The sequence below is a fragment of the Amycolatopsis sp. NPDC003865 genome (assembly GCF_053605345.1).
In genome coordinates, this window is record NZ_JBSGJA010000030.1 from 1 (window position 1) to 113950 (window position 113950).

A 113950-nucleotide genomic window follows, 5' to 3' on the forward strand; every position below is an offset into this window, starting at 1 on the left:
GTCCCATTCCGAACCCGGAAGCTAAGCCTGACAGCGCCGATGGTACTGCAACCGAAGGGTTGTGGGAGAGTAGGACACCGCCGAACTCAACATAGAAAGGGCCCCGGTCGAGACGGACACCCGTCTCCCGGGGCCTTTTCGCATGCCCACGACACGAAAGCTAGCCGGCCGCGGCGCTCGCGACCAGCCCCGGCGGGGCGAGGCGACGCCGCGAGAAGGCCGGCATGGTGGCGAGCCCCGCTGCCGGACACCCTGCCGCCGGTTCGGTGCGCAGCCCGCAGGCCGAGCAACCGCCGCCCGGCGATGCGAGCCCCGCTGCCGGACACCGAGCCGCCGGACCGGCACGAAGCGGCCAGCCGAGCAACCGCCGCCCGGCGATGCGAGCCCCGCTGCCGGACACCCAGCCGCCGGTTCGATGCGGAGCCCCCGTCCGGCGACAGCCGCCCAACGGCCTCACGCCGAACGCGGCCGCGGTGCCGGCCGGCTCCGCAGCGGTGACGACAGCACCAGCGACGTCGTCGTCTCGCCGTACCGCTGCACCTTCTCCACCAGCGCCTCCAGCTCGGCCGTGTCCCGGCACAGCACCCGCAGGATCCAGCACTCGTCACCCGTGATGTGGTCGGCGGCGACGATCTGCGGCAGCGGCAGCACCGCCGTCCGGAACCGCGGCGTGTCCAGGCTCCGCACCCGGGCCCGCACCAGCGCCTCGATCGGCAACCCCAGCTTCGACGTGTCGACCCGGGCCGCGTACCCCGTGATCACGCCGCGCTCCTCGAGCCGGCGCACCCGCTCCGTCACCGCCGAACCGGACAGCGACACCCGGCGGCCCAGCTCCGAGAAACTGAGCCGGCCGTCCTCCTGGAGCAGCTCCAGCAGGTGCCAGTCGAGGTCGTCGAGGTCCACCGTGATTCTCCAGGGCGCGCGGGGCCAGAACCGGGAAATCCCCGGCCGGGCCGGGCTCCCACGCCGATTCTGCCCTGTGCCGGAACCCCCGCCACCAGCAGGATTTACCCCATGACACGCATCCTCGCCGTCCCCGCCCCGGCCCCGGAAGCCGCCGCCCGGTACTTCGGTGCCGAACTCGCCTTCGAGGTCGACCCCGACGACCTCGTCCGCGACCTCCGAGCCGGCCACACGGACGGCTACGTGATCGTCGAGACGCGGGCGCCCGAAGCCTTCGCCCACGCCCGGATCCCCGGCGCGGTCAACCTCCCCTACCGGGACATGACCGAGGAAAGCACGCGGCACCTCGACCCGGACCTCGTCTACGTCTGCTACTGCGAGAGCGTCAACTGCAACGCCGCCACCAAGGGCGCCCTCGAGCTCGCCCGGCTCGGCTTCCAGGTGAAACGGCTCTCCGGCGGCATCACCGCCTGGATCGCGGCCGGCTACCCCGTCGAGGGAACCGCCGCCCCGGGAATCCGCTGCGCCTGCTGACCTACCCTGAAAAGCGTGACACGACTGCTCATCATCCAGCCGGACGCGTCGGATCCGCTCGGTCCCCTCGGCGACTGGCTCACCGACGCCGGCGCGGAGCTGGACCTCCGGCTGCTGCCCCGCGACGGCCTGCCGGACGACCTCGACGATCACCGCGGTGTCGTCTGCCTCGGTGGCGGCATGGCCGCGGAAGACGACGCGAAGCACCCCTGGCTCGCCGACGTCCGGCGGCTGCTGGCGAAAGCCGCCACCCGGAAGCTCCCGACCCTCGGGATCTGCCTCGGCGCGCAGCTGCTGGCCGTCGCGACCGGGGGCCGCGTCGAGGTCGGGAAGGACGGGCCCGAGGTCGGCCCGCACCTCGTCAGCAAGAAGGACGCGGCGTGGACCGACCCGCTCTACGCCGACCTGCCGCTGATGCAGGACGTCCTGCAGTTCCACAACGACGCGATCACCCGGCTCCCGCCCGGCGCCGAGCTGCTCGCGTCCGCGCCGCGGTACCAAAACCAGGCGTTCCGGTTCAACCGGTGTGTCTACGGTGTCCAGTTCCACATCGAGACGACGCCCGCCGTCGTCGAGAGCTGGGCAGCGGATGAGCCCGAGATGGCGGAATTCGCCCGTCCGGGCTCACTCGAGCACGACGCGTTGACCACAGTGCACTCGGACATCGAGGAAACCTGGCGCCCGTTCGCGCAGCGGTTCGTCCGGTTGGCCGCCGGGGAGCTGGAGCCCGCCGCCGAAAGTCAACGGTCCTTACCGCTGGCTTAACAGCGGGGATCACAACGAGCAACAGCCTGTTAACGCCAGGCGTCACCCTTCAGGTACCTCGCGGGAGGAGTCCCCACAAGGGTTCGGAGGTCGGGGTGGAGCCCTCGTTGCTGGTCGTGATCGTCGTAGTCACGGCCCTGGTTTTCGATTTCACGAACGGGTTCCACGACACCGCGAACTCGATGGCGACGTCGATCGCGACCGGCGCTCTGAAGCCCCGCGTCGCCGTCGCGATCTCGGCGGTGCTGAACCTGGTCGGCGCGTTCCTGTCGGTGGAGGTCGCCAAGACGATCTCCAGCGGCCTGGTGGACGACACGAAGATCGGCCCGTCGATCGTCTTCGGCGGGCTGATCGGCGCGATCGTCTGGAACCTCGTCACGTGGTTCGTCGGCCTGCCGTCCAGCTCGTCGCACGCCTTGTTCGGCGGCCTGATCGGCGCCACCTGGATCTCGGCGGGCACCGATTCGGTCCACTTCGGAAAGATCGTCGAGAAGGTCCTCGTCCCGGCCGCGGCGAGCCCGGTGATCGCCGGGGTCGTCGCGATGGCCGCGACCTACCTCGTCTACCGCTTCCTCGTCCGCGGCCGCCCGGCCACGCGCGGGTTCAAGGTCGGCCAGGTCGTGTCGGCGTCGCTCGTCTCGCTCGCGCACGGCACCAACGACGCGCAGAAGACCATGGGCGTCATCACGCTCACGCTCGTCACCGCCGGCAGCCTGCCCGCGGGCGCGGCGCCACCCGTCTGGGTGATCATCAGCGCCGCGTGCGCGCTCGCGGCCGGCACGTACCTCGGCGGCTGGCGCATCACCCACACCCTCGGCAAGGGGCTGACCGACATCGAAGGCCCCCAGGGCTTCGCCGCCCAGACGAGCTCGGCGCTGGTCATCCTGATCTCCTCGCGGCTGGGCTTCCCGCTGTCGACGACGCACGTGTGCTCCGGCGGGATCGTCGGCTCCGGCGTCGGCCGCCGGGAAGCGCCGGTGCGCTGGCGGATGGCCGGCCGGATGGTGATCGCGTGGCTGTTCACGCTGCCCGCGGCCGCGATCGTCGGCGCGATCTCCGGCAAGATCGCCTCGCTCGGCACCGCGGGCACCATCGCTGTCGGCCTCGTCGGGGTGGGGGTCGGCGTCGGGATCTGGCTGCTGTCTCGCCGGCACCCCGTCACCGCGCACAGCTTCCAGGTGCCCGAACCGACACCCGCCGGAACCGAACCGGGTCGGCTGGCCGCCTGAGCCGAGCCCGCGGGATACGGTGGTCGGTGATGGCAGACCGCGCGCGAACGACCGCTTCGGCGGCGAGGTACGGCTTCACCGACTCCCGTGCCGAGGGTCAGTTGCGCGCGGCCGGCTGGTGGGCCGACACCGGCCCGGTCGCGACCGCCACCGACGTCATCGCGGCGCTGTCCCGCGCCGCGGACCCGGATCTCGCGCTGCGCGGGATCGACCGGATCCGCGAGGCCGACGCCGGCGAGTGGACCCGGCTCGAGGAGCAGCTGCGCGCCAACCGGACCTTCCGCGGCCGCCTGCTCGGCGTGCTCGGGACGTCGAGCGCGCTGGCCGACTTCCTCGCCGCCAACCCCGGGCAGTGGCAGTCGCTCCTCGGCGACAAGTGCACGGATTCCGCCTGCTACCGGGAAAACCTGCGCACGGCGCTCGTGCGCGACGACGGCTCGGTGCGCACGGGCACCGAGGCCGAGCAGGCCCTGAAGGTCGCCTACCGCGGCCAGCTGCTCGGCATCGCCGCCGCCGACCTCGGCCACTTCGTCGAGGCCGGGCTCGAGCACCCGCACTACGCCGAGGTCGCGGCGCAGCTGACCGAGCTGGCCGAGGCCGCGCTCGCCGCCGGGCTGATCGTCGCCGAGGCCGAGGTCGGCGCGTCCGCCGAAGGCACGCTGGCGATCATCGCCATGGGCAAGTGCGGCGGCCGGGAGCTCAACTACGTCAGCGACGTCGACGTCATCTTCGTCGGCGCCAACGACATCGGCGTTTCGACGCGGCTGGCCAGCACGATGATGCGGGTCGTCGACCGGGCGTGCTTCGAGGTCGACGCCGCGCTGCGCCCCGAAGGCAAGGCCGGCGCGCTCGTCCGCACGCTGGAGAGCCACCAGGGCTACTACCGGAAGTGGGCCAAGACCTGGGAGTTCCAGGCGCTGCTGAAGGCGCGCCCGGTGGCGGGCGACGCCGAGCTCGGCCGCCAGTACGCCGAGATGGTCGCGCCACTCGTGTGGTCGGCGGCCGACCGCGAGAACTTCGTCGGCGAGGTGCAGCAGATGCGCCGCCGGGTCGAGGGGCACGTGCCGTCCGAGCACGCCGAGCGCGAGCTGAAGCTGGGCCGCGGCGGGCTGCGGGACGTCGAGTTCGCCGTCCAGCTGCTCCAGCTGGTGCACGGCCGCATCGACGCGGACCTGCGTTCACCGTCCACGATGGACGCGCTCGCGGCGCTCGGCGAGGGCGGTTACGTCGGCCGGCAGGACGCGGCCGAGCTGGGCGCGTCGTACGAGTTCCTGCGGATGCTCGAACACCGGCTGCAGCTGCGGCGGCTGCGCCGGACGCACCTGTTCCCCGCGACGTCCGACACCGCCGAGCTGCGGATCCTCGCCCGGGCAAGCGGGATCAAGGCGAGCGGCGGCAAGAGCCAGGGCGAGGCGCTGCTGGCGGAGTTCCGCAAGCACGGCAAGGGCATCCGGCGGCTGCACGAGAAGATCTTCTACCGGCCGCTGCTGCAGTCGGTCGCGAACGTGCCGACCGAGGCGCTGCGCCTGACGACCAAACAAGCCGCCAGCCGGCTGGCGGCGCTCGGCTACACGGCGCCCGACGGCGCGCTGCAGCACATCAAGGCCCTCACGGCGGGCGTCTCGCGGCGCGCGGCCATCCAGCAGGCCCTCCTGCCGGTGCTGCTCGACCTGCTGGCCGACACCCCCGACCCCGACGGCGGGCTGCTGTCGTACCGGAAGGTGTCGGAGGCCCTGGAGGAAACGCCGTGGTACCTGCGGGTCCTGCGCGACGAGGGCACGGTCGTGGAGAACCTGGCGCTGCTGCTCGGCACGTCCCGGCTGGTGCCCGACCTGCTGGTCCGCGCGCCCGAGGTGCTGCGCCTGCTCGGCGACCCGGCCCGGTTGCTGGGCCGCACGCCGGCCGAGGTGGCGACGTCGCTGCGGGCCGCCGTCCGGCGTCAGCCGGGGTTGAACGCGGCGGTCGCGGCCGCGCGGTCGTTGCGGCGCCACGAGCTGCTGCGGGTCGCGTGCGCGGACCTGCTCGGCCTGCTCGACGTGCCCGCGGTGTGCGAAGCGCTGTCCTCGGTCTGGGTCGCGGTGCTGCAGGGTGCGCTGGCCGCGGCGTTCCGCCAGCGCCAGGCGGAGCTGGGCAAGACGCCGGCGCGCATCGCGGTGATCGGGATGGGCCGCCTCGGCGGCGCCGAACTGGGCTACGGCTCGGACGCCGACGTCCTCTTCGTGTGCGAGCCGTCCGAAGGGGTCTCGGACGCCGACGCGGTGCGGTTCGCGTCGTCGGTCGCGGAGACGGTCCGGAAGATGCTGGGCGCGCCGAGCTCGGACCCGGCGCTGGAGGTCGACGCCGACCTGCGGCCGGAGGGCCGGAGCGGCCCGCTGGTGCGGACACTGGAGTCCTACCGCGCGTACTACGCGCGCTGGGGCGAGGTGTGGGAGGCCCAGGCGCTGCTGCGCGCCCGGTTCGTAGCGGGCGACGACGACCTCGGGGAGCGCTTCATCGCGATGATCGACCCGATCCGCTACCCGGAAGGCGGCCTGGACGCGACGAAGGCGCGGGAGATCCGCCGCATCAAGGCGCGGGTGGAGACGGAGCGCATGCCCCGGGGAGCGGACCCGACGCGCCACACCAAGCTGGGCCGCGGCGGCCTCGCCGACGTCGAGTGGACGGTGCAGTTGCTGCAGCTCCAGCACGCGCACTCGATCCCGGAGCTGCGGACGACGTCGACGCTGGAGGCGCTGGCCTGCCTGCCGCCGGCGGGGTTGGCGACGGAGTCCGAAGCGGACTCGCTGCGGGAGGCGTGGCTGCTGGCGACCCGGGTGCGCAACGCGGGGATGCTGGTCCGCGGCAAGGCGGTCGACGAGGTCCCGGGCTCGGGCCGCGACCTGGCGGCGGTGGCGAGGGTGCTGGGCCAGTCCGCGGCGGACGACCCGGGCGAGTTCCTGGACACCTACCGCCGCATCACCCGCCGGGCGCACACCGTGGTGGAGCACCTGTTCTACGAGGCGTGACGCTGTCCGGGTGCGGCCAATGGCCGCAGCCGACCGCCGGGGGGCGTACACCCGCTGCGGCTCGCGGCTGCCCGTGGACTACGACCGCTACGGCCCGTGGGTCCGGGTCGGCAAGACGAGCACGGCGGTCCAGGTGCACTGACCGGTCGCTTACAGTGGGCCGGTGACCGATCGCGAACCGTTCCGGACCCGGATCAAGGTCCGGCACTACGAGCTGGACACCCTGGGCCACCTCAACCACGCCGTTTACCACTCCTACGGTGAGGTTTCGAGACTGGAGCTGTTCGAAGCGGCCGGCGGGCTCGAAGGGTTCAAGAAGGCGAACCTGGCTTCGGTGCTGCTGGAGACCCACGTGGTGTTCCGCCGCGAGCTGCGCGCGGGCGACGAAGTCGACGTGACGTGCGAAGTCAAGTTCGGCAGCGGCAAGACGTTCAAGATGGATTCGAACATCCTCAAGCTCGACGGCACGCTGGCGGCGGAGATCACCTGCACGCTGGGGCTGATGGACCTGGAGCGCCGCAAGCTGGTGGCGGACCCGCGAGCGCGGTTCGAGGCGGCGGGCGCGGACCTGAAGCTGATGTCGGCGGCGGAATAGCGATCCGCCCGGCGGTACGCTGCGCGCCGAACCGGGGACTGTCCGCATTGAACGAACTTGCCGGCTTTTCCGCTTCGGGCCCGGCTGGTGCATTTGGTCTATTTACCTACGCCGTTCCATAGCGCAGAGTGCTTCTGTCGAGCTGCTTGAAGCAGCTCATCGAGTCCTGGGGGGCGTGGTGGGGGACGCGCGGGCAAAAATGCTGCGTGCATTTTTGGCGGTATCGGTCGCTTTTTCGTCACTTGCCGTCGTAGCGGCGGACACGGCGGCCGCCGTGCCCGATCGGGTGGCGGACGAAAACGGCGCTCTCGCGGCGGCCCGGACCGGGCACAAACCGGTGCTGGTGACGTCGAAACTGACCGAAACCGACGAGGTCTGGGCGCAGCCGGACGGCACCTTCACCTGGCGCCAGTTCCTGCAGCCGGTCCGGGTGAAACGCGGAACCGGGTGGGTCGACGCCGACCCGTCGCTGGTCGTCCGGCCGGACGGGTCGATCGCCCCGAAGGCCGCCGCGGTCGACCTGGCCCTGTCCGGCGGCGGCACCGGCAGCCCGCTGGCCCGGGTGGGCCGCGACGGCGCCGAGGTCGGGTTGCGGTGGACCGGCGCGCTGCCGGCGCCCAGCGTCGACGGCCCGACCGCGACCTACGCCGAGGTGCTGCCCGGGGTGGACCTCAAGGTCACCGCGAACGTCACCGGGTTCTCCGAGGTCCTCGTGGTCAAGGACCGGGCCGCGGCCGAGCGGGTGACCAAGGTGGACTTCGGGTCCTACACCCGCAACACCAAGGTGGACAAGGGCACGGGTGACGCGCTCCGGGTCACCGACGGGAGCGGCCGGGTCGTGTTCCACGGCAACGCGACCCGGATGTGGGACTCCAGCGGATCGGCGACCCCGAGCGAACGCCTGACCGGCATCGGGGAAGGCGTCCGGTCGGCGGTGATGGGCACCGAGGTGACCGCGGACCGCGTGTCGATCGTCCCCGACCAGGGCTTCCTGGCCGACCAGGACACGAAGTACCCGGTGTACCTCGACCCGGAGTACACGTGCAGCGGCGCGCTCTGGTGCGGCAAGCAGCACCACGTGGTCGTGCAGTCCGGGCATCCGGACGCGCCGAACTTCGACGCGACCGGCGGGGACCTCGGCGACCTCAAGGCGGGCTACGAGACCTCCGACTCCGCGGGCGTCTCGCGCACGTACTTCCAGATGAACACCGCGCCGATCATCGGCAAGAAGATCCACTGGGCCAACGTCAACACCACCCTGCTGTACTCCTGGTGGGGTGCGGGCAGCGCGACGTCGACCCAGCTGTACCTGGCGAACTGGGTCGACGGTGGCACGACGTGGCGCAACCAGCCCGGGTGGGGCGAGTTCCTCGGTTCCAGCAACGCCGTCAACCAGAGCAAGGCCCCGAACGTTTCGGCCGTGTTCGGTGCGACGAACGCGGCGGTGTACGCCGCCGCGAACGGCTGGGGCACGACCACGTTCGTCCTCAAGGGAGAGCAGGAGGGCAACACCACCTCGTGGCGCCGGTTCGGGCTGAACCCGTACCTGGAGGTCAACTTCGACTCGTACCCGAACAACCCCACCGGGCACAGCATGCAGAACGGCGCGGTGCCGTGCGTCAAGGGCGCGAACCGGCCGTGGATCGCCACCGCGACGCCGCAGCTGCAGGCCCAGGTGTCCGATCCGGACGGTGGCAGTCTTTCCGTGCTCGTGGCCACCTCCCAGGGCCCGTACGGCCAGGACGTGGCGAACACCTACCACGACAACGGCGCCGGCCGGTTCTCGGTCGCGTCCGGCGGGACCGCGCAGTTCACCGTCCCCAGCGGGTGGATCGGCTCGGACGGCATCGCCAAGTGGGCGATGCGGGTCTCCGACGGCGAGCTCGATTCGCCGCGCTGGGACTGGGACTGCGAATTCGTCGTGGACAGCAAGGCGCCGCTGGCGCCGACGCTGACCCGGTCCGGAACACCGCCGTCGCTCCAGGGCGACCCGGCGAACTTCACCCTGAGCGTGCCGATGGCCACCTCCGGCCTGTTCGACATCGACCGGTTCGTCTACACCACCGACGGCAGTGAGCCCTCGACCCAGGGCTCGCCGAGCGTGCCGGCGACGCAGGCGGGTGACGGCACCGCCACCGCGGCGCTGTCCACCACCGCCGTGAACGGCAACCAGAACCTGGTCCGCGTCAAGGCTGTCAACAAGGCCGGCACGCCGGGGGCCAACGCCGTCTGCGGCGCCGGGCTGATCACCAGCGGTACCGCCTGCGTCTACACCGTCGCGCCGTTGACCCCGGAGAAGGGCCTGAAGGGCGCGTGGGGCATCGACGACACGTGGGGCACCACGTCCGCCGACAACGTGGCGACCCTCAACCCGGGTACCACCGGGCACCCGCTGAGCCTGAACGGCGACTCGCGATGGGCGCTGGGCTACAGCAAGGGCAACGGCTGGACGCAACCGGAATCGCCGGACGCGAAGGACGGCACCAAGGGCGGCATGGGGTTCGGCAGCAACACCGGGTTCCTGTCCACCTCCGGGCCCGTCCTCGACACCACCGGGTCGTTCAGCGTGTCCGCGTGGGTCAACATGACGGACACCAGCAGCTGGCACGGTGTGGTGTCCCAGGACGGCGGTACGTCCAGCGGGATGTTCCTGGAGTACTCCCAGGAGGTGAACCGGTGGACGTTCAACCTGCCGGGCTGCGACTGCGGCGACCCGTACAACCCCCGGGTCGTCTCGCAGCAGCCACCCCGGTTGAACGTCTGGACGCACCTCGCGGGCACCTATGACGCCAAGACCGGCGTGGCCACCTTGTACGTCGACGGCGTCCAGCAGAACAGCCTGGTCCGGTCCGCGTGGGCGGCGACCGGCCCGCTGACCGTCGGCGCGTTGAAGTGGAACGGCACGCGAGCCAGCTTCTTCCCCGGGCGGATCGACGACGTCCAAGTGTGGCAACGGGTGTTGTCCGCCGGGAACGTGCACGACCTGGCCACCGCGTCGGTTTCGCGCGCGGGACTCGGGCTCGCCGAGGGCGCGGCCGGGCTGCTGGCGACCGGCGCGACGGGCGACCAGGCGAGCGGGAACTACGTACCCGCACCGGTTCCGTCGCTGCAGGGGTACTGGAAGTTCGACGAGGGCGCGGGCACGGCCGCGGCCGACGCGAGCAACAACGGCGGCGGCTACGCGAACAACCCCTTGACGTTGAACGGAAGCGCGACGTGGACCCCCGGCAAGTCCGGTGCCGCGGCGTACTTCCCCGGCGGTGTCGGCAACGACGCCACGTCGGCCGGGCCGGGCGTGGACACCTCGAACTCGTTCACGGTGTCGGCGTGGGCCAAGCTGGACGACCTCACCGGGTACTACTCGGTGCTCGGCCAGTCCGGGACGAACGTGCCCGCGTTCATGATGCGGTACTCGCCGGACGTCAAGGCGTGGATCTTCGGCATGAACCCGTCGGACGACACGGCCGCGCTGGCCGGCACCCAGTGGGCCTACCTGGACAACTCGGTGACGCAGGCCGGCCAGTGGACGCTGCTGACCGGTGTCTACGACAACGACACCAAGCAGATCCGGATGTACGTCAACGGCAAGCCGGCCGGCCAGCGGAAGTTCACCGGCACGCCGTGGAACGCCGCCGGCCGCGTCACGGTCGGCCGCTACGAATACGGCACCTCGGCCGCCTACTTCAAGGGCGCGATCGACCAGGTGCAGATGTGGCAGCAGGCGCTGACGCCGAGCCAGATCGCGGGCCTGGCCGGTCTGTCCTATTCGGACAGTGTGTGGAACATCAACGGCGCCAACGCGGGGACCCCGCACGGCACGGTGAGCGAGGTCGCCGGCAACGGCGCCGCGCGGGCGCAGTTCGCCGGCAACCAGGGCAACGACGTCGCCCTGGCCCAGCCGGATTCGTTCCGCACGGACCAGTCCTACACCTTCGAGGCCTGGGTCAAGTCGGACACCGACGACGACGTCACCCGCGCGGTCTTCGGCGGGAGCGGGGCCCAGTTCACCCCGTTCACCCTGGGCTACCGCAAGGACAGCATGCCGCAGGGCAAGTGGGCGTTCGGGGTGTCGTGCAGCCAGACGTCCGGCTGTTTCGACCTGGCCGTCAGCGACGCGCCCGCCGCCCACCGGGTGTGGGTGCACCTGGCCGCCACCTACGACCTGAGCACGAACACCGCCTGTCTGTACGTCAACGGCGTCAAGCAGTCCACCTGCGTCACACCCCGGTCGGCCTACCAGGGCGACGGAGTGCTGGTCGGCCGGGTCCAGTGGAACGGGGTCGCCGCGGACCCGTGGCTGGGCGGCATCGCCGGGGTGCGGCTGTACTCCGGCGTGCGGACCGCGGTGCAGATCCAGTCCGACCGCACCGCCGACGACCCGGGCCAGCTGTTCGGCGCCGTTCACTGAGGTCATGGGGGACCCGATGATGCGTAGAACGTTGACCGCGGTCCTGACCGCGGTGGCCATGGCCGGGTCGGGCGCGTCGGCGATCGCCGCGCCGCCGGCCGCCAAGGGCTGGCACGGCCTGGGCTGGGACCTGCCCGAGCTGCAGGCCGCCAAGTCGGTGCCGGGCACGGTGGGCACGATGCGGCCGGAGCGGCCGGCCGGCATGAAGCCCGCCGGCGCGCCGGCGGCGGTGTGGCCGGCCGCGACCAGCGCCGAGGTGGACCTCGCCGCCCCGGCCGGGAAGGTGGCGGGCCGCAACCGCCAGGCCGGCAGGGTCCGGGTGGAGACCCTCGACCACGGCGTGGCCGAGCGCGCGGGCATCCGGGGCACGTTGACCCGGATCAGCCCGGTCTCCGGTGACACCGGCGGTCCGATTTCGGTCGGCCTGGACTACTCGGCCTTCGCCGGTGCGTACGGCGGCGACTACGGCCGCCGCCTGCACCTGGTGTCCTACCCGGACTGCCTGCTGACGACGCCGGACGTGCCGGCCTGCCGCACCGGCACACCGGTCGAATCGGCGAACACCGGGGCCAAGGAGGTCAGCGGCGACGTCGTGCTGCCCAGGACGGGGTCGATGCTTCTCGCCGCCGAGGCGGGCGGCACCGGCGGCGGTGGCGACTACACCGCGACCCAGCTGTCCCCGGCGGGGGCGTGGACGGCGGGTGGGTCCAGTGGTGACTTCTCGTACACGTACCCGATCGCGCTGCCGGACGCCCCTGGTGGGCACATACCGACGCTGAAGCTGGCGTACTCGTCCAGCATGGTGGACGGGCTCACGTCCGCGACGAACAACCAGGCGTCCTGGGTGGGTGACGGCTGGACGGTGAACGTCGGCGGGTTCGTCGAGCGCTCGTACAAGTCGTGCGCGAAGGACCTCGGCGGCAACAACGGCCAGCGCAAGACCTACGACCAGTGCTGGGCCACGGACAACGCGACCCTGTCGCTGGGTGGTTCCACCACCGACCTGGTCAAGGACACGGCCACCGGAGCGTGGCACCCGCGGCGCGACGACGGCTCGAAGGTGGAGAAGCTCACCGGCGCCACGAACGGCGCGCTGAACGGCGAGCACTGGAAGATCACCACCAGCGACGGCACGCAGTACTTCTTCGGCCTGAACCGGCTGCCCGGGTGGGGCGCCGGCAACCCGGAGACCCAGTCGGTGTTCACGGCGCCGGTGTTCGGCAACAACGACAACGAACCGTGCCACCAGCAGGACTTCGCGAACTCGTGGTGCCAGCAGGCGTACCGGTGGAACCTCGACTACGTCGTCGACCCACACGGCAACGCGGTCACGTACTACTACCAGCCCGAGACGAACTACTACGGGCTGAACATGAACGTCACCGGTCCCGGGACGGCCTACACCAGGGCGGGGTACCTGACGCGCGTCGAGTACGGCCTGAACACCGGGGCCGGGGGCGTGTACGCGCAGGCACCCGCGCGGGTCACGTTCGACGTCACCGAACGCTGCCTGCCCTCCGGCTCCGTCACCTGCGACCCGGGCCAGCTCACGGCGACGACCGCGAAGTCGTGGCCGGACGTGCCCGCCGACCAGATCTGCGCGCAGGGTGCCAAGTGCCCGACCGTGTCGCCGACGTTCTTCTCCCGCAAGCGCCTCACGACCATCACCACCCAGGTGCCCGACGGGTCGGGCGGCTGGAGCAGCGCGAACAAGTGGGCGTTGACGCAGTCGTTCCCGAACACGGGCGACGGCAACAGCCCGGCCCTGTGGCTGGACAGCGTCACGCACACCGGCCTCGCGGGCGGCAGCATCACGTTGCCGCCGACCACGTTCACCGGCACGGCGATGGCCAACCGGACGCACGCGAACGCCGCCTACACCGGGCTGAACCGCAACCGGATCACGTCGGTCACCGGCGAACTCGGTGGCGTCACGACGGTCACGTACACCGCGCCGGACTGCCAGTCGGCCACCCCCGCTCCCGAGTCGAACACGACCCGCTGCTACCCGGTCCGATGGACACCGCCCGGCGCCGACGACCCGGTCCTGGACTGGTTCAACAAGTACCTCGTCACCGACGTCTACGACGACGGCCGCACTTCGCTGTCGGCGCAGAAGCGCACGCACTACGAGTACGTGGACGGCGGCGCGTGGCACTACGACGAGAACTACCTCGGTGAGGCCAAGGACCGGACGTGGTCGATGTGGCGGGGCTACGGCCAGGTCGTGACCACGTCGGGCAACCCGGACGACCCGGCCGGCCCGCGCGTCGCGACCAGAACGTACTACCTGCGCGGGATGAACGACGACAAGCAGCCGACGGGCAGCCGGTCGGTGTCGGTCCCGAACTCGCTCGGCGAGTCCATTGTGGACCGCAAGCAGTTCAACGGCATGACGCTGGAGTCGCAGACCCTGCTCGACGGCAACGTCATCGCGACGACCGTCAACGACCCGTGGAGCACCGACGCCACCGCGACCGACCTGAACGGTGTCCAGTCGTTCGTCACCGCGACGGCGGTCGTGCGGGTGCGGACGCGGATCGCCGCGCTCGACCAGTGGCGGACCAACCGGACCACGACCGCCTTCGACAACTCCGGGTTGCCGACGTCGGTGCAGACCGAAGGCGACACGGCGGACCCGAAGCAGACGACGTGCACGCGGACGACGTACGCGCGGAACACCGGCGCGTGGATGTTGTCCTACCCGAGCGCGGTGCAGACCGTTTCCGGGCCTTGTGCGGACTCGAATCCCGCGAGCAGCGAGAACATCGTGTCGGACTCGCGCAACCGCTACGACGGCGGGGCGTTCGGTGACCCGCCGGTCACCGGGAGCGTCACCCAGATCGACACCGTCGACTCGTGGCCCGCGGGTGGCCAGGAGACCTGGCAGATCGCCGACAAGAAGACCGGCTACGACACCTACGGCCGGACGACGTCGACGACCGACGCCAACGGGCGGACCACGACCACCGCGTACACGCCGGCCACCGGCGGCCCGGTGACCCAGGTCGCCACCACCGGTTCGCCGGTGGTTCCCGGCGGCGCCACGATGACCACCTTGGACATCAGCGACCCGGTGTCCGGCCAAGTCGTGACCAAGGTGGACGCGCCGGGGATGCGGACCGAGTTCGGCCGGGACGCGCTCGGCCGCGTGACGGCGGTGTGGAAGCCCGGACACACCCGGCAGGGCCCGGCGGACAACACGTTCGCCTACACCGTGAGCAACACGGCCCCGAGCGTGGTGGCGACCGGGCGGTTGCTGGCCTCCGGGCAGTACGCGACGGACTACGGCATCATCGACGGCCTCGGCCGGACCGTGCAGACGCAGGCGCCCACGTCATACTCGAAGGGCGGCCGGGTCGTCACCGACACGCTGTACGACTCGCAGGGCCGGCCGTGGAAGAAGCACAACGCGTACTGGAACGCGGCGGCACCGGCCGGCGATCTGCTGATCGTCCAGGACAACGCCGTCCCGAACACCACCCTCGCGTCCTACGACTCGGCCGGCCGGACGACGGCGTCGATCTTCCTGAAGAACGGCACCGAGCAGTGGCGGACCACGACCGCCACCGACGGCGACCGGGTCACGACGATCCCGCCCACCCCCGGCACGGCGTCCACTGTGGTCACCAACGGCCTGGGACAGAAGGTCCAGACCCTGCAGTACAAGGACCGGGCGCACACGGCCGCGGGCGACCCGGCGGACGTCACGTCGTACACGTACTTCCCGTCCGGCGCGCAGGCCACGGTGACCGATGCGACCGGGAAGAACACCTGGTCGTTCGGCTACGACCTGCACGGCCGCAAGGTCACCCAGACCGACCCGGACGCCGGTACGAGCACCACGGCCTACGACGCCGCCGGGCAGATCCTGTCCACGACCGACGCCCGGGGCCGCAAGCTCGTCTACACCTACGACGGGATCGGTCGCAAGACCGCGACGTACGAGAACTCCACCGCGGGGACGAAGCTCGCCGGCTGGTTGTACGACACCCTGCTCAAGGGGCAGCTGACCAGTGCGACCCGGTACGCCGGCGGCAAGGCGTACGTCAGCGCGATCGCCGGGTACGACGCCGGTGGCCGGCCGACCGGGACCACGGTGGTGATCCCGCCCGGGGAGACCGGGCTGAGCGGTACGTACACGTTCCCGATCACCTACGACCCGAACACCGGCCAGGTCGCCACGGTGACGTCGCCGGCCAAGGGCGGACTGCCGCAGGAGACGGTGTACCGCGGGTACGACGCGCTCGGCGCCCTCACGACGAGCTCGGCCGCGACGCCGTCCGGCACGTCGACCACCCTGGTGTCGGAGACCGACTACAACCCCTTCGGCCAGGTGCTGCGGACCAACTACGCCGCGGCCACCGACCCGAAGCAGGTGTCGACCACCAACACCTACGAGGACGGCACCAACCGGTTCGCCTCCACCCTGACCGTCCGGGCCACCACGACGAACAACGTGGTCACCAACCGGACGTACGGCTACGACCCGGCCGGTGACATCACCAAGGTCGCCGACACGCCGACGGCGGACAACCAGTGCTTCGGCTACGACTACCTGCAACGCCTGACGTCCGCGTGGACACCGTCGTCCGGGGACTGCGCGGCGGCGCCGACCACGGCCGGCCTGGGCGGCTCCGCGCCGTACTGGAAGGACTGGACGTTCGACGTCACGGGCAACCGGAAGACGCAGACGCAGCGGACGACGGCCGGCACCACGACCACCACCTCGTCCTACCCGGACCCGGGCTCGCCCCGGCCGCACGCGCTGTCGTCCACCTCCACCACCAGCCCGGGCGGCACGACCACGGCCGAGTACACCTACGACGCCTCGGGCAACACCCTGACCCGCGGCGCCCGGGGATCCACTTTCGACAGTGAAGGACACCTGGCCACCGAGACCGACCCGGCCGGCAAGGTCTCGACCTACCTGTACGACGCCAGCGGCAACCGGCTGATCACCCGGGACCCGACCGGGACCACGCTGTTCGCCGGCGACCTGGAGCTGTTCGTGCCCGCCGGATCGTCCACGGCGAGCGCGACCCGCTCGTTCGGCCACGGCGGGCAGATCGTCGCCCGCCGGACCACCGCCGGCCTCTCGTGGCTGCTGAACGACCACCAGGGCTCCACGCTGACCGTCATCGCGGCGGCCACCCTGGTCGCCACGGCCCGGTTCAGCGACCCGTACGGCAACACGCGGGGCACCCCGCCGTCGAGCTGGCCGGACAAGCACGGGTTCATCGGCGGCTACTCCGACACCAGCGGGCTGGTGCACCTCGGCGTCCGGGACTACGACCCGTCGCTGGGCCGGTTCATCAGCGTCGATCCGGTGCTGGACCAAAAGAACCCGCAGCAGTGGAACGGCTACGGCTACGGGAACAACACGCCGGTCACCCAGTCCGATCCCACCGGCGCGGAGCCGCACGGCGGCCCGTGCATGCAGGTGGGCAACCAGTGGATACGCAGCGACGGGTACTCCTGCTCCCAAGGCGACGACCAGCCGTGGTCGAACTGCCCGGGCTGCGCGTCCACCGCCACCACCGGCACCGGCCAGGCCACGCAGAACAACCAGCCGGGCACCGGCCGGGACCGCACGACCCGGCACAACCAGGCGCAGGCCGTGGCCGTCGAGGTGATCAGGCAGCAGGCGGCGGCCAACCACGTGCAGGGTGACGTCATCACCAACATGAGGGTGGACAACGCGAGCAAGAAATGCCTGTACAAGAACGAGCCGGGGGCGGATTGCACGTACGGCATCCCGGACATCGTGTTCCGCGACTCGTCCACGGGCACGTACTGGGTCTGGGAGGTGAAGTCGGCCAGCCAATACGCGAAGGCGCAGTCGGAGGCCCAGTGGTACGTCGACATGATCCGGGCCAACGGCGGTTCCGCGGTACTGGGCTGGGAGATCGGTGGCCCGTACCCGGTGCCCAACAAAGACCTGGTCGCGGGGCCCGCACCGGGCGCGATCGTCTACGGCAAGCCGAAGGACAAGAAGTACGAGAAGGCGACCGAGCCGATGAGTTCGAAGACGGCCACGGAGACCAGGGCGGCTCCGCCCGAAGCGGTCCCCGGGCCTGAGCCGGGCACCTACTACCAGGAGGGCGTGGGAACCCGTCCGCTGTGCAACACCGACTGCAGTGCGCCGACGGAGAAGTGGGTGTTGGGGGGCATGGTCGTGATCGGCGGGGCCGCGGTCGTCGCCGGTGCCGTGGCGGCCGCGCCCGAGGTGGGTGGGGCCGTGGTGATCACGACCCTGACCCAGGAGATGTTCGAGCTGGCGGGTTAGGCTGCGGTCATGGGCGATCTGGTGGACGAGCTGCTCAAGCGGCAGGTGACCCCGGTGCTGAAGGAAGCGGGTTTCAAACGCTCCGGGGCCGCCTACCGCTTGGCGGCGGAGAACGGGGACGTGGCGATCGTCGACGTCCGCCGCTGGACCACCGACCCGGCGGTGGACGGCTTCCAGCTGTCCCTGTCGGTGGCCCCGTTGCCGTACGTCGAGTGGCTCAACCGCAACCGCCCGGAGCGGATGGCCAAGCCACGCGGCCGCGAACACGCCCTGCTCCAGTGGACGCTGAAGGCACCCCCGGAGTGCCACCTGGCCCCGGACGCGACGAACACGGTGTGGGCGCTGGCCGGTGAGCCCGATGTGGACACCGTCGGCGACGTGCTGCGGCGAATGCTCGCCGGCGATGTGCCGTGGCTGGTGTCCCTGTTCGACCGCGAAAAGCTGTGCGCGACGATCCAGGAGCGGTACGCGGACTTCAACATCCCCCTGGAACGGCACGTGGCGCAGGCTGTCCTGCGGTCGGCCGAGGGGCCGGCCGAGGAGGTGGAGCGGCTGCTCGCCGCCGCCAGGACCCCGGTGCTGCCGGCGTTGCGGGAGTGGATCACCGCGCGCCTACCGCAGGTCGCCTGACCCGAGCGGTCGCGGCGCGGAGACGAGAAACGGGACGGCGGCCGGGGTTTCCCCTCGACCGCCGTCCCGTGTTCGTGGGCGGGTTACCCGATCACACGTCGTAGTACAGGGCGAACTCGTACGGGTGCGGGCGCAGGCGCAGCGGGTCGATCTCGTTCTCGCGCTTGTACGAGATCCACGTGTCGATCACGTCCGGCGTGAACACGCCGCCCTCGAGCAGGTAGTCGTGGTCGGCCTCGAGGGTGTCGAGCACCGTGCCCAGGTCGCCCGGGACGAGCTTGACGTCCTTGGCCTCCTCGGGCGGGAGCTCGTAGAGGTCCTTGTCGATGGGGTCCGGCGGCTCGATCTTGTTCTTGATGCCGTCGAGGCCGGCCATCATCATCGCCGAGAACGCCAGGTACGGGTTGCCCGAGGAGTCCGGGCAGCGGAACTCGGCGCGCTTGGCCTTCGGGTTGTTGCCCGTGATCGGGATGCGGACGCACGCCGAGCGGTTGCGCTGCGAGTAGACCAGCGAGACCGGGGCCTCGAATCCCGGGACCAGGCGGTGGTAGGAGTTCACCGTCGGGTTCGTGAAGGCCAGCAGGCTCGGGGCGTGCTTGAGCAGGCCGCCGATGTAGTGGCGCGCGGTGTCCGACAGGCCGGCGTAGCCCGACTCGTCATGGAACAGCGGCTGGCCGTCCTTCCACAGCGACTGGTGGCAGTGCATGCCCGAGCCGTTGTCGCCGGCCAGGGGCTTCGGCATGAACGTCGCCGTCTTGCCCGCCGCGAACACCGTGTTCTTCACGATGTACTTGAACAGCTGCAGGTCGTCGGCCGCGTGCAGCAGCGTGTTGAACTTGTAGTTGATCTCGGTCTGGCCGGCGGTGCCCACCTCGTGGTGCGCGCGCTCGATCTCGAAACCGGAGTTCGTCAGGTTGCGGACGATGTCGTCGCGCAGGTCGGCGAAGTGGTCGACCGGCGGGACGGGGAAGTAGCCGCCCTTGAACTTCGTCTTGTAGCCCTGGTTGCCGCCGGCCTCGTCCGCGCCGGTGTTCCACCAGCCCTCGATCGAGTCGATCTCGTGGAAGGAGGCGTGCTCGGCGGAGTCGAAGCGGACCGAGTCGAAGATGTAGAACTCGGCCTCGGGGCCGAAGTAGACGTTGTCGGCGACGCCGTACTCGGAGATGTACTGCTCGGCCTTGCGCGCGATGTTGCGCGGGTCACGGCTGTACGCCTCGCGCGTGAACGGGTCGTGCACGAAGAAGTTGAGCGCGAGCGTCTTCGCCTTGCGGAACGGGTCGATCCGGGCCGTCGCCGCGTCCGGGAGGAGCAGCATGTCGGACTCGTGGATGGACTGGAAACCACGCACCGAGGAGCCGTCGAACGCGAGACCCTCTTCGAATGCCTCTTCGGTGAAGGCCTTCGCGGGGACCGTGAAGTGCTGCATCACGCCGGGCAGGTCGCAGAACTGGACGTCGACAACTTCGACGTCCTCGTCGGCGATGAGGCGCTGGATGTCGTCTGGAGTAGTGGGCACCCTCGGTGACTCCTTCTCGTTCGAGCTCGTACGGCAGTGCTCTCTTCGGCTCACGCTAAAAGTGCGGTGTTGCCCGACCGTCACCCGTATGTTTCGCCAGTGTTAACGGGTGGTCGATATCGGGTATCCGACCAGGTCGGATGTGTTCCACGCCACCGGCATACCCTAGACGGGTGGCGAGATGGACCGGTGAATGGCTGCCCGGCACCGGCGACGGTGGTCAGGGCACTGATCAACAAGGCGCGCGCTGGCCGGGCGAGAAGTTCGGTTTGCCCGAGTCGGGCGTCGGCGCGGCGGCGAGCGGGGGTGCGCGGCTGCTGGGGCTGATCGTCGACCTCATCGTCGCGGCGCTGGTCACGGCGATCTTCCTGCACCCCAGCCTGCAGGACCCGGCCGCGATGCAGCAGTTCAACCTCTGGTCCGGCGGCGTCTGGGCGGTCATCTCGGTGGTCTCCGCCGGCTTCTTCGGCTTCACCCCCGGAATGGGGGTCGTCGGCATCCGCGTCGCCCGGCTCGACGGCGCCGCGCTGGTCGGGCCGCTGCGCGCGCTGGTCCGGGCGGTGCTGACGTTCGTCATCATCCCGGCGGCGGTCCGCAACGCCGACGGCCGCAGCTGGCTCGACCGGCTGACCGGCACCGTCGTCATCCGGATGCGCTGACGTACGAGAAAGGCCCCGTCCGGCTTCGGACGGGGCCTTTCTCGTCAGCGGGGTCAGCGACGGCGGATCGTTCGCTGGACGTTGCGCATCTTCGCGCCGGCCGGCATCGGGCCCTTCGGCATCGCCGCGCCGCGGTTGCCGAGCGCGGCCAGCTTCGCCTCCAGCGCGTCGACCTGGGCCGGCTTGAGGTTGCGCGGCAGCTTCATCAGGAAGCCCTGCAGCTTCTTCAGGGGGATCTGGCCCTCTTCGTGGCCGATCGTCACGTCGTAGATCGGCGTTTCGCCGACCAGGCGGGAGACGCGCTTCTTCTCCTGGGCGAGCAGCGTCTTGACGCGGTGCGGCGCGCCTTCGGCGACGAGCACCACGCCCGGGCCGCCGAGCACGCGGTGCACGGCGTCGAGCTGCGTCGTCGCGGCGACGGTCGGCGTCACCTTCCAGCGGCCGCGCAGGTTCTCCAGCGCCCACGCCGCGGCGCCGGGCTGGCCGTCGGCCTTCGAGTAGACCGTCTTCTGGACGCGCCGGCCGAAGATGATCATGGCGAGCAGGGCGCCGAGCACCAGGCCCAGCGGCAGCAGCACCCACTGCGCGTCGAAGAAGAACCCGATCCCGAACAAGACGCCCGCGACGACGACGATCGACCCGACCATCCACGGGATGAGCCACGGGTCTTCCTTGCGCTGCATCTTGAAGGCCTCGAAGAGCTGGCCACGGCGTGCCTTGCTCGCCGCGCGCTTCTCCTTCTTGGCCTGCTTGGCCGCTTCCTTGTCCTGCTGTCCCGCCATATGACCAGGATACGGCCGCGTGCCCCTGCCCCGATTCCCCGTCCCCCTCTGCGAGGATGCGGGACGTGACCGGCGTACTTCCCCCCAAGAGTGTGACCCGTCTGCTGGATGGTCTCGACCCCGAGCAGCGCGCCGCCGCCAGTGCCCCGCGGGGGCCGGTCTGCGTGCTCGCCGGCGCCGGCACGGGCAAGACCCGCACGATCACCCACCGGATCGCCCACCTCGTCCGGTCCGGGCACGTTTCCGCCGGTCAGGTGCTCGCCGTCACGTTCACGACCCGGGCCGCGGGGGAGATGCGGACCCGGCTGCGCGGCCTCGGCGTCGACGCCGCGCAGGCCCTGACGTTCCACGCCGCGGCCCGCCGCCAGCTGCGCTACTTCTGGCCGCGCGTGGTCGGCGACCGGCCGTGGGACCTGATGGACAACAAGCTGCGGTTCGTCGCCCAGGCCGCGAACCGGCACCGGCTCGGCACCGAGGTCGAGGTCCTGCGCGACCTCGCGAGCGAGATCGAGTGGGCGAAGGCGTCGCTGGTCAGCCCGGACGACTACCCGGCCGTCACGGCGCGCGCCCAGCGCGACATCCCGGCGCCGGCGGCGCAGATCGCCGAGGTCTACCGCACGTACGAAGAGCTGAAGAACGCGGCGCAGGTGCTCGACTTCGACGACCTCCTGCTGCACACGACGGCGGTGCTCGAGGAGCACGGTGTCGTCGCCGAGGAGTTCCGCGACCGCTACCGCTGCTTCGTCGTCGACGAGTACCAGGACGTGACGCCGCTGCAGCAGCGCCTGCTCGACGCGTGGCTCGGCGGCCGCGACGACCTGACCGTCGTCGGCGACGCCAACCAGACCATCTACTCCTTCGGCGGCGCGTCGCCGCGGTCGCTCCTGGAGTTCACGCGGCGCTACCCGGACGCCACCGTCGTCCGGCTCGAGCGCGACTACCGGTCGACGCCCGAGGTGGTCGCGCTGGCGAACCGGGTCATCGGCGCGGCGCGCGGCCGGCCGGCGGGGTCGCGGCTGAAGCTGATCGGCCAGCGTCCGCCGGGGCCGGAGCCGCGGTTCGCCGAGTTCGACGACGAGGCGGTCGAGGCCGAAGCCGTCGCGCGGCGGGTGCGCGAGCTGCTGGACGGCGGCGTCGCGGCGAGCGAGATCGCGGTGTTGTACCGGGTGAACGCGCAGTCGGAGGCGTACGAGTCGGCGCTGGCCGAGGCGGGCATCCCGTACCTGGTCCGCGGCGGCGAGCGGTTCTTCAACCGGACCGAGGTCCGCCAGGCGATGTCGGCGTTGCGCGCCGCGAGCGGCGACGTCAGCTCCGACCTGGTCACGACGGTCCGCTCGGTGCTCGCCCGCGTCGGCCTCACGGAGTCGCCGCCCGCCGGTGGCGCGGCGAAGGAACGGTGGGACGCGCTGCTGGCGATCGTCGAGCTGGCCGAGGAGCTGGCGTCGACGGTTTCCGACGCCGACCTGCCGCGCTTCTGCGCGGAGCTCGACCAGCGCGCGGCGGCCCAGCACCCGCCGACGGTCGAGGGCGTGACGCTGGCGTCGCTGCACGCGGCGAAGGGCCTGGAGTGGGACGCGGTGTTCCTGGTCGGCCTGGCCGAGGGAACGATGCCGATCCTCCACGCGGGCGACGACGAAGCGGCGATCGAAGAGGAGCGCCGGCTGTTCTACGTGGGCGTGACGCGGGCCCGCGAGCACCTGTGGCTGTCGTGGGCGCTGGCTCGCACGCCGGGAGCGCGCCGCAACCGCCGCCGCAGCCGGTTCCTGTACGGGCTGATCCCGGAGGACCACCCGGCGGCCCGGGCGGCGCGCACCCAGCAGAAGCCGTCGACGCCGATCAAGACGCGCTGCCGCGTGTGCGGCGGCCCGCTGCTGGAGACGATCGACGTGAAGCTGGGCCGCTGCGGCCGCTGCCCGTCGACGGTGGACGAGGGGCTGCTGGAGCGCTTGAAGTCCTGGCGCGCCGACCGCGCACGGGAGCTGAAGGTGCCGGCGTTCGTGGTGTTCACGGACGCGACCCTGATGGCGATCGCGGAGCAGCGCCCGACGGACGAGGCGGCGCTGGTGTCGATCTCGGGTATCGGCGCGACGAAGCTCGAGCGGTTCGGCGCGGAGATCCTCGGCGTGGTCCGGGCGTCGGCGGAGTCTTGAGGCTCGGTTCGCCGGTTGCGTCCGGGGCTGGCCGGCTGTACGGGTCGGCTCCAGTGGCTCCGGGCGGACGCGCGTTCGATGGCTGGGCCCGGCTGCGTCGTCGTGCCGGGGCGGCGCGCGGTTCGGCTGGGGTGGTCGTTGGTGCGGTGGGGGTGTTGGGCGTGGTTCGGCTGGGGTGGTCGTCGGCGCGGCGGGGGGAGCCGGGCGCGGTTCGGCTGGGGTGGTCGTTCGTGCGGTGGGGGTGCTGGGCGTGGTTCGGCTCGCATGGTCGTTCGCGCGGCGTTGTAGCCGGGCGTGGTTCGGCTCGGGTGGTCGTCGGCGCGGCGGGGGAGCCGGGCGCCGTTCGGCTCGCATGGTCGTCCGCGCGGCGGGGGTGCCGGGCGCGGTTCGGCCGCGTCGGCGTTCCGGGTGGGCCGGGAGCCTCGGCGGTGGCCTCGCCGCGCGGGACCGCGCATGCCGTGTTGACCGCGTCCGGGCCATGATCCACGCGGCGAACCCGCTGCTCAGGGGCGATCTTCGTAACTTCGAGGATTTTCCCGTTAATTGAGTTGCCCCGGTGTGGTGGGGGGCAATAACCTGCCAGTACCGAGCCCGAAGGGCTCGGCTGGGGATCCACGTGACAGCGCCGCTCGGCGGCCGTGTGTGCAGAGTACAGAAGGAGGTGCCGGTGAAATGATCAGCAACATGACGCTCACGAACCCGGGCACCCGTCTGTCCTGCGCCGCGGAAGTCTCGGCTGCTCAGCGCCCGGGCACCGGTGTGTCCGTGAGCGCGCACGAGATCCGTGGCATGCGTCGCGTCGAGCGGCGTTGGGCCACCGGTGTCGTCGTCTTCGGGACGCAGGGCGTTCTCGCCGCGTACCCGCAGGCCGATCTGCCGACCATCAAGCAGTTCCGTGTTCCGTTGTCGATACGGGAGCGAAGTTCCTGACCTAGTCAGGACACGAGGCTCACGAAGGCCGCGGAACCGGAAAACCCGGATCCGCGGCCTTCGTGTTTTTGGCTGCACAACCCAAGAGGAACAGCATTGCCCAGCTCCATCTCCCAACCGAAAACCCGTACGACACAAGGAGGAACTGCCATGTCTTCGGCCATCGCCTACACCTCGGGTGAGGCAATATTCGCCGACCTGCTCGACCCCATCGCCGTGCCGGACGCGGCTCTGCCCTGCCGTTCGGGCGACGCGGACCTGTGGTTCGCCGAGTCCCCGGCCGAGCTCGAGCGCGCGAAGGCGCAGTGCGCCGACTGCCCGGTCCGCGAGGCCTGCCTCGCGGGTGCCCTGGCCCGGCGCGAGCCGTGGGGCGTCTGGGGCGGCGAGATCTTCGAGCGCGGCGTCGTGATCGCGCGCAAGCGGCCCCGTGGCCGCCCGCGCAAGAACGCCGCTGTCGAGCCCGCCGCGGCCAAGGCCGGCGGCGATCACCGGAGCGCCGCCGCATGAGCGTCGAACCGGTCACCACGAAGGACCACGAAGCGCGGATGAGCCGTCCGCAGCTGCAGTTGACGAAGACCGAGATCGAGGAGATCAGCGAGATGTTGCTTTACGAAGAACTGTCCAGGGCCCGAATACGGGATCTGGAGGAAGGGGTCCGCGCCCAGCGGGCCCGAGGTAGCGCACGTGCCGTCCGCCGCTGGACGCGAGTAGCCCGATGGGCGAGCCGCCGAGCGGAGCGGTACCAGCTGGACCAGGACTGAGCGCAGGCCCCTGCCGCCTCCGGGCGGTGGGGGCTTTGTGCTGGTCAGCGGGTTACCGGGGTGCCGGCTTGGGTGGCCGGTGGTCGTGATTGGTGTGGGTGTGCGCTGGGTCGCCGCGCGCGCCGATCGGGTGGCCCTGCGCTCGCGATTGGCGTGCGGGTGTCAGCCGTGCCGGGTTGCTGGGTGGGTCGGTGGTTGCGATTGGTGTGCAGGTGTCGGCTGCGCCGGGTCGCCGAGCGGGCCGGCTTGGGTGGCCCGCGGTTGCGATTGGCGTGTGGGTGTCAGCCGTGCCGGGGCGCCGGGTGTGCAGTCTTGTGTGGCCATGCGGAGGTGGTGCCCGCGGTCGGTTGGCAGGGTCGGCAGTGCCCTTCGGTTGCGTTGGGTGGCGGGATTGCTGGTGTTCAATGGGGCGATGTCCGCACACACCCACGACGACATCGACTGGGCCCACCGGCTCGCTCAGCTGCGCATGGCCGATGCGCTCGATGCCGGTGCGCTCGCGCCCGTTGCGCGGCGGTTGATCGAGCGCCTTCCCGCGCGGCCGACCGTGCTCGATGTCGGGTGCGGTGCCGGGGGCATGAGCGTGCTCTTCGCTCGTGGGCTTGCTCGGCGGGGCGGGGGCAGCGTTGTGCTGCTCGATGCCACCGCCGCGCTGCTTGCCGAGGCTCAGCGGGCCGTGCGGGAGGCTGCCGGTGGGGACGTCGAGGTGGTCGGCGTGCACGGGGACCTCGCCGATCCCGTGCTGGCCGAGCGCGTGCCCGCTGCCGATCTCGTGTGGGCGTCGGGCGTTGTGCACCACGTCGGTGACCAGCAGGCCGCCCTGCGCGCCCTGGCCGGGTTGGTGCGGCCTGGTGGCGTGCTCGCCCTTGGCGAGGGTGGGCTCGAGATGCGGTGCCTCCCTTGGGACGTCGGGGTGGGGCGGCCCGGGCTGGAGCAGCGGTTGCTCGCCGCGCGGGGTGAGTGGTTCGCCGGGATGCGGGCTGGGCTGCCCGGCAGCGTCGCCATGCCCTACGGGTGGCCGCGCGCCCTTCGGGAAGCCGGGCTCGAGGACGTCGAGTCGTTCGGTGCGCTCATCGATCACCCCATGCCGGGCTCGGACCTGTTGCGCGAGTACGTCGTGCACCGGATCGGGTGGCTTGCCGAGTCGGCCGGGGACCGGCTCGACGCCGATGATCGTGCGACCGTCGCCGCGCTGACCGATCCGGACGGTCCGGACTTCCTCGGCCGGCGTGACGACCTGTTCCTGTTCGGCGCCAAGGCGATCCACTGTGGACGGTTGCCGTGAGCGCGCCGGAGCCCGTCGTGTGCACGCGTTGCGGCCGGACCCGTGCCGCGGACGAGGACCCGGCCGGCGCGCTCGCCTGGGTGGCCAGCCGCGAGCGGGGCGCGCTGAGGTGGCTGTGCCCGGACTGCGCGCGGCAGCACGTCCGTGACATCGAGGGCAAGCTGCCGGACGAGTACTGGTGATTCTTCGGGGCGTGCGGATGCTTCTGACGGTGTGGCGGTGACCGTCGCGAGCCGATTCATGCCGCGTCTCCGATCGGGGTCATCGGGACCGCTCGGACCTTGGGGCGCGGGGTGCGGGACGCGTCGGCGTAGGCGTGGGCCAGCTCTTGGGCCACCTCGGCCGGGACCTGCTTCAGCTGGCGGACCGTGCAGCGGACCAGGACGATCCCCGTCGCCGCCAGGGCCAGGTGCGAGAACCCACCGGTTCCGGGGCCGCAGCGGTACTGCCAGGCCAGGCCCAGCTCGTCCCACCACGCGTCCGCCTCGCCGATGCGGCGGCCGCGGCGGTCGCAGATCGTCACGTCCCACGTCGGCTGGGGCAAGCGGGCCATGTCCATCACCTGGGCGGCCAGGCCGTGCGCCTGGATCGGCCCCTCGTCCAGCTCGCGGAGCACCTTCCGGACACACGCTGTGCCGCGCTGGGGCCCTTCCGCCAGCTCCGTCAGCAGCTCCTGACGATCGCACAGCCCCCAGTACAGCGGGAGCGTCAGCAGGTGGCGGATCCGCGCCGGGTCGGGCTCGGCTCGCGCCAAGTCGAGCGCGGCCCGGGATGGCGGGGCGAACGGCAGCCCGTCGACCACCGCCGGCTCCGGCAGCCGGGCCGTGCGTGCCGCGCTGACGCCCTCGCAGGGCGCCATCCGGCAGTGAACCGGCACCAGCAGCCTGATCTCGCCGTCCGCCGGGCATTGCACGCCGTGGGCCCGCAACGCGTCGGCACCCGTGATCACCACCCCCGGGCCGTAGCGCACCAACGCGGCGTGCAGCCGCTGCTGCCGCGTCGGGGTGCTGTTGCGGAGCAGGACGACACCGGGGTGCAGGCGGCGCCACGGCCCGCCGGGGCCGCAGAGCCGCCGGGTTCTTCGGTCGGATATCCCGGCTTTCCTCAGTTGTTCGAGGTTCATCACCTCGCACGTGCCGGGGTTACTGAGGGCCAGGGGGTCGGCGCATTGAGTAGCGGTCATGAATCGAGCATGACGGCTCGGCCAACCGGGTGGAACCCCGTTCCCCGCAGCTGTGGACAACTCGCCGGAATCCGTCCGTTCGCGGCCCGGCCTGTGGACAACTCAGGCGGCGAACCCGGGCTGCCAGCGCTCCACGATGCCGCGCGCCGGGATCTCCGCGTCGAGCTGGCAGAGGATGCCCGTCGACCCCGCCGTCACCCGGTGGATCATCAGGTACTCGGGCGGCAGGTTGAGCGACCGCCCGACCCGGAAGTCGTTGCCGCGGCTGTCGCCGACCCGCCAGGCCTGCTTCTGCATCCACTTGCGCGTGAAGTGGAAGGTCGGCTCGGCCAGCGGCTCGGTGAACGGCGCCAGGTAGGTGAGCACCTCGTCCGCGGTCAGGTCGCTGTCCGGCCGGATGAACCGGTTCTCCCGCAGCACGCGCATCAGCTCGGCGGACTCGCCGTCGAGGGCGAGCCGCGTCATCTCGCCCAGGTGGCGGGGGATGCCGTCGGGCAGCCGGGCCACGCCGCCGAAGTCGATGACGCACAGGCGCTCGTCCGCGGTGATCATGAAGTTGCCCGGGTGCGGGTCCGAGTGCAGCAGGTGGACGCGCTCGGGCGACGAGTAGTGGAACTCGGCCAGCAGCCGGCCCGCCAGGTTCCGCGTCTCGCGGTCGCCGTCCGCGATGACCTTGGACAGCGGGGTGCCGGTCGCCCACTCGGTCACGACGACCTTCGGCGCGCTGGCCACCACGCGCGGCACCAGGATGCCGGGATCGCCGTCGAACGCCTTCGCGAAGGCGCGCTGGTGCTGGGCCTCGGCCTGGTAGTCGAGCTCCTCGTTCATCCGCTCGGCCAGCTCGGCCAGCAGCGGCTTGACCTCGGTACCGGGCACGAACGCCTGGAACAGCCTGCTGAACCGCTGCAGCTGCCGCAGGTCGCTGCGCAACGCCTCGTCGGCGCCCGGGTACTGGACCTTGACCGCGACCTCGCGGCCGTCGTGCCAGACCGCGCGGTGCACCTGGCCGATGCTCGCGGCCGCCGCCGGCTCGTCGTCGAACGAGGCGAACCGGCTGGTCCAGGTGCGGCCCAGCTGCTCGGCGAGCACGCGGTGGGTCTGTCGGGCCGCCATCGGCGGCGCCGCGGCCTGCAGCTTCGTCAGCGCCTCGCGGTAGGGCTTCGCCATGTCGTCCGGCACCGCCGCCTCGAACACGCTCAGGGCCTGGCCGAACTTCATCGCGCCGCCCTTGAGCGTGCCGAGCACCTCGAACAGCTGCTCGGCGGCCTTCGCCGACAGCGTCGCGTTGACCTGCTCGGCGCTCTGACCGGCCAGCCGCTTGCCCCACCCGCCGACCGCCCGTCCGGCTATCCCGAGCGGAAGACTGGCGAGCTTGGCGGTGCGGGCGGCACCCTTGCGCGGCATCGCGGTGTCGCGATCGCCTGGGTCGCGGAAGTCGGTCACACCGGCGATTCTGCCTTGCGTTCTCGGCAGCGCGCAGCCTGCTTGCGACGTCTTAGTGGGCTACGTCTCCTGTTGCACCACCGGAGCACCGCACCCGCACCGGGCGTGCGGGGGCCACCCGCGGTGCCGGATGCGGCCGTCGAAGGCGTCGATCTCGAGGGTCGCGTTCCACGTCGGCGGTGGCGGTTCCGCGGGGGAGAGCAGGCGCATGGCCTGGGCGACGGCCAGCGACGCGCAGGCCTGGACCGCGCCGAGGTCGGGCCGCTGGTGCCGGCCGGTCAGCTGGCCGGCGACGCGGGGCCAGCACGGGTCGAGGTCGGTCCGGTGCAGGTCGGCGCACCGCAGGCAGGAGCTGCGCCCCGGGACGACGAGCGGGCCGACGATGGCCGTTCCGTCGCGGACGCGGGCGAGCAGGTGCGTGACGCCGTCCGCCATCAGCTCGGCGACGACCTCCGGCGCCGGGACGACGGCGTCGGTGAGCAGCGCCAGCTCCGGGTACCGGTCGTGCAGCCGGGTGACGCGGACTTCCGGGTCGACGCGGCGGAGCAGGTCGCCGAGGGCCTGCCGCCGCAGCCGGCCCAGGTCGGCCTCGGTGAAGCCGCTGCCCAGGTCGTGTTCGGTCACCGTGCCGGGCAGGTCCAGCTCGACGTGGCCGATCCCGGCGTTGGCCAGCAGCACGGCGACGGCGACCGCCACCCGGCCGGCGCCGTGGACCGTGACCGCGGTGGCTCGGCGCCGGTCCGCCAGCGCGGCCTGGTGATGGCGGGCGCGCAGCGACCAGAGGCCGGTTTCGGCGCGGAAGGCCGGGCCGTCCGGTTTGCCCGCGTCGGTGACCAGGCCGAGCGCGGTCAGCTGCCGGAGGAGGGTCCGCAGCTGATCACGATGTTCGCTCTCGGCGAGCAAAAGCCGCTCGACGGGCTCGCTGCCGTCCAGCGCGCGCAGCCGCTCGACGAGGCTCGGCGGCAGCCCTTCGACGATCACGCCGTGGCGCGGGTCGAGCCCGAGCTGGATCTCCCGCGTCCCGCGTTCGAGCACGACGATGCCCGGGAGCAGGGCGGGATGGGCCGGCAGGAGCACCGGAGGCATGTCCGCGGTCGAGAGGATCATGTCCGCAGGATGGCACCCGGCGGCGCCCGCCAAGCCCCGGAAGGCGCCGGATCGGCCGAGTTGTCCACAAGTGAAAAGGGCTGTGGACAACTCGGGTCTGTGACCTCAACGCGCTCGGAGTTGTCGGTGCCTGGCCTTACCGTTGTCGGGTGGTCGAAGCACGGACGCCCTCGCTGAGAGGCAGGGGGGAAACGAACCCCCCGTCGGACACACCCGGACACAAGGTCGAAGTGCGGCGCAGCCAGCGCCGGCACCGGACGGTCACCGCGTACTGGAAGGACGACACGCTCGTCGTGCTCATCCCCGCGCGGATGACCAGGGCGGAGGAGAAACACTGGGTCGCCGAGATGGAGCGCAAGCTGCAGCGCGCGGAACCACGTCGGCCGGCACCCCCGAAGACGTCGGACGACGCCCTGCTGGCGCGCTGCCTGCTGCTGTCGGGCAAGTACCTGGACGGCACCGCGGTGCCGGCGAGCGTCCGCTGGGTGCCGCCGATGCGCACGCGGTGGGCGTCGTGCACCCCGGTCGACGCGACCATCCGGGTCAGCGACCGGCTGCGGAAGGTCCCTCCCTGGGTACTGGACTACGTGCTGGTGCACGAACTGGTGCACCTGCGCGAGCCCGGGCACGACGCGGCGTTCTGGGCTTTGGTGCGCAGGTACCCGAAGACCGAGCGGGCGATGGGGTACCTCGAGGGGCTGGCCGCGGCCGCCGGGTGGGGTATCGATACCGAGGACTGAGCCGGTGATCGGTGGCCGGGGTGACCTGCGGGTCACCCCGGTCGCCGTTTCGGGGCGCCGATGGGACCGTCGGGGCACGCGGACCGGGCTGACAAGCAGGAAGCCGGTGGTCCGCGGACCACCGGCTTCCCGAAGACGACCCGGGGCTACGCCGGGTTCTCGCCCTCCTCGGGCGGGGTGTTCTTGCCCTTTTCCTCACGCTCCGAGCGCTCGGTGCGCTCCAGCTCGGCGATCGGGTCCAGGTCGTCCAGCGACCCCGTCTCGCCGACCCGGTCCGCGAAGTCGATCGGCTCGTCCAGGTCCTCCGCCGTCGGCATCAGGTCCGGGTGGGACCACAGGCCGTCGCGCTTCTCGGAACCGTGGCGTTCGCCCACCAGCGACCACAGGTTCGACGCGTCCCGCATGCGGCGGGGGCGCAGCTCCAGGCCCACCAGCGTGGCGAACGTCTGCTCGGCCGGCCCGCCCGTCGCGCGGCGGCGGCGCAGCGTCTCGCGCAGCGCGTCCGCTCCCGGCAACCGGTCGCCGACCGCTTCGGCCACCACCACGTCCACCCAGCCCTCCACCAGGGCGAGCAGCGTCTCCAGGCGCCTCAGCGCGCCCTTCTGCTCCTCCGTGGTCTGGGGCTCCAGCAGCCCGGACGACATCGCTTCCTCGATGCTCGCCGGGTTGGCCGGGTCGATGCGGCCGGCCAACGATTCCAGGGCCGACGTGTCCACCGAGATGCCGTGCGCGAACTCCTCGACCGTCGCCAGCAGGCGCTGGCGCAGCCACGGCACGTGCGTGAACAGCCGCTGGTGCGCCGCCTCGCGGGCGGCCAGGAACACCAGGATCTCACTGTTCGGCAGCTCCAGGCCCTCGGCGAACTTCTCGATGTTCGCGGGCAGCAGCGCCGACGTGCCCGCCGGGGCCAGCGGGAGGCCGATCTCGGACGCCGTCAGCATCTCCTGCGCCAGCTGGGCCAGCGCCTGCCCCAGCTGGGACCCGAACGCCATGCCGCCCATCTGGCCCATCATCTGCAGCAGCGGGCCGGCCGCCTGCTTGGCCTCCTCCGGCAGCGCCTGCATCCACGCGCCCGAGATCTGCTGGGCCACCGGGTCGCAGAGGCGCTGCCACGTCGGCAGCGTCTTCTCGACCCAGGTGCGCGGCGACCAGGCGACCGTCGACGTCGCGCCGGCCGGGAACACCGTCGCCGCGTCGAGCCACAGCTCGGCGAGGTGGGCGGCGTCGCGGACCGCGGCGTTCGCGTCGTCACCGCCGCGGAAGCCGAGCCGGCTCTCGCCGGTGTTGCCGGCGCTGCCGAGGTTCTGCAGGGCGATCTGCTTGGCGAGGTCGTAGTTCACCGGCCCGCTGGAGCTGCCGGCCTGGCTGAGCATCTGGCCCAGCTGGCTCAGCATCTGCCCGAGCTGGTTGAAGGCCTCGGCACCGGAGGGCTCCGAAGGCTCGTTCTCACCTCGTTTGTCGGGATCGGACGGTCCGAAGCCGAACGGGGGTTTGCTCATGTGTCCACCGTACGCGGGTCGGACGCCCCTGAGCGCGCCGTGTGCGTGGCCTTCACCGACAAGCGAACACGGTCACCGTACGCTGTCACGCGTGACCAAGTCCTCCGAGCAGACCGCGCCCGCGAAGAGCAGCCCGGACCCCGGCGCCGAGCCCGCCGGCGAGGCCAGGCGGATGACCCGCCGCGGCTGGACGCTCGTGGTCAGCGGCTCGCTGTTCCTCGTCTTCGTGGTGCTCGGCCTGGTCGTGCCGGTGCCGTTCGTGGCGATCAGCCCCGGCCCGACCTACGACACGCTCGGTCGCGACGCCGCGGGCAACTCCGTCATCCAGGTCACCGGGCACGAGACCTTCCCGACCAGCGGCGAGCTCCGGATGACGACCGTCTCGCTGCACGACGGCGTCACGCTCTTCCAGGGCCTCGGCTTCTGGGCCAGCGGCCGCTACGCGCTCGCGCCGCGCGAGGAGTACTTCAAGCCCGGCGAGACGAACGAGCAGGTCAAGCAGGAGAACATCCAGCAGCTGCAGGACTCGCAGACGAACGCCCAGGTCGCCGCCCTGCGCAAGCTCGGCTACCCGATCAAGGTGCTGGCGAAGCAGATCGTCTCCGGCAGCCCCGCCGACCACGTGCTCTCGCCCGGCGACAAGCTGATCACCGTCAACGGCAAGAAGATCGTCGAAGCCGCCGACGTCCGCAACGCCCTCGCCGGCACGCTGCCCGGCCAGACCGTGCAGATCACGTTCCAGTCCGACGGCCAGCCGGAGCGGACCGTGCCGCTCACGCTCGCCTCGCGGCCCGACCGCAAGGAGGGCTTCATCGGCCTCACCGCGGTCGACCGCGCCGACGCACCCTTCACGGTGAACATCTCGCTGCAGGACGTCGGCGGCCCGTCGGCCGGCCTGATGTTCACCCTCGCGATCATCGACCGGCTGCAGCCCGGCGACCTCGCGGGCGGCCGGCACATCGCCGGCACCGGTGAGATCACCGAGACCGGCGAGGTCGACCCCATCGGCGGGATCTCGTTCAAGGTCGTCGGCGCGCGCGAGGCCGGCGCCACCGACTTCCTGGTGCCCGAGCACAACTGCGCCGAAGCCAAGACCAACGCGCCCGAGGGGCTGAACCTCATCAAGGTGTCCACACTGGACGACGCCCTCGCCCAGCTGGCCAACCTGAAGGCGGGCCGCCCGACGGCCTCCTGCTAGGGCAGGAGCGTCGCCTTGAGGGCCTCGACGAGGTTGGGCGCCAGGTCCGGGCTCTCGACGATCTCGTCGACCGACTCGTCGCCGCCCATCCCGCGCAGCCGCATCACGCACGCGCCGTCGCCCTCGCGCAGGACCGCGGCGACCAGGCGGGCCTCCGTCCGCTGCGGGTGGTCGGCGGCCGCGCGGCGCAGGCTCTCGGCGTCGGCCTCGGTGACGTCCGGCAGCTCCGACTCCGAGCCCGGCGGCAGCACGATGATCTCCTGGGCGAGCGCGCAGCCGACGACGATGTCGGGCCACGCGATCCGGGCCAGCGCGTCGGCGAGGTCGCCATCGGGCAGCGCTTCCTGCGCCACCGGGGTCAGCGGGTTCGCCCGGTCGAGCTGCCCGGCCAGCTCCGGCTGCTCGTCCAGCAGCGCCGCCGTCGGCACCAGCGCGAACAGCTGCGGGGGCTGGTCCCAGCCGCCCGCGGCCATGAACTCCTCGATCTCGCGGGCGAGAGCGGCCACGCCGGCCTGCTGCGATTCCATGCGCACATCGTGTCAGGCCGGTCCTCGCGACCACGCCGCGAGTCCGGTTTGGGCGGGTCCCGGGAACTTCACCGGGCATCCGTAGAGTTAGGGAATCAGGGGGCGCGTGCGCCCCTGCTCAAGAGCTGACGAAGACAGGAGCGTGCGCCGTGGCGACTCGGCCCCCGGTGAGCCTGCCGAAGCTGTCCCGGCGGAGCCGGATCCTCCTCATCATCGCCGCGGTGATCGTGCTGGCACTCCTGCTCGGAGCCCGCTTGCTCGACACGTACGTCGACTGGTTGTGGTTCGGTGAAGTCGGTGCCCGCTCGGTGTTCACCACCCAGGTGGTCACGAGGATCATCCTGTTCTTCGCGGTCGGGCTGCTCGTCGGCGGCGCGCTCGCGATCAGCCTGATGATCGCCTACCGCACCCGCCCGGTGTTCGTGCCGATCTCCGGCGCCGACGACCCCCTGGCCCGGTACCGCTCGGCGATCGTCGCCCGGATCCGCCTCTTCGGGATCGGCATCCCGGTGCTGACCGGCCTCATCGCCGGCCTGTCCGCCCAGGGCGACTGGCAGGTCGTGCAGCTGTTCCTCAACGGCACCTCGTTCGGCCAGACCGACCCCGAGTTCGGCAACGACGTCGGCTTCTACGCCTTCGACCTGCCGTTCTACAACTGGCTGCTCGGCTGGCTGTTCATCACCGTCGTCATCTCCTTCTTCGGCGCGCTGATCTCGCACTACGTCTTCGGCGGCATCCGGCTGGCCGGCAAGGGCGGGCAGCTCGCCGGCCCGACGCGCGCGCAGCTCGCCATCACCGTCGGCATCTTCGTGCTGCTGAAGGCGGCCGAGTACTTCTTCGACCGGTACAACCTGCTGCTGTCCGACCGCGGCGCGCCATTGTTCATCGGCGCGACCTACACCGACCTGAACGCGGTCCTGCCGGCCAAGCTGATCCTGCTGTGCATCTCGGTGATCTGCGCGATCGCGTTCTTCGCCGGTGCCTTCCTGCGGAACCTGCAGCTGCCGGCCATCGCGCTCGTGCTGCTGATCCTGTCGAGCATCCTCGTCGGCGTCGCGTGGCCCGCGATCCTCGACCAGTTCTCGGTGAAGCCCAACGCGAACGAGAAGGAAGCCACGTCCATCCAGCGCAACATGGACGCCACCCGCCGCGCGTTCGGCCTGACCGACGTCCAGTACCAGCCCTACACGGGCAACGCCTCCGCGACGCCGGACCAGCTCAAGGCCGACACCGGGACGATGTCGAACATCCGGCTGCTCGACCCGAACATCCTCTCCGACACCTTCACCCAGCGCGTCGGGCGCGAGAACTTCTACGGCTTCCCGGCGAAGCTCGACATCGACCGCTACTCCGTCGGCGGCGTCACGCAGGACTACATCGTCGCCGCCAAGGAGATCAAGACCGAGGGCCTGACCGGCAACCAGACCAGCTGGATCAACAAGCACCTCGTCTACACCCACGGCAACGGCTTCGTCGCCGCGCCGGCCAACACGATCGACCGCGCGGTCAAGGACGCCAACTCCGACGGCGGCTACCCGATCGCCACCACCAGCGACACGCAGAACCCGGCGGGCGCCGGCTCGCCCGCCCCCGGCCAGCCCGGCATCGAGGTCAAGGAGCCGCGGATCTACTACGGCGAGCTCTCCGCCGCGGATTCCGACTACGCGATCGTCGGCGGCAACGGCGCACCGGGCGAGTACGACACCGCCACCGACCGCTACAACTACAAGGGCAGCGGCGGCGTCTCGGTCGACAACTGGTTCAACCGCCTCGCCTTCGCGGCCGAGTACGGCGAACGGAACATCCTGTTCTCCGACGCGATCGGCGACAACTCGAAGATCATGTACAACCGCGACCCGCGCGACCGCGTCAGCAAGGTCGCGCCGTGGCTGACCCTCGACGGCGACCCGTACCCCGCGGTCGTCGACGGCAAGATCCAGTGGATCATCGACGGCTACACGACGATCAACAACTTCCCGTACTCGCAGCAGACGCAGCTCGGCGCGGCGACCAACGACTCCCTCAACGGCGTCGCCCGGCAGGCGAACAGCTCGATCAACTACATCCGGAACTCGGTCAAGGCCACCGTCGACGCCTTCAACGGCACCGTGACGCTGTACTCGATCGACGACAAGGAACCGGTCCTCAACGCCTGGGAGAAGGTCTTCCCCGGGCTCGTGAAGCCGAGCTCCGACATCTCACCGGACCTGCGGGCGCACTTCCGCTACCCGGAGGACCTGTTCAAGATCCAGCGTGAGCTGCTGTCGCGCTACCACGTCAGCAACCCGCAGGAGTTCTACTCGCAGCAGGCGTTCTGGAGCGTCCCGCAGGACCCGACGGCCGAAGGCGGCTCCAACCCGGCCGCGGCCGGGGCCGCGAACCAGCCCGGCTACTACGTCCTCGCCGACACCCCGGGGCAGAGCAAGCCGACGTTCCAGCTGACCAGCTCGCTCACCGGTCTGCAGCGGCAGTACCTCGCGTCCTGGATGTCGGTGTCCTCCGATCCGACGGACTACGGGAAGATCCGGGTCCTCCAGCTACCCAGCGCGGCGACCGGCGCCACCCAGGTCGACGGTCCGGTGCAGGTGCAGAACCGGTTCCAGAGCGATCCACGGGTGGCGCAGGACCGGACGTTGTTCAACAACCCCAACGTCATCCCGATCTACGGCAACCTGATCACGCTGCCGGTGGCACAGGGCTTCCTCTACGTCGAGCCGGTGTACATCCGGCAGCGCAACCAGAACAGCTACCCACAGCTGGCCCGCGTCCTGGTTTCGTACGGGCCGAAGGTCGGCTACGGCGCGACGCTGCAGGAAGCGCTCGACCAGATCTTCGGCGCGGGCACGGGTGAGGCGACGACCACGCCGCCGCAGGCCGGCCAGCCCACGACCACGCCACCGGCGACGACGACCCCGCCGGCGACGACGACGCCACCCAACTCGAGCGGTGGCAACGCGGCGCTGGACAAGGCGGTGACGGACCTCGACGCGGCCCTCGCCAAGCTGAAGGCGGCCAACCAGTCGGGCAACTTCACCGACCAGGGTGCGGCGTACACGGCGCTGGGAGCAGCCATCCAGGCGTACGAATCGGCCAAGGCGCAGGCGTCCACGACCAGTCAGCCGCCGCCCAGCAGCCAGCCGGGAAGGTGACGTCGCTTACCTAACGGGCACCTGCTTTGCACCCCCTGGAAACGAGGGCGTAAGGTAGGTGTCACGACGCGGGGTGGAGCAGCTCGGTAGCTCGCTGGGCTCATAACCCAGAGGTCGCAGGTTCAAATCCTGTCCCCGCTACTGGAAGAAGAGGCGCGGCCAACTGGCTGCGCCTCTTCTTTTTTGCATCAGCTCAGCCAGCCGGTCACGGAACCCGTCGTCGAGGCGATGTAACCGTCCGGGCGGACCAGTACCTTCGTCAGGTCGGGCCATGGCAGCTCCGGTACCTCCGCTACGACTACCTCCGGATGCGGTGCCTGCGCCGGGGTTTTCGTCAGCAGGACGAACTTTCCACTGTGGAACAAGTCGCTCGCGAAGCCCTTGCCCAGTGGGAAATCCGGGAGGCGCGCGCCCGCCGCCGGGTGGGTTTCTTCCGATGCGTAAGCGATGTCCAGGCCCGAGACCATGCCCGACAGCTTGCGCTGCACCTCCGGCAACGCCGCCAAGTCGCGGAACAAAGCTCGCAGGGCCAGCTGGTCCGGGCTCAGCGGGATCAGGGCGTTCTGGGCCGCCACGTTCTGCAGCACCCCGGAAGCCACCGCGCGGCGCTCCGCCTCGTACGAATCCAGCAGACCCGCCGGGGCCCGGCCGCGCACGTCCGCCGCCAGCTTCCAGCCCAGGTTCAGCGCGTCCTGGACACCCAGGTTCAACCCCTGGCCGCCCGCGGGGAAGTGGACGTGCGCCGCGTCGCCGGCCAGGAACACCCGGCCCACCCGGTACTTCGCCGCCAGGCGGCTGTCGTCCGAGAACCGGGACACCCAGCGGATCTCCTCGACCTCCACCTCTTCGCCGAAGCGTTCACGGACCGCCGCGCGGACCTCCTCCTCCGGCACCGCCGCCCGGAGGTCCTCAGGGCGGTGCAGCCGGTCGCCGTAGCTGAGGCGGTACAAGTTCGGCTGGCCCAGCGGGATCAGGCCGACGAACCTGCCCGGGCTGAGCGAGGTCACCATGTTCCCCATCGACCGCCACTCCGTCGGCGCGCCCGGCGGGGTCGCGCGGAACAGGACGTCCGCCGAAACGCCGTGGCCGCGGCCCTCGATCCCTTCGAACGGCAGGTCCAGCGCCTTGCGCACCGCGCTGCGGCCGCCGTCGCAGCCCACCAGGTACTTCGCCCGCACCCGCAGGTCGCCCGCCGTGACCGTCACCCCGGCGGTGTCCTGCTCGAAACCGGCCAGCTCGTGGCCGCGGAGCACCTTCACGCCCTGCTCGGCCAGCCGCTCCTCCAGCGCCGCCTCGACCTCGGCCTGCGGGATGCCGACCTGGTACGGGTGGCGCGTGTCCCAGCCGGCGTAGCTCACCGGGATCACCGCGAAGTGTCCGTCCGCGACAGTCGCGAACGACCGCTGCTCCGCCCGGCCCAGCAGGCCGCGCAGGTCGAGGACCTCCGCCGTGCGCGGCTGCAGGTTCAGCGCCTTCGACAGACCTGTCCGCTCGTGCATCCGCTCGAGCACCTGTACGTCCACTCCGGCCAGTGCCAGTTCGTTCGCCAGCATCAGCCCGGCCGGCCCTGCCCCGGCGACGACCACCTCCGCCGTCAGCTCGTCCATCCCCAGCTCCTTAACAACGTTAAATTGACCTGGCTCGAGGATGCCCTTAACATCGTTAAACTGTCAAGCCCGGTACCCGAGGAGAGACCGAAACATGGCCCTGACCAGGCAGGACATCGCGCGTTCGGGCCTGAAGCTGCTCAACGAGGTCGGGCTCAACGGGCTCACGCTGCGGCTGATCGCCGCCGACCTCGGCGTCAAGGCGCCGGCCCTGTACTGGCACCTGAAGAGCAAGCAGGAACTGCTCGACGAAATGGCGACCCAGATGTACGCCGATTCGGTCGAGGACCGGCGCCCGCCGGAGGGGCTGGGGGAGTGGGACGCCGTCGCGCACGGCGCCCGGGCGCTGCGGCGGATGATGCTGTCCTACCGCGACGGCGGGAAGGTTTTCGCGGGCACCTACCTCGGGGACACCGGATTGGTCGGGCCGAGTCCCCTGGCGCGCAGCATCGAGGCCGGCCTGGACGAACGGCGGGCCGGCCAGGCGCTGTTCACCGTCTACAGCTACGTCGTCGGCTTCACCATCGAAGAGCAGGCGGTCTACCCGGTGCCGGGGCGGCTGGACGAGCGGTACCGCGGCGCCGACGCGGGCGACCTGCTCGCCGACGTCGGTGCGCGCTTCGAGGACGGGCTCGCGATGGTCCTCAGTGGAGCACGTCAGTGGCTCGGAGTGGCGTAACGCCTGGTCAGCTGCTTGGGGGACCCCGGTGAAAACCCGATGACCACCCCGTGTAATCTATTCGAGTACCACAACGGCGCGGGGTGGAGCAGCTCGGTAGCTCGCTGGGCTCATAACCCAGAGGTCGCAGGTTCAAATCCTGTCCCCGCTACCACGAAGAGGCGCGTTCTCGGAAATCCGGGAACGCGCCTCTTTTGTCATGTGCGCACAACTTTTGCTGCCGACTTTTCCGCGAAACCGTCGAATGGCTGCGGATCCCACGATGTGAACGTCGTTTCCGGGTGGTTGCGGTGCGTGTCCGGAGTGCGCCAAGCCGGGGAAAGCCACCTGCCGAAGTCACCTGCCTGGCGGCGTCGCGGGGGCTCGCGTGCGGCTGGTTGGACCAAAGTGCCACCTCAGGTGGTTGCACAGCGTGTCCGCGGTCCACAGTGGACCTGGTCGCATTGGGCCGAACGAGGGGATCTCACTAGCCACAATGGACAGATCAGCTGACCACTGTGGACACAGCGGCCGATAAGTGGGAATCTAGGGGGCGTGTCCGAATTGAATGCAACAGCCGCCGCCCTGCTCGGTCTGCTCCACGACGGTCCCGCCACCGGCGGGCAGCTCGTCGCGGGGGCGGGTGAGCGTTTCGGCGCCTTCTTCAGCGTCACTCGCAGCCAGGTGTACCGGGAGCTCCCGGCGCTGTCCAAGGAAGGCCTCGTCCGGCTCGGCAAGCAGGGCCCGCGCTCCAGCCAGCAGTACCTGATCACCGCCGCCGGCAAGAAGGCCTTCAAGGCCTGGCTGACGTCCGAGGCCGGCCCCGACCACCTGCGCAGCCCGCTCATCCTGCGGCTCGTGCACGCGGGGTCGCTGACCGCGAAGCAGCGCCAGTCGCTGCTCGAGTCGGCCCGGACGAGCTACAGCCAGCAGCTCGACGACGCGAGGGCGGCCACCAAGGCGGCCGACGGGCCGTACGAGAAGGCCGTCGCCGAGTTCGCCCAGGCTCAGGCCAAGGCCGCGCTCAAGCTGCTCGACGCCATCCCCGCGGCCTGAGGTTCGCGCGCCCACGACCGGTCCTCGCAACCGGTCGTGGGTTTTGCCGTAACCTTGACAAACGTGAGTGATGAGTTCGACGCGGCACTGAAGGACCTGGCCGGCAAGCTGACGCAGATCGAGTCGGTGATGGACCTGGATGCGCTGCGTGCCCAGGTGGCCGATCTGGAGCAGCAGGCCTCGAGCCCGACGCTCTGGGACGACCCGGAGGCGGCGCAGAAGGTCACCAGCCAGCTGTCCCACCGGCAGGGCGAGCTGCGCCGGGTCTCCGACCTGCGCCAGCGGCTCGACGACCTGGGCGTGCTGTACGAGCTCGCCGAGGCCGAGGGCGACTCCGGCAGCATGGGCGAGGCCGAGACCGAGCTCGCCGACCTCGGCAAGGCGATCGACGGCCTGGAGGTCCGCACGCTGCTCTCGGGCGAGTACGACGACCGCAACGCCGTCGTCACCATCCGCTCCGAGGCCGGTGGCGTCGACGCGGCCGACTTCGCCGAGATGCTGCTGCGCATGTACCTGCGCTGGGCGGAGCGCCACGGCTACCCGACCGACGTCTACGACATCTCCTACGCCGAAGAGGCGGGCATCAAGTCGGCGACGTTCAAGGTGAGCGCTCCCTACGTCTACGGCACCCTCTCGGTCGAGCAGGGCACCCACCGGCTCGTCCGGATCTCGCCGTTCGACAACCAGAGCCGCCGCCAGACGTCGTTCGCGCACGTCGAGGTGCTGCCCGAGGTCGAAGAGGTCGACCACGTCGACATCCCGGAGAAGGACATCCGGGTCGACGTCTACCGCTCGTCGGGCCCCGGCGGCCAGAGCGTCAACACGACCGACAGTGCGGTGCGCATCACGCACATCCCGACGAACATCGTCGTCTCCTGCCAGAACGAGAAGTCGCAGCTGCAGAACAAGGCGGCCGCGATGAAGGTCCTCCAGGCCCGGCTGCTGCAGCGCAAGAAGGAAGAAGAGCGCAAGGAGATGGACGCGCTCAAGGACGGCGGCTCCAGCTGGGGCAACCAGATGCGCTCCTACGTGCTGCACCCGTACCAGATGGTGAAGGACCTGCGGACCGAGTTCGAGGTCGGCAACCCGACCGCGGTGCTCGACGGCGACATCGACGGCTTCCTCGACGCCGGCATCCGCTGGCGGAAGCAGAGCGAGGCCGCCTGATCGGCGCAGGGGGTGTTTGCGTGACCGCTCACCGTACGCAAACACCCGCTGCTCCACCCGGGTGGACCGGGCAACCGGGGCTTCACGAGACCGGTGGGTAGTATGCCGAATCGTGATCCGGCTCGAAGAGGTTTCCAAGGTCTACAAGACCTCGACGCGGCCCGCGCTCGAGCGGGTGTCCGTCAACATCGACAAGGGTGAGTTCGTCTTCCTCATCGGTCCCTCGGGATCGGGGAAGTCGACCTTCCTCCGGCTGCTGCTGCGCGAAGAGACGCCGAGCAAGGGCCGCGTGGTGGTGTCCAACTTCGACGTCGCCAAGCTGGCCCGCCGCCGGGTCCCCCGCCTGCGGCAGACCATCGGCTGCGTCTTCCAGGACTTCCGCCTGCTGGCGAACAAGACCGTCGCCGAGAACGTCGCCTTCGCCCTCGAGGTCATCGGCAAGCCCGCCCCGACCATCAAGAAGGTCGTCCCCGAGGTGCTCGAGCTCGTCGGTCTCGACGGCAAGGCCGACCGGCTGCCCAACGAGCTCTCCGGTGGTGAGCAGCAGCGCGTCGCGATCGCGCGCGCGTTCGTGAACCGGCCGCTGGTGCTGCTCGCCGACGAGCCGACCGGGAACCTGGACCCCGACACCAGCCAGGACATCATGCTGCTGCTGGAGCGGATCAACCGCACCGGCACGACCGTCCTGATGGCCACCCACGATCACTCCATCGTGGACTCCATGCGGCGCCGCGTCGTCGAGCTCCAGCTCGGCCGGGTGATCCGCGACGACGCCCGCGGCGTCTACGGCATCGGTCGCTGACCTCCCCGCCCCAGCCCCCGACTTCAAGGACCTGACCCCGACATGCGCGCCAGTTTCGTCTTCAGTGAGGTAATCACCGGCCTGCGCCGGAACGTCACGATGACCATCGCGATGATCCTGACCACGGCCGTGTCGCTCGCCATGCTCGGCGGCGGCCTCCTCGCCGTGCGCACGATCGACAAGATGAAGTCCAACTTCCTCGCCGACGTCGAGGTTTCGGTCTACCTCACCGACGACATCAGCGCGAACGACAAGAACTGCACGCAGTCGCTGTGCCAGTCGCTGCGTTCGTCGCTGCAGAGCAACGACGGCGTCGAGTCGGTCGTGTTCGAGAACCGCGACCAGGCCTTCGACCGGTTCAAGAAGATCTTCGAGAGCCAGCCGGAACTCATCCAGCTGACCGGGCCGGAGTCGCTTCCCGCGTCCCTGCACGTGAAGCTGAAGGACCCGGACCGCAGCGACGCGATCGTGCAGGAGTACGGCACCAAGCCGGGCGTGCGGAAGGTCGACGACCAGAAGAAGTTCCTCGACCGCGTGTTCAACGCCTTCAACGGTGTCCGCAACATGGCGTTCGGCGCCGCGCTCATCATGGCGATCGCCGCGCTGCTGCTGATCGCGAACACGATCCAGGTGTCGGCGTTCACCCGGCGCACCGAGGTCGGCATCATGCGGCTGGTCGGCGCGACGCGGTGGTACACGCAGCTGCCGTTCCTCCTGGAGGCGGTGGTCGCCGGCGTGTTCGGTGCGGTCATCGGGATCATCATGCTGATCATCACGAAGGCCGGCTTCCTCGATTCGGTGTTCACCGGGGACGTGTTCCCGAAGATCACCACCCTGGAGCTGCTCTTCCCGGTCGCGCCGATCCTGCTGGCGGTGTCCGTGGTGATCTCCGCCATCACCGGGTACGTCACGCTGCGGCTGTACGTCCGGCACTAGCTTTAACCAGCTGCTCGCCGATCCCAGAATCACGTAGAGTGGTCGTATGCCCAAGGAACGTGGCCAGAAGGTGATCGTGTCGAACCGCAAGGCGCGGCACGATTACTCCATCCTCGACACCTACGAGTGCGGTCTCGTGCTCGTCGGCACCGAGGTGAAGAGCCTGCGCGAGGGCAAGGCGTCACTGGCGGACGCGTTCGCGACGGTCGACGACGGCGAAGTGTGGCTGCGCAACGTGCACATCCCGGAGTACACGCAGGGCACGTGGACCAACCACACGCCCCGGCGGACCCGGAAGCTGCTGCTGCACCGGCGCGAGATCGAGAAGCTCATCGGCAAGACCAAGGAGAGCGGGCTCTCCCTGGTCCCGCTGTCGATGTACTTCAAGGACGGCAAGGTCAAGGTCGAGATCGCGCTGGCGCAGGGCAAGAAGGCCTACGACAAGCGGCAGACGCTGGCCAAGCGCGACGCCGAGCGCGACATCAGGAAGGCCATGGGTCGCGCGCTGAAGGGCCGGTTCACGGAGTGACGGCGGGCCCGGCTTCCGACGCCGACGTCGCTCGGTGGACGGCGTCGCTGGGCCTGCCGGGCCTGGTCGACCTGCACGTCCACTTCCTCCCGAAACCGGTGATGGACAAGGTCTGGGCGTACTTCGACCGCGCCTCGACGCACTACGGCACGGACTGGCCGGTGTTCTACCGGACGTCCGAAGAGGATCGGTTGGCGACGCTGCGTTCGCTGGGCGTGACGCGTTTCGCGCCGCTGGTCTACCCGCACAAGCCGGGGATGGCGCAGTGGCTGACGGAGTGGGCGCTCGAGTTCGCTTCGAAAGTTTCGGACGCGGTGCCGACCGGGACGTTCTACCCCGAACCCGGCGCCGGGTCCGCTGTGGACGGTGCGCTGCGCGCCGGCGCCCGCGTGTTCAAGGCGCACGTGCAGGTGGGCGCGTACGACCCGCGTGACGAGCTGCTCAAGCCGGTGTGGGGCGCGCTGGCCGACGCCGGCGTCCCGGTCGTCGTCCACTGTGGACACGGTCCGTTGCGGGGCGACTTCACCGGGTTGTCGGTCTTCGAGGAGGTCCTCGCCGCGCACCCGGACCTGACGGCGGTGCTCGCGCACGCGGCGATGCCGGAGTTCGGGACGGCGTTCGAGCTGCTCGAGAAGTATCCGCGCGTGCACCTGGACACCACGATGGTGGGCGTCCCGTTCGCCGAAAAGATGTCGCCGCTGCCACCGGACTGGACGGCCCGGCTGGCCGAGTACGCCGACCGCGTCGTGCTCGGCACGGACTTCCCCAACATCCCGTACTCGTACGCGACGCAGCTGCAGGCGATCGCCGGCTGGGCAGCCGACGATCGCCTGGGGGAGCCGTTCCTGCGGGCCGTCCTGCACGACACCCCGCTGCGGCTCATCACCGCTTGAGCGCTGCCCGCTCGCTCACGACGACCGCGCGACCCAGCAGATCGACCACCGGGACCGCCTTGCCCGCCAGCAGGAAACCGGCCGTGGCGAGGACCACCCACGGCACCGGGCCGTGCGCGAAGCCGTCCGACAGCGGCGCGAAGCCGTGCGCGGCCAGGCCGAGCAGCCCACCGGAGATCATCAGCCCGGCGACCACCAGCTGCGGCACCCGCGCGGTGACGCCGGCGGTGTCGCGCTGCATCTCGAAGTGCGCGAACAGCCGCAGCAGGCCCAGCAGCACCAGGCCGCACACCGCGAACCACGCGGGCGCCATGACGAGCCAGAGGAGCGTGCCCGGCGCGGGCGTCTCGTAGCCGAGGCCGTAGACGGTCACGCCGGCCACCACGATCAGCGCCGGCATGTGCCAGAGGTAGACGCTCATGAACCGCGCGCCGAGCCAGCCGAGCGCGGTGCCGACGCCGGGGCGTTCGGCGAGCGCGTTGAGCTGCGGGCGGAAGGCGAGCAGCAGGCCGATCTGGCCGACGGCGAGGAAGGCGAGCAGCACGGTGGGCGGGCTCATGTTCGACACCGGCGCGCCCGGCATGCCGATCATGCTGGCCGGGTACGGGCCGAAGGCGACCATGAGCGCGGTGATGCCGAAACCGGCGGCCGAGAGCGTGAGCGCGGCGCGGCGGGTGAGCGTGCCGAGGCGGCCTTCGACGTAGTGGAAGCCGAGCTGGTGGACGGCGACCCAGACGAAGATCGCGTTGGCGTAACCGAGGTACCCGAGGTCGTTGAAGCGCGCGACGTCGACGAGGACGCCGGCGACTCCCATGACGAGCGGGACCTTGAGGGCCCAGCGCCGGTGCGCGGCGACCATCAGCGGGGTGAGGAGCACGACCAGGACGTAGACGGCGAGGAACCACAGCAGCTGGGCGGCGATCGCGCCGGCGACCTGGAGCGGCTGCGGCGGGAGGCCGAGGCCGCGCAGGAAGTCCGGCATGACGAGCCAGACGGCCATCAGCGGCAGCACGGGCAGCATCAGGCGCTTGAGCCGTGCGCCGAGCCAGGCCCGCGTCGATTCCGCGCGGCGGAAGGAAATCAGGTTGGCCGCGCCCCCGGCGAAGAAGACGAGCGGCATGACCTGGGACAGCCAGGTGACGACCCACCACCCGGGGGTCGCGAGCGCGTTGCCCGTGGCGAGGTGGCCGTCGGAGTAGGAGAGCACCGGCATGATCCAGTGCTGGCCGATGACGGCGAGGATGGCCCCCGCCCGGACGACGTCGAGGAAGCGGTCCCGGCTCTTCTGCATGCACTGAGCTTGGCCGGTCGTGACGTCCGGAACAGCGGTGCTGACCGGCGTCTTGGGGGTCCTGCTGACCCCAGGGGGATGCGGGGGTTCTCCCTACCTCAGGCCGTCGGGCTCGGGTTCGTGCTGCGTCGCGGCGACGCGGTATTCCCAGCCGTCCTCGGTGAGGCCGAGCTCGTAGCGGGTCTCGATCTTCGGGCCGCCGTGCAGGTGGATGTGCCGGATGACGGTGCCGGGCACGGGTTCGGCGTCGCCGAGCTCCTGGACGCGGCCGTCGAGCGGGCCGCCGAAGAAGCGGACGCAGCGGGTCTCGTCGGTCATCTGCGCGCTCCTTCCCGGTGGGTCCGCTCATGGTAGGTGAGCGGTGTGCGAGGTGCCGCCCGCGGAACGGGTGACCCTATGTCCACCCTACGGGACTTGCGGTCACCTTCCGTCGATAGTGTTCCGGCCCGTGACCGAGCCTGCTTACGTGACCGAGACCCGGACCGCGTACGACACCATCGCGGATTCCTACGCCGAGGCGGCGCGGGACGCACTGGACACGAGTCCGTGGGACCGGGCGATGCTGAGCACGTTCGCGGAACTGGTGGGCGGTACGGGCCCGGTCGGCGACCTGGGGTGCGGCCCCGGACGGCTGACGGCCCACCTGGCGTCGCTCGGGCTGGACGCGTTCGGCGTGGACCTGTCCCCGGGCATGGTCTCCGTGGCCCGCCGGGCGCATCCGGAGCTGCGGTTCGAGGTCGGCTCGCTGGAGGCGCTGGCGCTCGGCGACGGTTCCCTGGCGGGCGCGCTGGCGTGGTACTCGCTGATCCACACCCCGCCTGAGCAGCTGGCCGGAGTGGTGGCGGAGCTGGCACGGGTACTGGCCCCGGGCGGCCGCCTGCTGACGGCGTTCCAGGTGGGCGACGAGCGCCGCCACATCGCCCAGGGGTACGGCCACGAGGTTTCGTTCGACGCGTACCGCTTGCCGCCCGACTTCGTGGCCGGCCTGTTCGAGGCCGCCGGACTGGAGCTGGAAGCGCGGTTGGTCAGGGCGCCGCGGGAACCGGAGACGGTGCCCCAGGCGTACCTGCTGGCCCGGAAACCTCAGCGCCCCAAGTAGGTCAGCACCGCGCGGACGCGGCGATGCTCCTCCGCGCTCGCTTCGAGGCCCAGCTTCGAGAAGATGTTGCCGATGTGCTTCTCCACCGCGCCGTGCGAAACCACGAGGGAGTTCGCGATCGCGGTGTTCGACAGCCCCTGCGCCATCAGGCCCAGGACCTCGGATTCCCGCGCGGTCAACGCGTCCAGCGGGTTGCGGCGGCCGCGGGCCATCAGCTGGGCGATCACGTCCGGGTCGATCGCCGTGCCGCCGTTCGCCACGCGGCGGACCGCGTCCAGGAACTCGTCGACGTCCGCCACGCGCTCCTTCAGCAGGTAGCCGACCCCGCCCGCACCGCCCGACAGCAGTTCCACCGCGTACGACTCCTCGACGTACTGCGACAGCACCAGGACCGGCAGACCCGGAACCTCCTTGCGGGCCGCCAAAGCCGCGCGCAGGCCTTCATCGGTGAACGTCGGCGGCATCCGGACGTCGACGATCGCCAGATCCGGACGGTGTTCCTTCACCGCGCCGAGCAGGTCGTCACCGTTGTCGACGGCCGCGGCCGTCTCGATGCCCTCGTCGGCGAGCAGGCGGGTCACCCCGGCCCGCAGCAGCACGGCGTCTTCGGCGATGACTACCCGCATCCGGCCCCCAAGCTCGTGGATGAACGGGAGCCAGCTTATTCACCATTGGCAGGGGAGGTCAGCCCGGATCACCGTCGGCCCGCCCACCGGGCTGACGACCGTGATCACGCCGTCGATCGTCGCGGCGCGGTCGGCCAGCCCGGCCAGCCCGCCGCCGGGCCGCACCTCGGCGCCGCCGTGGCCGTTGTCGGTGATCTCGACGACCACGTGGTCGTCGGTCCGCCACACCTTCACGCCCGCTTCGGACGCTCCGGAGTGCTTGGCGATGTTCGTCAGCGTCTCGCCGACGATGAAGTACGCCGTCGTCTCCACCGCCGCCGGCGGCCGCGGCTCGACGTCCACGTGGACGTCCACCGGGATCGGCGACTTGGCCGCCTGCGCCGAGAGCGCCGCGTCCAGCCCGCGGTCGCCGAGCACCGCCGGGTAGATGCCGCGCGCGAGGTCCCGCAGCTCCGACACGGCGAGCTTCGCGTCCGAGTGGGCCTCGTCGATCAGCTCCCGCACCATGTCCGGGTCCTGGTCGAACTTCGACTTCGCCCGCCCGAGGCTCATCGCGACCGAGACCAGCCGCTGCTGCGCGCCGTCGTGCAGGTCACGCTCGATGCGGCGCCGCTCCGCCTCGGCGGCGTCCACACCCCGCGCCCGCGAAGCCTGCAGCCGTTCGGCCTTCTGCTCGAGCCGCTTCGTGCGGTCCGGGCCCAGCAGCGCGAGCCCCAGCTCACCGTGCAGCCAGCCCAGCCACGGCGTCACCCAGACCGCCATCGGCAGCAGCACGATCGACGCCAGCGCGATCCCGAGCTCCGCGCACGCCAGCGGGAACGCCGCCATCAGGTAAGCGAGGTCACGCCACGTCGTTGCGTCGCTCAGCCGCACCATCCACCGCCGCAGCAGCGGCTGGCCCTCTTCGTACGGACGCCGTTCCACCGGCGGCAGCGGCACCCGCAGCATCTTCCCCAGCCAGTTCCGCTCGCGATCACCCGACCAGCGGATGAAGCTCGTCGTCGCCAGCAGGATCGGGAACCCGACCCACACCACCGCCGTTCCGACCCCCACCGCGATGCCCGTCACGATCAGCACGAACTGCAGGATCCGGAAGAAGAAGCTGACGATCATGTACACGATCGTGCGAGCCGGGTGCGGCCGCGGGTGCTCCAGGGGTTGTGCCTCGGTCATCCCGCCACCAGGTTCTTCTCTTCCGCGTGTGCCCACCAGCGCTCCATCCGACGGCGCTGGGCCACGGTCGTCCCCAGCAGCGCGTTCGCCAGCCGGACGTGCACCCCGGCGAGCGCCTTGGTCAACGCCACCGACAACGCGATGAACAGCACCCCCAGCGCTGCCCACGGTAGCGCTTCCACGGTCGAGTCCACGGTCAGCCACCGCAGGTCATCCGACGGGAAGTAGTACGCCCCGCCCGGCAGCCACCGGAAGTAGACCGGCAGGCCGGCCAGCGCCAGGCTCGTCGACCAGAACGTCGTCACCAGCACGAACTCGACGACACCCAGCGGGAAGAGCAGGAAGAGGTAGGTCAGGTCCCGCCACGTCGACGGGTCCTTCAGCCGCGCCTTCCACCGGTCCTTCTGCCCACCGGCGGGCAGCGGCAGGTACGGCAGATCGATATAGGAGTCCAGCAGCGCGAAGACCCGCGCCCGCTCCAGCCGGGCAGCCCCCCGAACGGCCAGCACGAGCAGCGCGAGCAGCCCCACACCCACCCACACGACGGCGGACCCCACCCCAGCCGCCCCGAACGTCGTCAGCACGGCGAACGCCAGCACCCCCAGCGGCAGGTTCATCAGCAGGAACACCACCGAACCACCGAACGGCGGATCACGCCTCTCGCTACCCATCACCGGGCTCCCTTCTGCTGGAGTCCAGGCTCGTCTTCCCCGCCCGCCGGCGACATGGTGCGCGCGGGCATCCCCCAGGTAGGGCTGGCCCTACCCACCGGGAGTAAAGAGGTGGCATGCCGCGTTATGATGGACAGGTTGTGTTCCCACCAAGGGGGTGAACGGTTTCGACTTTGGACGTTGATTCAGGAGAAGCGTGCCGGTGCAGGCGAGAGACCACCGTTAAGCGTCATCGCAACCAAATAAGCGCCGACTCCAGTCAGCGCGAGTACGCCCTCGCCGCCTGAGCGAGTGCGTCTCTGTCGGCCCGGGTTCGCCTCCGGCCCGGGTACCGGCATCAGCTAGGAGGCTCAGCGATCATCCCGGCCACGGGGACTGATCGTGAAGCAAACAGTGGCTGGGCTCGTCACCTCGGCTTGTTCGCGTGACTGAGGGAGCCAAGTAGAGACGTAGCGGACTGCGCACGGAGAAGCCCTGTTGATACGCCAGAGGACCCGGGTTCAATTCCCGGCACCTCCACCTTCGAGAAGGCCCTCGCTCCTTCGGAGCTTGGGCCTTCTCTGCGGTTACGTCCGTGTTTTCTGGGGGTCGAACCCCCAGACCCCCGCCAGGCGGGCTTCGCCCCCTGGACCCCCTTCTCCGGGCTTCGCCCGGACCCTCTTCTGGCTCGGGCTTCGCCCTGCGCCCCCCGTGGTTGCGCTGGGAGCCGGCACGTCGCGGTTTTCGGCAGGCGGTCTCGGTCCGGCTCTCTTCGCGTCGGGAAGGGGGACTCTCCTGCAGGGCTCGCCGTGCGGTTGCCCTTGCCCTGTTTGCCGGGGCGTGGCGGTGTCCGCGCGGTTGCCCTTGCCCTGCTTGCCGGGGCGCAGCGGTGTCCGCGCGGTTGCCCTCGCCCACCTGCCAAGGCGCAGCAGTCCCGGCGCGGCCGAACAGGCGAAGGGCTCGAGAACAGGCACCGACGCGGACCCAGACCTCCCCGCACCCCGATCCGAAGCCAGAACACGGCCGGCAGCGCCGGGTCAAGGCACGCTTTCCCGCCTTGACGCGGTGTTGCCGGCCGTAGTCACAATGACAGCTTCGGGGTGCCGGAAGGGCTGATGGGCTCGGTTGCCGGAGGGACTTCGAGACGGCGGGTCCTGCCGAGTTGTTCCGGAGGACCGGGGTGACTTGAGGCGCCTCGGGACGGCGGGTCTTGCCAAGTCGCTCTGCGGGCACGGCAGCCCCTGAGAACAGTTCAATCGAAACGCGTCACCCGACTACTCTCCGCAACAAAACCCCTGTGACTCAACCCACTTGCGGGTGAAATTTTTGTGAGTGTCATGCTGAAGCCCCGACCATGGCTCCGCACCCGTGGGGCCGGAAGTAGGTGGCCAGATGACCTGGGCCCGTGCCAATGGCAGCTCGACCGCCAACGACGAAGACAGCCGGATGGGTGTCATCCGCGCCGAAGAAGCCGTTCGGCTCGCCGAACAGAATGATCGGGCCGTTCTCACCGTCGCCGGCCACTCCTCCAACGTCCGGGAGTGCGCCGAACTGCTCGCCATGCTCGGGCTCGATGCCGGTGGGCGGCGGCGTACCAGCGCCTGATCAGCCCAGGTCCGCTACGTGGACCACCTTGTTCCGGCCCGTCGCTTTCGCGTGGTAGAGCGCCGTGTCCGCCGCGTCCAGGAGGCGCTGCAACGAGGTTCCCGCCGTCGGGTAGACCGCCATGCCGATCGGGTCGACAGGCCCGTGATCGACAGCTTGCCCACCGGGACCCGCAGCGCCGCCACCGCTCGGCGGATGCGCTCTGCCACCGCGCCGATGTCCGGGTGCGCGATTCCCGGCAGCAGCACCACGAACTCTTCGCCGCCGAAGCGCCCCACCGCGTCGCCGCGGCCGCGGACCGCTCCGATGATCGCTTCCGCTACCGCCCGTAGCACCGCGTCACCCGCCAGGTGGCCGTACGTGTCGTTCACCTGCTTGAAGTGGTCCAGATCCAGCATCAGCAGACCGAACGTCGACCGCTGGCGGGCGGCCGCGGCCAGCGTTCGCTCCGCCAGCGCGTGCCAGCCGCTCGTGTTGTACAGCCCCGTCTTCGCGTCGCGGTGGGCCGCCACCTCCAGCTGCTTCACCAGGACCGTCCGGTGCAGCAACAGCAACGGCGGGAGCACCAGCACCACCAGGCCCGGCAGCACCGCCAGCGCCAGCGCGTTCAGCGCGCCCAGGCACAGCGTCGCCACCTCCAGGCCGTTGTCCGCCCACGTCCCGAACAGCGCCTCCGGCGTCCGGCCGATCTCGCGGCGGGCCGGGAGCACCAGCAGGGCGTTCACCACGAAGAACGTCACTCCCGCGGCCGCGATCGCGAGCGACCCCGCCCAGCCGCGCTGGAACGCCGCGCGCACGTCCGGGGCGCCCGAAACCCGCATCACCGCCTGGGCCGCGTAGCAGGAGAGCACGATGATGGCCGCGTTGCTGACCGTCCGCGACGCCGGCACCCGCTGCAGGCGGTACCAGCTGCGGACCGCCAGGTGCCCGTAGAGGCCGCCGACCAACACCGCCAGCAGCGGCGGCGGGAGCAGCAGGACGCCGGCGAACGTCCAGACCGACGTCATGTTGATGTGCGGGGTCCCCGACACCCGGCGGCGGATGCGCTCGACCCGGCGGCCCGTCTCCGACTGGGCCACGCCGAGGAGCAGCAGCACCAGCAGGATCAGCAGCGTGCGGCGGTCGACCGCGATCGGGAACGGGCGCAGCGTCAGCACCACCGCCGCCGCTTCCGTCAGCAGGCAGTAGACGATCACGCGCGGACCTTGCTGCCACAGCGTCCAGCGTCGCGGCACGAGCGCGTCACGAAAGTGCGGTCCGCCGCGCGGGGCTCTGGCGCCGGTCCGCATACTCATGGTGTCCGGCCGGTGACGGAACCGGTCCGGCCCGGGGTGGCGAAGGGAGGCGCGCCATGTGCGGACGCGACAACTGAGGTCATCGATCCTCCAGCCCGGCCCGGCGCCACGCCCTCGCGATCGGCACGGCCACCGCGGCGCCCGCCGCCCCGGCCACGGCGATGGTGTGCGCCGGGCTCAGCACGTCGGCCAGCGCGCCCGCCGCGGCCGCGCCGACGCCCTGCACCGTGATCAGGCCCGCCGAGTTCACCCCGGCGCACTGCGCGCGGTGCTCGTCCGGCACCCGCCGCATGAACGACACCGTGCCGGTGATGTTGTAGCCCGTCGCCAGCAGGCCGGACGCCGCCAGCAGCACCACCGACGCCACCAGGCCCGGCCGGAAGACGAACACCACCAGCGGCAGCCCCGCCGCGATCCCCAGCCAGCCGAGCACCCGGACCTGGACACGCTCCGGGATCCACTTGCCGAACACGACGCCGCCGAGCACGCTGCCCGCCGGGTCGGCCGCCATCAGCAGCCCCACCAGCACCGCGCCCGCGCCGATCCCGGCCGCGTACGGCGCGGCCAGCGCCTCCGGCACCACGTAGAACCCCGCCAGCCAGTTGAGCGCCACCAGCGTCCGCAACGCCGGGTCGCGCCAGATCAGCCGGATACCGGCGCCGGTGCTCGACAGCCAGGCCGGCCGCGCCGCCTGCGCGACCGCCGCCCGCCGCCGGACGCCGGCGACCAGGAACACGGCCGAGAGCACGAACGTCACCGCGTCCAGCGCCAGCGCCGCGGACGGCGCCAGCGCGGCGATCAGCAGACCACCACCGGCGAACCCGGCCAGCTGCGCGCCCTGGATCGTCACGTTCCGCAGGGCCATCCCGACCAGGTACCGCTCGCCCTCGAGCACCGTCGGCAGCAGCGCCTGCTGCGCCGCCTTGTACGGCCCGCCCAGCGCCGTCATCACCGCCACCAGCACGCACAGCACCCACAGCGGGACGCCGGGGATCGCGATGACGCCGACCAGCGCGGCCCGGGCCACGTCGGCCGCGACCATCACGTCGCGGCGCGGCCACCGGTCACCCGCGCCGGCCAGGAGGATCCCGCCGAGCAGGGACGGCACGTACGTCAGGGCGTAGGTCAGGCCGGTCAGGGCCGCCGACGAGGTGCGCTGGTAGACGAGGACCGCGAGCGCCACGCGCGCCAGCTGGTCACCGCAGATGGACAGCAGCTCGGCGAACCACATCGCCCGGAATTCGGCGACCGCGAGCACGGCGCCGAAGCCCACCTTCTTCACGCGTGCGTCGTCCATCGCCGGCGTCCCCTCGCAACCGCTATCCAGTGAAGGTAATCACCGAGCGGAGTGGAATCGAGGCGTTCGGTGACAGTTGCCCCGATCGCAGCAGCGCGTCAGCCCGGGTGGCCGCCGATCCGGCTGGTCAGCTCGGCCGCCGTCGCCGCCACCTCGGCCGCCAGCTCCGGCCACGTCTCTTCGCACGGCTCGGCCGCGCAGTGGTGGCGCAGGGTCACGCTGATCGCGGCCAGCGGCCGGGCGCCGTGGTCGAACACGGGCGCCGCCACCGACGCGAACCCGGCCGTGACGTGGCCGTCTTCGACCGACCAGCCGAGCCGGCGCTCCGCGGTGAGCGTGCGGCGCAGCTCGGCGAGGGTGCGCGGGCCGCGGCCGGTGCGGAGCACGAACGCCGACGCCGAGGGGAACAACGCGCGGACGTGCGGCGCGGGCAGGTGCCGCAGGACCGCGCGGCCGGACGCGGTCAGCTGGGCCGGCAGCCGGACCCCGACCTCGGTGACGAGCGTTTCCGGGCGCACCGGCCGTTCCTTGATCAGGTACAGCGACTCGTTGCCGTGCAGGACGCCCAGGTGCGCGGTGTGGCCGACGCGGTCGACGAGCTTGCGCAGCAACGGCCCGGCCAGCCGCTCGAGGGGGTCGTGGCGCAGGTAGGCCGACCCCAGCTCGAACGCCGCGATGCCGAGGCCGTAGCGGCGTTCGGCGGGCAGGTGGACGACGAAACCGGCCGCTTCCAGCTCGCTGAGCAGGTGGTACGTCGTCGAGCGGGGGAGCCCGGCCTCGCGCGCGATCGCCGCCGCGGTCACCGGGCCCGGGCGCGTGGCCAGCAGGCGCAGGACCGCGAGACCGCGGCGCAGCGCCGGAACCTCGCTGCTGTCGCCCACGGCACCTCCCGACCCCAGCGCCCCAAGGCCACCTCGGGGCGCTCGGGGTCAGGGTAGTCCGGATGTCTGGGATCCCAGACGGAACCACTCCGTGGGGCATCCCACCAGCGGGAAAGTCGATGTCCAATGGGCCCATGCCGGAAAAAGTGCTCCTGGGCCTCGAACCACTGACCGCCGCCCAGGTCGTCGACGTCGTCCGCGGCCACGCGCCGGTCGCGCTCGGGGACGCGGCCGAGAAGACCCTCGCCGCGACCCGCCAGCACATCGAGAACCTCGCCCACGCCGTCACGCCCACCTACGGCGTCTCGACCGGCTTCGGCGCCCTCGCCACCCGTCACATCCCCGTCGAGAGCCGGACCGCGCTGCAGCGCAGCCTGATCCGCTCGCACGCCGCCGGCGCCGGGCCCGCCGTCGAGCCCGAGGTCGTCCGCGCGCTCATGCTGCTGCGCCTGCGGACCCTCGCCAGCGGCTACACCGGCGTCCGGCCCGGCACCGCGCAAACGCTTGCGGCCCTGCTCAACGCGGACATCACGCCGATCGTCCACGAGTACGGCTCGCTCGGCTGCTCCGGCGACCTCGCGCCACTGGCCGCCGTCGCGCTCGCGCTCATGGGCGAGGGCGAAGTGACCTACCGCGGCGAAGTCGTGAACGCGGAAGAGGCGCTGAAGCACGCCGGCATCGAGCCGGTCGTCCTCGCCGAGAAGGAGGGGCTCGCCCTCACCAACGGCACCGACGGCATGCTCGGCATGCTCCTGCTCGCCGCCGCCGACCTGCACCGGCTGTTCGACATCGCCGACCTGACCGCCGCGATGAGCGTCGAGGCGCTGCTCGGCACCGACCGCGCGTTCGCCGCCGACCTGCAGGCCCTGCGCCCGCACCCCGGGCAGGCGACATCCGCGGCGAGGATGTGGAAGGCGTTGCAGGGCTCGAAGATCGTCGAGAGCCACCGCGGCCCGGACTGCAACCGCGTCCAGGACGCCTACTCGCTGCGCTGCGCCCCGCAGGTCCACGGCGCCGCGCGCGACAGCCTCGCCCACGCCGAGCTCGTCGGCGAGCGCGAGCTGATGTCCGCTGTGGACAATCCCGTCGTCCTCGCCGACGGTCGCGTCGAGTCCAACGGCAACTTCCACGGCGCGCCCGTCGCCTACGTGCTGGATTTCCTGGCCATCCCGGTCGCCGACGTCGCCAGCATCGCCGAGCGGCGCACCGACCGGATGCTGGACAAGGCGCGTTCGCACGGCCTGCCGCCGTTCCTCGCCGACGACCCCGGCGTCGACTCCGGCCACATGATCGCCCAGTACACCCAGGCCGCCGTGGTCAGCGAGCTCAAGCGGCTCGCCGTGCCCGCGTCGGTCGACTCGATCCCGAGCAGCGCCATGCAGGAGGACCACGTCTCCATGGGCTGGTCGGCCGCGCGGAAGCTGCGCAAGGCCGTCGACGGCCTGACCACCGTCCTCGCCATCGAGCTGCTGACGGCGGCCCGCGCGCTGGACTTCCGGGCGCCGCTGGAGCCGTCACCGGTCACCGGCCGCGTCCGGGACCTGCTGCGTACCAAGGTGAACGGCCCCGGTCCGGACCGCCACCTGGCGCCCGAGATCGCGGCCGCCGAAGAACTCGTCCGCTCCGGCGCCGTCCTCGGCGCCGCCCGTCTGGAGGTCTGATGTCCCGCGTCGTCCGTGCCGCCCGCGGCACCCAGCTCACCGCCAAGTCGTGGCAGACCGAAGCCGCGCTGCGGATGTTCCACAACAACCTCGACCCTGACGTGGCCGAGCGCCCCGAGGACCTGGTCGTCTACGGCGGCACCGGCAAGGCCGCCCGCAACTGGGCCAGCTTCGACGCCATCACCCGTGAACTGACCACTTTGGACACCGACGAGACGCTGCTCGTCCAGTCCGGCAAGCCGGTCGGCGTGTTCCGCACGCACGAGTGGGCGCCGCGCGTGCTCATCGCGAACTCGAACCTCGTCGGCGACTGGGCGACCTGGCCGGAGTTCCGCCGCCTCGAGCAGCAGGGCCTGACGATGTACGGCCAGATGACCGCGGGCTCGTGGATCTACATCGGCACCCAGGGCATCCTGCAGGGCACGTACGAGACGTTCGCCGCGGTGGCCAAGAAGAAGTTCGGCGGGACTCTGAAAGGCACGTTGACCGTCACCGCCGGTCTCGGCGGCATGGGCGGTGCGCAGCCGCTGGCCGTGACGATGAACGACGGTGTCGCGCTGGTCATCGAGTGCGACCCGCAGCGCGCGCACCGCCGCGTCGAGACCCGCTACCTCGACGAGGTGGCCGACGACCTCGACGACGCGATCGCCCGCGTCACCAAGGCCAAGCAAGAGAAGCGCGCGCTGTCGGTCGGGGTCGTCGGCAACGCGGCCGAGGTGCTGCCGGAGCTGCTGCGCCGGAACGTCGAGGTCGACATCGTCACCGACCAGACGTCCGCGCACGACCCGCTGTCGTACCTGCCCAAGGGCGTCGCCGTCGAGGACTGGCACGACTACGCGGCCAAGAAACCCGACGAGTTCACCGACCGCTCGCGCGAGTCGATGGCCGACCACGTCGAGGCCATGCTCGGCTTCCTCGACCGCGGCGCCGAGGTCTTCGACTACGGCAACTCCCTGCGCGGCGAGGCCAAGCTCGGCGGCTGCGAGCGCGCGTTCGACTTCCCCGGCTTCGTGCCCGCCTACATCCGCCCGCTGTTCTGCGAGGGCAACGGCCCGTTCCGCTGGGCCGCGCTCTCCGGCGACCCCGAAGACATCGCCGCCACCGACCGCGCGATGCTGGAGTTGTTCCCGGAGAACGAATCCCTCGCCCGCTGGATCCGGCTCGCCGGTGAACGCGTTGCCTTCCAGGGACTTCCGGCCCGGATCTGCTGGCTCGGCTACGGCGAGCGGCAGCTGGCCGGCCTGCGGTTCAACGAAATGGTCGCCAGTGGCGAGCTGAAGGCGCCGGTCGTCATCGGCCGCGACCACCTCGACTCCGGCAGCGTCGCCTCGCCGTACCGCGAAACCGAAGGCATGGCCGACGGCTCCGACGCGATCGCCGACTGGCCGCTGCTCAACGCGCTGGTCAACACCTCCTCCGGCGCGAGCTGGGTGTCGATCCACCACGGCGGCGGCGTCGGCATGGGCCGGTCGATCCACGCCGGGCAGGTCAGCGTCGCCGACGGGACCGAGCTGGCCGCGCGGAAGCTCGAGCGCGTGCTCACCAACGACCCGGGCATGGGCGTCATCCGGCACGTCGACGCCGGGTACGACCGGGCGAACGAGGTCGCCGGCGAACGCGGCGTGCGCGTCCCGATGCGGGAGCGGGCGTGACGGCTTCGGGGCTGCTGGCGGAGATCGGTGACGTCGGGCGCGATCCGAAGCGCGGCGGCTATTCACGGCACGCCTTCGACGAGCCCGAGAACGACCTGCGCGCGTGGTTCGGCGAGCGCGCGCTCGGCGCCGGCCTGGACGTCGACACCGACCACAACGGCAACATCTGGGCCTGGTGGGGGCCGCCGGGCCCGGACGCCGTCGTCACCGGCAGCCACCTCGATTCGGTGCCCGGCGGCGGCGCCTTCGACGGCCCGCTCGGGGTGGTCAGCGCGCTGGCCGCCGTGGAAGCGTTGCGGGACCGGGGTTTCCGGCCGGGCAAGCCGCTCGCCGTCGTCGTGTTCGCCGAAGAGGAGGGCGGCCGGTTCGGCGTCCCCTGCCTCGGTTCGCGGCTGCTCACCGGCACGATCGACGCGGACAAGGCGCGCGGGTTGCGGGACGCCGAGGGCGTGACGTACGCGGAGGCCGCGGCGAAGTCGGGGTTCGACCCCGCGCTGATCGGCCCGGACCGCGAACGGCTCGGGCTGATCGGGAAGTTCCTCGAACTGCACGTCGAGCAGGGCCGGGGGTTGATCGACCTCGGCTCGCCGGTGGCCGTCGGCAGCACGGTGATCGCGCACGGGCGGTGGCGGTTCTCCTTCGCGGGGCAGGGGAACCACGCCGGGGCGACGCTGCTGGCCGACCGGGCCGACCCGATGCTGCCCGCCGCCGCGACCGTCACCGCCGTCCGGCGGCTGGCCCGCGCCGTGCCGGGAGCGCGGGCGACCGTCGGCCGGCTGGTCCCGACGCCGGGCGGCACCAACGTCATCGCGTCCACTGTGGACCTTTGGCTCGACGCGCGCGTGCCCGGCGCGGGCACGCCGTCACTGGTCGAGGACATCGCCCACACGGCGGCGGCCGCCGCGATGGCGGAGGGCTGCCAGGTCGAGGTGACCCGGGAGTCCTATTCGGACGACGTCGTGTTCGACGATCGGCTGCGCCGCGACCTCGGTGAGTGGCTCGGCGGACCGCCGGAGCTGCCGACCGGCGCCGGGCACGACGCCGCGATCCTCGCCGGGTTCGTCCCGGCCGGGATGCTGTACGTGCGCAACCCGACCGGGATCAGCCACTCGCCGGAGGAGTTCGCCGAAGCCGGCGACGTCGAGGCCGGCGCCGCGGCACTGGCCACGGCCCTGGAACGGCTGGCGCGATGACCTCCGGCCCGCGGGGGCGCCCCCCGTTGCCAGCCTATCGCCCGGCACCGACAGTTTTCTGGTGCGAGCAGGCGTGGCTGCCGGACGGGATCGCGTCCGGGGTGCGGATCGACGTCGGCGGCGGCCGGATCGCGGGCGTGACTCCGGGGTCGCCACGGACCGGCGTCGTCCTCGGCGGGCTGACGCTCCCCGGGTTCGCGAACGGCCATTCGCACGCGTTCCACCGGGCGCTGCGGGGCCGCACGCACCACGAGCGCGGCACGTTCTGGACGTGGCGCGAGCGGATGTACACCCTCGCCGCGCGGCTCGATCCCGGCTCGTACTACCGGCTGGCCCGCGGGGTCTACGCCGAGATGGTGCTCGGCGGGTACACGAGCGTGGGGGAGTTCCACTACCTGCACCACGCGCCCGGCGGCCGGCCGTACGCCGACCCGAACGCGATGGGGGAGGCGCTGCGGCAGGCCGCCGCCGACGCCGGGATCCGGCTGACCCTCCTGGACACGTGCTACCTCGCGGGCGGCATCGGCGTCGAACCGGACGAGGTTCAGCGCCGGTTCTCCGACGGATCGGCTTCGGCCTGGTCGGAACGGGTGTCCGCGCTGAAGGAGGACGAGCTGTTCCGGGTCGGCGCGGCGATCCATTCGGTGCGGGCGGTCCCGGCCGACCAGCTGTCGCGTGTGGACAGTGCGCGGGCCGTGCACGTCCACCTGTCGGAGCAGCGGGCCGAGAACGAGCAGTGCCGGGCCGCGTACGGCCGCACGCCCACCGAGCTGCTCGACGAGCACGGTGTGCTCACCGACCGGCTGGTCGCCGTGCACGCGACGCACCTGACCGCGTCGGACATCGAGCGGCTGAGCGGGGCGCGCGCGTGCTTCTGCCCGACCACCGAACGCGACCTCGGCGACGGCATCGGCCCGGCCCGTGCCCTGCGGGACGCCGGGGTGCGGCTGGGCATCGGCAGCGACAGCAACGCCGTCGTCGACGCCTTCGAGGAGACCCGCGCGCTGGAGCTGGACGACCGGCTGGCCAGCGAGGAACGCGGCCGGTTCAGCGCCGGCGAACTCCTGGACGCGGGCACGGACCACGCGGCGATCGGGTGGGACGAGGTCGGCGCGCTCGCCGAGGGGGCGGGCGCGGACTTCGTCACGGTCGGTCTGGACTCGGTCCGGACGGCGGGCATCGAGCCGTCCGGGGTCCTGTTCGCGGCCTCCGGCGCGGACGTCCGGCACGTCGTCGTCGCCGGCCGCGAGGTCGTGCGGGACGGCACGCACCAGCTCATCGACCGTCCGGAAACGCTGCTGGCGAAGGAGATCGAGGCACTGTGGCAGTCCTGATCACGGGCATCGGCGAACTCACGACCAATGACCCGTCGCTGGGTCGCTTGACCGACGCTGCCCTGGTGCTTGACGGCGGCGAAGTCGCCTGGGTGGGCGCCGCGAACCGAGCGCCGGACGCCGACGAGCGCGTCGACGTCGAAGGCCGGGCGGTGCTGCCCGGCTGGGTCGACAGCCACACGCACCTCGTCTTCGCCGGTGACCGCACGGCCGAGTTCGAGGCGCGGATGGCCGGAAAGCCCTACACCGCCGGGGGAATCGCGACCACGGTCGGCGCGACGCGGGCGGCGTCCGACGAGCAGCTGGCCGCGAACCTGCGCCACCACGTCGACGAGGCGGCCCGGCAGGGGACGACGTGCCTGGAGACGAAGACGGGCTACGGGCTGACCGTCGCGGACGAGGCGCGGTCAGCCCGGATCGCCGGCGAGGTCGCCGACGAGGTGACGTTCCTCGGCGCGCACCTCGTGCCGCCGGGCGCCGACGCGGAGTCCTATGTGGACCTGGTCTGCGGTGAGATGCTCGACGCCGTGGCCGGAAGCGTGCGCTGGGCGGACGTCTTCTGCGAGACGGGGGCCTTCGACGAGGCCCAGTCGGCGCGGGTGCTGAAGGCCGCGGCCGGGCGCGGGCTCGGTCTGCGGGTGCACGGCAACCAGCTCGGCGAAGGTCCCGGCGTCCGGCTGGCGGTGGAGCTGGGTGCGGCGAGCGTCGACCACTGCACCTACTTGTCCGACGCCGATGTCGAGGCCTTGGCGGCCTCGGAAACGGTCGCGACCTTGCTGCCGGCGTGTGACTTGTCGACCCGGCAGGCGCTGGCCCCGGCGCGGCGGCTGCTCGACGCGGGTGCGACGGTCGCGCTGGCCAGCAACGCCAACCCGGGCAGCTCGTACACGACGTCGATGGCGTTCTGCGTCGCGACGGCGGTGCTGCAGATGCGGATGACGATCGAGGAAGCGGTCTGGGCGGCGACGGCGGGCGGGGCGAAGGCGTTGCGGCGGGAGGACGTGGGCGTCCTGCGGCCCGGTGCCCGGGCGGACGTCCACGTCCTCGACGCGCCGTCGGTGACGCACCTGGCCTACCGGCCCGGCGTGCCGCTGACGAACTCGGTGTGGCGTGCCGGCGTCAGAGTGGCAGGGTGAACGGCGTGCACGCCGGCGTGTAGGACGGGTCCAGCGCGTGCAGGATCAGCCCGGTGACGTTGGGGTCGATCGCCTGGCTCAGGTGCCCCGACGCGTCCGAACCGCAGAAGTCCTGCAGCACGATGTCCGTCGTGCCCGGCTCGTTCAGGATGCCGCTGGTGTAGGGCGTCACGACCTCGTCGTACTTGCTCACGATGCTCGTGTACGTCGGCCCGGCGACGTGGACGCCGCCGCGGGCGAGGTCGTCCAGGAACGCCGACGGCGCCAGGTACTCCGTGCAGGAGCCGCAGGCGGTCCGCAGGACCACGTCGAGCCCGGGCACGGTCGTCAGCAGGGCTTTGGCGAGGGCGTCGAGGCCGCCGAGCGTGGTGCCGCGATAGTTCGCGCCGAAGCCGACGAAGTGCGCGACCTTCGCCGCGCCGCCGCCGTACTTCAGGTAGTACGCGGGCATCGTGCTGCCTTCGGAGTGGCCGACGATGTCGACCTTCGCCGCGCCGGTGGTGGACCGGACCTCGTCGACGAACCGGCCGAGCTGCTCGGCACTGTCCCGCATGGACGCGAGCCCGCCGACCCCCGGGCCCAGCACGCCGGTGCCGTAGGTCAGGGAGAAGACGCAGTACCCCTGGGCGGCGATCTTCGGGGCGTGGAAGAACCAGTTGACGGAGTCGTTCGCGCCGAGGCCGTGCACGAGCACGACGGGCTCCGGGTGCGCGGCCGAGGGACGGCAGCCCCAGTCGTTCCAGCCGCTGCCCGGCGCCGCTTCCGCGACCGACGGCGCGACCGCGCCGAAGGTGAGCGCCGCGGCGAGCACGGCCAGGGTTCGCTTGGCACCGCCGTTGGTGACCCGCATTCCGTTGCCTCCAGTTACCCGTCAGTACGTGACGCAGATCATGATCGGTCACATGACGCTGGAGGCGACCTGGGAAGACGCCCAGAGTTACCCGGCCTTCGTTGTGACGGGTGACAACGACCGCTTGCGGCCACCGACGGCGATCCCGGCCAGCGCGACCACGCCGCAGAGCCAGGCGAACCAGTCGCCGAACCGGGCGTACGGCGTCTTCCCGGAGCCGATCGGGACGTCGGCCACGACCACCGTGAACGGGCCGCCGCCGGTGTGGGCGTCGGCCAGCACGTGGCCCTGGGCGTCCGCGAGCATCGGCGTCCCGCGGGAGGCGCTCCACGCCACGGAGAACCCGTTTTCGACGCCGCGGATCAGCGCGGTGCGGCTGTGCGCCCAGCCGTCGACGTCCTCGTCGGAAGCCGGGATGAGCACCAGGCCCGTGCCTGCTTCGCCGTAATCGCCGCTGGGGTCGGCGAAGTTGACGTCCATGCACACCATCAGCCCGACCCCGGCGACGTTCGCGAGCTGGGTGCCGGAGGTGATGTTCGGCGAATCCCCGTTGTGCCACTTGCGGTATTCGACCGGCGCGCCGGACGGGGGCACGGCGAGCGCCGCGTTGAACCGGCCTTCCGGCGTGGTGTCGAGGACGCCGGTGACGACGTCGAGGTTGCGCGTGCGGGCGACTTCGGCGAGGGCCTCGACCAGCCGTGGCCGGCCGGCCTGGTCCACGGCGAAGGCCGCCTCGGGGAGCACCACCGCCTGGACGCCGTCCGGGAGCCGGCCGATCCGGTCCACATAGGACCGGACGAGCGCCTGGCCGTCCGGCGTGGCGACGTCGACCGCCCAGCGGCTCTGCCCGGGTGCGACCAGGGCGACCCGCGTCGACGGCCCCGTGCGGGCCGGCGTGCTCCAGAAGACCAGCGCGGCGAGCGCGGCGGTGACGGCGACCAGCCCGGTCAGCCGGGCGATACCGCGGACCCCCGGCGCGAGCGCGGCGGCGACCGCGGCCGGGACGAACAGCACGAGGAACTCCACGCCCCAGCCGCCGGTGACCGCGGCGAGCCGCAGCACGGACGGCCGGTCGGCCTGGGTCGTCATCAGGGTGTCCATCAGGCCGGTCGGGTTGAGCAGCGAGACGCCGTAGAGCGCGGCGGTCCACAACGCGGGCGCGGCGAAGGCGGCCAGGACGCCGTTCCCGCGGCGGACCAGGAGCCGGAAGAGGCCGGCGGACAGCGCGAACAGCAGCGCGCTGCCGCCGAGGATCGCGATCGCCGCCGGGCGCGGGACCGCCAGTGACTGCCAGAAGTAGCTCCAGCTGCCGGAACTGCCCGCGAGGTAGGCGGCGAACGCGCAGAGGAGCGCGATCCCGCCGTGGACGCGGGGCGCGAGCAGCAGGATCGGCAGCGGGGCCAGCCACGCCAGCTCGGGCACCGGATCCAGGCCGGTGCCGAAGAAGAACAACACCGCCGACGCCGCCGTCGCCAAGATCGCTTTCATGGTGCCCCTTTCGCCCGGGATCGACGGTCCCAGGCGAATCGGGCCGGGGCACTGGGCCAGACCACCGGGTTCGCGGTGGGGCTGTCCCCACCCCGGTTCATCGGAAGTTCAGGGAGCCGTCACACGACAGGGATCGGAGGGTGTCCTGTCGATCAGTAGCGTTGCCAGGTGAACAGCCAAGAAAGAGAGCCACGATGGACTTCTCGCTGATCGTGCTGGTGGTGATCGTCGCGGCGCTCGCCTTCGACTTCACCAACGGCTTCCACGACACGGCCAACGCGATGGCCACCTCGATCGCCACCGGCGCGCTCAAACCGCGGATCGCGGTCGCCGTGTCCGCGGTGCTGAACCTCGCCGGCGCCTTCCTCTCGGTGGAGGTCGCCAAGACGATCTCCGGCGGGATCGTCGACGACACGAAGGTGACCCCGGTGATCATCTTCGCCGGCCTGGTCGGGGCGATCGTGTGGAACCTGGTGACCTGGCTCATCGGGCTGCCGTCGAGCTCGTCACACGCTCTCTTCGGCGGGCTGATCGGCGCCACCTGGATCGCCTCGGGCGCCGACGCCGTCCACTTCGGGAAGGTCGTCGAGAAGGTCCTCATCCCCGCGCTCGCCTCGCCGGTCGTCGCCGGGATCGTCGCCACGCTCGGCACCTTCCTCGTCTACCGGATCACCGCGCGGGCCAAGCAGGACACCGTGGGCCGGACGTTCAAGGCCGGCCAGATCGCGTCCGCCTCGCTGGTCTCGCTCGCGCACGGCACGAACGACGCGCAGAAGACCATGGGTGTCATCACGCTGACGCTGATCGCGTCCGGCTCGCTCGCGCCGAACTCGGGCCCGCCGCTGTGGGTGATCCTGACCGCCGGCACCGCGATCGCGCTCGGTACCTACCTCGGCGGCTGGCGCATCATCCAGACGATGGGCAAGAAGCTCACGGAAATCCAGACGCCGCAGGGATTCGCGGCCGAGACGAGCGCCGCGGCCGTCATCCTGACCTCGGCCCACCTCGGGTTCGCGCTGTCCACCACGCACGTCTGCTCGGGCGGCATCATCGGCTCCGGCCTCGGCCGCAAGCTCGCCGAGGTCCGCTGGGGCGTCGCGGGCCGGATGGTGCTCGCCTGGGCGCTGACGCTGCCCGCCGCCGCGATCGTCGGCGCCGTCGCCGCCGAGGTCTCGACGCTCGGGACCTGGGGCACCGTCCTGGTCGGCCTCGCCGGGGTCGTCGTCGCGCTGGGCATCTACCTCGCGTCGAAGCGGAACCCGGTCAACGCCCACACCGTCACCGAGTCCGAGCCGGTCGCGCAGCCGGCCAACGCCTGAGGAGCGCCGTGCACGTCAACTGGGGTTCCCTGGGCCTCGTCTTCCTCGTCGCGCTGGGTTCGGTCGTCGTGCTGGCGAGCCTCTTCTCCTTCGGGGTGGTGGGGCTCTCCCAGCGCGAGTCGGCCCGCGAGACCGGCGCCTCGGGCACGGGCCCGCTGGCCGGGGCGGTCATCTGCTTCGCGCTGTGCGCGGCGATCGTCGGCTACGGGATCTACTTGATCGTCGCCTGAGCGCGTTCCCGGAACCCGGCCGGGAGCGCGCCGAGCATCGGCTTCAGCGTCGCACGACGTGCGTCGCCGAGGTGGCTCAGCAGGTCCAGGGCCGGGACCCAGAGGTCTTCGTCCGCGCCGGCGGCGGTGACCAGCCGGCCGAGCCGGTTGGCGGGCAGCAGGCCGACGACGTGGTCGATGCGGTTCTTGTCGTCGAGCACGAACGCGATCCGCAGCAGGCCGGGGTCGTCGATCTCGTCGAGGGCGCGGCGCACGGTCGGGTCGGGCAGGTGCCCGACGAACCGGCCGAGGGTGATCCAGTCCTCCTTGCGCGCCAGCTCGTTCGCGACGGCGAGCACGGTCTCCAGGGGGATGCGGGAGATGATCGCGCTCGCGCGCCGCGGGTCGAGCTCGGCCGCGACTTCGGCGAGGAACCGCGGGTGCAGCCGCTTGGCGACGTCGACGCCGCGCGCGACGTCGACCACCCCGGCGATCCGGGCGCACAGCAGCGGGCCGAACACCTTCTCGGCGATCTTGGCGAGCACGCCGCCGGGCAGCAGCCGCGCGGCCAGCGCCATCCGCTGCAGCACGGCGATGTTCGCGTCGAACAGCGTGTCGGTGACCTGCTCGCGGAAGGCCTGCAGATCGCCGGCGTCGACGCGCGCCAGGTAGCCGAGCCGCGCGGGCTCGACGTCGAGGACGCGGGCGAGCTTGAGGATCTCGGCCTCGGCTTCGTAGTCCGTCACAGGCCGACCGCCTTCCGGACGGCGCCGCGCAGCAGGGCGGGGACGTACCGGAGGCCCTCTTCGCCCGCTTCGGCGAGCGCTTTCGCCTGCCTTCTGCGCGCGTCGCGCAGCGCGTCGGCGAGGTCCTGTCGTTCGTGCTCTTCGAGGGCCTCGATGCCTTCGGGGAGGGTGCCGCCCAGCTGTTCGGCGAGTGTGCGCTCGGCCATGGTGGATCATCATGCATCATGCGGAGATGACCATCGAGACGTCCACCGTCGGTGTCGGCGACCTCTCCGCGTACCTGGCCCGTCCGGACGGCGGCTCCGAGCGCGGGATGCTGCTGCTGCCGATGATCACCGGCATCGGCGCGCAGGTGCGGGCCTGGGCCGATGAGCTGGCCGGCCGGGGGATCACCGCGCTGGCCTGGGACGTCTTCCACGGTGCGAGCACCGACAACACGTCTCGCGAGGACCTCGGCGCGAAGCTGGGCGAGCTGCGCGACGAGCCCGCGCTCGCCGAGCAGACGGCGTTGCTCGACCACCTGCTCGGCGACCTCGGGTGCACGTCGGCCGGGGTCATGGGCTGGTGCCTCGGTGGGCGGTTCGCGCTCCTGCTCGCCGCCCGTGACCAGCGTGTTTCCGGCGTCGTCGCCTACCACCCCACAGTCCGCGACCCGGCGCCGCCGAACCACGAACTGGACACGGTCGATTTGTCGACCCGGATCACGGCGCCGGTGCTCGTCGCCTACCCGGAGGCCGACTCCGTCGTCTCGCACGAGACGTTCGGGCTGCTCCAGTCCGCCCTGCAGTCCCGGGCGCGCGGCGCGACGTTCACCCAGCACTTCCCGGGCGCCGAACACGGCTTCAGCGACTCCGCGCGGCACGGCGCGGCCGTCAACGCCGAGGCGTTCGCGCTGTCCTGGCCGCAGACGCTCGCCTTCGTGGACACCTTGACTTTCGGCAGTGGTCCGGCGCGCTGAGGAACTTGTAGCTTCGAACCCGTGCGAGAGGTGACGAAGCGCAGGTGGCGCGTGGTGCTCGACCTGCTGCTCGGGCTGTTCCTGGCGTTCATCGTCGCCTCGGACACCGTCGGGTCGCGGTCGTACTGGGAGCTGGCGGGCGGTCTCGCCGTCGTCGCCGGCTCGGTCGCGACGGCCCGGCGGTACCCCGCCGTCTCGCTCGGTATCGCGCTGGCCGGGGCCCTCGCCGTGCCGTTCCCGTACCGCGACCGCGTGCCCGTCTGGGTGGTGTTCGTGCTGGTGGCGATGTGCTACCAGGCGGCGCTGCGGATGGACCGCGCCCGGCCGGGCCTGCTGATCGGCGCCGTCGTCGTCGTGCTCGGCCTGCCGCTGGCGCTGGCCGTCGGCCCGGACGGCGTCGGCGACTGGGCCTCGATGGTCGCGATCCTCGTGTTCGGCGGGCTCTCTCCATGGCTGCTCGGCCGGTACGTCCGGCTGCGCGGCGACTTGGCCCACACGGGCTGGCGGCGCGCCGAGGAGATGGAGAGCAGGCAGCAGCTGGTCGCCGACCAGGCCCGGCTGCGCGAACGCGCGCGGATCGCCGGCGACATGCACGACTCGCTGGGCCACGAGCTCAGCCTGATCGCGGTGCGCGCGGCGGCCCTCGAAGTCGCGGGTGGCCTCGACGACGCCCAGCGCGACGCGGCCGCGCAGCTGCGAGCCGGTGCCGCGGCCGCGACCGAACGGCTGCGGGAGATCATCGGCGTGCTGCGCGAGGACGCCGCGCCGGTCGAGCCGGTGCAGGGCGACCTCGGCGAGCTGCTCGCCAGGGCGCAGGCGTCCGGGCTGTGCATCGAGTCCACTGTGGATGTCTCGCTCGCGCCGCCGATGGTGGCGCGCGCCGCCTACCGCGTGGTGCAGGAAGCCTTGACGAACGTGGCGAAGCACGCGCCGGGGGCGGCCGTGACCGTGTGCGTCTCGAGTTCCGGCCACGAGACCGGGGTGAGCGTGGTGAACGAACGGCCGCCCGCCGGGCCGCTGCCGGGCGCCGCGTCCGGGCACGTGGGACTGATCGGGCTGCGCGAACGGGTCCGGCTCGTCGGCGGGACCCTCCGGGCGGAGCGCCGCGATGGCGGGTTCGCCGTCACCGCGACGCTTCCGCACGACGCCGGGCCGGCGGCGGAGACGGCCGAGCCGGCGGTGGGCGACTCGACGTCCGCGCGGGCGCTGGAGCTGGCCCGCCGCGACGTCCGGCGCAGCCTGGTGCTGGCGATCGCCGTCCCGCTGGCGCTGTTCGGGCTGGTCCTCGCGATCGGCGGGATCGCGTTCCTCCACCAGTGGAACACTTCGGAGCTGCCCGGCCCGGCCTACGACGGCCTGCGGATCGGGCAGGCGCGGGGCGAGCTGGCTCTGCCGGAGCGTCAGCGCGCCGCGCGGCCGACACGCGGCGAGCCGGCTTCGCCGCCGGGCGCCCGGTGCGAGTACTACGGCGCCGGGCGCTCGTTCCTGAACGACGACTACGCCGCCTACCGGCTCTGTTTCGCCGATGGCAGATTGGTTTCGAAGGACTGGTTCGCCGAGGGGGGATCGTGATCAGGGTCGTACTGGCCGACGACGAGGCGATGATGCGGGCGGGGGTGGCGGCGATCCTCGGCGCGGACCCGGGGATCGAGGTGGTCGCCGAAGCCGCCGACGGGCGGTCGGCGGTGGCCCAGGTGCTCGCGACGCACCCGGACGTCGTGCTGCTCGACATCCGGATGCCCGGCCTGGACGGGCTGGGCGCCGCGGCCGAGATCCGGCGGGTGCTGCCCGCGACCGGCGTCATCATGCTCACGACGTTCGGCGAAGACGAGTACATCGAGCGCGCACTGGGGCTCGGTGCGGGCGGGTTCCTGCTGAAGTCCGGTGACCCGCGCGAGCTCCTCGCCGGCATCCACGCCGTCGCCGGCGGAGCGGCGTTCCTCTCGCCGAAGGTGGCTCAGCGGGTGATCGCGCGGCTGTCGGGCAGCCGGCTCTCCCGGGCCGCGGCGGCGCGCTCGAAGGTCGGCCTCCTGACGCCGCGCGAACGCGAAGTGCTGGCACTGCTGGGTTCCGGACTGTCCAATGCGGACATCGCGGCGAAGATGTTCGTCGTCGAGGGCACGGTGAAGGCGCACGTGAGCACGATCCTGACCCGGCTCGGGGCGAAGAACCGGGTGCAGGCGGCGATCACGGCGTACGAGGCGGGACTGGTCGGGGGAGACGCGGAGGCCGCCACCCCGTGATCTCGCGGCCGGCCCGGACGGTGAGTTTCGCGGGAAGTGCTTTGAGCAGGGCTGTGCGGATCCTGATGGCGACCGGGTTGGTCAGCTGCGAGGTGAGCTTGCCCATCCGGACCGACTCGCGGACGACCTTCCGGCTGCGCCGCCGCCGTTGGTCGTCGTAGGCCTCGAGCGCTTCTTCGATGTCCTTTCGGGACAGTTCGGCCGCCAGGACGGTCGCGTCTTCGAGGGCCTGGCAGCCGCCCTGGCCGAGGAACGGCGGCATGGCGTGGGCGGCGTCGCCGAGCAGGACCACCCGGCCTTTCACGAACGTCTCGAGCGGCGTGGCCAGGTAGTGGAGGTCGTGGTGGAGCACGGCCTCCGCCGGGGTGGCCTCGATCAGGGCGGGGATGGGGTCGTGCCAGGTGCCTACCGTGCGGCGCAGGTGCTCCTTGGGGTCGGCGGGCCGGTGGCCCGGCTCGGTGGCGTAGGAGACGAACCAGTAGACGTCGCCGCCGGTCAGCGGGAGGACGCCGACCTCGGTGCCGCGGTCGAAGCTGGTGCCGAGCCCCACGCCGGGGAACCGCGTGACGCCGCGGAAGGCCGTGCTGCCGGAGTAGACCGGGCCGGTGTGGTCCGGGAAGAGCGCGCGGCGCACCCGGCTGTGGATGCCGTCGGCGGCGACGACGAGGTCGGCGCGGAGTTCTCCGCCGGTAAAGCGGACTCGCCCGTCTTCGTGGACTTCGGTGACTTCGGCGCTGGTCCGGAGGCTGCCGGCCGGTACCGCGTTCTTCAGGGCGGCGATCAGGTCCTTCCGGTGGATGGCGCCGAGCGGACGGCCGTGGAGGCGTTCGAACGCGGCGCCGTCGAACCGGGTGACCCGGCGGCCGCGCCGGTCGGAGAACCCGCCGTCGCGCTGCGGGGCGAGGCGGTCCCCGAGGTCGACGCCGAGTTCGTCGAGGCAGCGCAGCGCGTTCGGCCAGAGGGAGATCCCCGCGCCGACGTCGCCGAACTCTGGCGCCTGTTCCAGGACGGTGACGGTCCACCCGATCCGGTGCAGCCCGATCGCCGCGCCCAGCCCGCCGATGCCCCCGCCGACCACTACCGCGTGCATGCCGCCTCCTCTACATCTGTAGAGCACTCTACACCTGTAGAGTCCGGTCCGTGGACCGTGTTTCGATGATCGGTGACGCGGCGATCGAGGTGATCGCGGCCGAGGGCTTGCGCGGCTTGACGCACCGGGCGGTCGACCGGGCGGCGGGACTGCCGCTCGGCTCGACGTCGTACTACGCGCGCACGCGGGCGGCGCTGCTGTCGCTGACCTTCGCGCGGATCCTCGAGCTGGACCAGGTTTCTTCGCTGTCGGGCGGGTTGGCGGAGTCGATCGCCGGGTACGTTTTCGAGGCTCTGGGGGCGGGCCGGGCCCGGATGCTGGCGCGGTACGAATTCGCGCTGGAGGCGACCCGGCGGCCGGAATTGCGGGAACAGTACGACTCGGGCGGGGCGCTGATCCGCCGCCTGGCCGCGGAGACGCTGGCGGCGGCGGGATCGGCGGATCCGGTTCGGCACGCGGGGTTGGTGGTCGATTGGATGGAGGGGACGATCTTCGGGGCTTTGGCGGGGGCTTCGGCTCCGCCGTCACGGGAATCGCTGGTGGTGAGCGCGCGGGAGATCTTGCGCGGTATCGGGGTGGGCTGAGCCCGGTTGTCCACAGGGCTTCGAGGATGTGGACAACCAGGTCTCGGCGCGCGCTTTTCGTCGTTTTCTGCCGGGCGCTGCGGATACGCTGGAAGCGGGGGCTGCCCCCAGGGAGGGCGGGCTTTGCGGCTGGGTCGGGCCCCGCGACCGGGCCGGGCTTTCCGCTGCGCCGGGCCCGCGACCGGGCCGGGACCGAGTCTGGCCCAGTCGGACCTCACGCGTCGCGCCGGTCCGGGCCGGGACCGAGTCTGGCCCAGCCGGACCTCAGGCGTCGCGCCGGCGCAGCAGCGCCGTGCCTGTCACCGCGGCCGCCGCGGCCCACGTCGCGCAGATCGCCAGCCCCACCCACGGCGGGTAAGGCGCCGGGGACATCGTGATCGGGTTCGGCTGGCCCGGCTCGACCATCGCGTTCACCCCCGCGATGCCCGGGAAGTACGGCACCAGGTCCGGCAGCCCCAGCGAGGCCACGATCAGCGGCAGCGGTACCAGCAGCACGATCACCGTCACCAGCGTCCCGGCCGCGCTGCGCAGGGCCCACCCGATGCCCGTGCACAGCAGCCCCACCAGCGCGAAGTACCCGCCCATGCCGGACGCCGTCGTGAAGCCCGCCGCCAGGCTCGTCGGCAGGCCGTGGCCGCTCTTCACCGCGCTCGCCAGCGCCATGCCCGCGCAGGAAAGCAGCACCCCGAAGCCGAACAGCACCGGGAGCACGACCGCCGCCTTCGCGAGCGCCACCCGCGGGCGCACCGGGGTCCACAGCAGCGTCGACCGGATGCCGCCGCCGGCGTACTCGCTCGTCACGAACAGCGTCGCCAGCGCGATCACCGCGAACTGGGCCAGGTAGAAGCCGCCGCCGAGGGCGATCGTGTTCGCCGCCTCGGGGTCGCTGCCGTAGCGCTGGGCCATGCCGGACAGCGTGCTGTAGCCCAGCATCAGTGCCGCGCCCGCCGCCAGGCACCACCAGGTCGCCCGGACCGACCAGAACTTCGTCCACTCCGCGGCCACCGCCCCGGACACCGCCGTCCTCATGCCGTCACCCCGTACTCCACCGAAGAAGCGGTCAGTTCCAGGTACGCCTGCTCGAGCGACGCCGTCCGCGCGGCGAGGCCGTGCACGCGGATGCCCAGCTCGTGCACGAGATCGCCGACGCGTGTGACGTCGACGCCGTCCACCACCAGCTCGTCCGGCTCGCCGTGGTGCGTCCGCCCGCCCTCGGCGCGCAGCCGCCGATCCAGCGCGTCGCGTTCGGCGACGCCGGGCACGCGCACCGAGACCGTCGTGCGGGAATTGCCCGCGATGAACTCCGCGACCGGTGCGTCGGCGAGCAGCTTGCCCCGGCCGATCACGATCAGGTGGTCCGCTGTCAGCTGCATCTCGCTCATCAGGTGGCTGGAGACGAACACCGTCCGCCCCTCGGCGGCCAGTGACCGCATCAGCTGCCGGACCCAGCGGACGCCGTCCGGGTCGAGGCCGTTGACCGGCTCGTCGAACAGCAGGGTGCCCGGGTCGCCGAGCAGCGCGCCGGCGATGCCGAGGCGCTGGCCCATGCCGAGCGAGAACTGCCCGGCCCGCTTGCCCGCGACGTCGGAAAGCCCGACGGTCGCCAGGACCTCCTCGACGCGGCTCGTCGGAATGCCGTTGCTGCGCGCCATGGCCGTGAGGTGCTTGCCCGCGCTGCGGCCGGGGTGCAGTGCCTTCGCGTCGAGCAGCGCGCCCACCTCGCGCAGCGGGTGCCGCAGCTCGGCGTAGCGCCGGCCGCCGACCAGGACCTCGCCCGCCTGAGGGTGGTCGAGCCCGACGGTCATCCGCATGGTCGTCGACTTGCCGGCGCCGTTGGGACCGAGGAAGCCGGTCACCCGGCCCGCGGCGACGTCGCACGTCAGCGCGTCGACGACGGTCTTCTCCCCGTAGCGTTTCGTCAGGCCTCTGAGTGTGATCATGCCTCGGAGTCTGCGGGCCGCGGGGGTGCGCGGGCATCGGGCGACGGTCGTGCGCCGCCCCCGACTTTCGTCAGGTCCGGCGGCGGGTGTGCCGGGTCGGGACGGCGGTGGCCGGGTCCTCGGGCCAAGGGTGCTTGGGGTAGCGGCCGCGCAGGTCGGCCCGCACCGACGGGTAGCCGGTGGTCCAGAACGACCCGAGGTCCGCGGTGATCGCCGCCGGGCGGCCGGCGGGGGAGAGCAGGTGCAGGACGACCGGGACGCCGGCGACGGTCGGGGTTTCGGTCCAGCCGAAGGTTTCCTGCAGCTTGACGGCGAGCACCGGCTGGTCGCCGTGGTAGTCGACGCGGATGTGCGAGCCGGACGGGACTTCGAGCCGGTCCGGGGCGAGGTCGTCCAGCTCGGCCGCTTCCGGCCACGGCAGGAGGGCCTTGAGGGCGGTGCCCGCGTCGATGGTCGCCAGGTCGGCCTTGCGGCGGGCGCCGGACAGGTCGAGCCACTTGTCCACATCGGACAGCAGGGTGGTGTCGTCCACCGCGGGCCACGGACTTCCGACGACGCGGTGCAGGAAGGCCAGGCGCTCGCGGAGCCTGGCCGCGTCCTGGCTCCACTTGAGGAGACCGAGGCCGTTCTCGCGGAGGCCGGTGACAAGAGCGTCGTGGACGTCGGCGTCGCGCAGGGGGCGTTCGGAGAGCGTGATGGCGCCGAGCTTGCGGACCCGGCGGGCGACGACGTCGCCGTCCCAGGTGACTTCGTCCGCTTCGGACACGGGGGTGACGCGGGTGGCGAGGCGTTCGTCGGCGGCCGCGGCGAGGCGGATGGTGCCGTGCGCGCGGCCGGGATCGCGGGTGGCTTCGGCGATGGCCAGCCACTCGGAGTCCAGGCCGCTGCCGGGCGGGAGTTCGGCCGCGGTGCCGCCGGCCATGAGGTACACCGGCGCGCCCCCGGGCCGCCGCCGCGCGAGCCGTTCGGGATGAGCGAGCGCGACGACGAGAGCGGGGTCCGGCTTTCCCGCGCCGGTGACGAGCTTCGAAAGACGTTGTACCTCGCGCTTCCACCGCCGCGCGGGTTCGTCGCTCGCCGAGCGCAGCCTCCTCAGCTCCGCGTCGACGTCCGTCAGCGTGGCGCCCGCGTCCAGGAGCGCCACCACTTCGGCCGCGTTGCGGGCGCCCACCTCCGAGGCGCCGTCGAGCAATGCCCGCGCCAGCCGCGGGTGCAGCCCCAGCTCCGCCATCCGGCGACCGCGCCCGGTCACCACGCCGTCCGAGGTCGCGCCCAGCGTCTCCAGCAACGCGCGCCCCGCCGCCAGCGCACCCTCGCCCGGTGGGTCCCACCAGGCCAGGCCGCTCCCGTCCGGCGTCGACCAGCACGCCAGCTCCAGCGCCAGGCGCGCCAGCTCGGCCGTCCGGATCTCCGGCTCCGGGTACGCCGGGAGCAGGGACTGTTCGTTCTCCGCCCAGCAGCGGTACGCCCGCCCCGACCCCTCTCGCCCCGCGCGGCCCGACCGCTGCGTCGCCACCGCCGCCGACACCCGCACCGTGGCCAGGCCGGGGAGGCCACGCCGGTGGTCCATCCGCGGTACGCGCGCCAAGCCCGAGTCCACCACCGCGCGCACGCCCGGAACCGTCAAGCTCGACTCCGCCACCGCCGTCGCCAGCACCACCCGCCGCCGGTTACGCGGCCGCAGCGCCTCGTCCTGGTGGGCCGCCGACAGCCGGCCGTGCAGCGGCAAGACATCCACATCGGACAGATCCAGCAGCCCTGACGTCCGGGCGATCTCGCCCGCGCCCGGGAGGAACGCCAGCACGTCACCGTCCCCTGAGGACAGTGCCGTCCGCACCGCACGGGCCACGCACGCCTCGACGCGCTCGTTCCGCGCCGGCGGGACGTACGAGAACGACACCGGGTACGTCGGCGCGGTGGCGGTGATCACCGGAGCTTCACCCAGAAGTGTGGCCAGCCGCCCCGAGGCCACCGTCGCGGACGTCGCCAGCAGCCGCAGGTCGTCGCGCAGCCCCGCGCGGACGTCGAGGAGCAGCGCCAGCAGGAGATCCGCGTCCAGGTGCCGCTCGTGGCACTCGTCCAGCAGGACCGTCGCCACCCCGGGCAGTTCCGGGTCGCCCTGCACGCGCCGCACCAGCAGCCCCGACGTCACAACCTCGACGCGGGTCCGCGCCGACACCTTCCGGTCGCCGCGCACGGCGTACCCGACCGTCTCGCCGACCGGCTCGCCCAGGATCGCCGCCATCCGCGCCGCCGCGGCCCGCGCCGCCAGCCGCCGCGGCTCGGCGACGACCACCCGGCCGGTCCCGGACATGAGCGCCAGCGGCACCAGCGTCGTCTTCCCCGTCCCCGGCGGGGCGACGAGCACGGCCGTGCCGTGGGCGTCCAGCGCCGAAAGGACGTCGGGCAGGACCGCGCGAACGGGCAGGTCGGGCAGCTTCACTTCTCGGTGACCTCGGGTGGGGCGGGCAGCTGGTACCCGGACGGCCCGATGTTCGCGTTGAGCGAGCGCAGCCATTCGCCGGAGGAGATCATCTTGCGGATCGCGTCGTCGACCGCGGTCACGCCCTGGGTGTCGCCCTTGCGCAGGCCGACGCCGTAGTTCTCCTTCGAGAACGGCTTCCCGACGACCTTGAGCAGCTCCGGATCGCGCGTGACGTAGCCCGCGAGGATCACCCCGTCGGTGGTCATCGCGTCGATCTGGCCGGCGAGCAGCGCCGTCACGCAGTCCGGGTAGCGCGGATACTCGACCAGCCGCACGGCCTGCGCGAACTTGTCCTTGACCTGCTGCGCGGGCGTGGAGCCGGTGACCGAGCACAGCCGCCGGCCGTTGAGCGTCTCCGGGCCGGTGATGTCCGGCGACGTGCGCCGCACCAGCAGGTCCTGCCCGGTGGTGAAGTACGGCCCGGCGAACGACACCAGCTGCTTGCGCTTGTCGGTGATCGAATAGGTCGCGACGACCAGGTCGACCGTGCCGGAGGTGAGGTCCGTTTCGCGCGTCGCCGACGTCGTCTCGCGCCACGTGATGTCCTTCGCGGCGACGCCCAGTTCCGATGCGACGAAAGTCGCCACGTCGACGTCGAACCCGACGAACCGGCCGTCCACCGTGCGCTCGGAAAGCCCCGGCGCGTCGAACCGGATGCCGATGGTCAGGTGATCCGTGGCACTGGCGCGGGTGACCAGCGAGTCGGTCGGCGAGACCTTCCCCGGCCCGCACGCCGCCGCCGTGACCAGCAGCAACACCGAGCCGAGGAGCGTGCGCCACCGCATTCCGCCGCTCCCTCCACCGCCGCCGTGCCCTCACGAAGTTCTCAGGTCCTCCCGTTAGCCTAAGTGCGTGGTGCGACCGTCCCAACCCGTGCTGGACGCCGTCGGCACGCTCGCCCGGCTCGGGCTGGCGGCCGTCTGGCTCGTTTCCGGTGCGCTGAAGCTGGCGGATCCGGGGCAGACGCTGATCGCCGTCAAGGCGTACCAGGTGCTGCCGGACGCACTCGCCAACGTGGTGGCCATCGCGCTGCCGCTCGTCGAACTCGTGCTCGGGCTGTTCCTGCTCGCCGGCCTCGCGACCCGCTGGGTCGCCGGCGCCGCGCTGGTGCTGCTCGTCGTGCTCATCGCCGGGATCGCCCAGTCGTGGGCGCGCGGGCTGAGCATCGACTGCGGGTGCTTCGGCGGCGGCGGCCAGGTGGCGGCGGGGCAGACCGAGTACCCGCAGGAGATCCTCCGCGACTCCGGTTTCGCGCTGCTGGCGGTCTGGCTGCTGGCGCGGCCGCGCACCTGGCTGTCGGTCGACGGCTGGCTCGCGCGGGGTCGCGGGAACTCCACCGAGCCCGAGCACGACTACTCGGGTATCGCGGAAGGGAACTGATACACAGTGGGTGGAGCTGAGCGGACCGCTCGGAAGCGTCGTCAGGCCGCACAGGCCGGGGGAGCGAGGGCGGTGGCCCAGGCCAGGGGCGCGTCGGCCGACAAGCGGAAGTGGATCATCGGGATCGCCGCCGTGGTCGTCGTGGCCGCGCTCGTGATCGGCGGCGTGATCTGGACGATCTCGGACAAGAACAAGACCGAGGGCCAGACGATCGCGGCCGGCGGCACGTCGCTGACCGGGGACGTCACACAGAAGCGCGACGGCGTCGTCGTCACCGTCGGCAAGGCGGGCGCGAAGGCCACTATCGACGTCTACGCCGACTTCCTCTGCCCGATCTGCGGCCAGTTCGAGAAGACCTACAAGACCGAGGTCGAGCAGGCGATCAACGACGGCAAGCTGCAGGTGCGCTACCACATGGTGCCGCTGCTCAACGACCGCTCGGACCCGCCCGGCTACTCGCTCGACTCGGCGAACGCGGCGCTGGCCGCGGCCGACGCCGGCAAGTTCCTCCAGTTCCACGACTCGCTGTTCGCGAACCAGCCCGAAGAGGGCAAGCGCGGCTACGACAAGGCGCAGCTGATCAAGCTCGGCCAGGACGTCGGCATCACCGACCCGGCGTTCGCGCAGACGGTCAACGCGGGTACGTACGAGCAGCAGCTCAACAGCGCTTTCCAGCAGATCGAGAAGGACCCGAAGCTCGCCCAGGACTTCGGCAACGGGCAGAGCGGCTTCGGCACGCCGACGGTCACCGCGAACGGCGCGATCGTCAGCTGGCAGGACCCCACCTGGCTCGCGAAGGTCACCGGCTGAGTCCGGGCAATTCGCCCACTCGGGTAGGAGCCGTCGACTAGGCTGATCCCGCAGCAGGGGAACCGGGGGTCGCGCGCGCACGTCGCACCCCCGGTGACAGGGAGGGCCAGTGGACGGTTCGCATCAGGGGTTTCACGTCGATGAGGGCGCGTACGCGCGATACGCGCGCGAAGTCGACCCGCTCGGCGACGACGTCAAGGGCGCGGCCGACAAGCACGTCGGCCCGCACGTGACGCTCGGCGGCCACGGCTTCTCCGAGATGGGCGGCGAGTCCGGCTTCTCCGGCGCCTACAGCGGCCGGATGCGCGCGCTGCAGGAGAAGATGCACCGCGTCGGCGGCGGTTGGCGCCAGGTCGGCGAGGCCGCCCGGCAGACCGACCGCAACTACGCGGCGGTCGAGGCCGACCACGGCGACGTCGTCCGCAGACTCGGCACCGACCTCGGGGACCACGCGTGACCGAGCACCACACCGACCAGCTCGTCCGGCACAGCCTGGAACCCACCAACCAGTTCGCGCAGAAGCTGCGGCACGACCCCGTCGCGATCGGCGGGGCCAGGGACGCGCACTACGCGCTGCAGACGTCGGTGGGCCGGACCCGCGACCACGCCGCCGACCAGCGCGTCACCCTCACCTCGGCCAGCTCCGGGGCGACGACCGACCGCGCCACCACGACGTCGAAGAGCCTCGAGCAGGAGGTCCAGGACCTCCTCGACGAGAGCGCCGAGATCGAGAAGGCCGTCGCCGAGGCGGCCGAGACGCTGCACCTCGGCGAGATCAAGAACGACCAGGTCCGCGACCAGATCATCAAGGAGATCTCGGCGTCGATGAAGGCGCTGGCGGCGGTGAAGTCGATCCAGCCGCCGGAGAGCCGCGCCGCCGCCTCGCGCGACATCCTGATGAAGCTGCAGACGAAGATCAGCCAGCTCACCGGGCAGGCCGCGACCTTCAGCGAGCAGACCATCAACCAGCTCACCGACATCGGCACCCGGCTGGGCGGCCCCGAGCAGTCGACGTCGACGTCCAGCGCGTCCTCGACGAAGGTGGGCTCGTCGTTCAACAGCAACAGCGGCTACTCCGGGGGCGGCGACTCCGGCGGCGGTGGTGGCGGGGGAGGCGGCGGCGGTGGGGGCGGCGCCGTCCACAAGCCGCGGCTGCCGGTCGCGATCCCGCCGCAGCCCGGCAGCGGCGTCGCGATCAACCTGCCCGGCGGCAAGCAGGTCATGGCGCCGAACGAGACCGCGGCCAAGGCCGTGCGCAACGCGCTTTCGCAGCTCGGCGTGCCGTACGTCTGGGGCGGCACCGCGCGGGGCGTCGGTCTCGACTGCAGCGGGCTGACCATGACGTCCTACCAGGACGCGGGGCTGCAGCTGCCGCGGACGGCGGCGCAGCAGACGGTCGGGGCCGAGGTGCCCTCGATCGACCAGCTGCTGCCCGGCGACCTGGTCGTCTGGTCCGGGCACGTGGCGATGGTGATCGGCGACGGCCAGATGGTCGAGGCCGGCGACCCGGTGCAGATCAGCAAGATCCGCACCACCAACGCGGGGCAGTCGTTCATCGGTTTCTACCGGCCGACGGGGTGAGTCGTGGCTGAATTCGACGTGGACCTGGCGGCCGCCCGGATCGCCGAGCAGGCGGACCGCGTGGAGGCCGACGTTTCGGCCCGGCTCGAGCGCTCGGGTCCGGTGGTGGGCAAGGCGTCCTCTGCGGACAGCACCATCGAGGTCCAGGTGGCGCCCGGCGGGCTGCTGACCGGCGTGACGATCCACCGGTCCGCGCTGCGGCACGGGTCGGCGGTGCTGGCCGACCAGATCGTCGAGCTGGCCCAGCGCGCGACCCGCCGCGCGGGCGACAAGATGTACCACGCGCTGGCGCCGGTGGTGGACGCGTCGCAGCTGGAAGTCCTCGGCTACGAACCGATCCCGGACGACGACCCGGACGCCGACACCTACTCGTACGGAAGGTGAACGCCGTGGTCTCGACGCGTGACCTGATTTCCCAGGCCCGGGCCCGTGCAGCGGCCATGTCCAAAGTGGACGAGCTGCTCGCGTCCGCCACCGGCACCGCCCACGACCGGGACGGCCAGGTGGAGGCGACGGTCGACGGACGCGGCAAGCTGCTGCGGCTGTGGCTGGCGCCGTCGGCGGTGAACCTCGGCGAGGGCCTGGGGCCGCTGGTCGTGGAGATCGCCCAGGCGGCCATGCGCGAAGCGACCCAGGACGGCTACAACAAAGTGGCTCTGCTGCTGGGCGAAGACATGACGTACATGATCGAGCAGATGACCGGGATGCCGGCCCCGGCCCGCGCCGAGGACGACGACCCGGGCATGACGGTCGAGGAGTTCCAGCGGCTGCGGGCCGAGCGGCTCGGTTCGGCGCCTTCCGAATCGCCCGAACCGGTGCCGAGCGCCGAGGACGAGGACGCGTACTGGGAGTCCTTCGACCCGGCTTCGCTGCGCTCGGACCGCTGGTAGCGGCACGACGTCCGGAGGTTCCCGTTTTCGGAAACCCTTCGGGCTGGGGCAAAACGTCGCGGGGCCGCTTGACCCGTCCGGTCACGGCTGGCACTTTCGTCCTGGCGAGAGTGTCTCACCCGATCGGGTGGACGGAAGCTGAGATTCCGGCACTCTCCGAAACTGGGGTTGGTTAACGGGGAAACCGTACTTCATTGCAGCCGTCAGCGAATCCGGAAACGATCCGGATCGCTCAGCTGATGCAATTCACCTACCGCTCGCCCGGGTTTTTCCGTGCGAGTGCAAGAATGGGAGTAATACGATGCGCAACAAGATCGCGGCGCTGGCCGCGACGACCGCTTTGGTCGCCGGCGGCACGCTCCTGACCGCGACGTCGGCGTCGGCGAGCGTGGACCCGCCCGGCGGCAGCTGGGACCACACGTGGACCACCACGGACGGTGCCAAGGGTGGCACTGTCTACGTCGAAGAGAATGGCGACGTCGTGTCCGTCTGCGACTCGGCGGCCGACGGGCTCTCTGCCCGGGCTGATATCTCCGTCGAGGAGAGTTCCGTTCCGGGTGCCTACGACACCCGTTACACGCTCGTCGCCTCCGGTGGATTGGGATCTTGCGCCACGGCGAGGGCTTCCGATGGCGGCAAGCACGACCTCCCGGAACACTGGAACATCGGCGTCACGGTCTACCTGGGCCCGAACTACCAGCACCCGAGCACCCACTACTACCTCAACGATCACTAGCCGTCCGGACGGCCCGGTCGGGGGATCCCGGCCGGGCCGTCCGCGGTACCAGGATGCACGCGATGCGGGCCGGCTTGGCGGGGAGCCAGTCGATCAGGCGGGGCACCGCAAACGCCGTCCACCTGCCTTCGACGCGGTGGACCACCGGTCGGCAGCCGGCCCTTCCCTTCCGGCATCACCCGCCGGCCTACCGGGCCGCCGTCACGCCAGCTGGGCGGTGGAGTTCGCGCCGTCCAGGGCCTCGCGGATGATGTCCGCGTGGCCCGCGTGCTGGGCCGTCTCGTGGATCAGGTGCAGCACGATCCGGCGGGCCGACCAGAACTGCGGCTCCGGCGGTGACCACGGCGTCGCCGGCAGCTGGACTTCGACGTCCAGCGAGGGCAGGGAGCGCACGTACTCGTCGGTCTCGGCGGCGGCGGTCGCGTAGGCCGAAAGCCAGTGCGCGAGCGTCTCGCTCATCGTGTACTGCGCGGTGTCCAGCATGCCTTCCGGCAGGGACCCGTCGCGGGTGCGGAGAATCCGCAACCACAGGCGTTCGCCGGTCGCGAGGTGGCGGATCAAGCCGCCCAGGGTCAGTTCGCTGACCGTCGTGCGCCGGCCCGCCTGCTCGTCGGAGAGGTCGCGCGCCGGGATCAGCAAGCGCTTCCGGACTTCGGCCAGCAGGCCCAGCAGGTCTTCGTGTTCGCGAGTCATGAGGGCACCGTAGAAGCGAATTAGGTCAGTATCTGACCGGAACGCGCGATCCCGCTGAGCGGAACCCGAGTTCGGTCAGAGGTCTGGACCAACGCCGAAAGTCTGTGTCTTAATTCAAGGCGTGAATTTCGGTCTCTCGACGAGGAGGACCCGGATGGGTCTCGGACGCAGACTGGGCATCGGCGCGCTGGCCGTGGGGTTGCTGCTCGCCTCCGAAACCCCCGCCCTCGCCGGGAACGGCCCGGCCTACAAGGACTCCTGGCGGCCGGTCAAGGTCCGCGTGGCCGACCTGATGTCGCGGATGACCCTCGACGACAAGCTCGGCCAGATGATGCAGGCCGAACGGCTGGGCGTGAAGTCGCCGGACGACGTCACCACCGGGCGGCTCGGTTCGCTGCTCTCCGGCGGCAGTTCGCAGCCGACCCCGAACACGCCCGTCACCTGGGCCGACATGTACGACGGCTTCCAGAATGCCGCCCTCGCCACGCCGCTCGGCATCCCGCTGATCTACGGCGTCGACGCCGTCCACGGGCACAACGGCCTCTACGGCGCCACCGTCTTCCCGCACAACATCGGCCTCGGCGCGACGCGGGATCCGAACCTCGTGCAACGCATCGGCCGCGCCACCGCGGAAGAGGTCTCCGGCACCGGCATCGACTGGGACTTCGCGCCCTGCCTGTGCGTCGCCCGCAACGACCGCTGGGGCCGCACCTACGAGTCCTTCGGCGAGGTCCCGCAGCTGGCCACCGAGATGACGTCGATCATCACCGGCCTGCAGGGCCGCCGGCTGGACCAGCCGGGATCGGTGCTCGCCACCGCCAAGCACTACGTCGGCGACGGCGGCACCACCGGCGGTGTCAACGAAGGCAACACCGAGATCAGCGAGCAGGAGCTGCGCGCGATCCACCTGCCGCCGTTCAAGGCCGCCGTCCAGCGCGGGGTCGGCTCGGTGATGATCAGCTACAGCAGCTGGAACAGCGTGAAGCTGCACGCGAACTCCTACCTGGTCAACGACGTCCTCAAGAAGGAGCTCGGCTTCCAGGGCATCGTGGTTTCGGACTACAACGGCGTCGACAAGATCGACGGCAAGTCCGGGTTCACCCCCGAAGAGGTCGAGGCCTCGATCAACGCGGGCATCGACATGGTGATGGTGCCCTTCGAGTGGCAGAAGTTCATCGACACCCTGCGCACGCTGGTGCAGGAAGGCCGCGTGCCGATGTCGCGGATCGACGACGCGAACCGGCGCATCCTGACGAAGAAGTTCGAGCTCGGCCTCTTCGAGCACCCGCTGACCGACCGCCGGTTCCTGAACACGATCGGCAGCAAGCCGCACCGCGACCTCGCGCGCCAAGCCGTCCGGGAATCCCAGGTCCTGCTGAAGAACGAGAACCACGTGCTGCCGCTGTCCAAGCGGGACAAGATCTTCGTGGCCGGCAAGAGCGCGGCCGACCTGGGCAACCAGTCCGGCGGCTGGACGGTCGGCTGGCAGGGCACCAGCGGCCCGGTCATCCCCGGCACCACCATCCTGCAGGGCATCGAAAGCAGCTCGTCGAACGTCACCTACGCCAAGGACGGCACCGGGATCGACTCGAGCTACGACGTCGCCGTCGCCGTGGTGGGGGAGACGCCGTACGCGGAAGGCAAGGGCGACCGTCCACAAGGGATGGGCCTGGACACCACCGACCTCGCCACGCTGCAGAAGCTGAAGGACTCCGGCGTGCCGACGGTGGTCGTGCTCATCTCCGGGCGGCCGCTGGACATCGCCGCGCAGCTGCCGGACTGGGCCGGGCTGGTCGAGTCGTGGCTGCCGGGCAGCGAAGGCCAGGGCGTCGCCGACGTCCTCTTCGGCGCCTACAACCCGACCGGGAAGCTGCCGGTGACGTGGATGCGCAGCGCCGACCAGCAGCCCATCAACGCCGGCGACGGCAAGCCCGCGCTGTTCCCCTTCGGCTACGGCCTGCACTACTCGCGCCACTGGTGATCCCCGTCCCCCACCGGAAGGAACACGCATGCCCCGCCGTCCCCTGGTCAGAATCCTGGCCTTCTTCGCCGCCTGTCTGGGCTTGAGCCTGGGCGCCCCGGCCGTGCAGGCCGCGACACCGTTCAAGGTGCTCGCGTTCTACAGCGGCACCTACGACGCCGCGCACATCAGCTTCGAGAAGGAGGCCAACGTCTGGTTCGCCCAGCAGGCGGCGGCCAACGGCTACACCTACTCCTCGACGACCGACTGGAACCGGCTCACCTCCATCACCAAGTCCACCGCCGACGTCGTGATGTTCTTCGACGACCAGCCGCAGTCGGCCGCGCAGTTCCAGGGCTTCCAGAACTACATGCAGAACGGTGGCGGGTTCTTCGGCTTCCACGTCACCGCGTACAACGACAGCTCGACGCCGTCGTACGCCAACTGGTTCCACAACGACTTCCTCGGCACCGGCCGGTTCACGTCGAACACGTGGGGCCCGACCCCGGAGACGCTGAAGATCGAGAACCGCACACACCCGTCGACGGTGAACCTGCCGGCGACGATCAAGTCGTCGACGTCGGAGTGGTACGCCTGGCAGAACGACCTGCGCCAGAACCCGAACATCTCCATCCTGGCGTCGATGGACTCCTCCACGTTCCCGATCGGCACCGACCCGAACCAGACCTGGTACAGCGGGTACTACCCGATCGCGTGGACCAACAAGAACTACAAGATGCTCTACGCCAACTTCGGCCACAACGCGATGAACTACGACACGAACACCGCGCTGTCGTCGACGTTCGAGAGCGCCGACCAGAACCGGTTCGTGCTCGACGGCCTGAAGTGGCTCGGCGGCGGTTCGACCACGCCGACCGACCCGGGCACGATCGACCCGTCGGCCTGGTACCCGGTCGTGAACAAGGGCAACGGCAAGTGCGTCGACGCCCGGGCCGCGGGCAGCACCAACGGAACCGTGGTCCAGCAGTACACCTGCAACGGCACCACCGCGCAGCAGTACCAGTTCGCCCCGACCAGCGGCGGCTACGACCGGATCAACAACCGGACGAACCCCGCCGAGGTCGTCGACGTCACCGACGTCTCCACGGCGGACAACGCCGGCCTGCAGCTGTGGTCCTACAGCGGCGGGAACAACCAGCAGTGGCAGCCGGTGTCCGAGGGCGGCGGCTACTACCACTTCGTCGCCCGCCACAGCGGCAAGTGCCTGACCGTGCCGGGCGCTTCCACCGCGGACAGCGTCCAGCTGGTCCAGGCGACGTGCAACGGCAGCGCCGCTCAGTCGTTCAAGGTCGCCTAGCGGGTCGGCGCCTCCTCAGCTAACATGAATGACCTTCACGTTGGCTGAGGAGGGTGCCGTGGTGCGCCGGAACCGAGCGATCGTCGTCGTCCTGGCCCTGCTCGCGGGCCTGCTCGCGGGGGTGAGTCCCGCGGTCGCCTCGCCGGCGTTCTTCTGGGGCGTCGCCACGTCGGGCTACCAGTCGGAGGGCTCGGCGCCCGACAGCAACTGGCGCCGCTACGAGCAGGCGAAGACGTCGTCGATCAAGGAGCCCTACCGCGACGCCGTCGACTTCCGGCACCGCTACGCCGAAGACATCGATCGCGCGAAGCAGCTCGGCGTGAACGTCTTCCGCTTCAGCGTCGAGTGGGCGCGCATCGAACCGCGGGCCGGCCAAGTGGACGAGACGGAGCTCGCGTACTACGACGACGTCGTCCGGCGCGTCGTCGCCGCGGGCATGCGGCCGATGATCACCCTCGACCACTGGGTCTACCCGGGCTGGGTCGCCGACCAGGGCGGCTGGGACTCCGACCGCACGGTCGACGCGTGGCTGGCCAACGCCCGCCGCGTCGTCGAGCGGTACCGCGGGCTCGGGGCCCTCTGGATCACGATCAACGAGCCGACCGTCTACATGCAGAACGAGACCGCCAACGGCGGGCTCGCCGGCTGGAAGCTGCCGTGGGCGCAGGCGCGGCTGGTGAAGGTGCACCGGGCGGCCTACGACCTGATCCACTCGGTGGACCCGGGGGCGCTGGTGTCGAGCAACACCGCGTACATCCCCGTCGTGCAGGGCATCCTCGACGCGTCGTTCCTCGACCGGGTGCGCGACAAGCTCGACTTCACCGGCGTCGACTACTACTACGGCGCCAGCCTCGACAACCTCAGTGCCGTCCACGCGGCGAACGGCGAGTTCTGGAAGGTCACCCCGCAGCCGGACGGAATCTACTACGCCCTGCGGTACTACGCGCGGAAGTTCCCGGAGCTGCCGCTGTACGTCGTCGAGAACGGGATGCCGACCGACAACGGCGCCGCGCGGCCCGACGGCTACACGCGCTCGGACCACCTGCGCGACCACATCTACTGGGTGCAGCGCGCGAAGGCCGACGGCATGAACGTCATCGGCTACAACTACTGGAGCCTCACCGACAACTACGAGTGGGGCAGCTACCAGCCGCGGTTCGGACTGTACACAGTGGACGCTCGCTCGGACGCCACGCTGACGCGCCGGCCGACCGACGCCGTCGCGGCGTACCGGCAGCTGATCGACGGCCACGGTGTCCCGGCCGGTTACACGCCGGTGCGCCCGCCGGGCTTCTGCTCGGTCGTCGAGGGCTTGAGCAGCTGCCTCGACCCGGCCCGGTACCCGGGGCCGGTCGCTCCGCTGGGCTGATTTTCCGCCGCTGACCTGCAGGTCAGTGGTCTGCTCTTGATAAATACATGCCGGTCTGTATGTTTGTTGCATGGCGAACAGGGTGTACGTCGTCGGCGTCGGGATGACGAAGTTCGAGAAACCCGGGCGACGCGAGGACTGGGACTATCCGCAGATGGCCCGGGAGGCCGGGACCGCCGCGCTCGAGGACGCGGGGCTCGGCTACGACGCCGTCCAGCAGGCGTACGTCGGCTACGTCTACGGCGAGTCGACCTCGGGGCAGCGCGCGGTCTACGAGCTGGGGATGACCGGGATCCCCGTGGTCAACGTCAACAACAACTGCTCCACCGGCTCGACCGCGCTGTACCTGGCGGCGGAGGCGATCCGCGGCGGCCGCGCGGACTGCGTGCTGGCGCTGGGCTTCGAGAAGATGAAGCCGGGCTCGCTCGCGTCGACCTACGACGACCGCGAACAGCCGCTGGGCAACCACCTCCAGGCGCTCGCCGAGATCTCGGAGGTGCTGTTCCCGCCCGCGCCGTGGATGTTCGGCGCCGCCGGCCGCGAGCACATGAAGGAGTACGGGACCACGGCCGAGCACTTCGCGAAGATCGGCGAGAAGAACCACCGGCACTCGGTGAACAACCCGTACGCGCAGTTCCAGGACGTGTACTCCCTCGAGGACATCCTGGCTTCGCGGATGATCTACGACCCGCTGACCAAGCTGCAGTGCTCGCCGACGTCGGACGGCTCGGGCGCGGCGCTCCTGGCCAGCGAGTCCTTTGTGGAGACCCACGACCTCGCGGTTCGGGCCGTGGAGATCGTCGGGCAGGCCATGACCACGGACTTCCGCAGCACTTTCGACGGCAGCGCGAAGAACATCGTCGGCTACGACATGACCCGGCAGGCCGCGCTGCGGGTGTACGAGCAGGCCGGGCTCGGGCCGGCGGACTTCCAGGTCGTCGAGCTGCACGACTGCTTCTCCGCCAACGAACTGCTGACGTACGAATCGCTCGGCCTCTGCGAAGAGGGCGAAGGTGGTCACTTGGTCGACGCCGGCGACACGACGTACGGCGGCCGGTGGGTCGTGAACCCCTCCGGCGGGCTCATCTCCAAGGGCCACCCGCTCGGCGCGACCGGGCTCGCCCAGTGCGCCGAACTGACCTGGCAGCTGCGCGGCGACGCCGCCGCGCGGCAAGTGCCGGACGTGCGGGCCGCGTTGCAGCACAACATCGGACTCGGTGGCGCCGCCGTCGTCACCGCCTACCAGCGAGCTTAGGAGACACTGTGGGTCAGATCAGCGCGTCCGTCGAACTGCCCGCCGCGCCGGACAAGGTGTGGGCGGAGTTCTCCAACCCCAACAACTTCGAGAAGTGGCTGACCATCCACACCAAGTGGAAGGGCGACGTCCCGGCGGAGTTCTCGCGGGGTTCGCAGGTGTCGGAGGTCGTCACGATGCTCGGGATGGCGAACACGATCACCTGGACCGTCGACGAGTACGACGCGCCTTCCCGGTTGGTCATTTCGGGCACCGGCATGGCCGGGGTGAAGATCCGCTTCTCGTTGTCGGTCGCGGCGGCCGGCGCCGGCTCGGCGGCGACCATCGAAGCCGAGTTCACCGGCGCGATGATCGTCGGCGCACTCGGCAAGGCCGTCGAGAAGGACGGGAAGAAGAACCTCGACGAGTCCCTGGAGAAGTTCAAGGCGCTGGTCGCGTGAAGTTCGACCCGGCCGGGCTCGGCAAGTGGACCGAGCCGTCGCGGTTCGAGGTCACCCGCTCGCGGCTCGCCGAGTACGCGGCGGCGACCAACGACCCGATCCCGGCGCACGCTTCCGGCGACGTCGCCAGCCCGGTGTTCGCGATCGTGCCGGTGTTCCAGTCGCTGCTGGAACCGGCTCTCGAAGTCGTGCCGCCGTCGCTGTTCGGGAAGGTGTTGCACGGCGAGCAGGACTTCCGGTTCCACCGCCCGATCCGGCCCGGCGACGTGCTGGAGTCGCGCGCCAAGATGACCGGCTACGAAGGGCTGCCGAAAGGCACCCGGGCGACGGTCTACCTGGAGTGCCGCGCTTCCGGTGGTGAGCTGGTCAACGAGCAGTACGTGACGTTCTTCGTACGCGGCTTCGACACCGGGGAGAAGCGGGGTGAGCTGGGACCTCCGCACCGGTTCGACGAGGCTCTGCGGTCCGCTGCTCCGGTGGCGAAGGTCGGGCAGCACGTCGACGACGACCAGACCTTCCGCTACGGCCCGGCCGCCGGCGACCCGATGCCGATCCACCTCGACGACGAGGTCGCCCGGGCGGCGGGTTTGCCGGGGATCATCGCGCACGGGCTGTGCACGATGGCCTTCACGTCGTGGGCCGTGCTGACCTCGGTGGCACCCGAGGGGCGGCTGCGCCGCCTCGCCGTCCGGTTCGCCGCACCGGTGCTGCCGGGGCAGGACCTGTCGACGTCGATCTGGGCGGCGGGTCCTTCTTCGTACGCCTTCGAAACCAAAGCGGGAGACACACTCGTGATCAAAGACGGACTTGCGGAGCTGTGATGGGTGCACTCGACGGGCGCGTGGCGCTGATCACCGGCGCGGGCCGCGGAATCGGGCGCGAGCACGCGCTGTTGTTCGCGCGTGAGGGTGCCGCCGTGGTCGTGAACGACCTCGGCGGCGGCAACGACGGCAGCGGCTCCGACGCCGGGCCCGCTTCCTCGGTGGTCGAGGAGATCCGCGCGCTGGGCGGCTCGGCGGTGGCGAACACCTCGAACGTGGCGTCGTGGCCGGGAGCGGCGGAGCTGGTCGAGCAGGCGGTTTCCGAGTTCGGCCGGCTGGACGTGGTGGTGAACAACGCGGGCATCCTGCGCGACGCGTTCGTCGCGGGCATCACCGAAGAGCAGTGGGATTCGGTGATCGCGGTCCACCTCAAGGGACACGCGGCGGTCCTGCACCACGCGGCGGCGTACTGGAAGTCGTCGGCCAAGGCGGGCACCCCGGTCGCGGCCTCGGTGATCAACACGGCGTCGGCGTCGGGGACGACGTTGCCGAACGCGGGGCAGGTGAACTACGGCGCGGCGAAGGCGGGGATCGCGGCGATGACGCTGGTGGCGGCGGCGGAGCTGGAGCGCTACGGGGTGCGCGTCAACGCGATCGCGCCGATCGCCCGGACCCGGCTGACGCTGGCGACGCCGGGGATGGGGGCGATCTTCGCCGCCGAGGTCCCAGCGGGGGAGTTCGACGCGTTCTCACCGGCGAACATCTCACCGTTGGTGGCCTACCTGGCGTCCGCGAAGTGCCCGTTGACGGGCAAGGTGTTCGCGGTCCAGGGCGGCGCGATCTCGGAACTGGCGGGCTGGCACGACGTCAAGGTGATCGAGACCGAGGGCGCGTGGGAGATCGACGACATCGCGGCGAGGCTGCCGTGATCGAGTGGTCCGAGGCCGACCTGATGGTCCGCGACGCGATCCGCGAGTTCGTCGCCAAGGAGATCCGGCCGAACCTGGACGCCTTGGAGAGCGGGGAGCTGCCGCCGTACGACATCATCCGGAAGCTGTACCGGGCGTTCGGGCTCGACGCGCTGGCGGCCGAGTCGGTCTCCCGGCTGCTGGCCAAGCCCTCTTCGGGTTCGGGCGCCCCGAAACTCGACGGCCAGGAAACGCTCGCCCTGATCGCGATCAGCGAGCTCGCCGGGGTGAGCCTGGGCATCGTGGCTTCGCTCGGGGTTTCGCTGGGCCTGACCGCGGCGACGATCCTGTCGAAAGGTTCGCAGGAGCAGAAGGAACGCTGGCTGCCGGGCCTGGCGACGTTCGAGAAGGTCGGCGCGTGGGCGATCACCGAGCCGGACTCGGGCTCGGACGCGTTCGGCGGAATGCAGACGACGGTCCGCCGCGATGGTGACTCCTATGTCTTGAACGGCCGGAAGACGTTCATCACGAACGGGCCTTACGCGGACACGGTCGTGGTCTACGCGAAGCTGGCCGACGGGTCTCCGGTGCGGGACCGTCCGGTGCTGACCTTCGTGCTGGACCGCGGGATGCCGGGGTTCGTGCAGGGCCGGCCGTTCAAGAAGATGGGGATGATGTCGTCCCCGACGGGCGAGCTCTTCTTCGACGACGTCCGCCTGGGCGCCGACCGGCTGCTGTCGTCATCGGGTTCCGAGAGCGCCCGCGAGAGCTTCGCGGCCGAGCGGGTCGGCGTGGCGGCACTGTCGCTGGGGATCATCAACGAGTGCCTGCGCCTGTGCGTCGGCTACGCGAAGTCGCGGAAGCTGTGGGGCCAGGAGCTCGGGCGGTTCCAGCTGATCCAGCTGAAGCTGGCGAAGATGGAGGTGGCACGGCTCAACGTCCAGAACATGGTGTTCCAGACGGTGGCCAAGGCTCGCGCCGGCCGACGGCCTACCTTGGCCGAGGCCTCGGCGATGAAGCTGTACTCGTCCGAAGCGGCGACGGAGGTCGCGATGGAGGCGGTCCAGCTGTTCGGTGGCAACGGCTACATGGCCGAGTACCGGGTGGAACAACTGGCCAGGGACGCGAAGTCGCTGATGATCTACGCGGGCAGCAACGAGATCCAGGTGACCTACATCGCGAAGGCACTCCTGGCCTGAGCGGTCGTGGGTGAGAAACAGTGTGCCGACACTGTTTCTCACCCACGACGTCAGTCGCGCTCGATGAGGTGGCCCACCACGTCCGGGCCGGGGTGGGCGTGGCCCGAGCCGTCCCTGCGGACGTCGATCTCCGGGAGTTCCACCGGGTCGCCGTTCTTCGCCGCGCCCGCCGGGCGCGGGCCGATCCACGCCACTCGCAGCGAAGTCTCGCCCTTGAGGAACCGCTGGGCCCGGACGCCGCCCGTCGCGCGGCCCTTCGCCGGGTACTCGCTGAACGGCGTGACCTTCACACTTTGCCCGGTCGACGTGATGACCAGGGGCTCGCCGTGTTCGTCGTCGTCCGTGCGGACCGCGCCGAAGAACACCGCCGACGCGCCCGCGCCCAGGTTGATGCCGGCCATGCCGCCGCCCTTGAGGCCCTGGGGGCGGACCAGCGAAGCCGCGTACTTCAGCAGGGACGCCTCCGACGACACGAACGCCAGCGTCTCCGAGCCGTCCGTCAGCCACGTCGCGCCGACGACCTCGTCGCCGTCTTTCAGCGAGATCACTTCGAACTCGTCCGAGCGGACCGGCCACTCCGGCGAACACACCTTCACCACGCCCGCCTTGGTGCCCAGGGCCAGGCCCGGGGAGCCCGCCGCCTGCTCGCCCAGCGGCGCGATGCCGACGACCGTCTCGCCCTTCTCCAAGGGCACCAGCTCGCGCGCCGCCATGCCGCCGCGCAGGGAGACCGTGCCCGCCTGCTCCGGGAGTACCGGCAACGGGAGCACGTCGGTCTTGAACGCGCGGCCGCGGCTCGTCACCAGCAGGACCTGGCCGCGTGCCGTCGTGTGGACCACCGCCGAGACCGCGTCGTGCTTCACGCGGCCGTTGCGGCGACGCGTCTCCGTCGACTCCTCGGACTCGGCCGCCGTGCGGGCCACCAGGCCGGTCGCCGACAGGATCACCTGGCACGGGTCGTCTTCGACCTCCAGCGGGCCGGACGGCTTCGACGCGGCCAAGACCTCTTTGAGGTCACCGTCGATCAGGGAGGTGCGGCGCTCGGTCGAGAAGTCTTTCGCGATCTTCGCCAGCTCCGACGAGACGAGCTTCTTCAGCACCGACTCGTCGTCGAGGATCTTGGTCAGCTCGGCGATCTCCTCGCGCAGCCGCTCCTGCTCCGACTCCAGCTCCAGCCGGTCGTACTTGGTCAGCCGGCGCAGCGGCGTGTCGAGGATGTACGTCGCCTGGATCTCCGACAGCTTGAAGCGCGTCATCAAGCCGTCCTTCGCGGCCTGCGCGTTCTCGCTCTCGCGGATGAGCTTGATGACCTTGTCGATGTTCAGCAGCGCGATCAGCAGGCCGTCGACCAGGTGCAGCCGCTCTTCGCGCTTGCGGCGCCGGTACTTCGTGCGCCGCGTGACGACGTCGTAGCGGTGCCGCAGGAAGACCTCGAGCAGCTCCTTCAGCCCCAGCGTCTGCGGCTGGCCGTCGACGAGGACCAGGTTGTTGATGCCGAACGACTGCTCCAGCGGCGTGAGCCGGTAAAGGTCGGCCAGCAGGGCCTGCGGGTTGACGCCGACCTTGCACTCGATGACCAGCCGCGTGCCGTTCTCGCGGTCGGTGAGGTCCTTGACGTCGGCGATGCCGGTGAGCCGCTTGGACTTGTTGACCTCGTCGGTGATCTTCTCGATCACCTTCTCCGGGCCGACGCCGTAGGGCAGCTCGGTGACGGTGATCGCCTGCCGCCCGCGGCTGCCTTCGAGCGGGCCGGTCTCGCAGTTCGCGCGCATCCGGACCACGCCGCGGCCGGTCTCGTACGCGCGGCGCACCTCGTCGAGGCCCAGCAGGCTGCCGCCGGTCGGGAGGTCGGGGCCCGGCACGAACTCCATCAGCTTGTCGAGCGTCGCCGACGGGTGCGTGATCAGCCACCGCGCCGCGGCGACGACCTCGCCGAGGTTGTGCGGGATCATGTTGGTCGCCATCCCGACCGCGATCCCGGACGTGCCGTTGACCAGCAGGTTCGGGAACGCCGCGGGCAGCACGGACGGCTCCTCGAGCGAACCGTCGTAGTTCGGCCGGAAGTCGACGGTGTCCTCGCCCAGCTCGCCGACCAGCTGCATCGCCTCCGGCGACATGCGGGCTTCGGTGTACCGCGAGGCGGCCGGGCCGTCGTCGGGCGAGCCGAAGTTGCCGTGGCCGTCGATCAGCGGGACGTTCAGCGAGAAGTCCTGCGCCAGCCGCACCATCGCGTCGTAGATCGCGACGTCGCCGTGCGGGTGGTACTTGCCCATCACGTCGCCGACCACGCGCGAGGACTTCACGTACGCGTGCGTCGGGCGGTAGCCGTTCTCGTTCATCGAATACAGGATCCGGCGGTGCACCGGCTTCAACCCGTCCCGCGCGTCCGGCAGGGCGCGCGAGTGGATGACCGAATACGCGTACTCCAGGTAGGAGTCTTCGATCTCGGTCTTCAGCGAGTTGTCGAAGACGTGCGCCCCGGGGGAGTCGAACGCGCTGGGATCGACCTTGGTGGTGGTGCCCTTGCGGCGTGCCACGGCAGAACTCCTTGGTAGCTACGAAATTTAAGCGTCGATGGCTTCGCGGTCGATCCGGTCCGAAGAGGCGACCAGCCAGTTCCGCCGGGGCTCGACCTTCTCGCCCATCAGCAGCTCCAGCGCGCCTTCGGCGGCTTCGACGTCGTCCATGGTGATGCGGCGGACCGAGCGGGTGGCCGGGTTCATCGTGGTCTCCCACAGCTCGTCGGCGTCCATCTCGCCGAGACCCTTGAACCGCGGCACCGGGGTGACGATGCTCTTGCCCGCCCGCTCCAGCTCGGCGTACTTGGTTTCCATCTCCTGCTGCGTGTACGTGAAGTGCGTCTCCGGGTTGCGGCCCTTCGTGACGAGCTTGTGCAACGGGGGCATCGCCGCGTACAGCCGGCCGTCCTCGATCACCGGGCGCATGTACTTCGCGAACAGCGTGATCAGCAGGGTCCGGATGTGCGAACCGTCGACATCCGCGTCCGCCATCAGGATCACGCGGCCGTAGCGCATGGTCGTGAGGTCGAACGTGCGGCCGGTGCCCGCGCCGAGGACCTGCACGATCGACGCGATCTCGGCGTTCTTCAGCGTGTCGCCCAGGGACGCCTTCTGCACGTTCAGGATCTTGCCCCGCAGCGGCAGCAGCGCCTGGTACTCCGACACGCGCGCCATCCGCGCCGACCCCAGCGCGCTGTCACCCTCGACCAGGAACAGCTCGCTGCGGGAGACGCCGGTGGTGCGGCAGTCGACCAGCTTCGGCGGCATCGCCGCGCCTTCGAGCGCGGTCTTGCGCCGGGCGGCGTCCTTCTGCTGCTTCTGCGTGAGCCGCACGCGCGCGGCGTCGACCACCTTCTGCAGCACGACCTTGGCCTCGGACTTCGTCTTGCGGTCTTCGGTCCAGGCCTTGACGTGCTTGTCGACGATGCCCTGCAGCACGCGGGTGATCCCGGCGGTGGACAGCTCGTCCTTCGTCTGCGACGTGAACTGCGGTTCCGGCAGCCGGACGTGGATCACGGCGGTCATGCCTTCGAGGACGTCCTCGATCGTCGGCATGTCCTCCTTGGGCTTGAGCAGCCCGCGGGTCTTGGAGATGGCCTCCTGCAACGCCTTCGTGACCGCGCGGTCGAAGCCGCGCCGGTGGGTGCCGCCGTGGACGTTGCGGATCGTGTTGGTGAAGCACTCGATCGTGCGCTCGTAACCGGTGCCCCAGCGCAGCGCCACCTCGACCTCGGCGTGGCGCTCCACATTGGACTGCATGACGCCGGCGGCGTCGGCCGCGTTCTCCTTGTACGTGCCCTCACCGGTGATCAGCAACGTGCCGCAGACCGGCTTCTCGCCCGACGGGGTCAGGAAGTCGACCATGTCGGCCAGGCCGTGCGGGAAGTGGAAGGTCTCTTCGTTGATCGTGTCTTCGATCGCGGTGCGCAGCACGTACGTGACGCCCGGGACGAGGAACGCGGTGTTGCGCAGCTTCGCCCGCACGCCTTCGACGTCCAGCGCCGCGCCGGACTCGAAGTAGCGCGAGTCGTACCAGTAGCGGATCGACGTGCCGCTGCGCTCGCCGCGCTTCATCTTGCCGACGAGGTTCAGCCCGGACCGGCGGGTGAACTTCGCCTTCGGGCCGGGCGCGTCGAAGGTGCCGGGGACGCCGTGCTTGAACGACATCTGGTGGACCTTGCCGTCCTGCTTCACCGTGACGTCGAAGCGGTGCGACAGCGCGTTGACCGCCGAAGCGCCGACGCCGTGCAGGCCGCCGGAGGTCTTGTAGCCCGAGCCGCCGAACTTGCCGCCGGCGTGCAGCCGCGTCAGCACCAGTTCGACGCCGGACAAACCGGACTTGGCGTGGGTGCCGGTGGGGATGCCGCGGCCGTCGTCGTCCACCTGGACGCTGCCGTCGGCGTGCAGCGTGACGACGATCTTCGTCGCGTGGCCCGCGACACCCTCGTCCGTCGAGTTGTCCACCACCTCGGAGAAGAGGTGGTTGATGCCGCGGCTGTCGGTGGAGCCGATGTACATCCCGGGGCGTTTGCGGACGGCCTCGAGACCCTCGAGATGCGTCAGGTCGTCGGCCCCGTACAAGGTCTCGGCAGTCACAGGGTCGTTCTCCCGGATCGTGGCTCGCGAAAGTGCTGGTGGTGGTGCGGACTTGGCCTGCACCGTACTGCAGGATATCCGCCCACCCCGACAACTTTCGCGCGCTCCCGTCTCCGGAGTGGCGCGCGCCGCTCGTTACTTGGGGTCGTACCCCAGGTCGGGCCACAGGCCCAGCAGGGCTTCGATCTTCCGCGGGACCTGGAAGGAGTTGCGGAAGTTCGGCTTCTCGCCGATCGCGGCGAGGCCCTTGCGCAGGTCGCCGAACGCCGGCCGGGCGGCCGACTCGCGGGTCAGGATGTAGCAGTACGTGCGGCGCGGGTAGGCGAACTCGTCGGCGTAGGCCGCCAGCACGAGCCCGGGGGCCTCGATCCGCGACCCGACCAGGGCACGGCCCTGCTTCTGGCTGTAGACGCGGATCACGTGCACGCCTGGGCGCAGGGTGCGCGGCGGGTCCTGGCCCTGGCCGTCGTCGGCCCAGAACAGCTCGACGCGGAACGGCTGTTCGCCGTTCTCGCCGGGGTGGGTGTACTCGCGGGACAGCTCTTCGAGGCGGTACTCGGCCTCGGCCGACGGCTCGCCGCCTTCGACGAGGCTGACGAGGTACAGCTCGGCCGGGCGCGGCCACGCGGGCCGGGGGACGTCGGTGGTTTCGGGGGCTTCGGTGGTTTCGGCGGCCGGTCCGGTTTCGGCCGGTGCCGCAACCGGTTCCGCGGTGGCGGCTTCCGGGGCGGCGGTCTCGGCGGCCGCTGCCGGGCTTTGCGGCGCCGGTTCGGCTGGGCTGCCGGATGCCGCTGGGGTGCCTGGTGTCGCCGGTCGCACCGGGGTAGCGGCGGCCGGAGGTGCGGCGGGACGGTCCGGGGTAGCGGCGGCCGGCGGCGCGGCGGGCCGGACCGGTGAGGGCGGCGGTGTCGGGGCCGCGGGCCGGACCGGTGAGGGCGGCGGTGTCTGGGCGGCAGGCCGGACCGGCGTGGCCGGGCGGCTGGTGACGACCGGCCGGGCGGGAGCGGCGGGGCGCGTGGGGGTCGTGGGGCGTGACGCGGTGACCGGCTTGCCGGCGCCGTACTGCTCCAGGAGCGGCTCCAGGTCGCCCGCGGTCAGCGCGGGCCCGGCGAGGTCGCACCACTCGAGCCAGGCCTCCTGGGCCTCTTCGACGGTGTGCTTCTCGTGGGAGACCGTGACGGCCTCGAACAGCTGCCGCGGGCCGGCAGCGGTGACGTCGGCCGAGCCGACGACCACGAACGACGGGTCGTCCTCGGCGATCACCAGCTTCGCGTTCAGCCCGCGCAGCGAGTGCACGATCACGCCGGCTTTCACCCAGTGCAGCAGGGCGTGCGGGCTCGTCGCGCCGGACAGCACCATGTCCAGGCTCGCGTCCGTGATCACCGTGTCGCCGGGTTCCAGCGGCAGCAGCGCGGCCGCGCCGGGGCCGACGTGGCCGAAAGCCGCCACCAGGTTCCGGCGGGGCGCGAGCAGCGGGGTGATCGAACCCCAGATGTCGCGGCCCGTGAGTAGTCGTACCGAACGTTCTGCCAGACCCAGCCGACCGAGCTCCGCGTCCATGGCTCTGACCTTACTTGGTGCCCCCTACGGCTTTGACGGCCGGAATATCTCTTGCTTGGAAGTAGTTGAACGCGCATGTAAGATGGGGCTCGCGAAGGGAGTCAGGTCATGCAGTTCGGAATCTTCTCGGTGGGCGACGTCACGACCGATCCCACGAACGGCACCACGCCGACGGAGCACGAGCGGATCAAGGCGATGGTCCGCATCGCGCTGAAGGCGGAGGAGGTCGGTCTCGACGTCTTCGCGACGGGCGAGCACCACAACCCCCCGTTCGTGCCGTCGTCGCCGACGACGATGCTGGGGTACATCGCGGCGCAGACGTCCAAGATCATCCTGTCGACGTCGACGACGCTGATCACCACGAACGACCCGGTGAAGATCGCCGAGGACTTCGCGATGCTCCAGCACCTGGCCGACGGCCGCGTGGACCTCATGATGGGCCGGGGCAACACCGGCCCGGTGTACCCGTGGTTCGGCGAGGACATCCGCCAGGGCATCCCCCTTGCCATCGAGAAGTACGCGCTGCTGCGCCGGCTGTGGCGCGAAGACGTCGTCGACTGGTCCGGCAAGTTCCGCACGCCGCTACAGGGCTTCACGTCGACGCCCCGGCCGCTGGACGGAGTTCCGCCGTTCGTGTGGCACGGGTCGATCCGCAGCCCGGAGATCGCCGAGCAGGCGGCGTTCTACGGAGACGGCTTCTTCGCCAACCACATCTTCTGGCCGACGTCGCACTTCCAGCAGCTGATCCAGTTCTATCGCCAGCGCTTCGAGCACTACGGCCACGGGAAGGCGGACCAGGCGATCGTCGGCCTGGGCGGGCAGGCGTTCATCCGGCCGCGGTCCCAGGACGCGTGGCAGGAGTTCCGCCCGTACTTCGACAACGCGCCGGTGTACGGCCACGGCCCGACGCTGGAGGAGTTCACCGACCAGACGCCGTTGACGGTGGGCAGCCCGCAGGAGGTCATCGACAAGACGCTGACGTTCCGCGAGCACTTCGGTGACTACCAGCGCCAGTTGTTCTTGATGGACCACGCGGGGCTGCCGTTGAAGACCGTGCTGGAGCAGCTGGACCTGCTGGGTTCGGAAGTGGTTCCGGTGCTGCGCAAGGAACTGGACTCGATGCGGCCGGTGCACGTGCCCGAGGCGCCCACGCACGAATCGCTGGTCGAGGCTGCTTCGGCTGCGTCTTCTTCGGAGGTGTCGGAATGAAGCTCGCGGTGGTGACGGCGGGGCTGTCGGTACCGTCGTCTTCACGGTTGCTGGCGGATCGCCTGGCCGCGGCGACTGTCGCTGCCGCTGACGGTGACGCGTCGGTGTCGGTGGTGGAGCTGCGGGATGTCGCCTTGGACATCACGAAGAACCTGCTGACGGGGTTCCCGAGCCCGGCGTTGCGGTCGGCGATCTCCACGGTGGTCTCGGCGGACGGGCTGATCGTGGTGACGCCGGTGTTCACGGCCGGGTACAGCGGGTTGTTCAAGTCGTTCTTCGACGTGCTGGACGCGGATTCACTGGTGGGCAAGCCGGTGCTGCTGGGCGCGACGGGCGGCACCGAGCGGCACTCGCTGGTGCTGGATTACCAGTTGCGGCCGTTGTTCGGGTACTTGAAGGCGGATCCGGTGGCTACCGGGGTTTACGCCGCTTCTTCGGATTGGGGGAGCGGGGAGGGGGCCTTGCAACGGCGGATCGAGAAGGCCGGCGCCGAGTTGGCCGCGGCGGTTGGTGGCCGGGCTGCCGGTGGTGCGGGGGCGGGGTTCGTTCCCTTTGCTCAGCTGTTGGCCGAGGTGGGGGAGTAGTTCCCTGGGGTGGTGGCCGGCCGGGTTCTTCGGCCGGCTTTCGAGTGGTCAAGCCGAGCCGTCGTAGTGGACCCGATAAACCAGATGCGTCACACCGGAACCGACCACAACCTCGACCTGTTCGAGCGAACCACAAGAAGCCGAGAGACCGGAGAAGTACGAAACCCCGGAACCGAGAAACACCGGAACAAGATCGACCCGAACCTCGTCGAGAAGCCCGAGCTCCAAGCATTGCCGGGCAAGGGAAGGCCCCGAGACCCCGACGGTCCCGTCCCCGGCCGCCGCAGCCAGTTCGATGGCTTCGGCAACGTCCGAAACGAACGTGAAAGGCGCCAGAACGGACGAGGACCAAGCCGGCGGAGGCCGATGGGTGACGACGAACGCCGACCCCCCGCCGGGTGGATTCCCGCCCCACCCCCGGGTGTAGTCGAAAACCCGCCGTCCGCAGACGAACGCGCTGCCGCGGACCTTGTCCAGGAAGGACTTCAGGTACGACGCGCTCGCCGGGGACACCCGGAACGTCGTCGGGTAGCCCACCATCGGGACCTCGACCTCGCCGGCCGTGTACCAGTCGAACAGCGGGCCGACCGAATCGTCCGGGCGGGCCACGAACCCGTCCAGAGACATGCAGAAGCTCGCGACCACCTCGGCCATCTCAGTCCACCAGCACGTTGTCGAGCCGCTCGTACGACTCCGTGATCCCGCGGATCATCCCGCTCTCCAACGCCTTGTCGCGCGCCGCAACCGACGGGAACACCGACTGCGTCACCAGGCGCGTGCGGCCGTTGCCCAGGTCCGTCAGCACCATCGAATCCAGCGTCACCTCGCCCGGGGCGCCCAGGTACTCGAACGTCTGGATGATCCGGTCGGAGCTCACCGTGTGGTACACGCCGCGGAAACGGTATTCGCCGCGGGCATCGCGGTGGATGTAGTCGTAGGCACCCCCCGGCCTCGCGTCGAGCTCCACCACCTCCATCTCCATCCCGTGCGGGCCCAGCCAGCGGACGATCAGCTCGGGATCCGTGTGGGCGCGCAGGACCGCCGACGGTGGGGCCGCGAACTCGCGCGTGATCTCGATGAACGGCGTTCCGGGCTGGGCGGTGATCGTCGTGCTCACTTGTCCTCCAGGGTCTCCAGGACGGCGTCGAGCCGCCGGTAGCTGCGTTCGGTCGCCAGCCGGTACTCGTCGATCCAGCCGGTCAGGGCTTCGAGGGCGGACGGCACCAGGTGGCACGGACGGCGCTGGCCGTCGCGGCTGCGCGTGATCAGGCCGGCCTGCTCCAGCACCTGGAGGTGCCGGGACACCGCCTGCTTCGTGATCGAGAAGGGCTCGGCCAGCTCGTTGACCGTCGCTTCGCCGCGCGACAGCCGGGCGATCAGGGCCCGGCGGACCGGGTCGCCGAGCGCGGTGAACGCCCGGTCCAGCGCCTCCTCGTCAACCGCCATCTTTATCAACCAATCTGTTTATCAACTGATGTGTTGACTATAGGTCCGGCGTCAAGACCCTGCCGAAAGTCGGGGGTGGCCGACGTCGTCCGGCAGCGGCCCGCCGCCCGGCGAACGCTCTACCTTCCCTCCCATGACCAGGCTTTTCCTCCTGCTCGCGGCGCTTCTGCTCACCACCGCGACGCCCGCCGCGGCCGCCGCGCGGGAGCCCGACATCGACTCCTGCGTCCGGGCCTACCTCGACCACACCGGCCTGCCCGGCGCCGCCGTCGCCGTCACCCACGGCGGTGACGTGCTCCGCGTCGCCGGCTACGGCCACGACTCCGCCGGCGCGCCGCTCACCGCGTCGACGCCGCTGCCGATCGCGTCGCTGAGCAAGTCCATGACCGCCTTCGCCGTGCTCCAGCTCGTCGAACGCCACCAGCTCGAGCTGGACGAACCCGTCACGCGCTACCTGCCGGACTTCCGGCTCGCCGACGACCGCGGCGCGCGGATCACCGTGCGGATGCTGCTGGACCAGACGTCCGGGATGGCCGACTCCGCCTTCCCCGATCTGGCGCTGGCGCAGCCGCACACGCTCGCCGAGGCCGTCGCGCGGCTGAAGGACGCGCCGCTCGCGAGCGAGCCCGGCACCGAGTTCCACTACCACAACCCGAACTACCAGGTGGCCGCGCGGATCGTCGAAGTCGTGGCCGGGCAGCCGTTCGCGGAGTACCTGAAGACGAGGCTGTTCGCGCCGCTCGGCATGACCGCGACCACCACTGTGGACGCCCCGCCCGAGAGGACCGCCGGGTACGTGCGTGCCTTCGGCTTCGAGGTCTCGGTGTCCGAACCGGACTGGTTCACCGGCGGCAGCCACGGCGTGCTGAGCACGGCGACCGACCTGGCGAAGTGGCTGGTGGCGCAGCGGGACGGCGGCGGCGCCCTGACCCCGGAGTCGGCCCGGCTGGCGCACACGCCCGCGCCCGGGCGGGACTACGCGCTGGGCTGGAGCGTCCGGGACGGCCGGACCGCGCACACCGGCGACTGGTTCTCCCACACCGCCGCCCAGGTGCTGCTGCCCGGTGGGTACGGCGTCGCCGTGGTGGCGAACACCGGGATGGCGCTGGACAACGAGGCGGAGCTGCTGGCCCAGCAACTCGCGAGCCTGCTGGCGGGTGGGACACCGGAGCCCGCGCTCCCGGCCGGGGTGGTCGCCGACCGGGTCCTGGCCGCGGCGGCGGTGATCGCGGTGGCGCTGGCGGTCCTCGGTGTCCGGCGCGCCCGGCGGAAGCCGCGGTGGTGGCGGCTCGTCCCGCCGTTGCTGCCGCTCGTCACCCTGGTTTTCCTGCCGCGGCTGCTCGGGTGGGTATTCGCCGGGCGGCGGGGTACCTACGCCCAGGTGCTCTACGTCTGGCCGGGGCTCGTGGTCGTGCTCGGCGTGGTCGCACTCGCGGGCCTGACCGTCGCCGCGGCGAGGGCACGGGCCCTCGTGAGTGGCACTCGGGGCCGCGACCAGGAAGAATCGGGCGAAACGAGGGGAGACGCCCAGTGGGCATCGGCAAACAGGCGAAGCGGATCCTGATCACGGTGGCGGGTGCCGTCCTGCTGGTGGTCGGGGTGCTGCTGCTCGTCCTGCCCGGCCCCGGGCTGCTGCTCGTGCTCGCCGGGCTCCTGCTGCTGGCGTCGGAGTTCCCGGCGCTCGAGCGGTACGTCGACCCGGTGCGCGACCGCGCGATGAAGGCGGCCGAGGAGAGCGTCTCCTCGCCGCTGCGGATCGCCGGCTCGGTGCTCGCCGGGCTGGCGCTGCTGGCGGCGGGGATCGTCTGGGGCACGGTGAAGTCGCTGCCGTTCGCCGGCTGGAGCACCGGGTCGAGCCTGATCCTGTCGTCGGCGATCCTGTTCGCGCTGCTGATCTGGAGCTACCGCCGGGTCAAGAACCGGCGCGAAGCCGCCAGCCGCGGCTGAGGGGATACTGTCGGCGCCATGAGCGCCGGATTCCAGCGTGCCCGGCGGCCGGAGCAGATCGAGGCGCGCCGCACCGCGATCCTCGCCGCCGCGCGGGAGCTGCTGGCCGAGCGTCCGGTCGCCGACATCAGCCTGCGCGAGCTGGCCTGCCGCGTCGGGCTCGCGAAGTCCAATGTGCTCCGCTACTTCGACAGCCGCGAGGCGGTCTTCCTCGAAGTCCTCGACACGGCGTGGACGGCCTGGCTCGACGAGCTGGCGTTCGGGGAGTTGCCGGCCGCGCCCTTCGCGAGGGAGGAGCGGATCGCCGGAACGATCGCGTCGACGCTGGCCGAGCGGCCGCTGCTGTGCGAGCTGATCAGCGCGATGGCACCGGTGCTGGAGCGCAACATCTCCCTGGAGTTCGCGCGCGGCTTCAAGCTCCGCGCGGCCGCGAACCTCGAACGGCTGGCGTCGCTCGTCCGCGTCGAGGTTCCGGAGCTGTCCGCGGAAGCGGCCCGGGTGTTCGCCCGGGCCGTCGTGGTCGTGGTGTCGGGGGCGTGGCCCTACGCGAACCCGACGGAAGCGGTCGCGCTCGCGACGGCCGAGGCCGGCGGTGCGCCGGGGTTCGCGGCGGTGGTGGCGGAGAACCTCACGAACCTGCTGGCCGGGCTCGTCGCGCGGCGGCGGTGACGATGTCGGCGTTCTCGAGCACGGGCTTCTCGTAGCCGTTCTCGGCGGTTTCCAGCATCGCCAGGGCGAGTTCCCGGTTGGTCGTGACGAAGCCCGGGAACAGCCGGCGCAGCAGCGGGTACAGCGGCATCGCGACGCGGTAGAGCGTCCGGTACAGCGTCGTCTTCGACGTGATCCCGTACAGCGGCTGGATGTAGCCCGGCCGCACGGCGAACGTCCGCAGCGGCAGCTTCGCGAGCGCGTTCTCGGTGGCGCCCTTGACGCGCGCCCAGCGCACCCGGCCGCGTTCGGTGCTGTCGGTGCCCTGGCCCGAGACGTACACGAAAGTGGTGCCTGCGGGCAGCTTCCGGGCCACCGAAAGGGTCAGTTCGTAGGTGATCCGCTCGTACTCCGCCGGCGCCATGCCGACCGACGACACACCGAGGCAGTAGAGGCACACGTCGTAGCCGGTGATCGGCTCGAGGGCGAACAAATCCTCCTCGACGCGTTCGGTGAGCTTCGGGTGCGTCTCGCCGAGCGGGGACCGGCCGACCGCCAGCACCGCCTCGACGCGCTCGTCGAGCAGGCACTCGCGCAGCGCGCCCTGGCCGACCATGCCGGTCGCGCCGAAGAGGACGACCCTCACGCGTCCGCCACCGGCAGCAGCCCGCGCTCGGCGAAGACCTTCTTCGCGACGGCGGTCGCGTTGAGCGCACGGGGGAAGCCGCAGTAGGCGGCCGACTGCAGCAATGCTTCGACGATCTCCGCCGGCTTCAGGCCGACGTTGAGCGACGCGTTGACGTGCACCTCCAGCTGCGGCTCGCACCCGCCGAGCGCGGTCAGCATGCCGAGCGTGACGAGCTGCCGGTCGCGCGGCACGAGCGCCGGCCGCGTGTAGATCTCGCCGAAGCCCCACGACACGACACTGTCGGCGAGCTTCGGCGAGATGTCCTCGAGACTGTCCAGCACGCGCTGGGCGGTCTCTTCCCCGTTGAGGTCGACCAGGGCCCGCTTGCCGCGTTCGAAACGATCATCGGTCATGGCTTCGAAGGTAGCGGCTGGAGCGGGCTCCAGGTCAAACCGCGCGCGCGGACCCCGGCACGGTCCACACGTAGAACAGCGTGGTGGTCTCGTCCGACCGGACGCCCGCCGCGTTCACGCTCCACGTCCGCAGCGTCAAGTACGCGGCGTTCGGCTGATCGGCCGGCACGTCGAAGCCGAACGACGCGGTGCCGTCCGCGGACGCGGGCACCGCCGTCTCGGCGCCGGACCCGATCGCGTAGCCGTAGCTCACCGGGTTCGCCTGCAGCGGGTGCGCGGAGCACTGGACGTGCTGCCCGGGCTGGACCGAGTCGACGCCGGTGTCGCAGGTCACGGCAGGCGCCGCGGACTTGGCGGTGAACGTGTACACGGTCGCCTCCGACACCACGCCGTCGGCGAACGTCGTGGTCACCCGGACCGAGTTCGGGTACCGCCGGGTCGGGGTGAACACCACGGAAGCGGTGCCGTCCGGGCCCGCCGCGACGGTGCCGGACGGCCCGCCGTCGAACTCGTAGCCGTAGCTCACCGCGCCCGCCACCGGCGAGGAGAACACGAACGTCCCCGGCGTGCCCACCGCGCCGCCCGCGTCGTTCGCGGGGTACTCGGCGCTCGTGACGACGGGCTGGTTCGGGGCCACGTTCAGGTTCACCCAGCTGTCGCCGGAGCGGATCCCCGCCGCGGTGGTGTTGTGCGCGATGAACGCGCCCCAGGACGCGGTCGCCGGCGTGACGGTCACGGTCGCGTCGCCGTTCTCGTCAACCGGCGCGGTGGCCCACTCCTGGTCCTGCCAGCGGTAGGTCACCGATGCCGCCCCCGGCAGCGTGGCGTGCACCAGGAACTGCGCGGGCCGCCCCTGCACGGGGTTCGCGGTGAGCGGGGTGATCTCGGGTTCGCCGGCCTCGACCGAGAACGACGTGGTCGACGGGCCCGTCACGTAGCCGTTCGCCAGCTTGGCCCGCACCGTGAGCTCCGGGTACGGCTGCTGGTAATCGGTCGGCACGACGGTGACCGTCGCGGTGCCGTCCGGCCCGGCGGGCACGGTCCGGTCGTCGTCCTGGCCGAGGTGGTAGACGTACGCGGTCGCCGGGGACGGCCCGTTCGGGGTGAACGTGCACTGGCGCGCTTCGCCGACGTACGCGTCCCACGGTGTGCAGGTGACGCCGGGCTCGTTGGACGCCACCCAGAACCGGTAGTCGGTGCGGTCGGAGCGGGCGCCCGCGGCGTCGACGCTCCACACCGACAGGTACTGCGGGCCGCTCTGCTGGGGCACCACGGTCACCGTGGCCGGGCCGCCCTTGCGCGTGGCCGGGACGTACGAACCGGGGGTGTCGAAGAGGCCGTAGTAGTAGCCGACGACGTCCGCGACGCCGTTGGCGGTGAAGGTGAACGAGCCGGGGATGCCGGTTCCGCCCGTGCCGAGCCCGACGTCGTAGTAGTCCGCGGAGGTCACCACCGGCGCCTTGTCCGGCCGGACGAAGTCGGTGGTCAGCTTGCAGACGGCGCTCCACGGTCCCGCGTCGGTGCGGTCGAGCGCGCGGACCTGCCACGCGTACGTCGTGGCGTCGGCCAGCCGGCCCTGCACGTCGAGCGAGACGCCGTCGCCGGTGAAGGAGTTCTGGATCGTCACGCGCTGCTCGGGGTGGTCGACCGGCCACAGCGCCCACTCGGCCGTGCCGAAGTCGCCGTCGGGGTCGGTGACCGCGGCGCCGAGGGTGGTCGAGCCGGCCCCGACGACGAGCGGCTTGGTCCCGCAGGCGCGGGTGTTCACGGTGAGCTGGGCCGGCTTCGAGGGCGCCCGGTTGTAGGTGATGCTGAGCGTGGCGTGCGGGTCGTAGGCCCGGCCGAACTTCGGGTCGTTCTGCTGGTCGTCCGGCAGCCGGATGGCCAGGGTCGCCGTCTTCTGCCCGGCGTCGAGCGCGCTCTGCAGGGCCGCGGTGGCGTTCCAGAACACCCCGCGGGCCGGGCAGGACGTGTCGACGACCGGCCCGCCCGCCTGGACCAGCTCGGCCGGCTGGCTGTTCCACGTCGGCTTCTTCGCCGGCTCGGTCAGCCACAGCTGGGTGGCCCGGGTGACCGAGCAGTCGGCGACGGCGGTCTCGTCGATGGACACCCCCGCCCGCTCCAGCCGGTTGCCGCGCAGGGCCGAGAGGTCGAACGTCACGTAGGCCTTGGAGACGTGGCTGACGCCGTTCGCGTAGGTGTGCGCGCCCACGGGGAGGTCACCCGCGGGGTTCGTGAAGCTGGTGCGCGGCGCGGCCGAGTCGACGTACGCCCACGAGCCGGCGGTGCTTTCGGTGATCGTCGACGCGGCGGCGGGCGCCGCGGTGAGCACGGTCGCGCCGGTGGCGACCAGTGCGGAGACGGCGGCGCACACGGCCGCCGCCCGGACCTTCGAGCCCATCGGGCCTCCCCCAAGAAGTTCGGTTCAGTCCCGTATCGACGCTCCTTTCGTTGTCGTTACGCCGGTTTCGGCGCCGAAACGCGGAATGGCCGCACCGGGGAGCTCCCGATGCGGCCATTCCGGACAAACGCTTACTTTCCGCTGGCGTACAACGCGCTCACGTCCGCGTCGGACAGCGCCCGGTCGTAGACGTGGACCTGGTCGACCGCGCCGTTGAGGTAGTCGACCGGGTTGCCGCCGTACTTGCCGCGGCCGATCACGGTGTTCCCGGTGGACGCGTCACCGAGGCAGACGCTCTTCGTCGCGGCGAGCTGGCCGTCCACGTAGAGCTTCAGCGTGCCCGAAGCCGCGTCCCGGACGCCGACCACGTGGTACCAGCGGTTCGCTTCCGGGGCCGTGGGCGCCAGGGCCCGCGTGCCGACGAAGCTCATCGCCAGCCGGTGGTCCTGCCCCGAGTACTGCAGGAAGAACGCGCTGTTGCTCGGCCCGTCCTGGCTGACGATCGTCTGGAAGCCGTCGCCCACGGCGTTGAACTTCACCCACGCCGCCGCGCTGTAGCTGCCTTCGGTGTCCACCAGCGCGGCACCCGTGTCGGCGTACTGGCCCGACCCGTTGACCGCCAGCGCCGAGCCGCTCTTGCCCGCCGTCCAGGACGCGCCGCCGACGAGCGTGGCGTCGTGGTCGCCCACGCTGTCCGCGGCCACCGTGCCGGTGTTCTCGTCGAACGGGTACGCCGCGATGCCGTCGATGCCCGGCGTGCCCTGCGGAACCGAAGGCCCGGACACGGGAGCGCCGGTCGCGCCCTTGATGACCGCGAGGTTCGCCGCGCGGACCGCCGCGAAGTCCATCTTCTTCACCTGCCGGTCGTAGGTGAAGAAGCCGTTGACCTCCTTCTCGACGTCGGTGGTCTGCGTGTAGACGCCGGCCGAGACGCCGCACCGCTGGGCGACCAGCAGCAGGCGCTGCTGCAGTTCGCCGTAGCGCCGGGTCAGCGTCGCGCTGTCGGGCTCCATCTCGTAGGCGAAGCTGCCCGCCGCGTCGAACTCGTGGCCGGCGACCTTCAGGCCGAGGCCGCCGTACTCGCCGTCGACCGCCGCGCGCGTCCCGGTCTGGATCGGGGTTCCCGGGCCGGTGTAGGTGTGGTCGTCGTAGATGTCGCCCTTGCCGCTGTCCGGTTCGGACCGGCAGCAGTTGACGCCGGACTCGGCGTTGACCAGGCGCGAGGGATCCCAGGACTTGACCTCGTCGGCGATGCGGCCGACTTCGTAGTCACCCCAGCCCTCGTTGAACGGCACCCACGTGACGATCGACGGGAAGCTGCGGTGCTGGTCGATCATCCGCTTCATCTCGGACTCGTAGTTGACGCGCGAAGCCGCGGACGGCTCGACGTCGTCCTTCATCGCCGGCATGTCCTGCCAGACCATGAGGCCCAGCTTGTCGGCGTAGTAGTACCAGCGGTCCGGCTCGACCTTGATGTGCTTGCGCACCATGTTGAAGCCGAGCGCCTTCTCCTGCTCCAGGTCGAACTTCAGCGCCGCGTCGGTCGGCGCGGTGTAGATGCCGTCCGGCCAGAAGCCCTGGTCGAGCGGGCCGACCTGCATGACGAACTTGCCGTTGAGCAGCATCCGCTGCTTGCCGTCGGCGGTCTTGCCGACGCCGATCGACCGGATGCCGAAGTACGAACCGACTTCGTCACCCGAGGGCACGAGCCGCACGCGCAGGTCGTAGAGGAACGGGTCGTCCGGCGACCACAGGTGCGGCCGGTCCACCTTGAGCCGCAACGGCTTGTTCGCGTCGCCGGACACGCGCCCGACGGGACGGCCGTGGTCGTAGGCGACGGCTTCGACGCGCTGGCGCACCGGGCCGCCGACCACGGCGTTCACCGTGACCGACCCGCTCGCGACGTCGGGCGTCACGTCCAGGCGGTCGATGTGCGCGGGTGCCACCGGCTCCATCCACACGGTCTGCCAGATGCCGGAGGTGGGCGTGTAGAAGATGCCGTCGCCGGGCTGGCGCTGCTTGCCGATCGGCTGCCCGCCCTGGTCGTTCGGGTCGGCGACGCCGACGACGAGCTCCTGGGCCTTGGCGGTGGTCAGCGCGTCGGTGACGTCGACGGACCACGCGTCGTAGCCGCCCGTGTGCCGGGCGACGGTCTTGCCGTTGACGATCACCGTGGCGTCGTAGTCGACGGCCTGGAAGTGCAGGAGCAGGCGCTGGCCGCGGCCGACCTGCCAGGTCTTCGGGACCTCGAACGTGCGGCGGTACCACATGTTCGTCTCGTGGCGCATGATCCCGGACAGCGCGGACTCGACCGGGTACGGCACGAGAATGCGCTCGCCGAGCGTCTTCCCGACCGGCGCGGCCTCACCCGGGGCCGCCTTCGCGAACTCCCAGACGCCGTTGAGGTTCTGCCAGTTCCCGCGGGTCAGCTGCGGGCGGGGGTAGTCGGGCAGGGCGTTGGTGGGGGAGACGTCCTTCGTCCAGGGCGTGGACAGCGGCGGGGTCAGCCGCTGCCACTGCGGGGTGTCGGCCGCCGCGGCGGCGGGGACGGTGCCGAGTCCGGCCACCGCGACCGCGAACGCGGCGGCCGCGGTCAGCCATCTCCGGGATTTTCGGGCAGGGCGGAACATCGTTGAACCTCCTGGTAGGGGACAGGGGTCAGCGGGTTCGGGAGCGCGCGAGGGCGCGCTGGATCACCACGACGACGAGCAGGAAGGCCCCGCTCACCACCGTCTGGTAGTTGGAGTCGAGGGTGCCGATCTGGTTGATGACGTTCTGGATCAGCGTGCGCAGCAGCACACCGACGAGCGTGCCGACGATCGTGCCGGCGCCGCCGGTGAGCAGCGTGCCGCCGATGACGACGACCGAGATCGCGTCCAGCTCGGTGCCGACACCGATGACCGTGACGCCGGACTGCAGGTACGCGGCGGTGAGCACGCCGGCGAACCCGGCGAGCGCGCCGCTCAGCGTGTAGAGGCTGATCTTGGTGCGGGCCACCGGAAGGCCCATCAGCAGCGCGGAGTTCTCGGCGCCGCCGATGGCGAACACCGACTGGCCGAACCGCGTGCGGCGCAGCAGGAGCCCGCCGAGCGCGAACAGGACCAGCGTCAGGTAGACCGGGACGCCGATGCCGAAGATCGTGCCCTGGCCGAGCCAGAGGAACGCCGAGCCCGGGTCCACTTTGTACGTCGTCGAGCCTTCGGACGTCAGCGCCAGCAGGAGTCCCCTGGCGAACAGCAGCGACGCGAGGGTCACGATGAACGGCGCCATCCCGGTGCGGGCGATGAGCAGGCCGTTGACGAACCCGATCAGCGAACACACCGCCAGGGGCAGCAGGATCGCGACGACGATCCCGTACTGCGCGCCCCAGGCGGCGAGGATGCCGCCGAGCGCGTAGTTGGAGCCGACCGACAGGTCGATGCCACCGGAGATGATCACGAACGTCATGCCGAGCGCGATCACCGCGAGGAACGACCCCTGCAGCACCAGGTTGCGGAGGTTGTCCGCGGTGCCGAAGTGCGGGAACGCGAACCACGACGCGGCGATGCCGAGGACGAGCACGACGGCCGCGCCCTGGCGCTGCAGGACACCCGCGAACGCCGCGTTGCGGGCCTGGGTCTGGGTCGCCGTCATTTGCTGCTCCGCTCACGCGCGACGTAGACCGCGACGACGATGATGGCCGCCTGGACCATCTGCGCGGTGGAGTCCGGCAGGTTGTGCTTGATCAGGGTGGCCTGGACGAGCTGCATGAGCAGCGCGCCGAACACGGTGCCGAGGACGCGGACCCGGCCGCCGGTCAGCGGGGTGCCGCCGACGACGACGGCGGTGATCGCGGACAGCTCCATGAGCAGGCCGACGTCGCTCGGGTCGCTGGCGCCCAGCCGCGAAGTCGCCAGCACGCCGGCGATCGCGGCCAGTGCACCCGAGATGACGTAGACGCTGATGAGCACGCGCTTCACCGGCAGGCCGGCCAGGGTGCTGGCGGCGCGGTTGCCGCCGACCGCGACCAGGTGCCGCCCGAACGTCGTGCGCTGCACGACCAGCCCGGTCAGCACCGCCAGCACGCCCGCCACGATCACCATGACCGGGACGCCGAGCAGGTCCCCGGTGCCCAGCGCCAGGAAGTCCTGGTTGCGCAGCTGGACGAGCTGGCCGTGGGCGATGACCAGCGCCAGCCCCCGGCCGCCGACCAGCAACGCGAGCGTGGCGATGATCGGCTGGATGCCCAAGTACGCCACCAGGTAGCCGCTGAACAGACCGGAGACCACACCGGCGATCACGGCGACGATGATCGCCATCAGCGGACCCGCGCCCAGGTAGAGCGGGATGAGCGCGGCGGCGATCGACATCACCGAGCCGACCGAAAGGTCGATGCCCTCGGTGCCGATCACCAGCGCCATGCCGAGCGCGACGATGCAGACCGGCGCCGCCTGCACCAGCTGGGTGCGGAAGTTGGCCGCGGACAGGAAGTTCTCGGTGAACACGACGTTGAACAGCAGCAGCACGACGACGGCCAGGTAGACGCCGTAGTTCTGCAACCACGCCGTGACTTTCGCGCGGTCCGGGCTTCTGGTCAGGGTGGCGCTAGACATCGTTGTCACCCTCGGCTGCGATGGCGGTCAGGACGTTTTCTTCGGTGATCCGGTCGCCGGTCAGCTCGCCGACCACCGAACCGTCGCGCAGCACGACCACGCGGTCGGAGCCGTCGATCAGCTCTTCCAGTTCGGACGAAATGAGCAGCACGCCGAGCCCTTCCTGCGCGAGTTCGTCGATCAGCGCCTGGACCTCGGCTTTGGCGCCGACGTCGATCCCGCGCGTCGGTTCGTCCAGCAGCAGGATCTTCGGGCCGGTGGCGAGCCAGCGGGCGAGCAGCACCTTCTGCTGGTTGCCGCCGGACAGCTCCGACACCTTCTGTTCGGGACTGGCGGCCTTGATCCGCAGGCGCTCCATGAAGATCTGCACGATCTTGTCCTGCTTGGCCTTGCTGACCAGGCCGAACGGCGAGAGCGTCGGCAGCGCGGCGAGCACGATGTTCTCGCGGACCGACAGGTTCGGGATGATCCCGTCGGTCTTGCGGTCCTCGGCCAGCAGCGCGATCCCGGCCCGCATGGCGGCCTTGATCCGGCCCTTCTTGAGCGGTTTCCCGGCCAGCAGCACGCTTCCGCCGTCGAGGGGGAACGCGCCGACGATGGCCCGGGCCGTTTCGCTGCGGCCGGAGCCGAGCAGCCCGGCGAGGCCGACGACCTCGCCGGGCCGGATGCTCACCGAGACGTCGTGCAGCCTCCGCATGCCCGACAGGCCTTCGGCCTTGAGCAGCGGTTCGCGCTCGACGTCGTGTTCCTCGCCGAACGCCGTGACGCCTTCCTCGCGGATCTGCTTGATCTCCCGGCCGAGCATCTTGCTCACCAGCTCGATGCGCGGCAGGTCCTTCAACGGTCCACTGTGGACGACCCGGCCGTCGCGCAGCACGGTGACGCTCTCGCAGACCCGGTACAGCTCGTCCATGCGGTGGCTGACGTAGATGATCGCGATGCCTTCGCCGTGCAGGCGGTTGAGCACCTCGAAGAGCGTCTCGACCTCGCGCGGCTCGAGCGACGACGTCGGTTCGTCCATGATGACGACCTTCGCGTCGGTCGAGACCGCGCGGGCGAGCGCGACCATCTGCTGCGCGCCGACACCGAGGGTGTGCAGCGGGCGCTTGACGTCGTCCTCGATGCCGTAGCCCTTGAGCAGCTCGCGGGCGTCGGCGTACATCTTGGACCAGTCGACGAGACCGGCCTTCGTGCGCGGCTCGCGGCCCAGGAAGACGTTGCCGGCGATGCTCATCAGCGGGACGAGGTTGACCTCCTGGTAGATCGTGGAGATCCCGGCCCGCTGCGCGTCGATCGGGCGCTTGAAGGTGACGGGGGCGCCGAGGTGGCGCACCTCGCCCTCGTCGGGCTGGTAGACGCCGGTGAGCACCTTGATCAGCGTGGACTTGCCCGCGCCGTTCTCGCCGACCAGCGCGTGCACTTCGCCGGGGCGCAGCGCGAAGCTGACGTCGTCGAGCGCGAGGGTGCCGGGGAACCGCTTGGTCACCCCGGCCACCTCGAGCACCGGTGCGGTCGTCATGGCGACGTCCTCTTCGGTGGCTGCCGTCATCAGTACGCGTTCCCGACCTTCTGGGAGGCGTTGGTCTCGTCGTACTGGTCGTCGGTGATCACGATGCTCGCCGGGATGGCTTCGCCGGACTCGAACTTCTGCATCGTCTGGAAGGCCAGCGGGCCGAAGCGCGGGTTGGACTCGATCACGGCGTTGTAGCTGCCGTCGGCGATCAGCTGGACGGCGTTGCGGGTGCCGTCGATCGAGACGACCTTGACGTCCTTGCCCGGCGTCTTGCCCGCGGTCTTGAGCGCGTTGACCGCGCCGACGCCCATTTCGTCGTTTTCGGCGTAGACGGCGGTGATGTCCGGGTGGCTCTGGATGAGCTGCTCCATCACGGCCTGGCCCTTGGAGCGGTCGAACTCACCGGTCTGCTCGGCGACCACGGACAGGCCGGGCGTCTTCGCCAGCTCGTCCTTGAAGCCGGAGGTGCGGTCGGTGGTGACGTTGTTGCCGGACGCGCCCAGCAGGATCGCGACCTTGCCGGTGCCACCGGTGACCCGCGCCATCTCCTGCGCGGCGCGCTTGCCCTGCTCGACGAAGTTGGAGCCGATGAAGGTCAGGTAGTCGGTGCAGGGCTGCGAGGTCACCTTGCGGTCGATGGTGACGACCGGGACCTTCTTGGCCTTCGCGGCGTCGAGCGCCGGCTGGAGGCCGTCGGAGTTCAGCGGCGCGACGACGAGCAGCTGCGCGCCGCGGTCGAGCATCGACTTGATGTCGCTGATCTGCTTGTTGAGGTCGCTCTGGGCGTTGGTGACGAGCAGCTTGTCGCTCGCGATGCCGAGCTTGGCGGCTTCGTCCTTGATGGACTGCGTCTCGGCGATCCGGAAGGGGTTGGCTTCCTTTTCGGACTGTGAGAAACCGACCACCGCGGTCTTGAGGTCGACCTTGGGGTAACCGGTCTTGTCGATGGTGCAGCCGTCGGCGGACGGGGCGACGGACTGGGCGCTGGCGGCGGGGCCGCCACCGCTCGACGGGGCCGCGGGGGTTTCTTCCCTGCTGGTGCAGGAGGTCATGGTGAGCGCGGCGGCGGCCGCGGTGGCCAGGACCAGGAGGGGACGGGTGGGCAGCGGCACGGTGACTCCTCGGGCAGCGACGGTGGTGACCCGCTCACCGGGGTGATCGGAGTCACCGCGGGAGCCTTGGAGTACTTTTTACATCGTTGGAACAACGTTGTAAACCGGCAAATCCTCGCTACACTTCGTGCTCACTATCTCGAAGGAGCCGCCCGTGACCGTGACGCTCAAGGACGTCGCCACGCTCGCCGGAGTGTCGGTGAAGACCGTGTCGAACGTGGTGAACGGCTATGCCTTCGTC

100 protein-coding genes, 2 tRNA genes, 1 rRNA gene, 1 other RNA gene and 1 pseudogene (1 of these 105 cut by a window edge) are annotated in these 113950 nt (G+C 71.1%); 64 read left to right on the top strand and 41 right to left on the bottom strand.

Going from position 1 to position 113950, the window contains the following annotated elements; genetic code table 11:
* Positions 1 to 86 (top strand): 5S ribosomal RNA (gene rrf, locus ACWEVP_RS44095); the annotation flags it as partial.
* Positions 87 to 453: 367 nt separating this feature from the next.
* Here rrf and ACWEVP_RS44100 read toward each other — a convergent pair.
* Positions 454 to 903, bottom strand: a complete 450-nt coding sequence (locus ACWEVP_RS44100; RefSeq protein WP_452068561.1) for an Lrp/AsnC family transcriptional regulator — start codon at positions 901 to 903, stop codon at positions 454 to 456.
* 111 nt (positions 904 to 1014) lie between these two features.
* Here ACWEVP_RS44100 and ACWEVP_RS44105 point away from each other — a divergent pair, with 111 nt between their 5' ends.
* From ACWEVP_RS44105 to ACWEVP_RS44145, 9 genes are all read left to right on the top strand, one after another.
* A complete protein-coding gene (locus tag ACWEVP_RS44105; RefSeq protein ID WP_452068562.1) occupies positions 1015 to 1437 on the top strand; it encodes a rhodanese-like domain-containing protein in 423 nt (140 codons plus the stop codon).
* Positions 1438 to 1452: 15 nt separating this feature from the next.
* Positions 1453 to 2202, top strand: coding sequence for a type 1 glutamine amidotransferase (locus ACWEVP_RS44110; RefSeq protein ID WP_452068563.1), 750 nt, complete (start codon positions 1453 to 1455; stop codon positions 2200 to 2202).
* Between the two features lie 95 nt (positions 2203 to 2297).
* Complete coding sequence (locus tag ACWEVP_RS44115) at positions 2298 to 3431, top strand: anion permease (RefSeq protein WP_452068564.1); 1134 nt, start codon at positions 2298 to 2300, stop codon at positions 3429 to 3431.
* Between the two features lie 29 nt (positions 3432 to 3460).
* Positions 3461 to 6436 carry a bifunctional [glutamine synthetase] adenylyltransferase/[glutamine synthetase]-adenylyl-L-tyrosine phosphorylase gene (locus tag ACWEVP_RS44120; RefSeq protein WP_452068565.1) on the top strand — a complete coding sequence of 992 codons (2976 nt, stop codon included), beginning with the start codon at positions 3461 to 3463 and terminating at the stop codon, positions 6434 to 6436.
* Positions 6437 to 6455: 19 nt separating this feature from the next.
* Positions 6456 to 6578 carry a hypothetical protein gene (locus tag ACWEVP_RS44125; protein WP_452068566.1) on the top strand — a complete coding sequence of 41 codons (123 nt, stop codon included), beginning with the start codon at positions 6456 to 6458 and terminating at the stop codon, positions 6576 to 6578.
* Positions 6579 to 6599: 21 nt separating this feature from the next.
* A complete protein-coding gene (locus tag ACWEVP_RS44130) occupies positions 6600 to 7031 on the top strand; it encodes an acyl-CoA thioesterase (protein ID WP_452068567.1) in 432 nt (143 codons plus the stop codon).
* Between the two features lie 274 nt (positions 7032 to 7305).
* The gene (locus tag ACWEVP_RS44135; RefSeq protein WP_452068568.1) at positions 7306 to 11439 is read left to right on the top strand and encodes a LamG domain-containing protein; all 4134 of its coding nucleotides are present in this window, start codon (positions 7306 to 7308) and stop codon (positions 11437 to 11439) included.
* Positions 11440 to 11458: 19 nt separating this feature from the next.
* Positions 11459 to 17728, top strand: coding sequence for an RHS repeat-associated core domain-containing protein (locus ACWEVP_RS44140; protein ID WP_452068569.1), 6270 nt, complete (start codon positions 11459 to 11461; stop codon positions 17726 to 17728).
* Between the two features lie 9 nt (positions 17729 to 17737).
* Complete coding sequence (locus tag ACWEVP_RS44145) at positions 17738 to 18358, top strand: hypothetical protein (RefSeq protein WP_452068570.1); 621 nt, start codon at positions 17738 to 17740, stop codon at positions 18356 to 18358.
* A 91-nt stretch (positions 18359 to 18449) separates the two neighbouring features.
* On the opposite strand, the gene glnA is transcribed toward ACWEVP_RS44145, so the two are convergent.
* Complete coding sequence (glnA, locus tag ACWEVP_RS44150) at positions 18450 to 19874, bottom strand: type I glutamate--ammonia ligase (protein ID WP_452068571.1); 1425 nt, start codon at positions 19872 to 19874, stop codon at positions 18450 to 18452.
* Positions 19875 to 20143: 269 nt separating this feature from the next.
* Here glnA and ACWEVP_RS44155 point away from each other — a divergent pair, with 269 nt between their 5' ends.
* A complete protein-coding gene (locus ACWEVP_RS44155) occupies positions 20144 to 20533 on the top strand; it encodes an RDD family protein (protein ID WP_452068647.1) in 390 nt (129 codons plus the stop codon).
* Between the two features lie 53 nt (positions 20534 to 20586).
* Here ACWEVP_RS44155 and ACWEVP_RS44160 read toward each other — a convergent pair whose 3' ends face one another.
* Positions 20587 to 21315, bottom strand: a complete 729-nt coding sequence (locus tag ACWEVP_RS44160) for a DUF4191 domain-containing protein (RefSeq protein ID WP_452068572.1) — start codon at positions 21313 to 21315, stop codon at positions 20587 to 20589.
* Between the two features lie 56 nt (positions 21316 to 21371).
* Here ACWEVP_RS44160 and ACWEVP_RS44165 point away from each other — a divergent pair, with 56 nt between their 5' ends.
* The 6 genes from ACWEVP_RS44165 (at position 21372) to ACWEVP_RS44190 (ending at position 26623) form a co-directional block, all read left to right on the top strand.
* A complete protein-coding gene (locus ACWEVP_RS44165) occupies positions 21372 to 23465 on the top strand; it encodes an ATP-dependent DNA helicase UvrD2 (RefSeq protein WP_452068573.1) in 2094 nt (697 codons plus the stop codon).
* Between the two features lie 672 nt (positions 23466 to 24137).
* The gene (locus tag ACWEVP_RS44170) at positions 24138 to 24395 is read left to right on the top strand and encodes a hypothetical protein (protein WP_400902016.1); all 258 of its coding nucleotides are present in this window, start codon (positions 24138 to 24140) and stop codon (positions 24393 to 24395) included.
* A 150-nt stretch (positions 24396 to 24545) separates the two neighbouring features.
* Complete coding sequence (locus ACWEVP_RS44175; RefSeq protein ID WP_285999640.1) at positions 24546 to 24902, top strand: WhiB family transcriptional regulator; 357 nt, start codon at positions 24546 to 24548, stop codon at positions 24900 to 24902.
* Positions 24899 to 25156 (top strand): hypothetical protein, encoded by a 258-nt coding sequence (locus ACWEVP_RS44180; RefSeq protein WP_086682994.1) that lies wholly within the window; start codon positions 24899 to 24901, stop codon positions 25154 to 25156. The genes ACWEVP_RS44175 and ACWEVP_RS44180 overlap by 4 nt, the downstream gene beginning before the upstream one ends.
* Before the next feature lie 412 nt (positions 25157 to 25568).
* Positions 25569 to 26441 (top strand): class I SAM-dependent methyltransferase, encoded by an 873-nt coding sequence (locus ACWEVP_RS44185; protein WP_452068648.1) that lies wholly within the window; start codon positions 25569 to 25571, stop codon positions 26439 to 26441.
* Complete coding sequence (locus ACWEVP_RS44190; RefSeq protein ID WP_452068574.1) at positions 26438 to 26623, top strand: hypothetical protein; 186 nt, start codon at positions 26438 to 26440, stop codon at positions 26621 to 26623. Before ACWEVP_RS44185 ends, ACWEVP_RS44190 begins: the two co-directional genes overlap by 4 nt.
* A gap of 56 nt (positions 26624 to 26679) precedes the next feature.
* Here ACWEVP_RS44190 and ACWEVP_RS44195 read toward each other — a convergent pair whose 3' ends face one another.
* The 3 genes from ACWEVP_RS44195 to ACWEVP_RS44205 all read right to left on the bottom strand — a co-directional run bounded on the left by ACWEVP_RS44195 (position 26680) and on the right by ACWEVP_RS44205 (position 30174).
* The gene (locus ACWEVP_RS44195; RefSeq protein ID WP_452068649.1) at positions 26680 to 27564 is read right to left on the bottom strand and encodes a hypothetical protein; all 885 of its coding nucleotides are present in this window, start codon (positions 27562 to 27564) and stop codon (positions 26680 to 26682) included.
* Between the two features lie 162 nt (positions 27565 to 27726).
* Entirely contained in the window at positions 27727 to 29067 is a 1341-nt protein-coding gene (locus ACWEVP_RS44200; RefSeq protein WP_452068575.1) for an ABC1 kinase family protein, read from the bottom strand.
* 60 nt (positions 29068 to 29127) lie between these two features.
* Positions 29128 to 30174 carry a hypothetical protein gene (locus ACWEVP_RS44205; RefSeq protein WP_452068576.1) on the bottom strand — a complete coding sequence of 349 codons (1047 nt, stop codon included), beginning with the start codon at positions 30172 to 30174 and terminating at the stop codon, positions 29128 to 29130.
* 230 nt (positions 30175 to 30404) lie between these two features.
* Between ACWEVP_RS44205 and ACWEVP_RS44210 the strand changes: the two genes are divergently transcribed.
* Positions 30405 to 30914: a M48 metallopeptidase family protein gene (locus ACWEVP_RS44210; protein ID WP_452068577.1), complete on the top strand. Its 510-nt coding sequence runs from the start codon at positions 30405 to 30407 to the stop codon at positions 30912 to 30914.
* Between the two features lie 146 nt (positions 30915 to 31060).
* On the opposite strand, the gene ACWEVP_RS44215 is transcribed toward ACWEVP_RS44210, so the two are convergent.
* Positions 31061 to 32413 (bottom strand): zinc-dependent metalloprotease, encoded by a 1353-nt coding sequence (locus tag ACWEVP_RS44215; protein WP_452068578.1) that lies wholly within the window; start codon positions 32411 to 32413, stop codon positions 31061 to 31063.
* 172 nt (positions 32414 to 32585) lie between these two features.
* Between ACWEVP_RS44215 and ACWEVP_RS44220 the strand changes: the two genes are divergently transcribed.
* Positions 32586 to 33611: a YlbL family protein gene (locus ACWEVP_RS44220; protein ID WP_452068650.1), complete on the top strand. Its 1026-nt coding sequence runs from the start codon at positions 32586 to 32588 to the stop codon at positions 33609 to 33611.
* Here the strand turns inward: ACWEVP_RS44220 and ACWEVP_RS44225 are convergent.
* Entirely contained in the window at positions 33608 to 34138 is a 531-nt protein-coding gene (locus tag ACWEVP_RS44225; protein WP_452068579.1) for a PPA1309 family protein, read from the bottom strand. The genes ACWEVP_RS44220 and ACWEVP_RS44225 overlap by 4 nt on opposite strands.
* A gap of 149 nt (positions 34139 to 34287) precedes the next feature.
* On the opposite strand from ACWEVP_RS44225, the gene ACWEVP_RS44230 reads away from it, so the two are divergent.
* Complete coding sequence (locus tag ACWEVP_RS44230; protein ID WP_452068580.1) at positions 34288 to 37287, top strand: UPF0182 family protein; 3000 nt, start codon at positions 34288 to 34290, stop codon at positions 37285 to 37287.
* Positions 37288 to 37354: 67 nt separating this feature from the next.
* Positions 37355 to 37428: transfer RNA gene (locus ACWEVP_RS44235), tRNA-Met, on the top strand.
* A gap of 47 nt (positions 37429 to 37475) precedes the next feature.
* On the opposite strand, the gene ACWEVP_RS44240 is transcribed toward ACWEVP_RS44235, so the two are convergent.
* A complete protein-coding gene (locus ACWEVP_RS44240) occupies positions 37476 to 38894 on the bottom strand; it encodes an FAD-dependent monooxygenase (protein WP_452068581.1) in 1419 nt (472 codons plus the stop codon).
* Between the two features lie 94 nt (positions 38895 to 38988).
* On the opposite strand from ACWEVP_RS44240, the gene ACWEVP_RS44245 reads away from it, so the two are divergent.
* The 8 genes from ACWEVP_RS44245 (at position 38989) to ACWEVP_RS44280 (ending at position 44935) form a co-directional block, all read left to right on the top strand.
* A complete protein-coding gene (locus ACWEVP_RS44245; RefSeq protein WP_452068582.1) occupies positions 38989 to 39573 on the top strand; it encodes a TetR/AcrR family transcriptional regulator C-terminal domain-containing protein in 585 nt (194 codons plus the stop codon).
* Between the two features lie 77 nt (positions 39574 to 39650).
* Positions 39651 to 39727, top strand: a tRNA-Met gene (locus ACWEVP_RS44250).
* Between the two features lie 380 nt (positions 39728 to 40107).
* A complete protein-coding gene (locus tag ACWEVP_RS44255; protein ID WP_020643736.1) occupies positions 40108 to 40608 on the top strand; it encodes a PadR family transcriptional regulator in 501 nt (166 codons plus the stop codon).
* 63 nt (positions 40609 to 40671) lie between these two features.
* On the top strand, positions 40672 to 41775 hold the full coding sequence (prfB, locus tag ACWEVP_RS44260; protein WP_452068583.1) for a peptide chain release factor 2: 1104 nt from the start codon (positions 40672 to 40674) through the stop codon (positions 41773 to 41775).
* A gap of 112 nt (positions 41776 to 41887) precedes the next feature.
* Positions 41888 to 42577 carry a cell division ATP-binding protein FtsE gene (gene ftsE / locus ACWEVP_RS44265; RefSeq protein ID WP_020643738.1) on the top strand — a complete coding sequence of 230 codons (690 nt, stop codon included), beginning with the start codon at positions 41888 to 41890 and terminating at the stop codon, positions 42575 to 42577.
* A 42-nt stretch (positions 42578 to 42619) separates the two neighbouring features.
* Positions 42620 to 43513 (top strand): permease-like cell division protein FtsX, encoded by an 894-nt coding sequence (ftsX, locus tag ACWEVP_RS44270; RefSeq protein WP_452068584.1) that lies wholly within the window; start codon positions 42620 to 42622, stop codon positions 43511 to 43513.
* Positions 43514 to 43559: 46 nt separating this feature from the next.
* Positions 43560 to 44042, top strand: coding sequence for an SsrA-binding protein SmpB (smpB, locus tag ACWEVP_RS44275; protein ID WP_086849338.1), 483 nt, complete (start codon positions 43560 to 43562; stop codon positions 44040 to 44042).
* Positions 44039 to 44935, top strand: coding sequence for an amidohydrolase family protein (locus tag ACWEVP_RS44280; RefSeq protein ID WP_452068585.1), 897 nt, complete (start codon positions 44039 to 44041; stop codon positions 44933 to 44935). The genes smpB and ACWEVP_RS44280 overlap by 4 nt, the downstream gene beginning before the upstream one ends.
* Here ACWEVP_RS44280 and ACWEVP_RS44285 read toward each other — a convergent pair.
* Both ACWEVP_RS44285 and ACWEVP_RS44290 read right to left on the bottom strand, forming a co-directional pair.
* The gene (locus ACWEVP_RS44285) at positions 44925 to 46226 is read right to left on the bottom strand and encodes an acyltransferase family protein (RefSeq protein ID WP_452068586.1); all 1302 of its coding nucleotides are present in this window, start codon (positions 46224 to 46226) and stop codon (positions 44925 to 44927) included. The genes ACWEVP_RS44280 and ACWEVP_RS44285 overlap by 11 nt on opposite strands.
* A 93-nt stretch (positions 46227 to 46319) precedes the next feature.
* Positions 46320 to 46544, bottom strand: a complete 225-nt coding sequence (locus ACWEVP_RS44290; protein ID WP_452068587.1) for a hypothetical protein — start codon at positions 46542 to 46544, stop codon at positions 46320 to 46322.
* Positions 46545 to 46674: 130 nt separating this feature from the next.
* Between ACWEVP_RS44290 and ACWEVP_RS44295 the strand changes: the two genes are divergently transcribed.
* Positions 46675 to 47325, top strand: a complete 651-nt coding sequence (locus ACWEVP_RS44295; RefSeq protein ID WP_452068588.1) for a class I SAM-dependent DNA methyltransferase — start codon at positions 46675 to 46677, stop codon at positions 47323 to 47325.
* Here the strand turns inward: ACWEVP_RS44295 and ACWEVP_RS44300 are convergent.
* Genes ACWEVP_RS44300 through ACWEVP_RS44310 form a run of 3 tightly spaced genes read right to left on the bottom strand, consistent with a single transcriptional unit; the run spans position 47310 to position 49795 of the window.
* A complete protein-coding gene (locus ACWEVP_RS44300) occupies positions 47310 to 47951 on the bottom strand; it encodes a response regulator transcription factor (RefSeq protein WP_086685091.1) in 642 nt (213 codons plus the stop codon). The two genes, ACWEVP_RS44295 and ACWEVP_RS44300, sit on opposite strands and share 16 nt — an antisense overlap.
* A gap of 39 nt (positions 47952 to 47990) precedes the next feature.
* The gene (locus ACWEVP_RS44305; protein WP_452068589.1) at positions 47991 to 49124 is read right to left on the bottom strand and encodes a sensor histidine kinase; all 1134 of its coding nucleotides are present in this window, start codon (positions 49122 to 49124) and stop codon (positions 47991 to 47993) included.
* The gene (locus ACWEVP_RS44310) at positions 49121 to 49795 is read right to left on the bottom strand and encodes a sensor domain-containing protein (protein ID WP_452068590.1); all 675 of its coding nucleotides are present in this window, start codon (positions 49793 to 49795) and stop codon (positions 49121 to 49123) included. The genes ACWEVP_RS44305 and ACWEVP_RS44310 overlap by 4 nt, the downstream gene beginning before the upstream one ends.
* 153 nt (positions 49796 to 49948) lie before the next feature.
* Between ACWEVP_RS44310 and ssrA the strand changes: the two genes are divergently transcribed.
* Both ssrA and ACWEVP_RS44320 read left to right on the top strand, forming a co-directional pair.
* Positions 49949 to 50317: a transfer-messenger RNA gene (gene ssrA, locus ACWEVP_RS44315) on the top strand.
* A gap of 849 nt (positions 50318 to 51166) precedes the next feature.
* Positions 51167 to 51379 (top strand): hypothetical protein, encoded by a 213-nt coding sequence (locus ACWEVP_RS44320; RefSeq protein ID WP_452068591.1) that lies wholly within the window; start codon positions 51167 to 51169, stop codon positions 51377 to 51379.
* Here ACWEVP_RS44320 and ACWEVP_RS44325 read toward each other — a convergent pair.
* The 3 genes and pseudogenes from ACWEVP_RS44325 to ACWEVP_RS44335 all read right to left on the bottom strand — a co-directional run bounded on the left by ACWEVP_RS44325 (position 51380) and on the right by ACWEVP_RS44335 (position 54852).
* Positions 51380 to 52668 (bottom strand): annotated as a pseudogene (locus tag ACWEVP_RS44325) (diguanylate cyclase).
* An 85-nt stretch (positions 52669 to 52753) separates the two neighbouring features.
* Positions 52754 to 53971, bottom strand: a complete 1218-nt coding sequence (locus ACWEVP_RS44330; RefSeq protein WP_452068592.1) for an MFS transporter — start codon at positions 53969 to 53971, stop codon at positions 52754 to 52756.
* Positions 53972 to 54069: 98 nt separating this feature from the next.
* A complete protein-coding gene (locus tag ACWEVP_RS44335) occupies positions 54070 to 54852 on the bottom strand; it encodes an IclR family transcriptional regulator (RefSeq protein WP_452068593.1) in 783 nt (260 codons plus the stop codon).
* A 134-nt stretch (positions 54853 to 54986) separates the two neighbouring features.
* Between ACWEVP_RS44335 and hutH the strand changes: the two genes are divergently transcribed.
* From hutH to hutI, 5 genes are all read left to right on the top strand, one after another.
* Positions 54987 to 56513 carry a histidine ammonia-lyase gene (hutH, locus tag ACWEVP_RS44340; protein ID WP_452068594.1) on the top strand — a complete coding sequence of 509 codons (1527 nt, stop codon included), beginning with the start codon at positions 54987 to 54989 and terminating at the stop codon, positions 56511 to 56513.
* Positions 56513 to 58165 (top strand): urocanate hydratase, encoded by a 1653-nt coding sequence (hutU, locus tag ACWEVP_RS44345; protein ID WP_452068595.1) that lies wholly within the window; start codon positions 56513 to 56515, stop codon positions 58163 to 58165. Before hutH ends, hutU begins: the two co-directional genes overlap by 1 nt.
* The gene (locus ACWEVP_RS44350; RefSeq protein ID WP_452068596.1) at positions 58162 to 59358 is read left to right on the top strand and encodes an allantoate amidohydrolase; all 1197 of its coding nucleotides are present in this window, start codon (positions 58162 to 58164) and stop codon (positions 59356 to 59358) included. The genes hutU and ACWEVP_RS44350 overlap by 4 nt, the downstream gene beginning before the upstream one ends.
* Positions 59359 to 59459: 101 nt before the next feature.
* On the top strand, positions 59460 to 60692 hold the full coding sequence (locus ACWEVP_RS44355) for a formimidoylglutamate deiminase (RefSeq protein WP_452068651.1): 1233 nt from the start codon (positions 59460 to 59462) through the stop codon (positions 60690 to 60692).
* The gene (gene hutI / locus ACWEVP_RS44360; protein WP_452068597.1) at positions 60680 to 61828 is read left to right on the top strand and encodes an imidazolonepropionase; all 1149 of its coding nucleotides are present in this window, start codon (positions 60680 to 60682) and stop codon (positions 61826 to 61828) included. Before ACWEVP_RS44355 ends, hutI begins: the two co-directional genes overlap by 13 nt.
* Here the strand turns inward: hutI and ACWEVP_RS44365 are convergent.
* Both ACWEVP_RS44365 and ACWEVP_RS44370 read right to left on the bottom strand, forming a co-directional pair.
* The gene (locus ACWEVP_RS44365) at positions 61812 to 62678 is read right to left on the bottom strand and encodes an esterase/lipase family protein (protein ID WP_452068598.1); all 867 of its coding nucleotides are present in this window, start codon (positions 62676 to 62678) and stop codon (positions 61812 to 61814) included. The two genes, hutI and ACWEVP_RS44365, sit on opposite strands and share 17 nt — an antisense overlap.
* Before the next feature lie 87 nt (positions 62679 to 62765).
* On the bottom strand, positions 62766 to 64166 hold the full coding sequence (locus ACWEVP_RS44370) for an acyltransferase (RefSeq protein ID WP_452068599.1): 1401 nt from the start codon (positions 64164 to 64166) through the stop codon (positions 62766 to 62768).
* Positions 64167 to 64360: 194 nt separating this feature from the next.
* Between ACWEVP_RS44370 and ACWEVP_RS44375 the strand changes: the two genes are divergently transcribed.
* Together ACWEVP_RS44375 and ACWEVP_RS44380 are read left to right on the top strand one after the other, a co-directional pair.
* Entirely contained in the window at positions 64361 to 65485 is a 1125-nt protein-coding gene (locus ACWEVP_RS44375; protein WP_452068600.1) for an anion permease, read from the top strand.
* Positions 65486 to 65493: 8 nt separating this feature from the next.
* Entirely contained in the window at positions 65494 to 65715 is a 222-nt protein-coding gene (locus tag ACWEVP_RS44380; protein ID WP_452068601.1) for a hypothetical protein, read from the top strand.
* On the opposite strand, the gene ACWEVP_RS44385 is transcribed toward ACWEVP_RS44380, so the two are convergent.
* Both ACWEVP_RS44385 and ACWEVP_RS44390 read right to left on the bottom strand, forming a co-directional pair.
* Positions 65697 to 66440, bottom strand: a complete 744-nt coding sequence (locus ACWEVP_RS44385) for a hypothetical protein (protein ID WP_452068602.1) — start codon at positions 66438 to 66440, stop codon at positions 65697 to 65699. The genes ACWEVP_RS44380 and ACWEVP_RS44385 overlap by 19 nt on opposite strands.
* The gene (locus tag ACWEVP_RS44390; RefSeq protein WP_072481533.1) at positions 66437 to 66646 is read right to left on the bottom strand and encodes a hypothetical protein; all 210 of its coding nucleotides are present in this window, start codon (positions 66644 to 66646) and stop codon (positions 66437 to 66439) included. The genes ACWEVP_RS44385 and ACWEVP_RS44390 overlap by 4 nt, the downstream gene beginning before the upstream one ends.
* Before the next feature lie 26 nt (positions 66647 to 66672).
* On the opposite strand from ACWEVP_RS44390, the gene ACWEVP_RS44395 reads away from it, so the two are divergent.
* Genes ACWEVP_RS44395 through ACWEVP_RS44405 form a run of 3 tightly spaced genes read left to right on the top strand, consistent with a single transcriptional unit; the run spans position 66673 to position 69641 of the window.
* Positions 66673 to 67398 (top strand): dienelactone hydrolase family protein, encoded by a 726-nt coding sequence (locus ACWEVP_RS44395; protein WP_452068603.1) that lies wholly within the window; start codon positions 66673 to 66675, stop codon positions 67396 to 67398.
* A 21-nt stretch (positions 67399 to 67419) separates the two neighbouring features.
* The gene (locus ACWEVP_RS44400; RefSeq protein ID WP_452068604.1) at positions 67420 to 68970 is read left to right on the top strand and encodes a sensor histidine kinase; all 1551 of its coding nucleotides are present in this window, start codon (positions 67420 to 67422) and stop codon (positions 68968 to 68970) included.
* Complete coding sequence (locus ACWEVP_RS44405; protein ID WP_452068605.1) at positions 68967 to 69641, top strand: response regulator transcription factor; 675 nt, start codon at positions 68967 to 68969, stop codon at positions 69639 to 69641. Before ACWEVP_RS44400 ends, ACWEVP_RS44405 begins: the two co-directional genes overlap by 4 nt.
* Here ACWEVP_RS44405 and ACWEVP_RS44410 read toward each other — a convergent pair.
* Positions 69586 to 70731, bottom strand: coding sequence for an FAD-dependent monooxygenase (locus ACWEVP_RS44410; RefSeq protein ID WP_452068606.1), 1146 nt, complete (start codon positions 70729 to 70731; stop codon positions 69586 to 69588). The two genes, ACWEVP_RS44405 and ACWEVP_RS44410, sit on opposite strands and share 56 nt — an antisense overlap.
* Before the next feature lie 50 nt (positions 70732 to 70781).
* Here ACWEVP_RS44410 and ACWEVP_RS44415 point away from each other — a divergent pair, with 50 nt between their 5' ends.
* Positions 70782 to 71315: a TetR/AcrR family transcriptional regulator gene (locus ACWEVP_RS44415; protein WP_452068607.1), complete on the top strand. Its 534-nt coding sequence runs from the start codon at positions 70782 to 70784 to the stop codon at positions 71313 to 71315.
* Positions 71316 to 71579: 264 nt separating this feature from the next.
* On the opposite strand, the gene ACWEVP_RS44420 is transcribed toward ACWEVP_RS44415, so the two are convergent.
* The 4 genes from ACWEVP_RS44420 to ACWEVP_RS44435 all read right to left on the bottom strand — a co-directional run bounded on the left by ACWEVP_RS44420 (position 71580) and on the right by ACWEVP_RS44435 (position 76525).
* Positions 71580 to 72344, bottom strand: a complete 765-nt coding sequence (locus ACWEVP_RS44420) for an ABC transporter permease (RefSeq protein WP_452068608.1) — start codon at positions 72342 to 72344, stop codon at positions 71580 to 71582.
* Positions 72341 to 73255 (bottom strand): ATP-binding cassette domain-containing protein, encoded by a 915-nt coding sequence (locus ACWEVP_RS44425; protein WP_452068609.1) that lies wholly within the window; start codon positions 73253 to 73255, stop codon positions 72341 to 72343. Before ACWEVP_RS44425 ends, ACWEVP_RS44420 begins: the two co-directional genes overlap by 4 nt.
* A 70-nt stretch (positions 73256 to 73325) precedes the next feature.
* The gene (gene hrpB, locus ACWEVP_RS44430) at positions 73326 to 75698 is read right to left on the bottom strand and encodes an ATP-dependent helicase HrpB (protein WP_452068610.1); all 2373 of its coding nucleotides are present in this window, start codon (positions 75696 to 75698) and stop codon (positions 73326 to 73328) included.
* Complete coding sequence (locus ACWEVP_RS44435) at positions 75695 to 76525, bottom strand: glutamate ABC transporter substrate-binding protein (RefSeq protein WP_452068611.1); 831 nt, start codon at positions 76523 to 76525, stop codon at positions 75695 to 75697. Before ACWEVP_RS44435 ends, hrpB begins: the two co-directional genes overlap by 4 nt.
* 88 nt (positions 76526 to 76613) lie before the next feature.
* On the opposite strand from ACWEVP_RS44435, the gene ACWEVP_RS44440 reads away from it, so the two are divergent.
* From ACWEVP_RS44440 to ACWEVP_RS44470, 7 genes are all read left to right on the top strand, one after another.
* Positions 76614 to 77120, top strand: a complete 507-nt coding sequence (locus ACWEVP_RS44440; protein WP_372669769.1) for a MauE/DoxX family redox-associated membrane protein — start codon at positions 76614 to 76616, stop codon at positions 77118 to 77120.
* A 72-nt stretch (positions 77121 to 77192) separates the two neighbouring features.
* Positions 77193 to 77930: a DsbA family protein gene (locus ACWEVP_RS44445; RefSeq protein ID WP_452068612.1), complete on the top strand. Its 738-nt coding sequence runs from the start codon at positions 77193 to 77195 to the stop codon at positions 77928 to 77930.
* 109 nt (positions 77931 to 78039) lie between these two features.
* Positions 78040 to 78387, top strand: a complete 348-nt coding sequence (locus tag ACWEVP_RS44450; protein WP_452068613.1) for a hypothetical protein — start codon at positions 78040 to 78042, stop codon at positions 78385 to 78387.
* Positions 78384 to 79511 (top strand): NlpC/P60 family protein, encoded by a 1128-nt coding sequence (locus ACWEVP_RS44455; protein WP_452068614.1) that lies wholly within the window; start codon positions 78384 to 78386, stop codon positions 79509 to 79511. The genes ACWEVP_RS44450 and ACWEVP_RS44455 overlap by 4 nt, the downstream gene beginning before the upstream one ends.
* Before the next feature lie 3 nt (positions 79512 to 79514).
* A complete protein-coding gene (locus ACWEVP_RS44460; protein ID WP_452068615.1) occupies positions 79515 to 79895 on the top strand; it encodes a YbaB/EbfC family nucleoid-associated protein in 381 nt (126 codons plus the stop codon).
* Positions 79896 to 79900: 5 nt separating this feature from the next.
* On the top strand, positions 79901 to 80401 hold the full coding sequence (locus ACWEVP_RS44465) for a YbaB/EbfC family nucleoid-associated protein (RefSeq protein WP_452068616.1): 501 nt from the start codon (positions 79901 to 79903) through the stop codon (positions 80399 to 80401).
* 301 nt (positions 80402 to 80702) lie between these two features.
* Entirely contained in the window at positions 80703 to 81137 is a 435-nt protein-coding gene (locus tag ACWEVP_RS44470) for a hypothetical protein (protein WP_452068617.1), read from the top strand.
* Between the two features lie 201 nt (positions 81138 to 81338).
* Here the strand turns inward: ACWEVP_RS44470 and ACWEVP_RS44475 are convergent, their stop codons facing one another.
* The gene (locus tag ACWEVP_RS44475; RefSeq protein ID WP_452068618.1) at positions 81339 to 81830 is read right to left on the bottom strand and encodes a mycothiol transferase; all 492 of its coding nucleotides are present in this window, start codon (positions 81828 to 81830) and stop codon (positions 81339 to 81341) included.
* Positions 81831 to 81984: 154 nt separating this feature from the next.
* Between ACWEVP_RS44475 and ACWEVP_RS44480 the strand changes: the two genes are divergently transcribed.
* The 8 genes from ACWEVP_RS44480 (at position 81985) to ACWEVP_RS44515 (ending at position 91040) form a co-directional block, all read left to right on the top strand.
* A complete protein-coding gene (locus tag ACWEVP_RS44480; protein ID WP_452068619.1) occupies positions 81985 to 83811 on the top strand; it encodes a glycoside hydrolase family 3 protein in 1827 nt (608 codons plus the stop codon).
* Positions 83812 to 83839: 28 nt separating this feature from the next.
* A complete protein-coding gene (locus tag ACWEVP_RS44485; RefSeq protein ID WP_452068620.1) occupies positions 83840 to 85108 on the top strand; it encodes an RICIN domain-containing protein in 1269 nt (422 codons plus the stop codon).
* Between the two features lie 61 nt (positions 85109 to 85169).
* Positions 85170 to 86477 (top strand): family 1 glycosylhydrolase, encoded by a 1308-nt coding sequence (locus ACWEVP_RS44490; RefSeq protein WP_452068621.1) that lies wholly within the window; start codon positions 85170 to 85172, stop codon positions 86475 to 86477.
* A 70-nt stretch (positions 86478 to 86547) separates the two neighbouring features.
* Positions 86548 to 87732, top strand: a complete 1185-nt coding sequence (locus ACWEVP_RS44495; protein ID WP_452068622.1) for a lipid-transfer protein — start codon at positions 86548 to 86550, stop codon at positions 87730 to 87732.
* A gap of 8 nt (positions 87733 to 87740) precedes the next feature.
* Positions 87741 to 88172 (top strand): type II toxin-antitoxin system Rv0910 family toxin, encoded by a 432-nt coding sequence (locus ACWEVP_RS44500; RefSeq protein WP_452068623.1) that lies wholly within the window; start codon positions 87741 to 87743, stop codon positions 88170 to 88172.
* A complete protein-coding gene (locus tag ACWEVP_RS44505; RefSeq protein WP_452068624.1) occupies positions 88169 to 88993 on the top strand; it encodes a MaoC/PaaZ C-terminal domain-containing protein in 825 nt (274 codons plus the stop codon). Before ACWEVP_RS44500 ends, ACWEVP_RS44505 begins: the two co-directional genes overlap by 4 nt.
* Positions 88993 to 89862 (top strand): SDR family oxidoreductase, encoded by an 870-nt coding sequence (locus ACWEVP_RS44510; protein ID WP_452068625.1) that lies wholly within the window; start codon positions 88993 to 88995, stop codon positions 89860 to 89862. The genes ACWEVP_RS44505 and ACWEVP_RS44510 overlap by 1 nt, the downstream gene beginning before the upstream one ends.
* On the top strand, positions 89859 to 91040 hold the full coding sequence (locus ACWEVP_RS44515) for an acyl-CoA dehydrogenase family protein (RefSeq protein ID WP_452068626.1): 1182 nt from the start codon (positions 89859 to 89861) through the stop codon (positions 91038 to 91040). Before ACWEVP_RS44510 ends, ACWEVP_RS44515 begins: the two co-directional genes overlap by 4 nt.
* Before the next feature lie 50 nt (positions 91041 to 91090).
* Here the strand turns inward: ACWEVP_RS44515 and ACWEVP_RS44520 are convergent, their stop codons facing one another.
* The 3 genes from ACWEVP_RS44520 to ACWEVP_RS44530 all read right to left on the bottom strand — a co-directional run bounded on the left by ACWEVP_RS44520 (position 91091) and on the right by ACWEVP_RS44530 (position 97216).
* Complete coding sequence (locus tag ACWEVP_RS44520; RefSeq protein WP_452068627.1) at positions 91091 to 93577, bottom strand: DNA gyrase/topoisomerase IV subunit A; 2487 nt, start codon at positions 93575 to 93577, stop codon at positions 91091 to 91093.
* Between the two features lie 27 nt (positions 93578 to 93604).
* Positions 93605 to 95656, bottom strand: coding sequence for a DNA gyrase/topoisomerase IV subunit B (locus tag ACWEVP_RS44525; RefSeq protein ID WP_452068628.1), 2052 nt, complete (start codon positions 95654 to 95656; stop codon positions 93605 to 93607).
* 135 nt (positions 95657 to 95791) lie between these two features.
* Positions 95792 to 97216: a hypothetical protein gene (locus tag ACWEVP_RS44530; RefSeq protein ID WP_452068629.1), complete on the bottom strand. Its 1425-nt coding sequence runs from the start codon at positions 97214 to 97216 to the stop codon at positions 95792 to 95794.
* Between the two features lie 108 nt (positions 97217 to 97324).
* Here ACWEVP_RS44530 and ACWEVP_RS44535 point away from each other — a divergent pair, with 108 nt between their 5' ends.
* Complete coding sequence (locus ACWEVP_RS44535; protein ID WP_452068630.1) at positions 97325 to 98425, top strand: LLM class flavin-dependent oxidoreductase; 1101 nt, start codon at positions 97325 to 97327, stop codon at positions 98423 to 98425.
* Positions 98422 to 99009 (top strand): CE1759 family FMN reductase, encoded by a 588-nt coding sequence (locus ACWEVP_RS44540; RefSeq protein ID WP_452068631.1) that lies wholly within the window; start codon positions 98422 to 98424, stop codon positions 99007 to 99009. The genes ACWEVP_RS44535 and ACWEVP_RS44540 overlap by 4 nt, the downstream gene beginning before the upstream one ends.
* A 48-nt stretch (positions 99010 to 99057) precedes the next feature.
* Here the strand turns inward: ACWEVP_RS44540 and ACWEVP_RS44545 are convergent, their stop codons facing one another.
* The 3 genes from ACWEVP_RS44545 to ACWEVP_RS44555 are packed head-to-tail and all read right to left on the bottom strand — an operon-like array spanning position 99058 to position 100455.
* Complete coding sequence (locus tag ACWEVP_RS44545; RefSeq protein ID WP_452068632.1) at positions 99058 to 99663, bottom strand: dihydrofolate reductase family protein; 606 nt, start codon at positions 99661 to 99663, stop codon at positions 99058 to 99060.
* A 1-nt stretch (position 99664) separates the two neighbouring features.
* Positions 99665 to 100126: an SRPBCC family protein gene (locus ACWEVP_RS44550; RefSeq protein WP_452068633.1), complete on the bottom strand. Its 462-nt coding sequence runs from the start codon at positions 100124 to 100126 to the stop codon at positions 99665 to 99667.
* A complete protein-coding gene (locus ACWEVP_RS44555) occupies positions 100123 to 100455 on the bottom strand; it encodes an ArsR/SmtB family transcription factor (protein ID WP_452068634.1) in 333 nt (110 codons plus the stop codon). The genes ACWEVP_RS44550 and ACWEVP_RS44555 overlap by 4 nt, the downstream gene beginning before the upstream one ends.
* Positions 100456 to 100588: 133 nt before the next feature.
* Here ACWEVP_RS44555 and ACWEVP_RS44560 point away from each other — a divergent pair, with 133 nt between their 5' ends.
* From ACWEVP_RS44560 to ACWEVP_RS44570, 3 genes are read left to right on the top strand one after another with little or no spacing between them, the layout of a single operon-like run.
* Entirely contained in the window at positions 100589 to 102019 is a 1431-nt protein-coding gene (locus ACWEVP_RS44560; protein ID WP_452068635.1) for a serine hydrolase domain-containing protein, read from the top strand.
* Positions 101986 to 102402, top strand: coding sequence for a PGPGW domain-containing protein (locus ACWEVP_RS44565; RefSeq protein WP_452068636.1), 417 nt, complete (start codon positions 101986 to 101988; stop codon positions 102400 to 102402). Before ACWEVP_RS44560 ends, ACWEVP_RS44565 begins: the two co-directional genes overlap by 34 nt.
* An 18-nt stretch (positions 102403 to 102420) precedes the next feature.
* A complete protein-coding gene (locus tag ACWEVP_RS44570; protein WP_452068637.1) occupies positions 102421 to 103071 on the top strand; it encodes a TetR family transcriptional regulator in 651 nt (216 codons plus the stop codon).
* On the opposite strand, the gene ACWEVP_RS44575 is transcribed toward ACWEVP_RS44570, so the two are convergent.
* The 8 genes from ACWEVP_RS44575 to ACWEVP_RS44610 all read right to left on the bottom strand — a co-directional run bounded on the left by ACWEVP_RS44575 (position 103031) and on the right by ACWEVP_RS44610 (position 113709).
* The gene (locus ACWEVP_RS44575) at positions 103031 to 103696 is read right to left on the bottom strand and encodes an epimerase (protein ID WP_452068638.1); all 666 of its coding nucleotides are present in this window, start codon (positions 103694 to 103696) and stop codon (positions 103031 to 103033) included. The two genes, ACWEVP_RS44570 and ACWEVP_RS44575, sit on opposite strands and share 41 nt — an antisense overlap.
* Complete coding sequence (locus ACWEVP_RS44580; protein ID WP_452068639.1) at positions 103693 to 104091, bottom strand: carboxymuconolactone decarboxylase family protein; 399 nt, start codon at positions 104089 to 104091, stop codon at positions 103693 to 103695. Before ACWEVP_RS44580 ends, ACWEVP_RS44575 begins: the two co-directional genes overlap by 4 nt.
* A 34-nt stretch (positions 104092 to 104125) precedes the next feature.
* Entirely contained in the window at positions 104126 to 106492 is a 2367-nt protein-coding gene (locus ACWEVP_RS44585) for a DNRLRE domain-containing protein (RefSeq protein WP_452068640.1), read from the bottom strand.
* 131 nt (positions 106493 to 106623) lie between these two features.
* The gene (locus tag ACWEVP_RS44590) at positions 106624 to 109122 is read right to left on the bottom strand and encodes a LamG-like jellyroll fold domain-containing protein (RefSeq protein WP_452068641.1); all 2499 of its coding nucleotides are present in this window, start codon (positions 109120 to 109122) and stop codon (positions 106624 to 106626) included.
* A 28-nt stretch (positions 109123 to 109150) separates the two neighbouring features.
* Positions 109151 to 110125 carry an ABC transporter permease gene (locus ACWEVP_RS44595; protein WP_452068642.1) on the bottom strand — a complete coding sequence of 325 codons (975 nt, stop codon included), beginning with the start codon at positions 110123 to 110125 and terminating at the stop codon, positions 109151 to 109153.
* Positions 110122 to 111084 (bottom strand): ABC transporter permease, encoded by a 963-nt coding sequence (locus ACWEVP_RS44600; protein ID WP_452068643.1) that lies wholly within the window; start codon positions 111082 to 111084, stop codon positions 110122 to 110124. Before ACWEVP_RS44600 ends, ACWEVP_RS44595 begins: the two co-directional genes overlap by 4 nt.
* On the bottom strand, positions 111077 to 112633 hold the full coding sequence (locus tag ACWEVP_RS44605; protein ID WP_452068644.1) for a sugar ABC transporter ATP-binding protein: 1557 nt from the start codon (positions 112631 to 112633) through the stop codon (positions 111077 to 111079). The genes ACWEVP_RS44600 and ACWEVP_RS44605 overlap by 8 nt, the downstream gene beginning before the upstream one ends.
* Positions 112633 to 113709 (bottom strand): ABC transporter substrate-binding protein, encoded by a 1077-nt coding sequence (locus tag ACWEVP_RS44610; protein ID WP_452068645.1) that lies wholly within the window; start codon positions 113707 to 113709, stop codon positions 112633 to 112635. Before ACWEVP_RS44610 ends, ACWEVP_RS44605 begins: the two co-directional genes overlap by 1 nt.
* Before the next feature lie 154 nt (positions 113710 to 113863).
* On the opposite strand from ACWEVP_RS44610, the gene ACWEVP_RS44615 reads away from it, so the two are divergent.
* Positions 113864 to 113950 carry the start of a LacI family DNA-binding transcriptional regulator gene (locus ACWEVP_RS44615; protein ID WP_452068646.1) on the top strand. Its footprint extends 915 nt past the window's final position, so the window shows 87 of its 1002 coding nt (coding positions 1-87); its start codon is at positions 113864 to 113866; its stop codon lies beyond the right edge, outside the window.

What these genes read in the sequence shown, in the direction of transcription:
- ACWEVP_RS44205 (WP_452068576.1), bottom strand. Translation starts at nt 30,174, where the DNA reads ATGATCCTCTCGACCGCGGACATGCCTCCGGTGCTCCTGCCGGCCCAT.
- ACWEVP_RS44170 (WP_400902016.1), top strand. Translation starts at nt 24,138, where the DNA reads ATGATCAGCAACATGACGCTCACGAACCCGGGCACCCGTCTGTCCTGC.
- ACWEVP_RS44305 (WP_452068589.1), bottom strand. Translation starts at nt 49,124, where the DNA reads ATGACCGAGGCACAACCCCTGGAGCACCCGCGGCCGCACCCGGCTCGC.
- hutU (WP_452068595.1), top strand. Translation starts at nt 56,513, where the DNA reads ATGTCCCGCGTCGTCCGTGCCGCCCGCGGCACCCAGCTCACCGCCAAG.
- ACWEVP_RS44390 (WP_072481533.1), bottom strand. Translation starts at nt 66,646, where the DNA reads ATGGCCGAGCGCACACTCGCCGAACAGCTGGGCGGCACCCTCCCCGAA.
- ACWEVP_RS44220 (WP_452068650.1), top strand. Translation starts at nt 32,586, where the DNA reads ATGACCCGCCGCGGCTGGACGCTCGTGGTCAGCGGCTCGCTGTTCCTC.
- ACWEVP_RS44310 (WP_452068590.1), bottom strand. Translation starts at nt 49,795, where the DNA reads ATGGGTAGCGAGAGGCGTGATCCGCCGTTCGGTGGTTCGGTGGTGTTC.
- ACWEVP_RS44600 (WP_452068643.1), bottom strand. Translation starts at nt 111,084, where the DNA reads ATGTCTAGCGCCACCCTGACCAGAAGCCCGGACCGCGCGAAAGTCACG.
- ACWEVP_RS44180 (WP_086682994.1), top strand. Translation starts at nt 24,899, where the DNA reads ATGAGCGTCGAACCGGTCACCACGAAGGACCACGAAGCGCGGATGAGC.
- ACWEVP_RS44240 (WP_452068581.1), bottom strand. Translation starts at nt 38,894, where the DNA reads ATGGACGAGCTGACGGCGGAGGTGGTCGTCGCCGGGGCAGGGCCGGCC.
- ACWEVP_RS44195 (WP_452068649.1), bottom strand. Translation starts at nt 27,564, where the DNA reads ATGAACCTCGAACAACTGAGGAAAGCCGGGATATCCGACCGAAGAACC.
- ACWEVP_RS44120 (WP_452068565.1), top strand. Translation starts at nt 3,461, where the DNA reads ATGGCAGACCGCGCGCGAACGACCGCTTCGGCGGCGAGGTACGGCTTC.
- ACWEVP_RS44300 (WP_086685091.1), bottom strand. Translation starts at nt 47,951, where the DNA reads ATGCGGGTAGTCATCGCCGAAGACGCCGTGCTGCTGCGGGCCGGGGTG.
- ACWEVP_RS44435 (WP_452068611.1), bottom strand. Translation starts at nt 76,525, where the DNA reads ATGCGGTGGCGCACGCTCCTCGGCTCGGTGTTGCTGCTGGTCACGGCG.
- ACWEVP_RS44495 (WP_452068622.1), top strand. Translation starts at nt 86,548, where the DNA reads ATGGCGAACAGGGTGTACGTCGTCGGCGTCGGGATGACGAAGTTCGAG.
- ACWEVP_RS44425 (WP_452068609.1), bottom strand. Translation starts at nt 73,255, where the DNA reads ATGATCACACTCAGAGGCCTGACGAAACGCTACGGGGAGAAGACCGTC.
- ACWEVP_RS44105 (WP_452068562.1), top strand. Translation starts at nt 1,015, where the DNA reads ATGACACGCATCCTCGCCGTCCCCGCCCCGGCCCCGGAAGCCGCCGCC.
- ACWEVP_RS44560 (WP_452068635.1), top strand. Translation starts at nt 100,589, where the DNA reads ATGACCAGGCTTTTCCTCCTGCTCGCGGCGCTTCTGCTCACCACCGCG.
- ACWEVP_RS44290 (WP_452068587.1), bottom strand. Translation starts at nt 46,544, where the DNA reads ATGACCGACGAGACCCGCTGCGTCCGCTTCTTCGGCGGCCCGCTCGAC.
- ACWEVP_RS44595 (WP_452068642.1), bottom strand. Translation starts at nt 110,125, where the DNA reads ATGACGGCGACCCAGACCCAGGCCCGCAACGCGGCGTTCGCGGGTGTC.
- ACWEVP_RS44215 (WP_452068578.1), bottom strand. Translation starts at nt 32,413, where the DNA reads ATGAGCAAACCCCCGTTCGGCTTCGGACCGTCCGATCCCGACAAACGA.
- ACWEVP_RS44585 (WP_452068640.1), bottom strand. Translation starts at nt 106,492, where the DNA reads ATGGGCTCGAAGGTCCGGGCGGCGGCCGTGTGCGCCGCCGTCTCCGCA.
- ACWEVP_RS44245 (WP_452068582.1), top strand. Translation starts at nt 38,989, where the DNA reads ATGGCCCTGACCAGGCAGGACATCGCGCGTTCGGGCCTGAAGCTGCTC.
- ACWEVP_RS44570 (WP_452068637.1), top strand. Translation starts at nt 102,421, where the DNA reads ATGAGCGCCGGATTCCAGCGTGCCCGGCGGCCGGAGCAGATCGAGGCG.
- ACWEVP_RS44475 (WP_452068618.1), bottom strand. Translation starts at nt 81,830, where the DNA reads ATGACTCGCGAACACGAAGACCTGCTGGGCCTGCTGGCCGAAGTCCGG.
- ACWEVP_RS44580 (WP_452068639.1), bottom strand. Translation starts at nt 104,091, where the DNA reads ATGACCGATGATCGTTTCGAACGCGGCAAGCGGGCCCTGGTCGACCTC.
- ACWEVP_RS44140 (WP_452068569.1), top strand. Translation starts at nt 11,459, where the DNA reads ATGCGTAGAACGTTGACCGCGGTCCTGACCGCGGTGGCCATGGCCGGG.
- ACWEVP_RS44420 (WP_452068608.1), bottom strand. Translation starts at nt 72,344, where the DNA reads ATGAGGACGGCGGTGTCCGGGGCGGTGGCCGCGGAGTGGACGAAGTTC.
- ACWEVP_RS44125 (WP_452068566.1), top strand. Translation starts at nt 6,456, where the DNA reads ATGGCCGCAGCCGACCGCCGGGGGGCGTACACCCGCTGCGGCTCGCGG.
- ACWEVP_RS44485 (WP_452068620.1), top strand. Translation starts at nt 83,840, where the DNA reads ATGCCCCGCCGTCCCCTGGTCAGAATCCTGGCCTTCTTCGCCGCCTGT.
- ACWEVP_RS44470 (WP_452068617.1), top strand. Translation starts at nt 80,703, where the DNA reads ATGCGCAACAAGATCGCGGCGCTGGCCGCGACGACCGCTTTGGTCGCC.
- ACWEVP_RS44185 (WP_452068648.1), top strand. Translation starts at nt 25,569, where the DNA reads ATGTCCGCACACACCCACGACGACATCGACTGGGCCCACCGGCTCGCT.
- ACWEVP_RS44605 (WP_452068644.1), bottom strand. Translation starts at nt 112,633, where the DNA reads ATGACGGCAGCCACCGAAGAGGACGTCGCCATGACGACCGCACCGGTG.
- ACWEVP_RS44480 (WP_452068619.1), top strand. Translation starts at nt 81,985, where the DNA reads ATGGGTCTCGGACGCAGACTGGGCATCGGCGCGCTGGCCGTGGGGTTG.
- ACWEVP_RS44330 (WP_452068592.1), bottom strand. Translation starts at nt 53,971, where the DNA reads ATGGACGACGCACGCGTGAAGAAGGTGGGCTTCGGCGCCGTGCTCGCG.
- ACWEVP_RS44530 (WP_452068629.1), bottom strand. Translation starts at nt 97,216, where the DNA reads ATGGACGCGGAGCTCGGTCGGCTGGGTCTGGCAGAACGTTCGGTACGA.
- ACWEVP_RS44410 (WP_452068606.1), bottom strand. Translation starts at nt 70,731, where the DNA reads ATGCACGCGGTAGTGGTCGGCGGGGGCATCGGCGGGCTGGGCGCGGCG.
- ACWEVP_RS44320 (WP_452068591.1), top strand. Translation starts at nt 51,167, where the DNA reads ATGACCTGGGCCCGTGCCAATGGCAGCTCGACCGCCAACGACGAAGAC.
- hutH (WP_452068594.1), top strand. Translation starts at nt 54,987, where the DNA reads ATGCCGGAAAAAGTGCTCCTGGGCCTCGAACCACTGACCGCCGCCCAG.
- ACWEVP_RS44175 (WP_285999640.1), top strand. Translation starts at nt 24,546, where the DNA reads ATGTCTTCGGCCATCGCCTACACCTCGGGTGAGGCAATATTCGCCGAC.
- ACWEVP_RS44375 (WP_452068600.1), top strand. Translation starts at nt 64,361, where the DNA reads ATGGACTTCTCGCTGATCGTGCTGGTGGTGATCGTCGCGGCGCTCGCC.
- ACWEVP_RS44395 (WP_452068603.1), top strand. Translation starts at nt 66,673, where the DNA reads ATGACCATCGAGACGTCCACCGTCGGTGTCGGCGACCTCTCCGCGTAC.
- ACWEVP_RS44370 (WP_452068599.1), bottom strand. Translation starts at nt 64,166, where the DNA reads ATGAAAGCGATCTTGGCGACGGCGGCGTCGGCGGTGTTGTTCTTCTTC.
- ACWEVP_RS44590 (WP_452068641.1), bottom strand. Translation starts at nt 109,122, where the DNA reads ATGTTCCGCCCTGCCCGAAAATCCCGGAGATGGCTGACCGCGGCCGCC.
- ACWEVP_RS44365 (WP_452068598.1), bottom strand. Translation starts at nt 62,678, where the DNA reads ATGCGGGTCACCAACGGCGGTGCCAAGCGAACCCTGGCCGTGCTCGCC.
- ftsX (WP_452068584.1), top strand. Translation starts at nt 42,620, where the DNA reads ATGCGCGCCAGTTTCGTCTTCAGTGAGGTAATCACCGGCCTGCGCCGG.
- ACWEVP_RS44165 (WP_452068573.1), top strand. Translation starts at nt 21,372, where the DNA reads ATGCGGGACGTGACCGGCGTACTTCCCCCCAAGAGTGTGACCCGTCTG.
- ACWEVP_RS44555 (WP_452068634.1), bottom strand. Translation starts at nt 100,455, where the DNA reads ATGGCGGTTGACGAGGAGGCGCTGGACCGGGCGTTCACCGCGCTCGGC.
- ACWEVP_RS44545 (WP_452068632.1), bottom strand. Translation starts at nt 99,663, where the DNA reads ATGGCCGAGGTGGTCGCGAGCTTCTGCATGTCTCTGGACGGGTTCGTG.
- ACWEVP_RS44225 (WP_452068579.1), bottom strand. Translation starts at nt 34,138, where the DNA reads ATGGAATCGCAGCAGGCCGGCGTGGCCGCTCTCGCCCGCGAGATCGAG.
- ACWEVP_RS44510 (WP_452068625.1), top strand. Translation starts at nt 88,993, where the DNA reads ATGGGTGCACTCGACGGGCGCGTGGCGCTGATCACCGGCGCGGGCCGC.
- ACWEVP_RS44285 (WP_452068586.1), bottom strand. Translation starts at nt 46,226, where the DNA reads ATGCAGAAGAGCCGGGACCGCTTCCTCGACGTCGTCCGGGCGGGGGCC.
- ACWEVP_RS44160 (WP_452068572.1), bottom strand. Translation starts at nt 21,315, where the DNA reads ATGGCGGGACAGCAGGACAAGGAAGCGGCCAAGCAGGCCAAGAAGGAG.
- smpB (WP_086849338.1), top strand. Translation starts at nt 43,560, where the DNA reads ATGCCCAAGGAACGTGGCCAGAAGGTGATCGTGTCGAACCGCAAGGCG.
- ACWEVP_RS44535 (WP_452068630.1), top strand. Translation starts at nt 97,325, where the DNA reads ATGCAGTTCGGAATCTTCTCGGTGGGCGACGTCACGACCGATCCCACG.
- ACWEVP_RS44145 (WP_452068570.1), top strand. Translation starts at nt 17,738, where the DNA reads ATGGGCGATCTGGTGGACGAGCTGCTCAAGCGGCAGGTGACCCCGGTG.
- ACWEVP_RS44540 (WP_452068631.1), top strand. Translation starts at nt 98,422, where the DNA reads ATGAAGCTCGCGGTGGTGACGGCGGGGCTGTCGGTACCGTCGTCTTCA.